The following is a 115,343-nucleotide window of genomic DNA, read 5'->3' as shown; positions in this document are numbered from 1 at the left end:
GTGGCACGCATGCAGCGGCGCTACGGGGAGGTGCGGGAGCTGATCGACGGCATCCCTTATCGCGGCACCCCTTTCCCCCCACCCGAGGACCTGTGTTACCGCGCCATGCCGGCGCCGGACCTGGAGACCATGCTGACCGAGTCGGTCCGGCACGGCTTCACCCCCGGCTGCCCCCAGCCCACCTGCGCTGGACAGGGGGAGCCGTCGGGCATCATGCGCCTGGTGGAACTGTACGCCCGGGCCGGGGTGAGCGCGCCCATCGCCATCCTGCTCACCCTGCAGGACGAACTGCACCGGCACCTGCTCGCCGACCCCCTGGCGGTTGAGGAGCTGGCAGCGCTCCTGGCCGCCTTGGGGCGCGCGCCCCGCGTGGATCACGACCGGGTTTCCGCGGCCCAGAGGATCCTCTCCCTTGTCCTTGAGTTCTACCAGGTGGAAACGGCGGGTGGGCGCCCGGGGGCGAGGCAGCAGCTGCAGAGACTTCAAAGCGCGCTGGCGCTGCGGGTGTATCGCGAGCGGAGCAGCATAGAGCTGCGCCTCTCGGTCACCGACATCCTGCTCCGCAGCCGCGTGAACCTGATCCCCGAACTGCAGGCGATCTGCCAGGCTGGGGAAGGCGACACCGAGGGGGGGCTTGAGGTGACTGCCGCCTCCAGCGAGGAGTTCGTTACCGGCGTGCTCAGGCATTTCGCCTCGATGGGGGTCACCTGTCCCTTTGCCGGTGCGCAGGAGATCCTCGAGCTGTTCTCGGTCAACGACCCGGAGTTGCGGCCGGGACTGACCTGGGAGCTTTTGACCGCTGACGCGCCCTTTCTGCGCGAGATCGCCGCGCTGCTCATCTTCGAGGCAGAGCCGGAACTCTCGCGCGAGGTGGCCCGCATGCTGGTTTCGGTGGCGGGGGCGACCTTGACCCCCAACACGCTGCGGCGCCTGATCATGGCGCGCAACTGGTTCGCCGAACCGACCCGAAGCATCGTGGACCAGACCATCAACAACGCCCGCCGGGCGCGCGTGCAGTGCGCCCACCTGGAGCAACCGGGCGAGGAGACGGTCTACGCGAGTACCCTGGACGGCAGCGGCGGCCAGGTCTTCTATATCATCGTCGCCGACCAGGCCGCCTATGCCGGCTGCACGGTGGCCCTGCAGGAAGGGGGCGGGATCGCCGACTGCACCGTGGTGCGCCTGGAGACCCGCCGGGATCGGGAGGACTTCATCCGCGCCGCCCGCAGCCAGCGCTGCTGCCTGGCATCGACCGGCGAGTACCTCGACCTGCGCCTGGGAATGGCGCTCGCCGCCGGGGCCGAAGCGGGGAGGGTGCCAGGGCACTGGCTGGTGCGGACTGCGGAACTGTTGGGGCGCGACCACTGGAAGGGGAGCCTCTTTGACGCGGCGGACACCCTGCGGCAGTTGTCGGAAGAGGTTAAAGGGGACTGGCACCTGCGGAGCCAGTCCCCGGGCGCCGGCCCGGACAGCCCCAGCGCGGAAGTTCTCTCCCTGGAAGAGTCCGGGCAGTGGCACCGCTACCGCGCCCTGTTCGGCAACTGGCGGGTGGAGGGGAGCGCCGTGGATCGCGTCATCGAGGCGGCCCGCGCCGGCAAGGCGGTCAGGGCGGCCACGGTGCTGGAGCGGCTGTGCGACCAGGTGCTCGAGCAGCAGCGACCGGTCCTTTTGGAGCGGCTGGTGCTGCAAACGCTCTGGCTGAAGGCGGCAGCGGGGGAGGCGCCCATCCCCTGGCAGCGGATGTACCACGTGGCGCAGGCAGTCGCCGACGAAACCATCGCATTGAAGGAGATTCCATTGGCAGTATCCATCGCACGCCAGAGCTACACGGCGTACCGCAAGCGCAACCAGAACGACAGGCAGGGGAGTGACACGTAGTTTATGGAGATTTCACCAGTTCTTTTTCCCATCCTGTTCCTTGCCGGCGCAGTCGCCGGCTGCATCGACGCCATCGCCGGCGGTGGCGGCCTGATCACCATCCCGGTACTGCTCGGCCTGGGGCTCCCGCCCCAAGCGGCGCTCGGCACCAACAAGCTCCAGGCCAGTTTCGGTTCCTGCTCCGCCATGACGCACTTCGTCAAGGCGGGCACGGTCAACCTGCGCGACGCGCTCCCCGGTGTCATCTGGACCGCCGTCGGCGCCATCCTTGGCTCCTACACGGTACAGCAGATCGACCCGGGCTTTTTGAAGAGGTGCATCCCGTTTCTGTTGCTCGCCATTCTCTGCTACACCATCTTCACGCCGCGGCTGGGCGCCGAGGAGGTGCACCCGCGCCTGCCGCGCCGGCTCTTCTACGGCGTGGCGGGACTGGGGCTCGGCTTCTACGACGGCTTCCTGGGACCGGGGACCGGCTCCTTCTGGGTGATCGCGATCATGCTGGGACTGGGCTTCGATATGCGCAAGGGGACCGGCTACACCAAGCTCTTCAACTTCGTGAGCAACATCGTGTCGCTGGTGGTGTTCGTGGCCGGGGGGCATGTGCTCTTCGGAGCGGGACTATTGATGGGGGCGGGGCAGGCGGTGGGCGCACGCATGGGGGCGAGGCTCGTGATCCACAAGGGGACCCGGTTCGTGAGGCCGGTCTTCATCTGCTCGGTGCTGGCGGTGACGGCGAAGCTGTTCTGGGATAGCTATCGGTAGGCGGCTGTGGACCGGGGCGGCGCAGCCGCCGCCCTGGCCGGTTGTGGCCGTCTCTCGACTAGATCTCGCGGAGGTTGCCGGCTTCGGTCTCGGCTCCCAGGTCGTGGGCGTTCAACTCCTGCTCCAGGTGGTTCAACATCTCGGTCACCTGCTGCACATACGCCTGCGGCACGCTCTCCAAAAGACGCAGGGCGTTGTCCAGTCGCTTGGCGGCGGAAACGGCGGCCTTCAACGGTACCAACGGGTTCGGCTCCTCCCGCAACGCGGCCACTTCCTTGAACTTCTTCAACACGGTCGGGTGACTCTTGTCGTCCTCCACGACGCGCTTTCTCAGATCGCCATACTCTTCGGCGGAAAATCCCTTCTCTTCCTTGGCCTGACGCAACAGATCGATCGACCTGAAGTCGGGGAGGGGACGCAGCTCTTCGCGCCGGTCCAACAACTGCGGCTCTTCCTTCTCCATGAACCGGTAGGCCATGGTGAGCTTCTCGGCGGTGCCGCGCTTGATGCGTATCTCCTGCACGCAGTACTCTTCAAAGGTGCCGTAACCCCATTCGCGGAACCGTCCACGCTTGCTGACGTCCAACAGCTTCTCGCCCAGTTCCACCCACGACGACTTGAACCGCTTCGCCTTGTCCAATACGTCGTAGCGGTCGCTCCCCGGCTCCAGGTGCTGCATGATGGACTCGATGTGACGCTCGCTGCTCGACTTCGGTGTTTCCTGCATCGCTACCTCCGTTGCCCGCACTTTTCGTGCTTCAAGCGTCAGCGAAATTATCAGAATCCGTCCGGTTTTTGAAGTTTTTTATCTTGGCTATCGTTTTGAATCGGGTTAAACTTTGCCTGCTTCACAACCGGCACCATAAGGAGTTCACTATGGAACAGCGTCTGACTGACATGGAGATGCTGATCATGCACCAGGGTCACATCATCGACCAACTAAACGAGGTGGTCACCGGGCACCAGACCCTCATCGATCAGCTCACCAAGGAAATGAAGATCATCAAGGAGCACCTGCAAGGCCTGGGCTCTTCAGACAACAGGCTCCCCTCCGAAGAAGAGCCTCCGCCGCATTACTAACGAAACAGGAATGACATGAAGAAAGTCGCCCTCGGCTGTACCGGTCTCAGCATCAATCCCCTCGTTTTCGGCACCCTTCCGCTTGGCCCCCTGCAGGCTTCGCTCTCCCCTGAACAGGGGGGACGTCTGATCCGCTACGCCCTGGAGCGCGGCGTGAACCTCTTGGACACCGCCGAACTGTACCAGACCTACCCGCATATCCGCGCCGCGCTGAAAGGCTTCAGCGGCGAGTGCCTGATCGCCTCCAAGACGCACGCCAATACGGCTGAGGCCGCGCGCGACCACGTGGAACGGGCGCTCACCGAACTGGGCGTGGAGCGGTTGGACATCGTGCACCTGCATGGCGCCCGGGTGGCCGACCCTTTCGTGGAGCGTCCCGAGGTGATCGAGACGCTTATCAGGATGAAGGAGGAGGGGAAGATCGCCCACGTGGGGCTCTCCTCGCACTTCGTCAGCGCGATGCTGAAGTCGGTGCGGCATCCCGAGATCGAGATCGTCCATCCGCTCATCAACCGGACCGGCATGGGGATCATCGACGGCACCCGGGAAGAGATGGCCGCCGCCATCGCGGCCTGCGCCGCGGCGGGGAAGGGGGTCTACGCCATGAAGGCCTTGGCCGGTGGGAACCTGATATCGACGGCCCGCGAGAGCCTGCGCTTCGTGCTGGGACTCGCCGGGGTGCACGGCATCGCCCTGGGCATGCTCTCCGAGGCGGAGGTCGACGGCAACCTGGCGCTCTTCCAGGAGGGGCGCGCCGACGAGGCGCTCTGGAATACCCTGGAGGGGAGGCGGCGCAAGCTCACCATCATGGAGGCCTTCTGCAAGGGGTGCGGCGCCTGCGTGCCGGCCTGCACCAACGACGCACTGGCCCTGGTGGACGGCAAGGCGCAGGTGGACGACGACGCCTGCATTCTGTGCGGCTACTGCGGGGCGGCCTGCCCGGAGTTCATGATCAGGGTGGTGTAGGCGGCAAGGGTGGCATTATGGGAATGATGGGAAGCATGGGAATGATGGGACATGAATAGCAGCGGCATCGTCTTTAACGTGCAAAGGTACTCGCTGCACGATGGGCCGGGGATCCGGACCACGGTGTTCCTCAAGGGGTGCCCGGCGCACTGCTGGTGGTGCCATAACCCGGAAAGCCAAAGCCCCACGCCGCAAACGGCCTGGTCCCAGAATCGCTGCATCTCCTGCGACGCCTGCCTCTTGGCCTGCCACGAGGGACTGCAGCCGCGCGAGGCCTGCCTGGTCTGCGGCGCCTGCGCGGAGGCCTGCCCCACCGGGGCGCGCGAACTGCTCGGCACTCAAACAACGGCCGACCAGGTGCTGCAGGACATCCTCAAGGACCGCATGTTCTTCGAGGACTCGGGCGGCGGGGTCACCTTCTCGGGAGGCGAACCGCTCTGCCAACCCGCCTTCCTGAAAGACCTCCTCACCGCCTGCCGCAGCCACGGCATCCATACCGCCGTCGATACCGCCGCGCTCTGCGCGCCGGAAACCCTGCTCGACATCGCCCCGCTGGTGGACCTCTTCCTCTTCGACCTGAAGTGCGCCGACGACGCGCTGCACTCAACGGGCACGGGCCTCGGCAACGGCCGCATCCTGGACAACCTGGCGCAACTGGGGCGGGTGCACCGCAACATCTGGATCAGGATCCCGGTGATCCCGGGTTTCAACGACAACGCAGGGGAAATGGAGGCGCTCGCGAATCTCGCCGCGCGGGCCGCCGGGGTGCGCCAGGTCTGGCTGCTCCCCTACCACGGCAGCTGGGCCGCCAAACCGTCACGGCTGGGACTGGCACCTTCTGCCGAGGCCCTGGCGACGACGACGCCGTCACCGCAGACCATGGAAGATTTCGCCCGGCTTTTCACCGCCCGGGGATTGGATACGCAGATAGGAGGGGGAGCCTAGATGACCGGAAGAACACAACGACTGCGCCAGGAAAGCCTTGCCGCCGAGCCCGCCATTTCCGCGGAACGCGCGCTGCTGCTCACCGAATTTTACCGCGACAACGAGGGGCGCTGGTCGGTCCCGGTCATGCGCGCCAAGTCCTTCCTCTACCTCTGCGAGAAGAAGAGCATCTACATCGGCGACGGCGAGTTGGTAGTAGGCGAGCGGGGGGCGGCGCCCAAGCTGGTTTCGACCTATCCGGAGTTGACCTGCCATTCGGTCGAGGACCTGCGCATCCTCAATTCGCGCGAACTGACTGCCTACCGCGTCGACGACGCCTGCCTCAAGGCCTACCAGGAGACGGTGATCCCGTACTGGGGGACTCGCAGCCTGCGCGACAAGATCTTCGCCGCGCTCCCCGAGGAGTGGCACGAGGCCTACCGCTACGGCATCTTCACGGAGTTCATGGAGCAGCGCGCCCCCGGCCACACGGTGCTGGACGACAAGATCTACCGCAAGGGGCTACTCGACTTCAAAAAGGAGATCGCGCAGGCCATCGATGCGCTCGACTTCGCCAGCGACGCCGACGCCTGGGCCCGCCGCGAACAGTTGGTCGCCATGGACATCTCCTGCGACGCCGTGATCCTATTCGCGGAGCGGCACGCGAAACTCGCCGAGAGCATGGCCGCGGCCTGCACCGATACCGTGCGCAAGCAGGAGCTGATGAAGATCGCCGCCAACTGCCGCTGGGTGCCGGCGCACGCTCCCACCGATTTCTGGGAGGCGCTGCAGTCCTACTGGTTCTGCCACCTGGCCGTGATCACCGAACTGAACGGCTGGGACGCCTTCAGCCCGGGGCACCTGGACCAGCACCTGATCCCGTTCTACCAGTCGGAACTGGCCACGGGGACCTTGACCAGGGAGAGCGCCCGCGAACTCTTGGAGTGCTTCTTCGTCAAGTTCAACAACCACCCCTCGCCGCCCAAGGTCGGCGTGACCGCGGCGGAAAGCGGCACCTACACCGACTTCGCCAACATCAACCTGGGGGGGCTCCTTCCCGACGGCTCGGACGGCTCCAACGAGGTCTCGCACCTGCTCCTGGACGTGATCGACGAGATGCACCTGTTGCAGCCTTCCAGCAACGTGCAGCTGTCGCGCAAGTCACCGGACGCCTTCTTGAAGCACACCCTGCAGGTGGTGCGCAGCGGCTACGGCTTCCCCTCCATCTTCAATGCCGACGCCGTGGTCGAGGAACAGCTGCGCCAGGGCAAGAGCCTCGTGGATGCGCGCGCCGGCGGCTGCAGCGGCTGCGTCGAGGTGGGCGCCTTCGGCAAGGAGGCTTACATCCTCACCGGCTACTTCAATCTGGTCAAGATGCTGGAGCTCGCCCTGCACGACGGCATGGACCCGCTGACAGGGGTGCAACTGGGACCTAAGACCGGCGCGCCCGAGAGCTTCGCGGATTTTGATCAAGTCTTCGAGGCCTTCCGCGCCCAGCTCGCCCACTTTCTGGACATCAAGATCCGGGGCAACCGTCTCATCGAGATGATTTACGCCGCGCAGATGCCGGCTCCCTTCCTGTCGGTTTTGACGGACGACTGCATCAGCCGGGGCGTCGACTACAACGCGGGGGGCGCGCGCTACAACAACAGCTTCATCCAGGGGGTGGGGATCGGGAGCATCACCGACGCACTCTCGGCCATCAAGGACCGGGTCTTCGAGCGCAAGACCCTGTCCCTGCCGGAACTGGTGGCGAAACTCGACGCCGATTTCGCCGGGGACGAGCCGTTCAGGCAGAGGCTTTGGAACAAGACCCGCAAGTACGGCAACGACGACGACTACGCCGACGACCTGATGCGCCTGGTCTTCGACGCATTTTTCAACGAGGTGGACGGCAGGCCCAACACCAAGAACGGCGTGTACCGCATCGAGATGCTCCCCACCACCTGCCACGTCTATTTCGGCTCGGTGACCGGCGCCACTGCCGACGGGCGCCGCCGCGGCACACCGCTTTCCGAGGGGATCTCGCCCGTGCAGGGCGCAGACCGGGGCGGCCCGACCGCCGTGATCCGCTCCGCCGGCAAGATGGACCATATCCGAAGCGGCGGCACGCTCTTGAACATGAAGTTCTCCCCGACACTCCTCTCCGACGCGAGCGGTCTGGACGGCGTGGCGAGCCTGGTGCGGAGCTACTTCCGCATGGACGGGCACCACGTCCAGTTCAACGTGGTCGATGTGGAAACCTTGAAAAAGGCGCAGGCGAACCCTTCGGAACACCGCGACCTTATCGTGCGCGTTGCCGGGTACAGCGATTATTTCTGCGACCTTTCCTCGGAGTTGCAGGACGAGATCATCACCAGGACCGAGCACGCCTCGTTCTAGGCGAACAGTGGAGGCACCATGACCGTCGCACCAGGACGTTACCGTCACTACAAAGGGAATTACTACGAGGTAATCGGCACGGCCAGGCACAGCGAGACCGACGAGAACATGGTCGTTTACCGTCCCCTTTACGGGGAAGGGGGGCTCTGGGTGCGTCCCGAGGGGATGTTCCTGGAAACGGTGCTGGTGGACGGCAAGCCGGTGCCGCGCTTCTCCCTTTGCCCCGAGGATTGATTGGGGCAGGGAGGATGCGCCGGCTTTGGCAGTGATGGCAGCTTCCCCCACCCCCCGACCCCCTCCCGCAAGGGGAGGGGGAGAGCAACTCTTCCTTTTAGTCCCTCTCCGGGACACTCACTGACCTTCCCTTGTTTCCTCATACTGTCATTGCCTGACAGCAATCTAAGTGTTTACAAATATAACGTTTTAGTGCTCTTTTGCCTAGTTGATTCTAATTGACTTTAGATAGTAAAAAGGTGTAATTGGAGTTTGCCTATTATAAGCCTCAAGTTCTCTGAGACAATGCCGACCAGTCCAATAAGGCATTTGAGGTTCAGTATTCTTCTGGAGGACCTGTTTGGGGGAGATGGTAGCCGAAATACTGGGGTTTCTCACCGATCATTTCGGCGAAGATTTCCAATCGTACTCCCGCTCCCTTGTCGAGAAACGGGTCGCTGAGCGGGTGCGGCAACTCCGCCTTCCCGGCCTGGCGGAGTACCGTCAGTTGCTGCAGTGCGACCCCGCCGAACCCTCTTACCTTTCCCGCATGTTGCGCATCAGGTTTAGCAGCTTCTTCCGCGACCCGCTCCAGTTCGAATTACTCAGATCACAGATTATGTCCAGCCTTCTTCCCGCACCGTCCCAAGGAGGATTCCTGCGCGCCTGGTCCGCCGCCTGCGCCGGTGGCGAGGAAGCCTGCTCGCTGGCGATCATCATCGACGAGACGCTGCAACTGCTGGACGTGCGACCCAAGGTGCAGATCTTCGCTACCGACGTAGCCGAGGATGCGCTGGAGGAGGGGCGTGCCGGGTACTATGGCGCGGGGAGCCTGGGAGGCGTCACCCTGCATCAACTTACCACCTACTTCACGGCGGACGGCAGCGGTTACCGCGTCGCGCCCGAATTGCTCTCCATGATCAGCTACTGCCGTCATGACCTCCTTGACCCCCATACCTTCGCCCCTCCGGAATCCCTTTTCGGCGGCTTCGATCTCATCTGCTGCCGAAATTTCCTGATGTACCTGGACCCGCAGGCGTACCTCAGGGTGTTTGACAACCTGTTCCGCGCCCTGAACCCGGGCGGGGTGCTGCTACTGGGCAAGGCCGAGGCCGTGCCCGAGCGCTACCACCAGCACCTGGCGCGGATTTACGACTGCGGCAACCTGTACCGCAAACAGCAGACGGGGAGGTGCTGATGGGTACCCTGGTGAGATGTCTGGCGGCGTTCTTGTTGATCCTCCTGTCCCTGTGCGCCTGTCAGGAGAGCGGGGGGACTCGCCCCAAGGAGACACCGCCGGCCGAGAGGTACGCGGGGTACCGCTTCGGCGGCGACGGGGTGATCGACCTGGGGGCGCAGCCTTTGACTCTGCCGGAAGGGGCGGTGGCGGAGCTGATGGCACGCGACGCCATTCTCACCTCCCGGCTCGCCGACAGCGGCGGCTCCTTGCGGGTGCATCCCTTCTTCAAGGGAAGGGATATCGCCGAGTTGCTCTCAACAGGGAAACTGCAAGCCGGGATCTTTGCCGACATGCCTGCCCTGACCGCCGCGGCCACCGGGGACTTCGTCTGCGTGGCGCTCATGAAGCAGGGCTTCGCCAGTGTCGTTGCCAAAAAAACCATGCTGACGCGCGACCTGAAGGGGAAGCGAGTGGCGACCGGCGTGGGATCGGCGGCCCATTTCGCCCTGCTGAACGCGCTGCAAAACGAGGGGCTGACCGAACGGGACATCACCTTGGTGCCGATGGAAGTAAGCGAGATGCCCAAGGCGCTGGCGGAGGGGAGCATCGACGCCTTCAGCGCCTGGGAACCGACGCCGGCCTTGGCCTTCGCCGCCCACCGCGAGTTCCACCTGGTGCACAAAGGGGTGAGCTACGGCTTCCTCTGTCTGCGCCGCGACTTCGTCCGCGCCCATCCCCGGGAGGCACGGGAACTGGCCGCCGCCGTGGCCAGGGCGTCTGCTTATATGCGCGTCCCGCAAGACCTGGAGCAGGCCGCCGGCTGGACCGCCGCCTCCGCGGCAAGACTTCAGGGGGCGCCCTGCCAGGTCACCACCCGCGCCATGACCACCATCATCCGCAACGACCTTCTCAACGTCCCCGGGGCGCCGCGCATCCCGGCGGCGCTTTTGAGCGAGGAGGGACTCCTCTACAAGAAGTTCACCTTCCTGAAGCAAATCGGCAAGATACCTGAGACCACCCCCTGGGCCCGGGTGCGGGACTCTTTTGACATTGAAATGATGCGGCAGGTCGCGGCCGAGGCGGAGCAGTTCGCCCTGCAACGATTCGACTACCGCGACTTTGAACATTCGGACGGTGCTAAATGAAGATGAGGATGCTGCCGACGCTGAAAGGGCGTCTGGCTTTCTGGTTCACCACCATCTGCCTGGTCCCTCTGGCGGTTCTCACCACGGCAATCTATTCGCAGCGGGTCCAGCTTGCCACTGCGCTGATGCTGGACAAGCTCTCCGCGGTCACCGCGCTTCGACAGGATCAGATCAACTCGGTCCTGGACAACCTGATCAGCGACGTCTCCACCCTTGGCTCAGGGAAGTCGGTGCAGCTCGCCGCGCAGACGCTCTCTGCCAACCCGGCGGCACGGTCGGGCGGCGCGGCGGACGACAGCCTGGCTCTTTTGCGCGGCTATCGGGACGAGTTCGAGCCGGTGGCCGACGTTTCCATCGTAGCGCCGGACGGCCATATCCTGCTCAGCACCGACCCGGCGAGGAGTGGGGCGCGCGTCGCCCAGCCCGAGATGGTGGCGAGTGCACTGAACGACTCCGTACCGGTGATCGGCGAGGCGTACCTGCTGGGTGGAGAGGGAAACGCGAGCCTTGACATCGCCGCACCGATCAAGAAGGGGGGAGCCGGGACCGGCAGGGCCGCCGTCGTCGTGCGTTACAACCTGCGTAAACTGCTGGCCACCACGCTGGAGAACAATACCGGCATGGGCAAGACCGGCGAGGTGGTGCTGGTCGACCGCAACGTGAGGCCCTTGATCGAACTGCGCGGCATCCCCAACGCGGTGCTGAAGGTGAAACTCACCGGGAAGCCCGCGCTGCTGGCTGCGGAAGGGCAAAGCGGCATCGCCGAGACCGTCGACTATCGCGGCACCTACGTCCTTTCCGCTTATTCGCACATCCCGCGCACCGGCTGGGGCCTGGTCTGCAAGCAGGATTCCTCCGAGATCTTTGCGCCGATCCGGCAGGCGCTCTACGTAACCTACGGCATCGCCGCGTTGATCACGCTGCTGGTGTGGGTGTTCGCCCTGCGGTTGGCGCGCAGTATCAGCGCACCGCTGGTCAAGCTATCCGAAGCGGCCACCGAACTCGGCGCCGGTCATTACGAGGCGCGCATCGAGCCGGCAGGGACCCTGGAGCAGATTTCCCTTGCTGGCTCCTTCAACGCCATGGCCGATACGCTGCAGCTCAAGATGGCCGCGCAGCACGGTTTGGCGCGGATCTCCGAGCACCTGGTCGACGTGATGGGGCTGGACGATTTCTTCAGGAAGCTGCTCCCGGTGTTCGTCGACGTGACCGGCGCCAGGATGGCGGCCGCCTTCGTACAGGACGACGACGGCGCTTACTTCGTCCCCGCCCACGCCATCGGGGCCGACTCCGGCCGGATGCGCCGCTACAGCCGCGCCCAGCTCGAGGGAGAACTGGGCATCCTGCTCACCTCGCGCAGGATCTCGCGCTTTGCGCCCGCCCCCGGGGGGGAGGGGCTCCGCTTCGTCACCCCGTTCGGGGAGATCACCCCCGCCGAGCTGGTCACCGTGCCGGTCGAGGCGGACGGCGAGCTGCGCGCGTTCGTCACGCTGGCGTGCGAGCACCCGTTCCCGCTCTGGGTGCACGACACGCTGGAGATGGTCCGGGTGCCGCTGGGCTCCGCCTTCTCCAGGGTGGTGGCGGCCGAGGATGTGCGCCGGCTCGCCTCCGAGCTCGCGATTAAGAACGCCGAGCTGGTGCAGCAGTCCGAGGAACTGGTGCAGCAGTCCACCGAGCTGGCGCAGCAGTCCGACGAGCTCGCCCGCCGCAACCAGGTGCTGGACCAGCAAAAGCAGCTCCTGGAGGAGGCGACCCGCCTGAAGAGCGAGTTTCTTTCCAACATGAGCCACGAGCTGCGTACCCCCTTGAACTCGGTGCTGGCGCTGTCCCGGGTGCTGGCGGTGCAGGGTGCCGAACGGCTCAGCGAAGAGGAGCGGGGCTATCTCGGCATCATCGAGCGAAACGGCAAGCACCTGCTCTCCCTGATCAACGACATCCTGGACCTGGCCAAGATCGAATCCGGGCGTCAGGACCTGTACATGGAGACGGTGGAGCCGGCCAAGGTGGCCGCCGAGGTGGTGGACAGCCTCGCCGTGCTGGCCCGGGAAAAGGGGATCGCCCTGGCACTGTCGGCGCCGGAGAGGCTGCCGCGGATGCGCATCGACGTCAAGAAGCTGCGCCAGATGCTGCAGAACCTGGTGGGCAACGCCGTCAAATTCACCGCGCAGGGGTCGGTCACGCTGGGCCTGGTCGCGCGGGGGGAAGAGATCTGCTTCGAGGTGAAGGACACCGGGATCGGCATCGCGCCGCAGTACCTGGAGACCATCTTCCATGAGTTCCGCCAGGCCGACGGCTCCACCTCCCGATCCTACGAGGGAACCGGCCTGGGTCTCGCCATCGTCAAGAAGAGCGCGATGCTCCTTGGCGGGGACGTCACCGTCGCGAGCGAACTGGGGCGGGGGTCGGTATTCACCCTGCGCCTGCCGCTCGACTGCGGCGGCGCCGCGGCGCAGATCGGGATCGGCGCAACGGTCGCGGCAGAGCAGGGATGGCGGCCGCCGCAGGCACCGGCCCGGTCGGTGCTGGTGGTCGACGACGACCCCGAGGCGGTTTCCCTGATCAGCAACCACCTGGCCCAGGCCGGCTACGGCACGCTGAGCGCCCTCAACGGTCGCGACGCCCTGCGTCTTGCCCGCGCCAACCGTCCCTTCGCCATCACCCTCGACATCATGATGCCGGAGATGGACGGCTGGGAGGTCATGAGGGAACTAAAGGAACATCCCGAAACGGCCGATATACCAATCATGATCATCTCTCTCTCCGAGGACCGCGCCACCGGCATTGCCCTGGGGGCGGTCGGGGTGATCAGCAAGCCGGTCGGTCAGGAGGAGCTCATGGAGGCCTTCGCCCGGCTCGCCGGCGCGGGGTGCCGGCTGGTGCTGGTGGTGGACGACAACGAGTACGACCGCTGCTTCCTGGCGTCGCTGTTCAAGGAGAAGGGGCTCGACGTGCTGCTGGCGGAAAGCGGCCCGGAGGCGCTGGAATTGGCCGCGTCCGACCATCCCGACCTGATCACCCTGGACCTCCTCATGCCCGGCATGGACGGCGCCGCTGTGCTGGACCGGCTCAGGTCGAACTCCTGCACCGCGGACATCCCGGTAGTGGTGATCACCTCCAAGGAACTCTCCCACGCGGAGCTGCAGCGGCTCTCCAGCGGGGTGAGCGCGATCATCTCCAAGAACGGTCTGGAGCGCCAGGCGGTGCTGCAGGACCTGGTGCGGAGTCTCGAGCGCCTGGGATGGCGGATCCCCCAGCGCGACGACAGCCACGGGGCAAGGATCCTGATCGTGGAGGACAGCGAGGCGGCGACCGTACAGTTGCGCTTCGCCCTCGAGTCCGCCGGCTACCAGGTCGACGCCGTTTCCGGCGGAAAGTACGCGCTCAGCTACTTAAAGTCCCACGTGCCCGACGGCATCGTGCTCGACCTGATGATGCCGGAGGTGGACGGCTTCCAGGTGCTGGAGGCGGTCCGTTCCAGCAGCCTCACCGCCGATGTGCCGGTCATGGTGATGACTGCGAAGACCCTTTCGCCCGGCGAACATGACCGGCTCAGGAGGCTCGGGGTGCACCAACTGGTACAGAAGGGAGATGTCGAACTCCAGGAGCTGCTGCAGCGGGTTTACGAGATGCTGGGGAGCGTGCGCCTGTTCCGGCCCGGTACCGGTGCCTCCTCCTCGGGCGCCGCCGGGGCTCTGGAGGCCCTCAGCTGGGACGGGGACGGCTCCGTGCTGGTAGTGGAGGACAACCCGGACAACCTGGTCACGCTGAAGGCGACGCTGGGTAACATGTACCGCATCGTCGAGGCGTGCGACGGCGCCGCGGGGCTCGAGGCGGCCAGAAATGGCCGTCCCTCGCTGATCCTTTTGGACCTGCACCTGCCGGTGCTGGACGGCTTTACCGTGCTGAAAAGGCTCAAGGAGGACCCGGCCACCGCAGCCATCCCGGTGGTGGCCCTGACGGCGAGCGCCATGGCGGGCGACCGCGAGAAGGTGCTGGCGGCGGGATGCTCGGCCTATCTCTCCAAACCCTATCAGCCCGAGGAATTGCAGGAGCTGGTGGCGACCTTCGTCGCCCCCCAGGGAGAGGCCCCCTTTTAGAGTGCGCAGCGGCTATCCGGAAAGGAACCATCGAGCATGAAGCTTCTTGCCATCGACGACAACCAGGACAACCTCCTCACCCTGAGCGCGCTGCTGAAGGCCTTCCTCCCGCAGGCGCAGCTGATCACCTCGCAGTCGGCGCAGGACGGCATACGCCGCGCGGGGATGGAGGCGCCCGACACCATCCTGCTCGACATCCAGATGCCGGGCATGGACGGTTTCGAGGCGACCCGGCGCTTGAAGGCCTCCCCGGCGACCCAGCACATCCCGGTCATTTTGGTCACTGCCCACAGAAGCGACTCCGCCTGCCGCGTCATGGGGCTTGAGTGCGGCGCCGACGCTTTTCTCTCCAAACCCTTTGACGAGGCGGAACTGGTGGCCCAGATCAAGGCCATGGTCAGGATCAAAAAGTCGGAGGACGCGCTGCGCCGGGAGCGCGATTCCCTTGAGGCGCTGGTGCAGCGACGGACCGCGCAGCTCTCGCAGGCGAACGTGGAGCTCAAGGAGAACCTGGAGCGGCTGGCTCAAAATGAGGCCCGCTATTCCCGCGCAGTACGCGGCACCAGCGACGGCCTGTGGGACTGGGACCTGGTCAGCAACGACTATTACTACTCTCCTCGCTGGAAGGAGCTCCTCGGGTTCGCCGACGACGAACTGGAGAACCGACCGGAATCCTTCTTTTCCCGGCTGCACCCGGACGATCTGGCTGTGGTCCAGGACTCCCTGTGCTCACACTTTCTGGGCCAGACCCCCTTCGACCTGGAACTCCGGCTGAGGACCAGGGGCGAGGAATACCTCAGGGTGCGCTGCCGCGGCCAGGCGGAGTGGGACGGGGCGGGGGAGCCGGTGCGGATGTCGGGCGTGATCACCGACATGACCGAACGGCAGCTGATGGAGGAACAGCTGCGCCAGGCGCAGAAGATGGAGGCGGTCGGTCAACTGGCCGGCGGGGTCGCCCACGATTTCAACAACGTCCTTACCGTCATCGCCGGCTATGCCAACATCCTCAAGATGGACTTGACCTCCGAGAGCGTGCATTACGGGCTTGTGGACCAGATAGCGGCTGCCGCCGAGCGCGCCGCCCAGTTGACCCGCGGGCTGCTCGCCTTCAGCCGCAAGCAGGCCATGAACCCGCAGCGTTGCGACCTGAGCGAGATCGTGCGCCACGTCGAACAGTTCTTAGGGCGCGTGATCGGCGAGGACATCCAGTTAAAAACCGAGATCCTGCCCGAGCCGCTGCCGGTCCAGGTCGACCTGGCCCAGATCGAGCAGGTGTTGGTCAATTTGGCCGCTAACGCGCGTGACGCCATGCCCGGGGGAGGCGTCTTCACCATCGCCACCGGCATGTGCGACGGCAGCGGTCTCGGCCACAGTGGACGGTCTGGACGGCATGCGGTGATCATCGTCTCTGACAGCGGCGAAGGGATGGACGACGAAACCAGCCGCAGGATCTTCGAGCCGTTCTTCACCACCAAGGGGGTGGGGAAGGGGACCGGGCTCGGCATGGCCATCGTGTACGGGATCGTGCAGCAGCACAAGGGGAACATCGCGGTGAGCAGCAACCCGGGGCAGGGGACGGTGTTCACCATCGAGATCCCTCTAGTCGAGGGGGGAGCGGCGCTGCAGCCGGTCCTTGCCCCACAGACATCGCCTCAGACCGGCACCGAGACCATACTGGTCGCCGAGGACGACCCCAACGTGCGCAGCCTGGTGGACATGGTGCTCAGCAGGCACGGCTACCAGGTGATCCTGGCCGAGGACGGCGAGGAGGTCGTGCACCGGTTCGCGGCGGAACAGGAAGGCATCGAACTGGTGCTGATGGATATCATCATGCCCCGCAAAAACGGTATCGAGGCCTATGCCGAGATAAAGAAGATCCAGCCCGATGCCAAGGTCCTGTTCACCTCCGGCTACACGGCCGACTTCATCCAGAGCCGTGGCATGAAGGAAGGCGTGGAACTGATCATGAAGCCGGTGCAGCCGATGGAGTTGCTGCGCAAGGTGAGGGAGGTGCTGGAGCGCTGACCTGCTCCGAACAGCCCTTTGCAACAGGAACGGCGCCGCTTAGGGCGCCTTTTTTTTGTTCCCGCCTGGCTAATACGGCACACTATGCTGCTTTTAATATCTCTGCCCCAACTGGGTTCTTTACCCCAACTAATCTGGGGGAATGTACGCAACTGGCTGGGGTGGTTTTATTAGTGGCAGTACGCTGCGTGGATTAATGTTTATTATAAGTGTCTCACGTGGTGTCATTAGTAACTCTTTTGTCGAAGGAGGACTGTATCGGTTATTGGCTGATATTACAAACTTTTGTCGGCGGCTTGCGTGCGGGTGGCGTAATGGATGCTGCAATCCCCGCCGGGTGTTCATGTTTGTTCCTCAATCGTGGCTGGCATACCGCTTGCTCAAGGGCCTAGGGTATTCACACTACTCAAGGAGGTACATGCATGAGAAGAATCGTCACAATGTTCTGTAGTATCACGATGTTGGTTGCGCTCACGGCAATGACGTGCTACGCGGCTCTGGACCGCAAGGCGCCCACCACAACGGCCTCGCCGACGGGGGGCACCTTCAGCGCGCCGGTGAACGTCACCCTGACCCCGAACGAGCCGGCCACCACCTACTACACCCTGAACGGCACCACGCCGACCACCAGCTCCGCGGTCTACGTGTCGCCCATCTACGTGTCGTCCACGACCACCCTCAAGTTCTTCTCCAAGGACGTGGCGGGCAACGTCGAGGTGGTGAAGTCGGTCACCTATACCATCAGCACCGCCAAGGTGCATGACCCGGCCAACACCTCCCTCACCTGGACTGGCTACGGCATGTGCAAGGACTGCCACAACGCGCAGGCCGCCGCCATGTACCAGTCGGTGCACTACCAGTGGAAAGGTTCCGCCGCCGAGATGACCACCGGCCCGACCGTCCAGGGCAAGATGGACGCCACAGACGGCTCCTCCGCGCTGAACGCCTACTGCATCAACATCGAAGGTTCCTGGGGCCCCTGCGGCGCCTGCCATGCAGGTACCGGCGCCAAACCGGTGGCCACCAACACCCCGGACGCCACCCAGCTGGGCAGCATCGATTGCCTGATGTGCCACAGAAGCCCCTCCATCGCCACCCCCTACACCCGCGTGCGTAACGCCACCACCACCATGTTCGAGCCGACCGCAGGCATCGACATGAACAACGTGGTCCGCACCGTGATCAAGCCGGTTCGCGCCAACTGCCTGCAGTGCCACGCCAAGGCGGGCGGCGGCGACGCCGTCAAGCGCGGCGACATCGCGCTGGCCTCGGCGACCACCAACGACGCAAACTACGACGTGCACATGGCTACCGGCCGCGGCAACCTCTCCTGCCAGAACTGCCACGTCTTCACCAACCACAAGGTTACCGGGCGCGGCACCGACCTGCGTCCCCAGGACAGCGCCAGCGGCATCGACTGCTCCACCAGCACCTGCCACCCGACCAAGAACAACGCCGCCGGCCATGTGACCGCCGCTGTCGGTGATCACCTGGGCCGCGTCGCCTGCCAGAGCTGCCACCTCGCCCGCTATGCCAAGGACGCCACCGACGTGGCGCCGACCTCCACCAACCCGATGGAGCAGACCGAGACCCACCGCACCTGGCAGACCGCCGAGTGGAACTCGACCCTGGGTCGCTACGAACCCGTGCCGACCAAGGCCGGCAACCTGATCCCGAAATACGCCTTCTGGAACGGCAAGAGCTGGGGCAACAACTCCTTCAACGCCGCCGTGCTCGACCCGGCCACCAACGCCTACAAGATCTCTCGTCCGGTGGGCGCCATCAACGACCCGGTCGGCACCAAGTTGTTCCCGTTCAAGTACAAGACCGCTTCCCAGGCCATTGCCAACGGTAAACTCGTTGCGCTGAAAACCGCTACCTTCTTCACCACCGGCATCTACGACCAGGCAGTTCAGGACGGTTTGGCCTACATGGGGATGACAGGCGCCGCTTACAGCACCGTTACCACCGACGAATACCAGCTGCTGAACCATCAGATTCCGGTCGCTTCCGGCAACGTGCTCGCCTGCGCGGCTTGCCACCCTAACGCCACCGCAACCCAGGTTAAGCTGATCACCAACATGGGTTACGCGCTGAAGAACAGCCAGAGCGTGGTCTGCGGCCAGTGTCATGTCGTGAAGACCTACTCCGGAGACTATGTCTCCTTCCACGGCCGTCACGTTGACACCCGCCGCAACGACTGCTCCTGGTGCCACAGCTTCTCCAGGCCGGAAAAAGGCCTGACCCTGCCCTAATGGCTTTGGCCACTGGCAACCTGCCGGGGCGCCCGTTCGGGCGCCCCGGTTTCTTCCGTTTCACTTCCTGCGGCTGCTGGGAACACCCGCACCGCTGTCATAATGAACCTTGGGGGGAACATGACCGCCATCTCAGCTCGTCTTTGCCTCATCCTGATCGTAGTCACAGTTCTCAACGTCATCCCGGCGCTGTCGTTGGCCCAGCCATTCGCTGTGGAGATCGCCGACGTCGGCAAGAGCAGGGACTTGGCCGCTGACCTGAAAATAAAAGGGTACGTCGCGGTAATACCGGAGAAGAACATGTGGGTCGTGGACCAGCAGAGCAACTGCGCGGTATGGATCGGCAAGAACGTGCCGCTGGAAATGCTACGCGTCGTCCTTCCCGAGGCGATGCGGTTCAACCCCCATTTGAAGTTTTACTACGTGGTCGGCGACCGGGGCGAGAAGCCGCCGCAGTCGGTGGACAATATGGTCCACGTGGGGGGAAGCATCGAGGCGGCGTTGGTGAAGAAGCTGAACGTGATCGACCAGCAGGAGATGCTCGCTGAATTGGGTAAGGCGGCCACCCTGGAGGAACTGCATGGCTACTTGCACGAGAAGAACAAGCCCAAGCCGGAACAAAAGCCTGCATCCTGAAACCTTGCTTCGCACAGCAGGAATGAAAACGGCCGCATCCCGTTCGGGAGCGGCCGCTTGATGTTACGGTGGGGCATGCGGAGCTATACGAAGTCCCTCGCGTTGATGACCACGCCGCTGCGCGTGCCGTGAATGCTGGACCAGTAGGCCTGGGCCACCTGCTGCGCGGGCATGCCGCCGGAGGGATCCATCCCCAGCGCCTCCAAGGTCTCCTTGACCCAAGGGGGGCTGACCACGTTGATCCTGATGCTGCGCGGCAATTCCAGCGCCGCGGCCCGCACGAAACCTTCCAGGCCCGCGTTGACCATGCTGATCGAGGCGCTCCCCGGCATGGGCTGGTGGCTCAACACCCCGCTGGTGAGGGTGAATGAGCCGTTGTCGTTGATGTAGTTCATCCCCACCCGGACCAGGTTGACCTGTCCCATCAGTTTCCCCAACAGGCCGGTCTGAAAGTCCTCGTCCGAAAGTTCCGCCAACGGGCCAAAGCGCGCCACCCCCGCCGCGCAGGCCAGGGCGTCGAACGGCCCCGCCTCCCGGAACATGTTCTCTATGGACTCCTTGTTGGACATATCGACCCGGTGATCGCCGCTTCTGAAGGCGATCTTGACCACCTCGTGTTCGGTTGCCAGAAGCTTGGCCACGGCCTTGCCGATGGTCCCCGTCGCTCCCACCACTATGATCTTCATAAGCCCTACCTCCCGTGTTGGCGCTGTGGCGTCCCCGGGCTCGACGGGCAAAGCCCAGCTAGAGGCCGAGGTACAGCGTGAAGTATATCTGATCTTCCCCGTCTTTGTTGAAGCCGTGGGCGAATCCGAGCGCCGGGGTCACCTTGACCCAGTACCCCAGCGTCACATCGGCGCGCAGCTCGACCCCGGCGCCCACACGTGTCTCGTTGCCATGGAAGGACCTCCGGTCGTCCCAAACCTGGCCCGCGTCCACGAACAACGCGCCATGCAGCTTCTCGGCGAAGGCGGGGATGGTGCCGATGCCGCGCAGCGGGTACATGATGGGAGCGCGGTACTCCAGCGTGCCGGTGGCGATGTACTTGCCGGCCATGGAGCGCACCGGGTAACCGCGCAGGGGGAACTTGTTCAGGTCGGAAGGAGCCCCCCCCAGTTGGAAGGCCTGCTGGCCGTACTGCAGATCGCCGTCGGCCAGGGCGCCGGCAAGGCGCAGGTAGAGCACCTGGTGCCGGGGCGACGCCAGGGGGAGGCGCAGGTACTCCTGGTAGATGGCGCTGTACTCGGAGAGATTGATGTCGCTGCCGAGGTCGCGCGAGTAGTAGCGGTACAGGAGGGAAATGCGCCTTCCTTCCTCGGAACTGACCGAGTAGGGGTACTTGAGTACGTCGTCGAAGTCGATCCCGGCGAAGACGTTGTCGCGCCGTCCCTGGAAGACCGGGACGCCGTAGAGGGTGCCGCCGGGCTGGAGGGTGCTGAGCGCCTTCTGGTCCACGATCTCGTAGCCGGCCAGAAGGCGGTACCGGGACTCGAGCCGGTTGATCGGGATGGATGCCTGCACGGAGACGCCCTGGTTCAACTCCCAATAGTCGTTGCCGTTTTGGTACAGGTCGGCGTACAGGAAGGGCTCGGCGTGCGCCTGCACGGTGAGGGTCGGGTAGAAGGAGTCGTTGTTGTAGAGCAGGGTGTAGTAGCCCCGCTTGCGCTCCCCGCTGTAGGCCGCGCTCAGGGCGTAGCTGTGGTAGCCGAGCACGTCGGCCCCGGCAGTAAAAGCGCCCACCACGGTCCCCTTGGAGCTGTCGGCGTAGAGGCGGGGGAGCCAGAAGCGCGGCAGGAGGGTGGGGAGGGGGGTGTAGCTGGCGCCATTAGGGGCAGCGGGGGAAGCTTCCGAAACCTGGGAGGTCCCCGAGGACTGGGGAACCTCATTGGGCGCAACCCCGGCCGGCTGCTCCGATGTGGGAAGGGCGCGGGTCAGGGGGAGGGAGGGGCCGCGCTGCTCGCTCCACTGGGTGCGGTCGATACGCATCTGGGCGATCTTGAAACCACGGGAGGTGTACTTGGCCAACAGCAGACGGCTCCCGTCGGGTGACGGTTCGGGCTGCAGCGCGCCGGTCAACAGGTGGCTTACCTGGTAGCTCTTCCCCTGGCGCAGGTCGTAGGCGAAGACGTTGAACACGCCGGTCTCGTCAGAGACGTAGTAGATGACGGAAGCGTCGGGAGCCCAGGCGGGATAGGCGACCGTGTTGCCTGCGCTGAACAGAGGACGGTCGGTCTTCTGGGCCAGGTCGTAGATCCTCAGGCTGCTGGTCCCGGCGTTGTCGGTGAGGACGTAGCAGATGGCGCGGCCATCAGGAGAGAAGCGCGGGCTCGAGACCCGCTCTTCGGAGTAGGCGGTGACGGGTACCGGGGCGACTGTGCTCCCCTGTGTGTCGGCGGTCAAGAGGACCAGGTTCTGGCTGCCGCGGCTGCTGGCAACGGCGGCGAAAAGCTTGCCGTCCGGCGCCACCTGGACCTCGCCCAGGCGCTGCCCCTCGGTAAGGCGGGTGGTGCGGTCGCGCTCCAGGTCGTGGACGTAGAGGTCCTGGTACAGGTTGAAGCCGCGGTTCACCTCGGTCTGGGTGAAATAGATGCGCCTGCCGTCGGGGGACCAGCTCAGGCTGCCGTCGGACAACTGGCGCCTGAAGCTCGTCACCTTATTTCCGGAGACGTCGGTGACGACGACGGTGGTGTGGTCGCGCGGGTCGCGCCTGGTGATGGCGATGCGGCTGCCGTCGGGGGAGAAGCGCGGAGCAGCAAGGTTCTCGCCCTCCTCGTAGACGTCGGTCAGCAGGGTGAAGGGCTGCCGGGACAGGACGGCGATGCGCCGGGTTTGCTCTTCCTGCATCGATTCGATCATGTCCCGGTACACCTGGCGGTAGGTTTTTCCCCCGAAGTTCTCCTTGGCCGGGCTACTGATGGTGTAGGGGAAGCGCCCGGCGTGGCCAAGCGCCAGCCTGCCGGCCACGTCGTTGCCGTAGGTCTCCGCGATGTAGCGCTGCAGCCGGTAGCCGTAGATGTAAGGGAGGTGCCCGGAAGGCCAGTCGGGCACGTCGCCGTTGATCTGGTCCACCGTGGGGAGGTTGTCCTCGGCGACGGCGCTCCGGAAGATCATGTCGTAGTAACTCCCCTTGCCGCGTCCCTGGCCGGTGTACTTGCTCTCCGCCCACGTCGCCATCCCTTCGTGCCACCAGCGCGGCATGAAGGTGTTGGGAGGGGCGGTGACCAGGAAGAGCACCACCGAAAGCGGGTCCATCCAGGGGAGCGGCTTACCGAAAACGGTGCGGGTTACCTTGGAGTAGCCGCGCGCCGGGTCCGAGGAGACGATGTGTGCGAATTCGTGGGTGAACATCGTCTTCAGCCAGTCGTCGTATTCGCCGAGCGTCGAGGAAAGGGCGGGGGGGACCACCTGGAGGTAGATCGTGTTGTAGGGGATGGTGATGGCCAGGCCGTTGGTGAAGTCGCTGTCGTCGATCAGCACCACCTGGGTCTTTTCGGCCGGCCGCCACTGGAACTCCCGGGTCAGCTTGTCATAGATATCCTCGGCCATCCCGGCGGCCTTCCCGGCCACCCCTTTCAGCCCCTGGTGGTAGTGGATGGCGAAATGCTCGGTTTCAATGGTCGAATACCGGAATGAAGTGTCGAATTTTGCGGCATGCGAAACGGATACGAGGCAGAGCAGCGCGACGACGGCAAGGCATAACGATCTCATGCAGTTCCTTTGCAAAAACAGTTGATGTAGAAGGGGGTACGCGAAGGACTACTCGAGCCCGACGAGCTCACGCCCCTTGGGGTATTCGAGCACCAGGTCGTAGGAAACCTTCTTCTTCTCGGACGGCGCGAGTTCCACCTTCCACACCAGGGTTCCGTCTTCCTTGGTCTCGGTCGGCTTCGGCGCGGCGTCTTCCACCGCGACCTTGATTTCCGCGTTACCGGGGAGCGGCTGCTGGTTCTTGAGGGACACGGTCACCGTGCGCTGCTTGAAGTTCTCCAACTCCATGGTCACGTGGTAGGTGACGCTGCTGTCGCCGATGATGCCGCCTTTCTTCTTGATCCGGGCCACTTCGCGCTTCACCTTCACTTGATCGTCACTACCGAAGTAAAGGTCGAACTCTTCGCCGGAAGCGACCGTCTTAAGATGACTTTTGCCGACGAAGGTCGCGTCGTTGAAGATGTTGGCCTCTCCCGCCAGAAGCGGGAAGGGAGTGCGGTTGACCACGGTGGATTTCAGGTAGACCCGGGGGGAGAGCTTGGGCACGGTCACGTATTCCGCGGCGACGGGAACGGTCTCGGACGCGATCACGCTGACCGCGCGGGTGCCGTCGGTGGGTACGTCCAGCGGCTGCGCCACCTGAAACTGGACCGAGGTCTGCCCCTGGGCGATCTCTGCCGGCACGAACCCCGCCGGTTCCATGCGGTCCTCGGCCGGCGCCCTCTCGAAGGTCGCCTCGGGAGGCGGGGGCGCTGCAGGTGCTGCGGCGCCCACCGACATCTTGCTGCGGGAGAGATACGGCATGGGGCGTGGCGGCTCGTAAAAGGAGACGCGCCACGGCGTGAGTTCGGGCGCGCCACCGCCGGAGGCCGGGCTCGCGGTGGAGAGGGTGGCTTTCACCTGGGGCCAGTTCTCGCCGGTCTTCTGCCACACCTGGGCGCGGTAGGTGAGGAGGGCGTTCTTGCCGTCCGGCGCGAGCCTGACGTCGTAGCTCGGTGCCCAGCTCGCCTGGGCCACCAGGTAGCTGAGGTCGAGGTCGAACTTCATGTCGCGCTCCGCCTCGATGGCCACCTGGACCGCGCGCACCTCTTTCTGGGGCTGCGCCCGGTACTGCTCCAGTTCCTTCCTGAGCGCGGCGATCTGCTCCAGGAGGGGCTTCTTGGCGGCCTCGGCGCCGTAGAGTTCTTCCTCTATCTTGCCGGTGTTGTCACCCACGAAACGGACCGCTTCGGCCAGTTCCGCCGAGGTCGGTTTGCCGGTGCTGAGTTCCTTGGAGATGCGCTCACCCCAGCCGACCCTGATGGAGTCCACGAAGGCCCGCTGGGCAGCCAGAGCCTTGCGCCGCGCCTCGATTGCTTCCACCTTGCGGTTCAGCTTGGCGATCTCGTCCTCGAGCTCGCGCACGCGCTGGTCCTTGCTGCGGTCCAGGAAAACGTTTTTCACCGAGATCCCGGCGATTCGCGCCCGTCCGGTCCCCTTGCCTTCGGCCCGAAGCGATTCCTCGGCCATGAGCTGGGGCAGGTTTTCCAGGGTCACCAGGTTGGTCCCCGCCTTCAGCGCCACACTCGCCTGGCGGGTGACCTGGGCCGTGTCGGAGTAGACGGTCACCGCGGTGATCCGAGACGGGGCGGTCAGGGTGGTGGTCTCGGCCGCAAGAGCGAGGGACGAGCTTAGGAGCAGCAACAGGGAGAGGGGCAGCATCCTCATTTTCATTGGGAACCTCGGCTGTTCGTTTGATTGAAGTCCCCCTTTGCGTAGGGGGATTTAGGGGGATTTGACTTGGTGGTGGAGAGGCAAATCCCCCCGTCCCCCCTTCGCAAAGGGGGGGCGCTTGGTTCATGTGCAGCGCTTGGTAGGCAGCAATTTCAACATATCCCGATATTGTCTGCAGCCAGTGCCCTAAGGGGAAGCACAAGGTTGACTCTTCAGGCTACTTTCTCTTGGAGGCGTAGCTGTAGTACTTCAGCTTGATGTTCTCCCACATCACCAGCCGCTCGCCCAGCATGGTCATGACCCGGACCTCCCCATCCTGGGAAACCACGAAGCCGAGACTGCCGGGGTTCTGGCAGCAGTAGCGCATCATCGACCGGTGCCGGGTGCCGAAGTGGTTATAGCTCACCGGGCGCTGCTTGGCCGCGCTCCCGAAACGGTCGGTGGCGATGAAGACCTGCTCCGGCTCCTGCCAGTTCTTGATCTCGACGCCGTAGCCGCGCACCACGAGGTTCGGGTCCATGACCACCAGCCCGTCCACCCGCGTCAATAGGGCGATGAACCAGATCACGCCGTCGATCTCGTTCTTGTTGGCGCGCAGTTCCTTCTCCAGGCGGCGCAGTTGCTGGAACTGGTCAGCGGAGAGTTCCTTGGGCTTCAGATCACCGGAACCCAACAGGTGCCGCTCCAGGTAATCCGACTTGATCTTGGTGACGGCGTTGGACTGCAGCGAGGTGGGGAGCCGGTCGTAGTTGATGCCGTACTTGACGTTGAGGTCGTCCGGGGCGATCTGCGGCGAGATCAGGATGGCACCGCCGTTCTGGATCTTTTGGATCCTGAGCAGGATCCGGCACAAAACCGATATCCACTGCTGGGCGTGCAACTCGTCTCCTGCCCCTTGCGCCTGGTATATGTCGTCCGGGATGTGGCTGCGCACCCCGGCAAGAAAACGTTCGATCCCCGGCGTCAGCAGTTCGCGTACCGGCCCCTCGCGGAACAGGTCAAGCGAGTGGCGGATCACCTCGTTCACCCGCAGTTCCGCCACCTTCTCGTAGCGCATGTAGACCGCGATGATGCCGATCCCCTCGACGCTGGCCTGGAACACGCCGGGACGCTCGACTTCGACCTCGGCGGAGCGGTTCAGGAACTTGTGAAAGCGGTTTTGCTGGTCCACCAGCCCCCAGATGTAGAGCTGGTCCAACTGGTCGGGCCAGATCACGAAGGATGAGGTGCGCAGGTCGGTGGACTTGGCGATCTTGACTACGTTGGAGACGGTAAAGGGGATCGGGTCCGCGAATGGGATGTAGCTCCAGCGGTCCCGGGCGGGGTTGCGCGGAGGCTTCGGGTCGGGCTGGCTCGGGTCCAGAAAGACCATGTGGAACAGTACCGGCTCCGACTCCTCGGTGCGGAGGCTGGAGTAGTACATGGTCTCCATCAGTTCGGTGATGACTTCATCGTCCGGCACGGCGGCCTTACGCTTGCGCAGTTCGGTGCAGACGAATTCGGCCAGGTGGCGCGGGGTCTTGTTCTTGATCGGCATGGCCGGCGGCAGCCCTCGTGGTTGGTTTGGTTACTGTTCCGGGTACTGGGCGAGTTCCAGCAGAATCCCTTCCGGCCCGTGAAAGTAGATCAGCTTCTTCCCGGTTTTCTGCCAGACCTGCACTTCGCCGATGAACTGCACGCCGTGGCCGCGCAGCCTCGCCACTTCGGCTTCTATGTCCGTCACGGCGAAGGCCAGGTGGCGCAGACCGATGCGGTTGGCGATGCCGATGCCGGCATCGGGGTCGCCACCGGCGTCGAACTGCAGCAGTTCGATGGACAGGTCGGACGCGGGGTGGTGCAGGGCGGTGAATTTGCCGCCGGCGCAGCGCACGCCAGTCAGCTTCTCCAGGAAGTCGGTATCGAGGCCGGAACTGATGCCGGGGGTGAAACCAAGCAGCGCGAAAAAGGCAGTGGCCGCTTCAAGGTCGCGTACCACGATGTTGAGATGATCGATGCGAGATATCATGAGAGCCTTGTCGACCGCCGCAGCTGCGGCAGCAGGGAAGTGAATTGTTAATGAGGATAACAATCTTTCGCCGTTACGCAACGCTGTATCTTTAACGGCTTACCGTCCGCTGTTGTATATTATGGAGGCTCACGTTCTATAACGCGTCCGTGACGGCAAGTCAATGAGAATGGATTCAGCTCTTTAGTTCACGCAAAATTATGACGATGCGTAGTTGCAACACGCGCGGATCAAGTAGCTTTTAGCAACGCAACTTGCTGTAATCAAACCGGCTTTGCAATACTCTAGTATGCTGATGGGTAATGTGAGTATTTTTGTTGACTGTTTTAGTTTATTTTCGTATGGTGGCTAAAATCGCACAGTGCCGTGATGAATGTTTTATGCCGGAGGGAGTCCAGCGCCGATGAGGATAGACCAGAAGAAAATACGGGAGCTTGTGGCGCGCACCTCGCCATTTTCCCCTGACGAACTGCGGCGGGAGGACAACGTCTTCTACGTGGGAGGCAATCTCCCGGAGCGGCAGACCATCGAGACGCTGTACGACAGCCACTACCAGAGCAACGCCGCACTCTTTCACCTCACCTTCGGCGACGAAGAGCGCCTCGCCGAAACGGAGAACCTCGCCCGGTTGATCAAGAAGAATTTCAACGTTTACCTCGTGGGAAGGGTGGATTTCTGCCCCTCACAAAAGATCGTCGAGCGTGCCTATGCAGCCGGCGTTGACATTCTCGACATCCCGCTGCATGCCTACGACCACGCTCGCTCCAGGGAACAGGGCTGGTATCTTGAGGAGCGCCTGCATTCGCTCGATTACGCCCGCGCCGTGTTCCCGCGCTGGTCCGTGGTGTCGTCCCTCGACGTCGGATGTGAGCCCCCGGGTTCCACGGTGGCCGGCATTGACGCCCTGCTGGAGCGGGAAGTCCTGCCGCTCGTGCAACTAGGCGTGGAAGCCGCGGCGCTGCCTGCAGAGCAACTCACCAAAGTATTCAACCACCTGCAGCGCGGCTGGCAGCAGAAAAAGGCGCTCATCAAGCCGCTATTGCCGCTCGTATTCCTGATCTCCCCCTTTGTGCCGGCGGCTCCCAAGGGGATGCTGCGCGGCTTCATCGACAGCATCGAGGACCGCAGGCTCTTGGCCAGTTCCGACCTCAGGAGGTTGCTGCGGGTGAAAGAAGTGGCAGAATCTTACGAATCCTCCGGGCTCTAATTAGGGAGCCGGTAATTGAAATCGAGCAAAGAGGGCACCCCCCGACTGATGGAATCAAAGCACTTCCTGGACAAACCGCTAAAAATCGACAACCGCCCCCTATGGCTCATCGTGCTGGACCGCACCGCGCGCTATCAGGTCATGGCCGCGGTCGCCCTGGTGATCGGGTTCCTGATCCGTCTGACGCCCCCCGAGGGGCTCTCCGTCGAAGGGTACCGCTCGCTGGTGCTGTTCGGCGCCACCGTGTTCTTCTGGATCTCGGGACTGCTGCCCATCGCGGTCACGGCGCTCCTCTCCATGGTGATGCTGCCGCTTTTGGGCATCATGGACGCCAAGAAAACCTACTCCATGTTCGGCAACGAGTCGGTGTTTTTCATCCTGGGCGCCTTCATCCTCGCCGCAGCCCTTACCGGCACCGGCATTTCCGCCCGAATCGCCCGCGCCATGCTGGCCAGGTTCGGTAGGACGCCGACCCGGCTCGCTTTCACCGTATTTTTGTTGTCCGCGCTCCTTTCCTTCGTCATGAGCGAACATGCCGTAGCGGCCATGCTTTTTCCGGTGGTGACCGAACTGGCCACGGCCCTGCGGTTGGAGAAGGGAAAGAGCAACTTCGGTCGCCTTTTGTTCATGTCCATGGCCTGGGGCTGCATCATCGGCGGCATCGCCACCTTCCTGGGCGGGGCCCGCGCACCGCTCGCCGCGGGGCTTCTCAAGGAGGCTACCGGGCTTCATTTCACCTTCATCGAGTGGTCCACCGCGGCCTGCATGATCGTCTTGCCGCTGCTGGTGCTGGGGTTCGCCATACTGCTCAAGTTCTTCCCGCCCGACCTGGACGACGTTGAAGTGGGACTTAAATTTCTCAACGGCAAACGGCTGGAAATGGGTAAGATCAGCTTCGACGAGATCCTCACCGCGCTGGTCATGGTCGCCACCGTTGTCTGCTGGATGTTCCTGGGAGAGAAGACCGGGCTCGCTGCCATCGCCATCCTGGGCGCGGCCGCGCTGTTCACTTTCAAGGTGATCTCCTGGCAGATGATCGAGGAATACGTCAACTGGGGCATCATCCTGATGTACGGCGGCACCATCGCGCTCGCCTCGGCCCTGGAGAAGACCGGTGCGGCGGTCTGGGTGGTGAAAAAAGGGATGGGCGATCACGCGCACGCGCCACTGGCGGTGATCGCTGTCATATCGCTGGTGGCCATCCTGGTCACCGAGTGCATCAGCCATGCGGCGGTGGTGGCGATCCTGATGCCGGTTGGGATGGGATTGTGCCAGACCACGGGGATGGACCCCAAGGTGATGACGCTCTCCATCGCGCTCCCGGCGGGGCTCGCCTACTGCCTTCCCATGGGGACCCCCGCTACCGCCATCGCCTACGCCTCGGGGTATCTGAAGAGCCGCGACATCATCGTGGCAGGCGCCGTGGTCATGGCCATCTCCTGGCTGCTGTTCATGGGATCGGTTGTGTTCATCTGGCCCGTGATCGGGCTGAAGATATAAGAGGAAAACATGATATCCAAGAAAACCAAATACGGCCTGAAGGCCTTGATTTATCTGGCGCAAAAGTACGACCAGGGGCCGATCCTCATCGCGGACCTGGCCCGCGACGAGCGCATCCCCAAGAAGTTCCTGGAGAACATCCTGCTCAACCTGAAGAACAGCGGCATCCTGCAGAGCCGCAAGGGGAGGGGAGGGGGATACTACCTGGGACGGCCGCCCCACAAGATCACCTTCGGGCAAGCGATCCGGATCATGGAAGGGCCACTGGCGCCGGTTCCCTGCGTCAGCGAGATGGCCTACGCCAGGTGCACCGAGTGCGGCAACGAGGCGACCTGCGGCATCAGGCTGGTCATGAAGGACGTGCGCGACGAGATGGCGCGCATCCTGGACGGCACCACGCTCGCCGACGTGATCAAGAAGATGGACGAGGCGGGGGCGCGCCAGGAGGATGTGCTGGATTTCTGCATATGAGATTGAGGCTGTAGCTGCTAAAATCCCCCCTGTCCCCCCTTTGCAAAGTGGGGGACGCGGGTTCGCGCGCAGCGCTTTGTGGGGCCCATACTCTACCAGTTCCCGTACTCTCAAGAGGGATATTCAGCAAAAGGCGGCACTATGAAATATGACGTGGTGGGGTTGGGCGTCTGCACCATGGACTTGCTCATGGTGGTGGATGAACTGCCTGGGGGAGAACTGGTGCAGCGGGCGCATGCCTCGGCGCTGGCGGGGGGAGGTCCGGTGGCCACCGCGCTGGTCGCGGCGGCTCGGCTGGGCGCGCGCACGGCGATGCTGGACCTGGTAGGGGACGACCTCATTGGCCGGATGATCCTCGCGGAACTGGAAACGGCAGGGGTGGATACGGCGGGCATGGTGATCGACGCCGGCAGCTCTTCTTCACAGGCGACCATCTTGGTCAGAAAACGCGACGGCGCCCGCGCCATCACCTTCGCGCCGGGGACCTCCGGCGAACTCACCCCTGACAAGCTGAACCATGACATGATCCGCGCTGCCAAGATCCTGCACCTGAACGGGCGGCACTGGCAGGCCTGCCTCCAGGCGGCTCGCGTGGCGCGGGAAGCGGGTGTGCTGGTCTCCTTTGACGGCGGATCGCACCGCTTCCGGCAGGAGCACCGCGAGCTGTTGCCGCTGGTTGATATCTGCATCGTCGCCGAGGAGTATGCTGCGAGCTGCACCGGGGCATCGTCGCCCGAACTGACCGCGCAGGCGCTTCTGCAGTACGGCCCCCAGGTGGTGGGTGTCACCAGCGGGACGCGGGGGAGCTTGCTGTTGTCCCGTGACGGCGAATCTTTCCATCAGCCGGCCTACCCGGTGCAGCAGGTAGTAGATACCACCGGCGCCGGCGACGCCTACCACGGCGGCTTTCTCTTCGGACTTGCGCGCGGGCTCTCGCTTCGAGAGTCGGCTCGCTACGCCTCGGCCGTCGGCGCCCTCAACACCTGCGCCTTGGGTGGTCGCGCCGCTTTGCCCACCCTGTCCCAACTTCAGGAATTCCTCGACCGTCGCGGCTAGCGCTTCCCCGGCGCCTGACGCTGCCCCGCCCAAATACTCCACAGCACCAACACCCCACCCACAATCTGTAAGGGCGTGAGGCTCTGCCCCAGTAACAGGAAACCGAGCGCCGTGGCCATGACCGGGCTCAACAGTCCCAGCAGGGAAACCGCCGACGGCTGCAATCGCTTGATCCCCCAGAAAAAGATCATGTAGGTGATGCCGGTGCCGAAGATACCCAGGTAGGCGTAACCGATCACGTTCTTAACGGTGACACCCGCGAGCGGCGCCTCGAAGAGCAGCGCCAGGGGGAGCAGGAACAGCCCGCCGAAAACCAGTTGCCATCCGGTGAAGGCGGCGATGGGAAGCGGCGCCGTCGACCAGCGTTTGGTGAGCACGGTGCCGAGGGCCATGCATCCTGCGCCGGCAAACGCCGCCGCGAGGCCGAAGGCGTCCAACCGTGCCGCCGGGGTGAGCACCAGGAGGGCCACGCCGACGACACCGGTACCTGCCGCGATCCAGGCGAGGCGCGTGGGGGTGCTGCCCAGGAGCGGTCGGGAGAGCACGATTACCCCCAAGGGCTGGGTCGCAATCACGGTGGCGGCCACCCCGCCAGGAAGCCGGTAGGCGGCGATAAAGAGCAGCGCCTGGAATACGCCGATGTTCAAAAGCCCCAGGAACAAGAGCCGCCCCCACCACTCTGCCAGGGGCGCGCGGCGCTGCAGGGCGATCATGATCAGACCGATGGGGAGCACGCGCAGGAGTGCCGCGGTGAGCGGGTGGTTGGGAGGGAGCAACTGCGTGGTCACGATGTAGGTGCTTCCCCAGATGCAGGGGGCAATCGCGGTGACGAGCGAGGTACGCAGCAGGTGCCGGTTCTGGTCGGTTGCCATGGTCACTCCACCCTTTCCCGAGGAGGCGGGAGGAGCAGCGCGCACACCAGGGCCACTGCGGTCAGAGCGCCGCTGATCAGGTAGGGCATGGTGAAGGCCCCGGAGGCCTTGGCGATGATGCCGGCTCCTGCCGGTCCGATCACCTGGCCCACGCCGAAGAAGATGGTGATGGTGGCGAAAGCGGAAGAGGCGCGGTTCAGCCCCAGGTACTCACCGACGGCAGCCGCCATGATGGCGGGGATGGCGAAGACGGTGGAGCCGTAGAGGATCAGCGACACGATCAGGCCGGCCGTGCCCACTTTCATTCCCGCCAGGAGGTAGGCGGCGCTCTGCACGGCGAAAACCAGGGCGAGGCCGCGCTTCCTGCCGATCTTGTCGGAGAGGGTGCCGAAGCCGATCCCGGAGAAGAAGCTGAAGAAGCCGACCCAGGACCAATACAGCCCCGCCTGCGCCTCTGTGAGGCCGTATTCCTTGACCATGGTGGTCACGATGAAGGTGCCGTACACCATGAAGGTGACGCCGAAGACCAGGTAGAGCATGCCGAGGTGGCAGAGCACCCTGCCGTCCCCTTTATGCTCGTGGTGCAGGAACTGCTCGGGAGAGGGCGCCACCTTGCGTCCCACCGGCTCCAGGTCGAGGTCGGAGGGGTGGTTGCGCAAGAGCAGCGCCGCGACACCGGCCACAATGAGGCAGATGGCCCCAAGCGCTATCCAACCGCTGCGCCAGCCCAGGGCGCCGTAGGTGCGGTTCAAAAAGGGGATAAGCAAACCTGCCAGGATGATGCCGATACCGTTGCCGGCGATGACCAGTCCCGCCGCCTTGCCGCGCTGTTCGCTACGGAACCAGTAAGTGACCAAGGCCATGAGCGGGATGTTGGTGAAGCCGCTCCCCATGCCCACCAGGGCGTAGAGGGGAATGATGGCGGCCAGGGAGGAGGAAGCGCCGATGGCGATCATGCCGGCCCCGATGATAAGGAGGCCGAGCGCGGCCATGCGGCGCGGCTTGAGGCGCTTCATCAGGCGGGGGGCGGCCAGCACCGAGAGGAGGTAGCCCACGAAATTGCCGGTGCCGATGAAGCCCATGCGGTCGTAGGTGAGCCCCAGTCCCGTCTGCATGCCGGGAAGCAGCACAGAATAGGCGTAGCGGGCCAGCCCGAAGCAGGAGAAAACCCCGAGCGCCGCCGTGGCCACGATGACCCAGCCGTAATGTATGCTTCGTGCCGGCTTGGTCAGATGAACTCCTCGAAGTAGTCCAGGTCCTTGTGGAAGGTCTCCTGCAGTCGCGACAGGGAGAAGAGCGCGATGACCAGGGTGAGCACGCCGACCACGATGGCGCCGGTTTCGATGCCGAGGCTCTTGCGGGCCACCTGGAACAGCATGGTGATGGGAATGGTCATGCCGCGTACGAAGTTGGGGACCGAGGTGGCGACGGTGGCACGCAGGTTGGTGCCGAACTGCTCGGCGGCGACGGTGACGAAGATGGCCCAGTAGCCGATGCCGAAGCCGAGCAGGCAGCAGATGGCGTAAAAGACGCCGGCGCTCACTCCTGCCGCGGCGAAATAGACCGCGACCGCGGCGACGGTGATGAGCAGGAACAGGAGCACCACCTTCTTGCGGCTTTTGAGTACTTGGCTCAGGACACCGCTGGCCAGGTCACCGGCGACCAGGCCGAGGTAGCAGTACATGACCGCGTTACCGGCGTTGACCGCCCCTTGCACGTTGAGCACCTTGGCGAACTCGGGGGAGAAGGTGATCAGCACCCCGACTACGAACCAGGAGGGGAGGCCGATTAATATCGAATGCAGGAAGCGGCCGAAACGATCCCTGGAAGTGAACAGGGCCAGGAAGTTCCCCTTGGACATCGATCTTGATTCCATCCCCTTGAACATGCCCGATTCGGCCACACTCAGCCTGAGCATCAGGAGCATGAGCCCGAGGATCCCGCCGATGATGAAGGCGGTACGCCAGTCGAACTGTTTGGCGACGAAGTTGGCGAGGATCGCACCGGAGACGCCGACCGTGGCAACGATCATGGTGCCGTAGCCCCGGATGGAGCGGTGCAGCACCTCGGAGACCAGCGTGATCCCCGCGCCTAGTTCGCCGGCCAGACCGACGCCGGCCAGCAAGCGGAGCAGGGCGTAGGCTTCGATGGAGTGTACGCTGGCGTTGGCGAGATTTGCCATCGAATAGATGAAGATCGAGCCGAACATGATCTTCAGGCGTCCCTTGCGGTCACCGAGGATACCCCAGAGGATGCCACCCAGCAGCATGCCGGCCATCTGCATGTTGAGCAGGAAGACGCCCTGGTCGATAAGCTCCTGTCCCGCGAGCCCGATCCCCTTAAGGCTCGGGACCCTGACGATGCTGAACAGCACCAGGTCATAGATGTCGACGAAATAGCCCAGGGCGGCCACGATCACCGGGAGACCCAGTACCTGCCGCAGCGTCGTCGCGGTGTTGTGGCTTGTTGATGTCATGCTCGTCTCCAGAGTTGTGATTAAGGCGCCTGGCAGGGAGTCTCGGCGGCGTCGGGGAGGGTGGCCAGCGGTTTCAGGCCAAGGGCGGCTGCGGACACCGCTTGTTGCGCCGGGATCTCGAAGATGGCGATGCGTCCGTCGGGTGCGCCGCAGACCATGGCGTGCATCCTGCCGTCCACGCCGCAGGCAGCACGGTTGACGGTGATGCCCGCCTTGCGTAGTTCATGTTCAATCTCAGCCACAGTCTTGCCGCCCCCGGTACATTGCAGCGAGCCGAGGGGGCGGTAGTAGGTGACTGCCGGGCCCGGATCATCCATCACCCGGTGCGGGCAGCCTGCCAGCAGCGTGCAGGCAGTGAGCAGCACCGCGGCGCGTACCCTCTGCTTAAAGTGGTGCTTGCGCATCGGATACCTCCCGTGAAGCGTGAGCGCCTACCGCTGAATCCGGGATGGTTGCCGACGGAGTTGCCAGGTTTAACCACGGCGGGACCGGACACCCCACGGCGTCGGCTATGCCGCGGAAAAGTTCGATTTCCTCTAGCTGCACGGCTTGGTCGTGCACGATGCATTCGAGCGCTGCGGCCAGGAGTTTTTTCTTGATCAACGGGCTGGTGCGTTCCAAGGCGGCAAAAGCCTGTTGCAGTGACGGCCCGGTGCACGCGGCCGCCGGGAGGAAGGCGAACTCCGCCTTCGGTTCCTCGAGAAGTTTCACCGCGGCAGCGAAGGCCGCGGCCGCAGCTGTTTCGGCGCGGCTGCCGACGCGCGCCAGGGTGGTCAGCACGCAGGAACAGTGGTCCTGCACGCCCCGTACGCCGTAGATTTCCACCGCCCGGTGGTGCGCCGGGGAGAAGGTCGGTTCCAAGTGGCGTAGCAGCAGGTGGCGCAGGGTGAGCTCGAAAACGCTCAGCTTACCGTCCGCTGCGGCCAGGGCCTCGGTGGCACGTTTGAAGCGGGCGAATTCTTGGGGGGTGAGTCGACGCAGCGCCGGGAGCGACAGGTCGACGAGCGGCAGGCGGACCTGCGGGGAGAGGTGGCTCAACGCGGGCAACAGCTGCTGTAGCGCCGCGGCGGCGTCCGCTCCGTCCATGCTTGCCACCAACTCAAACTGACGCGCCTTGATGTCGGGGGCGCCGTCGAGCAGGAGCCCGTAGGCGAGTGCACGGGCGGAGAGCGGCTCCCGGGCTGCCTGTACAACGTCGGGGGGAAGCTCGGCCAAAAGGGCGCGCGCGAGGTCCAGGTGCTGCTGCACCGGCTCGCCGATGCTGCTCAGAAGCGCCGCCACGGCCGCTCCGGTAAGCTGGGGCACGGGTGCCGGTGTCGCAGCCTTTGGCCGGCGCACGATCGGCGCCTTTTCTTCCTCTACATAGGGAAGGGGAGCCACCTTCGGGAACACCCCGTTAAAGCGAGGCTCCAGGCACCGGATCCGATCCTTCAGGGGAGGGTGGGAGTCCATCACCTCCAGCCACGCAGCAGGAAGGGCGCTGCCGAAGAACATGTGGCTCATCTCCATGGCGCGCGGATGGCTGATGCGGGACCCGATGGACAGCCCCCCGACCTTCTTCAGAGCACCGGCCAGTCCGTCGGGATGGCGGGTGAATTGGACGGCGGAGGCATCGGCGAGAAACTCCCTTTGCCGCGACACGGCGCTTTTGATGAGCTGGGCGAAGCAGTGCCCGAGGTAACCGATCAGGTACAGGGCACCGCCGATAGCGAGGAGGCCGGCGCTGCTGCGACTGCGGGTGTGCCTGGTCCCCGCCAGCAACATCTCCCCGGTCTGGGTCACGACCTGGATGCCGGCCAGCCAGCCGAGCATGCGGATGTTGAGCAGCACGTCGCCGTTCAGGATGTGGCTGAACTCGTGCGCCATCACTCCCTGCAATTCGTCGCGATTGAGGAGTTCCACTGCCCCGCGCGTCACACAGATCACCGCATCGCTGGGACCAAAACCCGCCGCGAAGGCATTGATGCCCCGTTCCCCCTCCAGGAGGTAGAGCTCCGGCACTGGCACCCCCGAAGCGATCGCCATCTCCTCCAGCACGTTGCGCAGCAGCCGTTCCTGCGGCTCCTTGGTGTGCGGGGGAATAGGGGTGCCGCCCAGCGCCATGGCTATGGCCGAGCCCCCTTCGCGCAGCTGGTTCATCTTCCAGATTGAGGTAAAGGTGATCAGGGTGAGCGTCGAGAGGCCGGTCCAGAGAAAGATCTGCGGCTGCCAAAGCCCGATCAACTGGCCGCGCTTCAGCGCTGCGAAGCCGACTATGCAGAGGGCCAGCAGGTAGACGGCGAGAACCACCCCGGCCACAGCCAGTACGAACAGCATAAGCAGCTGCCCGGTCTGGCGCCGTGCCGCTTCCTGCCTGGTAAAGAAATCCAGCATAGGGTGGGACCTTAGGAGAAGGCCACGCGAGGCGCCTGACGTTCAACCTCGGCGATCTCGAGGACGCTGGCCGGCGTGAAGCCGAAGGAACCGGCGATCAGGGAGGCGGGGAACACCTCGCGGGAGGTGTTGTACGAGGTGACCGCGTCGTTGTAGGCCTGGCGGGCGAAGGCGACCCGGTTCTCGGTCGAGGTGATCTCCTCGCTGAGCTGCATCATGTTCTGGTTGGCCTTGAGGTCCGGGTAGGACTCGACCAGCGCGAAAAGCCGCCCCAGTGCGCCGTTCAGGGTGTTCTCGGCGCCGGCCAGGGCGGTCATGGCCTGGGCAGCGCCGGGGTGCGCGGCTGCCTGCTTCACCGTGGCCGCTGCCTGGTTACGAGCCGTTATCACCGCCTCCAGTACTTCCCGCTCGTGTTTCATGTACCCTTTGGCAGTCTCGACCAGGTTGGGAATCAGATCATAGCGGCGCTTGAGTTGCACGTCGATCTGGGAGAAGGCGTTTTTGAAGAGGTTGCGCTGTTTGACGAGGCTGTTGTAGGTGGCGATGGCGAAGACAACTACCAACAAGGCGATCCCGAAGAAAACGGATACCACTGCGTCCATACCTATTCTCCTTTGTCTGGCCGCTGGTCGCGGCAACTGAGAAATACTTTGTGCCTCGCGCCCAGCAATCGTTCAGTGGCTGTTTATTAGAATTTTTATTCTAATACACCGGCTACTGTTACAAAGTCAATGACAATGGGTTCAGTGGCAGCTATCAATCTGATGAACAGCTCGCTATGACACGGTCGCGGCCTTTTTCCTTGGCCTCGTACAGTGCCTCGTCTGCGATGGCGAGCAATTGCTGAATGGTGTCACCGTCGGACGGGAACACGGAGATCCCTGCCGAAATGGTGACGTGACCCACGTGCTGTCTTCCTACGACCACTTGCAGCTCCTTTACCGAATTCCTGATGCGGTTGCAGATCTCAAGGGCGATGTCACAGTCCGCCTCGGGAAGGATCAAGGTGAATTCTTCCCCTCCGAAGCGGCAGGCGATGTCGCTGTCGCGCACGTTTTTCTGCAGCAGTTGGCCGACCTCCTTCAGGACATGGTCCCCTGCCTCGTGACCGAAGGCGTCGTTGAAGTTCTTAAAATGGTCCACGTCCAGCATCACCACGCTGAGCGGCTGCTTGGTCCTGGACGCGCGGCTGATCTCCCGCAGCAGCGACTCTTCCATGTGACGCCGGTTCAGCAGGCTGGTCAGCGGGTCGCGGATGGAAAGCTCGCGCAGCTGTTCGCGCATTTGCAGGCTCCGGACGGCGAGGGCGACCTGTTCCGCGAAAGCGGCGGACTTCAGTCGTATTTTTTCCACGAACTCCGGATCTCCGTTCCGCGCGAAGCTCAGGTGGAGCGTCCCCAGCGTTTCGTGGTGCGCGGCCAGCGGGATGCACAGATGCGCCGTCACGCTATCCATCTCGACATGCTGACATTTGACGTCGGAAGCGGCGGCACTGAGATGCGCCTGCCCGAGCCTCATGGCCCAGCACTGGTCCGGAGTGAACGGTTTTCGGTCGGCAGCCCCCCAAGTCGCCGCGTCCGTCATAAGTGTCCGGGAGGCGTTGATCAAATAGATCCCGCCCGAGGCCTTGGGAAAGAACTTTTCTCCGTAGCAGGAGAGGATGCCGCGTGCCTCCTCGAAGTTGGAACAGGATTGCAGCAATTGGGTCATGCTGCTCAGGTCGGAGATGTCCCGGTTAGCCGCCTGCAGGTCACCGGCGGCGATTAAATGACTGAGCGACTCGTGGCGGGCGATGTAGTAGCTGAGGCTCAACAGGATGATGGCGATTGCGATGCCGGAGAAGAACACCACGGTCATGATCAGGAGGGTGGTGCGTTCTTTGTTGCGCCGTTGGCCCAATAGCGCCTTTTCCTGGTTCTTTATCTCGTCGAGCCCCGTTCGTGTCGACGTCATCAGGGCTGTGCCTTCTTCGGTCAGTTGTGCCTGCAACGAAGCCCGAAATCCGATCTTGTCGTATTGAGCGATGGAGGTCTTGAAGATGGCGAGCTTCCTGGTGATCTGGTCCCCCAGCCTGGCCAATCGCCGTTGCTGGCCGGGGTTGTCGACGGTGAGCTCCTTCACTTCTTTTAGGTTTTCCATGGCTTGCTGAACGAAAAACTCACAGCGTGATTTCTGCTGCACATTGCCGGTGAGAATATATCCGCGCCTGCTGCTCTCCGCCTGCAACAGGGCGTTGCTGAGCGTGTCGACGGACATGATGACTTCATAGGTGTGATCGGTAAGCTGGTTCGACTCAGACAATTCGGCGCGAATGTAATAGGACAGGAACAGCATCACGGTCAGCAGCAAGATAGCTGCCGAGAAAGTGATGTCGATGGTTCTGATTCTGTTGTGAGCGTGGTTGAGGTAACTCAAGCTATAGCCTCGTGTTCAGTTGTTGAAGCACGTTATTATATGCGAAGACCGGAGAATGGGAAAGAGCTAAGAGCCTGAGCGCAGCAGCGCCAGGAGTTCCTCTACTGTCACCTTGCCGGAGAGGTCGCTCTCGTCGAGCAGGCTGTCGGCGAGGCCGCGTTTTTGCTGGTGCAGGCCGACGATCTTCTCTTCGATGGTCCCCTTGGCGACCAGGCGGTAGATGGTGACTGGGCGCTGCTGCCCGATGCGGTGGGCGCGGTCGGAGGCCTGGTCTTCGACCGCGGGGTTCCACCAAGGATCCATGTGGATGACGTAGTCGGCGGCGGTCAGGTTGAGCCCCACACCGCCGGCCTTGAGGCTGATCAAAAAGAGGTCGCCCGATCCGGACTGGAAGGCGTCGACCCGCTGTTTGCGCTCCGGCGCCGGGGTACCACCGTCCAGGTACTGGTAGGGAATGCCGGCACGATCGAGGTAGTTCCGGATGATAGCCAGGTGCCCCACGAACTGGCTGAAGACCAGCGCCTTGTGGCGGTTCTCCCTCAACTCATCGACGATCTCGGCGAAGGCGGCCAGCTTCGAGCTGGGAATGGCGCTGTCGGGAAGCACCAGGCGCGGATTACAGCAGGCGCGGCGCAACCTCATGATCTCCGCGAGAATCTTCAGGTGCAGTTCGGCTTTACCTTCCACCTTGTCGACGCCGGCCAGGTTGTCCAGGGCGCTCTTCCTGATCGCCTCGTAGAGCGCGGCCTCCTCCATCCCCAACTCCACGGGGATGGTGATTTCGGTCCGGGGCGGGAGCTCTTCGAGCACCTGGTTCTTGGTGCGGCGCAGGATGAAGGGCTGGATCAGACGCTTGAGCCGCTGGCGCGCCTTCTTGTCCTCGCTTTTCTCAATGGGGGACGCGTATCGTACGTTGAACTGCTTCAGCGAGCCGAGCAGCCCCGGGTTAATGAAGCGGAACACGTTCCACAGCTCACCGAGGTGGTTCTCGATGGGGGTGCCGGTGGCGACCATCTTGAATTTCCCCCGGAGCTTCATGGCTGCCTGGCTCCTCTTGGTCGCCATGTTCTTGATCGCCTGCGCCTCGTCCAGAACGATGGCCTGCCACGAGACCGCCTCCAAGAGCTCGGCGTCCTGCTGAAGAAGGCCGTAGCTGCAAATAACCAGGTCGAGCGGCTGCAGCCCCTGCAGCAGTTCAGATCGCTTCGGCCCGCCATAGACAATGCGGTTCAAGGTCGGCGCGAATCTCGCCACCTCGCTGTCCCAGTTTAGGCAGACCGAGGTGGGCGCAACCACCAGGGACGGGCCTTGCGGCGCCATGCTGAGAATCTGGGCCAGCGCCTGGACGGTCTTGCCCAGCCCCATGTCGTCGGCGAGGCAGGCGCCCACTCCCCAGTAGGCAAGGCGGTTCAACCAGTTGAAGCCCTCCACCTGGTAGCCGCGCAACTCCGCCTGCAACGTGGCCGGCAGCTGCGGCCGAAACGATTCCGCCTCGCGTAGCCGCTTCACCTGTTCGCGCCAGTACCGGTCGGCCTGGAATTCTCCTGCCGCAGCGGTGAAATCCTCGAAGAGGGGAGCGGCAAGGGGATGGAAGCGGAAAGCGGCGCCGCTTGCATCCGCACAGGCGGTCAAGTCGTCCAGGTAGCGTCGCAGTTGCGAGGAGAGGGCGAGGAATTCGCCGTCCCCCAGTTCCACGAAACGCCCCTGCGCGTTGCGAGCCAGATCAACCAGTTGACGCAGGTCGAGCGCCAGCCCTTCGTTGATCTTGACCTCTCCTTCGATCTCGAAATAGTCCTTCGCCTGCCTCACGGAAAGCTTGCACTGTCCGGGAGTAACCATCTGTTTTATCTTGAAGCGCGCTCCCTGCGGCCAGGAAACCCGGACCGAATCGCCAAGCGACTGCAACTGCATCAAGAGCTCCAGCGCGCTCTCCGTCCCGGGGACCAGCCACTCGCCCTCGTTCTCGTCGGTCTCTGCCAGCGCGCTCAATTGGGACAGGGCAGCGGCGGCACGCTCCTCCTCGAGTTTCAGGTCCCGTTTGCACTGCAGCCGTTTCCCATCGACCTCGGCGAGAACGGTCTCGCCGCCCGTGCCGGGCCGGAAGTAGGGGCCGGCATCGGAGAAGGGGCGGACCAGGATCTGCAACCGCAGACCGGCCTGGTAGGGCAGCAGATGAAAGTGTGCGGTGGCGTCGCCGGGGACCTGCTCCGTTGAATCGATGCCGATGTCCGAATGCACGGTGAGGACCGATGCCAGCGAGTTAATCGCCGCCAGCGCCTGGTCCTTGGCGCGGGCAGGAAGCTTGAGGCCGGCGCCGATGATGGCGGCGATCTTTTTGTACTCGCTCTTGGCCTGGTAAACCTTGATCCGCGTTGGCGTCTCTTTCTGGAGGAAGAGCTTTTGATCCTGCTGGAAAGGGGGGAAGAACTGCAGTTGCAGCAACTCCCCCTGGGTGGTGAGTTGCAGTTCGGGTTCGCCGTGCACGAGCTCCAGGCGTACCGACGCGGCGGCATCCAGGTAAACGTGAGGGTGACCGATCATGAGCGGCACCGCCTGGTCTTGGTTCAACTGGTAGCTTTCGCGGCTGTAGTAGCCGGTGTCGCGCTCCTTCTTGATGCAGGCACAGATAAGCCGGTCTTGGGCGCTCAGGAAATCGAGGCTCTCCGTCTCCTCCACCAGCCGCTTGAGGGACAGATTGCGTCCGGCGCTCCACTTGCCGTTGGGCGCCTGCTTCTGTTCTCTAGGGGTAATCTGGAAGAAGCCGCGCAGCTCCTCGAAGTGCCAGATCAGGCGCGACTGCGGCGCGTCCGGGTCGCCGGCGTCGTCCGCGTTCAGGCGCAATAAGGCGGAGATGGCGCTTTGCCATGACTCCACCGGGGCGAGGGCGCGGTACAAGGGAATCCGCGTCATGTCAGGTGCGGGTTCCGCAGCATCCGCCGCGCCGGTCTGCTCGATCTCCCGGGCGATCCAGCTATGTCCTGAATCCTTTAACCGCTGTACCAGGGTGCCCTGCTTGCGCGCCTCGGCGGTGCGGTAATCGCTGGCGCACCAGTACAGGGCCATCAGCCGGAACAGGGCGTGGAGCGGGCTTTGGGCGGGACGCTGCAGCGACGCCTCCTGAAACTCCTTGCTGCTGCGCCCTCCTTGCCGTTCCGCGATCACCCCTTGCAGAACGTGGTACACCTCCTGGTCGGGCCACTCCCGCTTCGCTGTAATGAAGCTGCACAGTTGCGCTGCTTCCTCGAGGTGCTTCGTGTCCTGCGTGGCGAGGAGGGCCAGGATGAAAAAAGGGCCGGTGCCGTTGTCGAGGAATACCTTTCTCTTTCCGGTCTCCTTGCGCAGGGCGGCCAGGGCGGCACGAAACAGCTCCACGGAGCGGTCATAGTGTCCGCGCTGCAGCGCACAGCAGGCGAGCACCGCAATCTGGATCGAGCTGCAGCGTTCGGCAGCGGCAGCTTCGGCGTCGGCGGCGCGATCCCGCGATAACAGCTCAAGGCAGTAGACGTCGAGCAAAAATGGTGGAGAGTCGGGGCGGGCGCTCAATTCGGCGAGCACCCGGAACGGTGCATCGGCAGCGGTAAGGGATTCCCGCGCGGAGGAGAGGTGTGCTACCAATGCCGCACCCTGCAGAATGACGGGGAGGGAGCGGAACCACTCCTCGTCGAAGGGGTGGAAGCAAACCGCGTCCAGGGGGTGGCTGTGCTGGGCCTCGTAGGGGAACTGGCGCAGGTAGCGTTCCGCAGCTGCCAGGGCGGCGCGGGCGTCTTTGCGGTAGATGCCGATGCGTACATCGCGCATGGCATGGGCCGAGAGACGGTAGAAGTTGCTGCCCCAATTGGAGACCATGGGGATTTCGGCGACGATCTCGTGGGCCATGGTTTCAAACCTGCGGCTCTTTACGGCCTGCAACGTGGCGGCATGCGCGACTTCGGGAGAGCAGGAAATGCCCTCGCCGGTGTGACGGATCAGGTTTTTGTTCTTCAGCTCTTCCAGCATCTCGGCGAGGACGAGGCCGGTGTAGCTACGTCCCGGAGGCGCGGGAAGGCCTGTTTTTTTGATGATATTGAGCAGGACGTGCTTGGAGAGAGGCGCGTGAATGATGGATAGAAGCTGGACGAGTGCCGACTGTTCCGGCGTGCAGCGGGCCAGGAGGTCATGCGGTTGGGGCTGTGGCGATCTGGGCTGAGTCACCTGGTTGGACCTCATGACGGGTGGAGCGGGTGAGGGCGGCGCCATGGGCAGCGCCGCCCTCTTTCAATTAATCGCGGTAGCGCTTGACGAGGTCGCCGTAGGCGTCGATGCGGCGGTCGCGCAGGAAGGGCCAGATGCGGCGCACGTCCTCGCTGCGGTGCATGTCGAGGTCGACCACCAGGAGTTCCTCCTCCTCGCCGGCGCGGACCAGGAATTCACCCTGCGGACCGGACGCGAAGCTGGAGCCCCAGAACTTGATGCCGGCGCCGGCGCCGCTCGGATCGGCTTCGAAACCGACCCGGTTCACGCTGACGACGGGGATGCCGTTGGCGACGGCATGGGCGCGCTGCACGGTGACCCAGGCATCGAGCTGGCGCTGCTGTTCGGCCGCCTCGTCGCGCGGGTCCCAGCCGATGGCGGTCGGGTAGATGAGAAGGTCGGCGCCGGCAAGTGCCATCAGGCGTGCCGCTTCCGGGTACCACTGGTCCCAGCAGACCAGCACGCCCAATTTGCCGACGGAAGTCTGGATCGGCTCGAAGCCCAGGTCGCCCGGGGTGAAGTAGAACTTCTCGTAGAAGGCGGGATCGTCCGGGATGTGCATCTTGCGGTACTTGCCCGCGATTGAGCCGTCCTTCTCCAGCACCACAGCGGTGTTGTGGTACAGCCCCGGTGCGCGGCGCTCGAAGAGCGAGGTCACGATGACGATGCCGAGTTCGCGGGCGACCGCGCCGAACTGCTCCGTGGAGGGGCCGGGGATGGTCTCGGCGACGTCGAAGCAGGCGGTGTCCTCGGTCTGGCAGAAGTAGCTGCCGGTGTGCAGTTCCTGGAGCAGCACCAGTTGGGCACCTTGCGCGGCGGCCTCGCGAATCCTGGCGATGGTGGCGGCCACCATCTCGTCGCGCCCTGCCTTCAGGGCCTGCTGCACAAGGGCTACTTTCAGTTTGGTCATGTTCTTCTCCGTCTTCTGTACCGGTGGTGCTGTTGAGGGGGGCGAATGATTATTCGCCCCTACAGTGTAATCATTGCGAGGCAGGTAGCGGTTCTTCAGTGGGCGTGGTCCGTCCTGTAGGGGCGAATAATTATTCGCCCTGCTTCTCGCCCTACCTAAGCGTCCCCTTCGGCAATTGCATAGTCACGCAGTGCAGCGAGCCGTGCTGCAGGATGAGCGGGAGGCAGTCGATCCCGAGGATCTCGTAGCCGGGAAAGGCCTCACCGACGGCAACCAGCGCAGCCGCGTCGTTCTTGTCCTGGTAGGTCGGCACCAGTACCGCGCCGTTGATCACCAGGAAGTTGGCGTAGGTGGCCGGAAGCCTCTGCCCCTCCTCGTCGTACACGGCGCTCGGCCAGGGGAGGGGGATGGCGCGGTACGAGCGGCCGGCGTGGGTGCGGAAGGCGAGGATCTCCTCCTCCATCGCCTTCAGCGCCGGGTAGTGCTCGTCTTCCGGGTCGTCGCAGCGCACGTAGGCGATGGTGTTGTCCGGACAGATGCGGGCCAGGGTGTCGACATGGGAGTCGGTGTCGTCGCCGGCCAAATACCCGTTGGATAACCACAGGAAGCGGTCGCTGCCGAACAGGCCGTGCAGTTCCTCCTCCAGTTCCTCGCGGGTCAGGTGCGGGTTGCGGTTGTCGTTCATCAGGCATTCCTCGGTGGTGAGGATGGTCCCTTTGCCGTCGCTCTCGATGCTGCCCCCTTCGAGGATCAAGCCCACCGTATCGAGCGGCGCGTTCCACACACCCTGAGCCTGCAGCGTCTTGTTGATACGGTTGTCGAGGTCGGACGGGAACTTGAGCCCCCAGCCGTTGAAGCCGAAATTGAGCAGCCTCGGCGCGCCGTCCTCCAGCACCGTGATGGGGCCGAAGTCGCGGGCCCAGGTGTCGTTGGAGTCGACCGGGAGGATGCGGACGTGCTCCAGGTCGGCTCCCGCGGCGGATAATTCCTCGCGGACCACCTCGGGATCGTCGGCGGCGACAACGACCCTCTCGAACTGGCTGATGGCGCTTACGATGGCGGCGAAGACGGGCCGGACCTGGTCCAGGTAGGGGAGCCAGTCGCTCTTTTCGTGCGGCCATGCCATGAGCACGCCGTCCTGCAGTTCCCACTCCGCGGGTAATCTTCTATTCTGGCTCACTTGAACTCCTGTTGCGGCCATGCTGCGGCCGGTATTGGCGAACGAAAAAAGTAACATAGCGCGCCAAGCCAATCAAGTTAAATGCTTTGAAAGAAAAGGGGGATTGCTTCCGTTGCCGGTTCCTGTATTATGCACGCCAACGCAGCAACCACCCCGCCCCAGGAGCAGAAGCATGTCATACCCCGAGACCGTCAACCTTCCGTTCAACGCCGAGATCATTAGGACCAGGTTCACCCAACTGAAGCCGGACGCCGCCAGCGCGGATGGGCCGGGATACTGGGTCCTGCTGCAGGGAGACACGCTCCTGCTGCGCGACGGCGACCTGCATCACGGCGAGCTTCCTGAGTCGCTTGCCGACAACGGCCAGTCACTGCGCTTTGGCGAGTGGGACGGCGCACCGGTGCGGCTTTTCAGCCTGGCCAAGGGAGATGAGCTGCCTCGGGGGATGCAGGCCGTACCCTGGACCGAACTTCCGGACCAACTAGCCACCCTGTACGGCGTGGCGCGACAGATCCTCTACTGGGAGAAGCAGAGCCGTCACTGCTCGCGCTGCGGCAGCGCCGACATGGCCCGTATCGCCCCCACCTGGGGCAAGCGCTGCGGCGGCTGTGGCCACGAGCACTACCCGCACATCCACCCCTGCGTCATCGTGCTGATCAGGCGGGGCGAGGAATTTCTGCTGGCCCGCAAGCCGGAGTGGGCGGTTGGTCGCTACAGCCTGGTCGCCGGGTTCGTCGATTTCGGGGAATCCCTGGAAGAGTGCGTGGTGCGCGAGGTGTTCGAGGAGACCGGACTGAAGGTGACCGATATCCGCTACGTCGGAAGCCAGAACTGGCCTTTCCCGAGCCAGCTCATGGCAGGCTTCGTGGCGACCTACGAGTCGGGCGAGATCGCTGTCGAGGCCGAGGAGCTCGAGGACGCCCAGTGGTTCACCAGGGAGCGCATGCCGCCCGCGCTTCCTCCCAAGCGCAGCATCGCGCGCTATATCATTGACAACTTCGCCCTGAAATAATTGGTCCGGATGAAAAAATAATTAAAGTCCTGGGAAGTGGGGCCGATAGGTTAATTAACACCCCGGAACACACTCCTGGGTCTCCTTTTTAGGGGGACGGATTCGAGACCGTCCCCCATTTTTTATGCCTGGTGTAAGGAATTTCCTTATTAAAAGTCCCCCTTTGCGAAGGGGGATTTAGGGGAATTTGAACTTAGTTGCTGGCTATGATGCTGTGGCTGCTTCAGTTAAATCCCCCCTGTCCCCCCTTCGCAAAGGGGGGGACGCTGGTGCATTCGCAGCGCTTCGTGGCAACATACTGTGCTCACTCGCCCGTTCTCTTATCCTCCTCCTTTCTCCTCCCTCCCTTTGGCATTTGGCGCGACTCGCTTTCCCTTTTCCTTCCCAGTTCTACGCTCCGCTCCCGGGTTTTAATCTATCGCTGCGCATGGTGCTGTTGTGTTTGGCTTCTCTTTCTGCTAACTTGAACGATCCGTTATCGCTTACCCAGCCCGGAGAAGACGACTTGATCGACATCACGGCCATTCCCCTGCTGCGGCACCTCTTCCAGATGCCGGCGGCAGGCATATACGCACTTGCGGACAAGGTGCACCTCTTCAACGGCTTCGAGCTGTGCAAGAGGACGCCCATCCGCGGGTTGAGCTGGCACAAGGACGGCAGCGTCCTTGAGGTCGAGCTCCGCGACGCCGAGGTGTCCTGCCGCGTCTCTCTTTCCCTGACCCAAGGGGAGTTCTCCAGCGCCTGCGACTGCGGCACCTGGAGCCCCCACGGCCGCTGTCCCCATCTGGTCGCCGCCCTGGCCACCTTGAAGAAGGCGCTGGCGCCCGCTTCCTTTCCCATGCTGCAACTCCCCAACGACTACCTGCAGGGGCTCCGCGCCACGCTTTCGGCCGCTCCGGTTCAGGGCGCCGTCAGCGAGGAGGGCGCGCCGGTAACCGAGGGGGGCTACGCGTTGGTGCTGGACCGTGAGCTGGGCGCGTTGCGCATGCGCCTCATGCTGGACCAGGTCCCGGTCGCGCTCTATGACGCCGCGCTCCCCGCCTCGATCCGTGAGTTCCTGCGGCTTTTGCATTCCTCGGCACTGCGCGGCCGCGCCGTCGAGGAGTTTCTGTCCCGGTTCCGCGGCAGGTTTCCCATCTTTTACCTGGCGGCGGATGGGCTCCAGCAGCTCTACTTCGATCCGTCGCTGCAGCGCACGGTTTTGCTGTACCTCGACCTGCACCAGGAGGAGATCTCCGCCAGGCTCTCGCTTGAGGACGGCGCCCCCGTCGAGGGGGAGGACGCCTTCATCCACCAGGGGTACTATTTCGACCTCAAGCGTGGGGTGATCCACAAGGTCGACGATACCGCTTCCGCCCTTTACTCCAGCCTGGCCCTTAAACTGGCACAGTCGGAGCGGACCCCGCCGGCGCAGGATGGCGTGGTACGCTTTCCCGCTGCCAGCTTCAATGCAGTCCATTTTGACTTGGGCGGCAGTGAGGACGAGCTCGCGCGAAGGGTGGTCTTTTCACGATCGGGTACCACGGTCGCACTTTTGCCGCTCGAACCGCGCTACCGGCTGAATATCCTGGAGCTGGGAGAGCCGTCCTCGATGGCTGCCGAAGGGGTTGCCGATGGGATCACTTTCCCTCTCTCGGCACCGGCCTTTCGTTTCTTCAACGCTGCCGGGCGTGCCCTGTTCCCCCAGCCGCTCAAGGCCAAAAAACGGGTTGCCGCCGTCATCCGGGCCTGCTTTTCGGCATTGGGTGGTGCGAGTCTCGGCGAACGGGACCGGCTGGTGCGCCAGGCGCTGGAAGGAGCCGAGTTTTACAAACGCGGGGTCAGGGCCGATGCCCGCGCCGTCATCACCGAGTTCTGCCAGATCGCGCAGCAGCCGACCACCCTGCTGCAGCTCTCCGAACAGGGGGAGTGGCTCGCGGTGACCATCGATATCGAGCGCCAGGGGCGGCTCCTGGAACTTCTGGCGGAGCATTTCGGTTTCGACATCTTCTGGCAGTCCGAAGGGGTTGGGCGTTTCGCCGTGGAGCGCAAGGCCCTGATGCGGCAGCTCTCGGAACTGAAGGGCGCGCTGGCCGGGGAAGACTTCGCGCTCGCCCTGGCCGGTGAAGACCTGCAGACGGCCTCCTGGACCTTCACCCTGGACGCCACCCGCTCCAGTATCGACTGGTTCGAGCTGCGCCCCGAGATCCGCGCCGACGGCGAGCTGGTCGACGAGACGGAACTGCTGGACGCGTTGCAGGGGGGAGGCGTCTTCCGCAGGGGGGACTCCCTGTTCGTGCTCGACCCGACCACCTGCAGCACGCTGGCCCTGTTCGCCCCCCACGCCAAGCGCGAGGTGGTGCGGGTGCCGCGCCTGCAGATCCTGGATTGGATCACGCTCAGGCGAAACGGGGTCCGGGTGCTCCTCTCCCCGGAGGACGAACGCATCTTCGAGAGCCTGACCCGGTTCGAGTGCATCCCCCGCCGTCCGGCACCCGCCGAACTGAAGGCCACTCTGCGCAACTACCAGCTCGACGGGTACAGCTGGCTCGCCTTTTTGTACGAGCACCGTTTCGGCGCCTGCTTGGCCGATGACATGGGGCTTGGCAAGACCATCCAGGCCATTGCGCTCCTGGCGGGGCTGAAAGAGGGTGGCATCGAGCCCCAGCTCCCGGCCGACGTGCCGCACCTGGTGGTGGTTCCCCCGACGTTGATCTTCAACTGGGAGAGTGAACTGGCCCGCTTCTATCCAGGCCTCAAGGTGGGCGTCTACCGCGGCCAGGGGCGCCGCGCCGATTTCTCCGGCGTGGATCTGGTGCTCACCAGCTACGGCGTCATCCAGCGCGACATCGAGATCTTGAGCAAGATTCCCTTTCACGTCATCGTCTTCGACGAGGCGCAGGCGGTGAAGAACATTCACGCGGAGACCACGGGCGCGGTGCGCAAGCTGAAGGGGAGGTTCAAGGTCACCCTGACCGGCACCCCGGTGGAAAATCACCTGGGCGAGTACTTCTCCGTGATGGACCTGGCCCTCCCGGGCCTGTTGGGTCCCTACGAGCAGTTTCGCAGGCAGATGGGGCGCGAGGGGACCGATTTCCTGGAGACCCTGATCCGGCGTACCCACCCGTTTATCCTCAGGCGTTCCAAGGACATGATCGCTGCGGAACTCCCCCCCAAGGTGGAGACCGACATCTACCTGGATATGAGTCCGAGACAAAAGGCCCTCTACGCCCGCACCGTGACCGAGGTCCGGGAAACGGTGGCGCGCGCCTACAGCTCCAACTCGGCCGGACAGGCACGCATCATCGCGCTCACCGCTATCCTTAAGCTGCGCCAGATCTGTCTTTGCTCCCGCCTGGTCCTTCCCGACGCTGCCGACCGCTCCCCCAAGGTCGAGTTCCTTGTCGACCAGTTGCACGAACTCTTCGCCGAAGGGCACAGCGTCCTCGTGTTCTCCCAATTCACCTCCTTCCTGGACATCGTGCAGCAGGGGCTCAGCCAGCGCGGCATCGTCGCTTCGCGGCTGGATGGCACCACCCCGGTGTCACGCAGAAAGGACCTGGTGCAGAACTTCCAGGAGGCGACCGAACCGGGCGTGTTCCTGTTGAGCCTGAAGGCGGGGGGGAGGGGGCTCAACCTTACCCGCGCCTCCTACGTCTTCCACCTGGATCCCTGGTGGAACCCGGCGGTGGAGAGCCAAGCGTCGGACCGCGCCCACAGGATCGGGCAGAAGCGGCAGGTCACCATTACCAGGCTCCTGATGCGTCACTCCATCGAGGAGAAGATGATGGAACTGAAAAAGCGCAAGCTCAAGCTGTACCGCGCGCTCCTGGAGGACGCGGAAAACGAGGGCGCGGTGGCCATCGGGCGCGAGGACTTCGAGTTCTTGCTGGGGCAGGGGTGAAGCTAGGGGTAAGGGCTAAGGACTAGTGGCTGGAAAGACTTCGGCTAGGCCTGGGGCTGGGTGAAGTACCGGCAGAAGTAGAGGGTGTTCCTACCGTTTTTGGAGCTGTAGCTCACCTCGTCCATCAGGGTCTCGATGATGAAGAGCCCCATGCCGTTCTCCGGGATCGAGCCGATCTCCTCGGGGTCGAACTCCAGGCTCCGGGGGGTGAATTCCTCGATGGCTTTCCCTTCGTCGGAGACCTCGAACGAGATGCGGTCGTGGTGGAGGGTGATAGCGGTGTCGACGCGGTAACCTTCCTGGCGTTTGTAGGCATGGGTGATGGCGTTGTTGAGGGCCTCCACTACGCATACTTCCATCTCGCCGTAGGCTTCCACCTTGAGGGGGGAACAGGCGCAGACGCCGCGCACCGCGTGCCCCACCAGGGCCACGTCGCAGAGCCTGCTTTCGATGCTGAGATAAAGGGTCTTGCTCGGTTTATTGATCACGCTGTCCCGCTTTCGGCTGTTGTCCCTGTTGTTTCGGTCGCTCGCTGTTGCCGCAGTCATGGTGCGGACGGCACCTCAGCCCACCCCGTCAATCGCTTCTACTCCTGTTTCGCCGCTTCCGGTTCCGTCCATGCCACCCATGACTGCGCCACGGAAAGCTGTTTCAGAAACTCGGCGGCAAAGAGGAATTCCCCCTCCGGCGCCGGGACGTTGATGCTCTCCTCGCCGCGCTGGATGGAAAAGGCGTAGCCCTGCTTGCCGTTGCGCTGGTAGCTCTCCACGTTCAACTTGGTGATGGTCTCCCCTTCCGTCGACTCGAAGCGGTGCGTGAAGGTCGCCTTGCCTCCCGACGCCTGCAGTGCCGTGATCTTCCTGGCGACCTCGAAGGCCTCGCACGGCTCCGCCAGGAAGCGGATGTGGGGCTGGCCGGTGGCGAGCCGGAAAAACCTGAAGGCGACGCGACCCTCCTCGGGCTTGCCCGTTTGCCTTTTCTCGCTGGGAGCTATTTCGACGCCGGTCTGCTTGGCGAAGATGGTGAGTTTAGGTGTTCTCATTGGTCCCCCGGGACAGCGCCTATAACTTTAGCGTCCTTGCCAAGGATGTCAATGACCTACAAGAGTACGGGCACCGGGTGGCTTAGCCGGATTTCGCTTTCGGTGACGCTGGCCTGGTAGGCGAGCAGTTCCACCCCCGCCTGCGCCGCTTCCCTCAACAGGGCCCCGTAGGCCGGATCGATGGCGTCGGCCGGGGAGAGGGCGTCGCCGTCGGCGCGCTGCACCACGAACAGGTTCACCGCGCGATGCCCCTGGCGCACCATCTCCATCAGTTCCCGCAGGTGTTTCTGTCCCCGCGTGCTGACCGCGTCCGGAAAGAGGGCGCAGCGTTCCCGCACCAGGGTCACGTTCTTGGTCTCCACGTAGCACAGGCCGCGCTCCCCGGAGAGGAGCAGGTCGATCCGGCTCCCGGTGCCGTAGGGGACCTCCAGCTTGATATTGGCGTAGCCCGAGAGTTCGGCGATGGTGCCGTTCAGGATCGCCTCCCGGGCCAGGTGGTTGGGGAGCATGGTGTTGATCCCGACCCAGACGCCGTCGGCCTGCACCAGCTCCCAGCTGTGCGGGTACTTGCGACCCGGGTTGCCGCTCACCGAGAGGAGAACGCGGTTACCCGGAAGGGCGCACCCCATCATGCTCCCGGTGTTGGGGGTATGCGCGGTGACCACTGTGCCGTCGTCGAGTTCGACGTCGGCGAGAAAGCGCTGGTAGCGGCGGATCAGGGTTCCCTGGTAGAGCGGTTGCGGCAGTTTCATGGTTGATCCTTTCCGGTGCGTATGCTGCGGCCGGTCGTTAAAACCGGCGTCCGACTTTACCCGCAAGGGGTGACCGCTGTCCAGTTAGAATTGGTTGCGGCTGCGGGGCGGTCGGTGGAGAAAAGTATTGATCTGGTTAGCCATTCTGCTAAACTCAGGTGCTGGATCGCCCGCGGCGGTATACCGCGCGGCAGGGGAGGAGGAGCGATGGCGAAAGGGGCACAACAAAACCGCGATCATTTGGCGGCGGTGCAGCTCTTGGGCAAGACGATCAGCAAAAGGGCGGGCTTTCGCTGCGAATGGTGCGAAGGGGACCAGGAACTCCGCCTCTGGGAGTACCAGCCGGACCAGGAGCCCGACGAGGACAACCTGGCGCTCTTGTGTCAGTCCTGCCGCGAGCTGGTGGGGTTGAAGAACCCGGATCCCCGACGGCTGCGCTCGCTCAGGAACGCGCTCTGGAGCCAGATTCCCGCCATCGCCGAAGGGGCGGCCGTCGTGCTCGCCCGCTGCAAGGAGCCCTGGGTCCGTGAGGCGATCGAGGAGAGCTTCATCGACCAGGGGCTCAAGGATCGTCTGCTGTAGACCTTGCCGCCGCACCGGCCTGATATGCCGGGATAATCTGTTTGACGCAAGGCACGCCGCTGTGGTACTAACTACCTTTTGTTAATGTGATTTTCTGCTTTCGGAAAGGGTGCTATGTCGCAAGGAATAAAGAAGGGGATACTGCTGGCCGGCGGTGCCGGGAGCAGACTTTACCCGCTGACCATGGTGGCCAGCAAGCAGCTGCAGCCGGTGTACGACAAGCCGATGATCTATTACCCGCTGGCTACCCTGATGATGGCGGGTATCTCGGACATCCTGATCATCTCCACTCCGCAGGATACTCCCCGTTTCGAAGCGCTTTTGGGAGACGGGTCGCGCTGGGGCATCCGCCTGAGCTACGCGGTGCAGCCCGAGCCCAAGGGAATCGCGCAGGCCTTTCTCATCGGTGAAGAGTTCATCGATGGCGGCCCGGTATGCCTGATCCTCGGGGACAACATCTTTTACGGCAAGATGGAACTGGACCGCCTTGTGGCGCAGTTCCGCTCCGGCGCCAAGATCTTTGGCTACTATGTGCAGGATCCCGAGCGCTACGGCGTGGTCGAGTTCGACAAGGAAGGACGGGTGCTCGATATCGTAGAGAAACCGACGGCCCCCAAGTCCAACTACGCCGTCCCCGGACTCTACCTCTACGATGCACGCGTGGTTGAGATCGCCAAGGCGCTCAAGCCCTCGCCGCGGGGTGAACTCGAGATCACCGACATCAACAGGGAGTACCTGGGACGGGGCGAACTGATGGTGGAGCGACTGGGGCGCGGCATCGCCTGGCTCGACACCGGCACGCACCAGAGCCTTCTGGAGGCCTCCCACTTCATCGGGACGCTGGAGGCACGGCAGGGGCTCAAGATCGCTTGTCTCGAGGAAATCGCCCTGCGCATGGGGTACCTCGACTGCAAGGCGATGGCCAAGGTTATCGACGAAACACCGAAATCCTCGTACCGCGACTACCTGCAGCGGGTTTACAACGAGACGGAACTTTGCGGCGGAGGTGTGGTTCAATGAGCGCGGTACAGCAGTTCAACAAGGGGCGCATTCACGACGTGACGTGCAAGCCGCTCAAGAAGTTCCTGGACGAGAGGGGGTGGCTCTCCGAGCTGTTCCGCTCCGACGAAGTGGAGCCGGAGATCATGCCGGTCATGTCCTACATCTCCATGACCCAGCCGGGCGTGGCCCGCGGGCCGCACGAGCATGTCGATCAAACCGACTACTTCTGCTTCCTGGGACCTTCCAACTTCAAGGTCTACCTCTGGGACACCCGTTCCGGCTCCCCGAGCTTCGGGGTGAAGCAGGTGCTGTACGCTGGTGTTGACGCGCCGACCATCGTGGTGGTCCCGCCGGGCGTGGTGCACGCCTACCGCAACGTCGGCACCGAGAACGGTATTGTCTTCAACGCGCCCAACCGTCTCTTCGCCGGTCAGGGCAAGAGCGAGCCGGTGGACGAGATTCGCCACGAGGAGTTGGTGGACTCACCGTTCCAGCTCGATTGAGACGGCTCCTTGCCGCCGCTACACTTTTTCTGCTATTTTGAATTGTCATTTTTCGCTAGGGGGCACAGTGCCCCCTAACCATTTTTGAGGCCGATGAAAAACCTTCTGATCCGCTACCGGCGCTTCCTGATGACCGCCCTGCTTCTACTGACGGCCTTTTTGACCTACGCCCTCAATCTTCGGAACAGGGAACACGCCAACCCGGTGGAGCGCACCGTAATGGGCATCACCGCTCCGGTGGCAGGTTCCGCCGCCAGCGCGACCGGCTTTTTCAGTGACATCTGGAACAACTACGTCGACCTGATCGACGTGCGGCGCGAGAACATTGAGCTCAGAAATAGCGTCAAGCGCCTGAACGCCCGCATCATCGCCGACAACGAGGCGGTCGCCGCCAACATGCGGCTCAAGCAGCTCCTCGACCTCAAGGAGAGCGTCGCGGTACCCTCCCTGGCGGTCTCCGTCATCGGCGAGGACAGCTCGGCCTGGTTCAAGACCCTGGTGGTGGATCGTGGCAGCGCCGACGGCCTGCAGGAAGGTATGCCGGTGGTGGCCATCGGCGGGGTGGTCGGCCGCCTGGTCAAGGTCGCGCCGCACTCGTCCCGGGTGCTCCTGCTCACCGATCACGCCAGCGCCGTCGCCGCCATCGTTCAGCGCTCACGCGCCCGCGGGGTAGTGCGCGGCGCCGGTGGAGGGCGCTGCTCCCTCGAATTCACCGTTAAGGACGAGGACGTGAAAGTCGGCGACACCGTGATCAGTTCCGGTATCGGCGGCGTCTTCCCCAAGGGGCTCCCCATCGGCGAGGTCACCATGGTGAAAAAGGGGGAGTACGGCGTGTTCCAGACCATCGAGGTGCGCCCGCTGGTCAACATCGGCAAGCTGGAAGAAGCGCTGGTACTGGTCAAGCAGCGCGATGAGTAGAATCCTCAAACACGGGTCAACGCAGTGATCGCCTATCTCAAAATAGCGGCCATTCTCATCGGCGCCCTGCTGCTCCAGATGACGCTCCTCCCCAGGTACCTGCTGGATCCTTTCCAGCCCAACCTGCTCATCATCCTGGTGGTGTACCTGGGACTCAAGCTGCCGCACCGCTTCGCCGGAGTCGCCGTGTTCGCCCTGGGGCTATTGCAGGACAGCTTCAGCGGCATCTACCTGGGACTGCACGCCTTTTCCTATCTCTGCATCTACACGCTCCTGTCCGAACTCGCCGACCGTCTCTATACCGACAACCGCGCCCTGTTCGTACTGGTCGTCTTCATAGCCACTATCATGAGTGCCCTCTTGAACCTTTTGCTGCTTCTGGTCTTCTCGGTCGGTAACGGCCTGTACGCCTCCTTGCTGCCCGCGCTCCTGCCGCAGGCGCTCATCAACGCGCTGATCGCCTCGCTGCTTTCCGGGGTAAGGCTCCCGGTAGAGGAGGCGCGATGAAACCGCTCAACAACATCCTTCCCGAGGACGACGGGGGCGGCCGTCGCATCATCGGCCTGTCGCTTGGGGCCTGTGTCATGTTCTTCCTGCTCCTGTCGAGGCTCTGGTACCTGCAGGTGATCAGCGCCGAGGACCTGATCGACCAATCCGAGAACAACCGGCTCCGCTTCGTCCCGGTGGCGGCTCCGCGCGGGGCCATCCTCGATCGCAACGGCAAGGTGCTAGTCTCCAATACCCCCTCGTTCTCCGTCGCGGTCATCCCGCAGGACGTCAAGAACAAGGAACAGCTGATCGACAACCTGGCCCATTACCTCAACCTGGACCGCACCGAAATCGAGACCAAGTGGAACAAGGGGCAGGGGAGGGCCAAGTACTACCCGCTGGTGGTCGCTTCCGGGATCACCCGCGACCAGATGGAGTTCCTGGAAGAAAACCGCCTCGCGCTCTCCGGGGTCAACATCGAGATGAAGCCGATCCGCGCCTACACCAACGGCTCACTCGCCTCGCACCTGCTGGGATACCTGGGCGAGGCTTCCGAGGACGAATTGAACTCGGAGCGCTACCGCGACTACAACGCCGGCGACTACGTCGGCAAAAGCGGCATCGAGCGCGCCTGGGAGTCATACCTGCACGGCACCGATGGCGGGCGCCAGATCGAGGTGGACGCCCGCGGCCGCTTCCTTCGCACCGTGGCGGAGACCGGCTCCAGCGTCGGCAACACCGTGATGCTCACCATCGACCTGGAGATGCAGAAGGCCGCCGAAAAGGCCCTGGGAGACCAGGCCGGCGCCGCCGTGGCCATGGACGTCAACACCGGCGAGATCCTCGCCTTCGTCTCCAGCCCCGACTTCGACCCCGCCAATTTCACCGGCCGCATGCCTCCCGAGGTCTGGAAAAAGTACCTGGAGGACGAGCGCCACCCCCTGGAGAACAAGGCGCTCAAGGGGATGTATCCTCCCGGCTCCACCTTCAAGATCATCACCGCCATTGCCGGCCTTGAAGAGGGGTTGATCGACGAGCACACCACCATCCAGTGCACCGGCTCCTACAAGTTCGGCAACGCCACCTTCCGCTGCTGGGACCACAAGGGTCACGGCGAAGTGAACCTGAAGAAGTCGATCCGGGAATCGTGCGACGTCTACTACTATAAGCTGGCCGAGCGCCTGGGCGTGGACCGGATCGCCAAGTACGCCAAGCTCTTCGGCCTGGGGGCGCCGCTCGGCATCGGCCTGGAGAACGAGAAGGGCGGTGTGATCCCGACCCAGGAGTGGAAGCTCAAGCGCTTCGGCAAGAAATGGTATTCCGGCGAGACCCTCCCGGTCGGTATCGGCCAAGGGTACGTGCTCACCACCCCGGTGCAGCTCGCGTCCATGATCGCCACCGTGGCCAACGAGGGAACCATCTTCCGGCCTCACCTGGTCAGGCGCGTGGTCGATTCGGACGGCAAGGTGCTGCAGGATTTCGCGCCGCAGGTGCTGGGTAAGACCGGCCTGAAACCGGCAACCTACCGCTTCGTCAAGGAAGGGCTGCTGGCGGTCGTCAACGAGGCGCACGGCACCGGCGGCAGCGCGCGGCTGTGGGAGGTCAAGGTGGCGGGCAAAACCGGTTCGTCCCAGGTGGTCAAGCTGCGCGACAGCAAGGGGGCGGTGCCGTACCGCTTCCGCGATCACGCGCTCTTCGTCTCCTTCGCCCCTTTTGAAAAGCCCGAGATCGCCGTTGCCGTTATCGTCGAGCACGGCGAGCACGGCGGCTCCGCGGCGGCACCGGTGGCCGGCAAAATCCTGCGCTCCTACTTCGAGGGGAAGGGGGTCATCAAGAAACCGGTTCCCAAGGCGGCCCCCACGGAAGAGGAAGGGGGCGAAGGGGTGGCCGAACCCGATGACGCCGCCCCAGCAACGACCAAACCCGCCCCGGCAACGACCAAACCTGCCCCGGCAACGACCAAACCGGCCCCGGCAACGACCAAACCGGCCCCGGCAACGACCAAACCGGCCCCGGCCGCAGGCAGCGCCCCGGGTAGCGATAAAAGAGGCAGAGATGTTCGATAGACGGCTATTCACCAACTTCGACTGGACCCTGTTAGGGGTGGTGCTGCTCATCACCGCCTTCGGGGTGATCAACATATACAGTGCGTCGTCCTCGTACCGGGATATCGGCACGCCGTACTACCTAAAGCAGCTCTACTGGATCGTGGCGGGCCTTGGGCTGTGCCTCACCGTCTGCAGCCTCGACTACCATATGCTCGAGGACTTCGCCTACTGGCTCTACGGCGGCGTGCTGATCCTGCTGGTACTGGTCCTCGTCGCCGGCAAGACGACCATGGGGGCCACGCGCTGGATCAGCCTGGGGTTCTTCAACATGCAGCCCTCGGAGCCGATGAAGATCGTCATCATCATGACCTTCGCCCGCTTCTTCAGCCGCTACCCGGTCTTCAAGGGGCTTACCTTGAAGGAACTGGTGCAGCCGCTGCTGCTTTTGGGCATCCCCGCCGTGCTGATCATGAAGCAGCCCGATCTCGGCACCGCGATCCTGGTTTCCCTCATCGCCGGCACCATGCTCCTGTTCGTCGGGGTGCGCTGGTCCGCCCTGGGGACCATCTTCGCCGCCGCGGTCCCAACCGTGGTGATCGCCTGGCGGTTCCTGCTCCACGACTACCAGAAAAAGCGCATCTACAACTTCCTGAACCCGGACCTCGACCCGCTGGGGAGCGGCTACCACATCATCCAGAGCAAGATCGCGGTCGGCTCCGGCGCCACCTTCGGCAAGGGGTTCATGCAGGGGACCCAGTCCCAGTTGCGCTTTCTGCCCGAACAGCACACCGACTTCGCCTTCTCGGTTTTCTCCGAGGAATGGGGCTTTGTCGGTTGCCTGCTCATGCTTACCCTGTACCTGTTCCTGATCCTGTGGGGACTGGGCATCGCCAAGAGATGCAACGACCGTTTCGGCTCGCTCCTCGCCGTCGGGGTCACCGCCATGCTCTTTTGGCATATCGCCATCAACATGGGGATGGTCATCGGTCTGATGCCGGTGGTCGGGGTACCGCTCCCCTTCTTCTCCTACGGGGGGACCTCGATGGTCACCTCGATGGTCGGGGTGGGGATCCTGCTCAACATCAGCATGCGGCGCTTCATGTTTTAGCCACCGCCGGGCCTTTCCCGGCCCAATAGGAGCGCATGCCATGCAGATCGCCCTCGTCGAACCCTACTGCACCGGGTCCCACGCCGCCTGGGCCACCGAGTACGCCGCCCATTCGCGCCACGAGGTAGAACTCTTCACACTGGCCGGCCGCAATTGGAAATGGCGCATGCACGGCGGCGCGGTCACCCTCGCCAACCGTTTCCTCGCCGCCGGCAACCGCCCCGACCTCATCCTCGCCACCGACATGCTCGACCTGACCACCTTCCTGGCGCTGACCAGGCCGCTCAGCGACGGCTGCCCAAGCGCCATCTATTTCCACGAAAACCAGCTCACCTACCCCTGGTCCCCCGGCGATCCCGATCCCGGGCAGCAGCGCGACCTCCATTACGCCTTCATCAACTACGTGAGCGCCCTGGCCGCGGACGCCGTGCTTTTCAACTCGCGCTACCACATGGAGTCCTTCCTGGGAGAACTCCCGGGTTTCCTGAAGCGTTTCCCCGACGCCGTCGATCTCGCGACGGTGCCGGCCATCGCGCGCAAATGCCGGGTGCTCCCCCTGGGGCTGGACCTTAAGAAGCTGGAGCCCTTTCGCTCCGAAGCGCGGCCAGACCAGGAGGCGCCGCTGGTGCTTTGGAACCACCGCTGGGAATACGACAAGGCGCCCGAGGAGTTTTTCGAGGCGTTGTACCAACTGGACGAGGAGGGGGTTGAGTTTCGGGTGGCGGTGCTCGGGGAGTCGTTCGGCCGGGCGCCTGCCGTTTTCAAACAGGCGCGGGAGAGGCTCGGCGCCCGCGTGGCGCAGTGGGGTTACCAGGAGAGCTTCGGCGCCTACGCCCACTGGCTGTGGCGGGCGGACATCCTGCCGGTGACCTCGCGCCAGGAATTCTTCGGCGCCAGCGTGGTGCAGGCGCTTTACTGCGGTTGCCAGGCGCTGCTGCCGGACCGGCTCGCCTATCCTGAACATGTGCCGAACGGGAGTGTCGAGGCCGTGCTGTACCGGGACGACGAGTCCCTGGTGGACCGGTTGAGGACGCTGCTTACCGGAAGTGAAGCGACGCGGGAAAACCTGGGAGGACACGTGGCGCGCTACGATTGGGAGCGGATGGCTCCGGTCTATGATGACTTCTTTTCGGCGCTGGTTGGGGGGGAGGGGGGAGTCGTGCCGGAGATCGCTCTCCGCTAGCGAGGAGTGGGACGGCGAGGGGGGGCGCCTTCGGCGCCCCCATTCCCGTTTAGGCGGCTTGCTTGCTCACGGTGATGATCTGGGCGGATTTCTCGAGCCAGACGGTACCGCAGGAGTTGCATTCCAGAAGGTCCTTGGCGTAGCCGTCGGAATGCATGTCGATCTCGATTCCTACTTTGTTGTCACAATGCGGGCATTTCATGTTTTGTTTCTCCTCAAGCGGATATTTTGATTTTGACAATATATAGAACACATAGCGTTGGTCAAGTGCTATTTTTTAGAAAAAGTGACCTAAAACAGTAGTTTAGCTTTATCTCCTCCTCCCTTTTCTGATTCTTCATTTTAAAACATTTCATTTTTTCTTGTCAACTTCATCGCGATTCTCAGGTGCATGTGCTTGGTAATACTGGCTATTTCCGGTTATCAAACAAAGGTATGCCATTCCAGGGCCTGGTTGTTGACCTTTGCGTAAAATGGGAGCGGCGCCGAAAAAAATATTCACCCCCGATTTCGTCGAACGATGGTTTGACGGTGTGTATACGATATCGGGGTGTCACTATGCATCTCCCTAAATTTCCGCTGGAATTTTTCTCCGTTAAATGCTATATTTGCGCTCGCTAATTTACCCGCCGTCTGAATCGGAGGTGCGGCATGAAAGAGGCTATGTTCTACGAGAAGCTTGACGGGCAGCGGGTACGGTGCGGACTGTGCCGTTTCGGTTGCCTGATCGCGTCGGGGCAGCGTGGTCGTTGCCGGGTTCGCGAGAACCGCGACGGCGTGTTGTATACCCTGGTGTACGGCAATCTCGTTGCCGAACACGTCGATCCGATCGAAAAAAAGCCCCTGTTTCACCTGCTGCCGGGGAGCCGCTCCTACTCCTTGGCTACGGTGGGGTGCAATTTCAGATGCCTGCACTGCCAGAACTACACCATCGCCCAGCCTGATGAAGCGGCCGTCGAACGCTCAGGCAGTTTCGTGGAGCCCCAAAAGGTGGTGGAACGGGCTCTGGCGACGGGATGCCGCTCCATCGCGTACACCTACACCGAGCCGACCATCTTCTTCGAGTACGCCTACGAAACGGCTCAGCTGGCCAAGGCGGCGGGACTTAGGAACATATTCGTCACCAACGGCTACATAACCCCCGATGCACTGGCCGCCATTGCTCCCTACCTCGATGCGGCCAATATAGACCTCAAAGGGTTTACCGACGCCTTCTATCGCGAGGTGGTGGGTGCTTCGCTCGGGGAGGTGCTCGACTGCATCCGTGATTACAAGCGGCACGGCATCTGGGTCGAGCTCACCACCTTGGTGATCCCAAACCGCAACGACTCGGAAACGGAGCTGCGCGACCTCGCCCGCTTCATCGCCACGGAGGTGGGAGTGGAGACCCCCTGGCACGTGACCCAGTTCTACCCGACGCACCGCCTGACGGACCAACCGCGCACCCCATTGGAAACCCTGCGTCTTGCCAGCCGTATCGGCCGGGAGGCGGGGCTGCGCTACGTGTACGAAGGGAACGTCCCGGGCGAGGGCGGCGAAAACAGCTATTGCTCTTTCTGTGGCTCCCTGCTAATTAAGAGGCACGGTTATCTGGTGGAAAAGAATCTTCTGTGCAATGGCACCTGCCCCGGCTGCGGGGCGGTCATCGAGGGTGTATGGATGTAATGCAGCGGCTGTCACGATGGGCCAGTCTCTCGGAACCGGGGCTCATCTCCTTTCTTTTTCAGACCCTCCTAGGACTCGTGCTGGTCCTGTTGTTCTGGCTGGTGGACGGTGCTCTTGACTACCTGCTCTTCGGCGGTAACAGCTTCACCAGCGTGCTTTTTGCGCCGGACAGCTACAAGGACCTCGCCCTGGCGCTGTTCCTGGTCTGCGGCATGCTCCTCTACAGCCGCCGCGCCCACCGCAACGAATCTTCGCTGGAAAAGGCTCTGCAGGCCGCGCTTGAGGAGGCCCAAAAGGAGCGGATCAAGATGGAAGGCATCTTCGAGGCACTCGGGGAAGCGGTCTCCATCCAGGATCCCGAACTCAGGGTCCTGTATCAAAATCCTGCGCACCAGCGCATGACCGGCGAGAACACGGGCCGCTACTGCTACGAGGCGTACCGCAAGCAGAGCGAGGTCTGCCCCGGCTGTCACATCGTCGCCTCCTTCCAGGACGACAAGGTGCACCGCGCCGAGTTGGGGCCGGAGTTCTCCGCCACCGGGGGATGGGTCGAGCTGATCGGCTCATCGCTCAAGCGCAGCGACGGCACGCCGCTTTACGGCATCGAGATCGTCCGCGACATCACGGCGCGCAAACTTGCCGAACAGGAAACCGCCGCTCTCAACGCCGCGCTGACCCATAAGGCCTCGGAACTGCAGCAGGTCAACCAGGAACTGGAGGCGTTCTGCCATGCCATTTCCCACGACATGCGCGCACCGCTCACCCGCGTGTACAGCTCCGCCCAGGAACTGAGGGGATACCGCGAACAACTCGACGACAACGGGCGCTTCTTCGTGGACCTGGTCCATGACGGCTGCATCCAGATGGAGTCTCTGCTCGACTCGCTAATGGTGCTCTGCCGCGTCACCGAGGTCGAGATTTCCTGCACCACCTTCGATCTGGTCCCCGCCGCCCAGGAGATTGCGGCGCAACTGCGCCAAGACCAATCGGGCGCCCCGGTCTCTTTCATCACGCCGGAGCGGCTCCCGGTGTACGGCGACCCCCAGCTGCTGCGCGTGGTGCTGGAAAACCTCCTCTCCAATGCCTGGAAATACAGCAACAAGGTCGCGGCCCCGGTGGTAGAACTGGGGGTGCTCACCACGGAGCAGGGGGAGAGCGCGGTCTTTATCCGAGACAACGGGGCCGGTTTCGACGGCACCCGCGCCGGGCAGCTTTTCCAGCCCTTCAAGCGGCTGCACACCTTCCGGGAATTCCCCGGCACAGGTCTGGGGCTTGCCACCGTGCGGCGCATCGTGCGCCGTCACAACGGGCGCGTCTGGGGGGAAAGTGAGCCCGGCCGCGGAGCCACCTTCTACTTCACGCTCCCCGGCTGAAGCGGAAACGGTTGCCCCGGCATCGGCATTCATGCTATACATCAACTTTCTTTCAATAAATTCCACGTGATGAAGAGGTTTTCTTCTTGAAGGTTTCACTGCTACGTCGCTTCTGGGTTACTTTCTCCATCTGGGTAATCGGCAGCTACGCCTCACTGTTGAACCGGTTCCGCATCGAGGGAGCCCAGCACATCCCCACTAGCGGGGGCGTCCTTATTGCCTCCAACCACATTTCCGCCTACGACACCGTATTCCTCCCCTGGGCCGTCATCCGCAACCACCCGATGCAGATGCTTTGGGCACCCGCGAAGGAGGAGCTCTTCTCCGGGTTCATGGGGCTCGTCTACCGCTCCTGGGGCGCTTTCCCGGTCCGGCGCGGCCGCGACGTGCGCGCCGGCAAGCAGATCAACGCGCTTTTGGCCGACCAGAAGGTGATGCTCTTTCCCGAGGGGACCAGGCACAAGGACGGCGTGCTCGGCAAGGGGAACCGGGGCGTGGGGAAGATCATCTACGACACCAGGCCGCACGTGATCCCGACCGCGCTTTCCGGTATCAACCGCTGGAAGTTCCCGGGCGTGGGGCTGCCAGGGGGGGTGGTGTTCGGGGCTGCGCTGGACTTCAGCGACCTGTACCAGCTCGAGGACTGCAAGGAGACCCACCAGATGATCGTGGACCGGGTGATGGATGCCATCGCCGGGCTCCTACAGCAGGGGGGGCGGCCGCATGCGGGTTGAGATCTTTTGCGACGGCGCCTGCAGCGGCAACCCCGGCATCGGCGGCTGGGGAAGCATCCTGCGCTACGGCGACAAGGTGAAGGAGCTTTCCGGCGCCGAGGGGGACACCACCAACAACCGGATGGAAATGAGCGCCGCCATCCAGGCCCTGGAGGCGCTGACCCGCCCCTGCGAGGTGGTGGTTACCACCGACTCCCAGTATCTCGCCAAGGGGATGACCGAGTGGCTTTCCGGCTGGGTGAAAAAGGGGTGGGTGAACTCCAAGAAGGAACCGGTGCTGAACCGCGACCTGTGGGAGAAACTGCTGGCCCTCGCCAAGATGCACCGGATCACCTGGGTCTGGGTGCGCGGCCACAACGGCCACGTGGAAAACGAGCGCTGCGACGAACTGGCGCGGGCGGCCATCGACAGCTACCGGGCCGGCGCGGGCAGGTAAGGGGAGCTTTCGCTCCCGATACGAGGTTGTAGTGGATTACTTTATCATCGAGGTCTCCGAGGTGGAGGTCCGACGCGAGCGTGAGAAGGCGCGCGAACTGCGGCGCAGTCAGTGGTGGAAGAACCGGGTGGCCAAAGGGGTCTGCCACTGGTGCCTGGGAAAATTTCCGCCGGCGGAGCTCTCCATGGACCACATCGTACCCGTGATCCGCGGCGGCAAATCCGCCAAGGGGAACGTGGTCCCCTGCTGCAAGGAATGCAACAACAAGAAAAAGCACATGCTCCCTATCGAGTGGCAGGAGTACCTGGCAGGGATGGGGCGTGACGGCGGTGCCGATGAGAGCTGAGGCTGCCGTGGAGATAGAGTTTTGAGCGAAAAGTACAAAGCGGTCATCTACGACTGCGACGGCGTGTTGTTCGACTCCTTCGAGGCCAACTACGCTTTTTATCATCTGATACTGGATCGCTTCGGCAGGTCCGCCATCGACCGCGGCGACGCTGATACCATGCGCATCCTGCACACCTATTGCAATAAGGACGTGCTCGAATACCTCTTCGCCGGCGACGACCGCATGGATGAGGTGCGTGCCTTTTCCGCCAGCATCGATTACCGCAAGCTCTTCCCGCTCATGATCATGGAACAGGGGCTGCGCGAGACCCTGGACGCGTTGAAGGGGAGGGTGGAGCTGGCGATCTGCACCAACCGCGCGAGCTCGATGGACATCCTGCTCGACTCCTTCGGGCTGGACGGCTACTTCAGTTGCGTCATGACCGCGGGGCGGGTCAAGAACCCCAAGCCGCATCCTGAGCCCCTCTTGAAGGTGCTGGAGCACTACGGTCTGGCGCCGCATGAGGCACTTTTTGTGGGCGACTCGGACGTCGACCGCCGTGCGGCCGAGGGGGCGGGTGTTCCTTTCGTGGCGTACCGCGGTGAGCTCGAGGCCGCCGTCAGGATAGAAAGACACCAGGATCTGCTGTTACTGCTTTAGACACCGGAGGGTCGCTCTATGGAGCCTGTGCCGCAGGAAGATGCCGAGAAGCTGTTAAGCCGTGCCCTTGCCTCCTTTTCCGCGGGCGAGTACCAGGCGGCCCTGGCCCTGCTGGAGCGGGCTCTGAAGCTGGAAGACAACCCGTTGCTGCACTCCTACCTCGGTCTGTGCATCGCCAAGGAGCGCGGCCAGGTGAAGAAGGGGCGCGAGCTCTGCCTGGCCTCCCTGGAGCTCGAGCCGCAGAACCCGGTGCACTACCTGAACCTGGCCCGGGTGCACCAGGTCGCCCGCGACAAGCCGCAGGCCCTGGAAGCCCTCAGGAAGGGGATGGGGGTCGGGGGAAGCGAAGAGATCGTGGCCCTGCTGGCCATCTTGGGCAAGAGGAAGCCGCCTCCGTTACGTTTCCTGAGCCGCGACCACTTATTGAACAAGTGGCTCGGTATCGCCTTCTCCCGCATCGGCCTGCGCTAGACGCCGTTCCGTAGTATACTTCTCCTCGTTTGCTCACCCCGGGCGCGAGGAGGTGCCAGATGACGGATCGATTCAGGGAGCAGGGTGCTTTCAGCTGGTTCGAGCTGACCACGGATGACGTTGCCGCAGCACAATCCTTCTACGGCAGGCTGTTCGGCTGGAGCACCGAGCGCTGGGACGGGGAAGGGGACTACACCCTGATCAAGGTCGCCGGCAAGGAGGTGGCCGGGATGGCGCCGGCCGGGCCGGGACACCGCAAGCCCCTGGGGTGGGGGGTGTACATCACCGTGACCGACGTGGACCAGACCGCTGCCAAGGCCGAGGAGCTGGGCGGCAAGGTGCTGGTTCCTCCTACCGATATCCCGAGGGTGGGTCGCTTCTGCGTGCTCCAGGACCCCCAGGGGGCCGTGCTGAGCGCGATCACCTACTGCCGCCCGTAAAGGGGAACACATAAACGTGAAAGGCCGCGCCCGGTACCGGTGCGCGGCTTTTTCATTTGGTTGCCATCCTTGGTCCCCCTCCGCCGGATCTGCCGGCGTTTGTCCCCTCCCCTAGAGGGGGAGGGTTAGGGACGGGGAAGCTTCTTCCTTTAAATTCCCAGGATCATCGACAGTTCGTGCAGCTCGTCCTGCTGCATCTTCTCGCTGACCACCACGGTCTCCAAGGGGGTGGAGCAGATCTCGCCGCAGCAAAGCCCTACCATCTTTCCCTTTTCCCCTGCGAACAACTGCTCGACGGCCGCATGGCCGAAGCGGCTTCCCAAGAGCCGGTCGAAGACCGAGGGAGCGCCGCCGCGCTGGTAATGCCCGAGCACCGTCACCCGGGTCTCGAAGCCGATGGCGTCCTTGATGTTGTCCGCGATGTTCTGGGCCCGTCCCGCGCCCTCCGCGAGGATGATGATGGCGTTACTGCGCCCTTCCTCGTAGCGCTTCCTGAGCTGGTTGCACAGGTCGGTTACGTCGCACTCGACCTCGGGGACGATGGCGTACTCGGCTCCGGTGGCGATGGCGCTCATGCTGGCCAAGTAGCCTGAATTTCTACCCATCACCTCGATGACGAAGGCGCGATCGTGCGAACTCGCCGTGTCCTTGATGCAGTCGACCGCGTAAATGATGTTGTTCAGGGCGGTGTCGACGCCCAGGGCCATGTCGGTGTAGGGGATGTCGTTGTCGATGCTGGCCGGGATCCCGATCACCGGCACCCCCATGCGGTGCAGCGCGAGCGCGCCGTTCAGCGAGCCGTCCCCGCCGATCACCACCAGCCCCTCGACCCCGAGATCCTGCAGGTGCCGCACCGCTTTCTCACGGCCGAGCACGGTGCGGAACTCCTCGCTTCTGGCTGACTGCAGGAAGGTGCCTCCGCGGTGCAGGATCCCCGCCACTTCCCTGGTGGTCATCTCCAGCAGGTCCCCCTTCAACAGGCCCGCGTATCCCTTCCTGAAGCCGACTACCTGCACCCCGTGTCCTAGCGCGGTGCGGGTCGCGCTCCTGATCGCCGCGTTCATGCCGGAGCAGTCTCCGCCGCTGGTGAGAATCCCGATCTTCTTCATGCTCTTACTCCAATGGAGGTTGTCATGCCGGGGGGCTCGTCTGCCCCGCGTGAGGCAAGCTTGAATATATCATGGGGTGTTCCATTTTCAACAAGGCTTACCGCTCGGGATCGTTCGACTTTTCCCGCTGACCCTTGATCCAGGCCATGCGCTCCCGGATGCTTTTCTCGTAGCCGCTCTCCTTGGGGGCGTAAAAGCTCCTCCCCGCGAGCTGGTCCGGAAGGTAGCCCTGGGCCACGACGCCGCCCTGGTAGTCGTGCGGGTAGAGGTACCCTTTGCCGTAGCCGAGCCCTTTCATGAGCTTGGTGGGGGCGTTCCTGATCTGCATCGGCACCGGGAGCCCACCCGATTTTCTCACCTCGGCCAGCGCCTGGTTGATCCCCATGTAGCTCGCGTTGGACTTGGGGGCGGTGGCGAGATAGGTGACCGCCTGTCCCAGGATGATCCTTCCCTCCGGCATCCCCACCAGCCGGAACGCCTCCAGGGCCGACACCGCCATCTGCAGCCCGCGCGGATCGGCGTTGCCGACATCCTCTGAGGCGAAGACGACCATGCGGCGCAGGATGAAGATCGGGTCCTCGCCTGCCTCGATCATGCGCGCGAGCCAGTAAAGGGCCGCGTCCGGGTCGGAGCCCCGCATCGACTTGATGAAGGCGGAGATGACGTTGTAGTGCTCCTCGCCCCCCTTGTCGTAGAGCAGGGGCTTCTTCTGGGTCGCCTCGCGGGCGATGTCGAGGGTGATCTCCCCCTCGCGCGCGAGCCTCGCCGCGGTTTCCAGCGTGTTGAGCGCGATGCGGGCGTCGCCGCCGGCCTGCTCGGCCATGAAGGAGAGCGCGTCCTCGGAAGCGGACAGCTCGAACTCCCCCAATCCCCGCTCCCGGTCGGTGAGGGCGTTCACCAGGATCTGCCGGATGTCCTCGTCGGCAAGCGGGTTCAGGACCAGCACCTTGCAGCGCGACAACAGCGGCGCGATCACCTCGAAGGATGGGTTCTCCGTAGTGGCGCCGATCATGGTGAAGGTACCGCGCTCCACGTAGGGGAGAAAGGCATCCTGCTGGCTCTTGTTGAAGCGGTGGATCTCGTCCACGAAGAGGATGGTCCGCTTCCCCTGGAATTTCAGGATGTCCTCGGCCTCCTTGACCACCTCGCGGATCTCCTTGATGCCGCTCATGATCGCCGAGAAGAAGATGAAATGGCTCTTGGTGGCGCCCGCGATGATGCGGGCCAGGGTGGTCTTGCCGGAGCCCGGAGGGCCCCAGAAGATGAGGGAGGTGACCCGGTCGGTTTCGATCAGGCTTCTCAGGAGTTTCCCTTCGCCCAGAAGGTGCCCCTGTCCCAGGTATTCGGAGATGGTGCGGGGCCGCATGCGCTCGGCAAGCGGCGCGAATCGTTCGTCAGTTCCGTTGAAAAGATCCAATCAATGCCTCTGTAGTTCCACGGCCCCCGGGAGGATGTCGACCGGCTTGATGCCCCAGATTTCGCGGGCGTACTGGTCGATGGTCCTGTCGCTGGAGAATTTGCCCATGCCGGCGCAGTTGAGTATCGCGCGCCGTGCCCACTCGTCGGGCTGTTTGAACAGCTCGGCCACTTTCTCCTGGCAGGCGACATAGGCAGCGTAGTCGGCCAGGAGCATGTAGTGGTCGCCCAGGTTCAAAAGCGAGTCGGTGAGCGGCGTGAACAGTTCGGGTGCCCAAGGGGAGAAGAAACCTGAGGCGATCATGTCCAGTACCCGTTTCAGTTCCCGGTTGCCGTTGTAGTATTCCCGCGGATTGTAGCCACGCGCGCGCAGCTGCGACACCTCGGCCGCGGTCATGCCGAAGATGAAGATGTTGTCGCGACCCACCTCTTCCATGATCTCGATGTTGGCCCCGTCCAGGGTGCCGATGGTGAGGGCGCCGTTCAGGGCGAACTTCATGTTGCCGGTGCCGGAAGCCTCGGTGCCGGCGGTGGAGATCTGCTCAGATAGGTCGGAGGCGGGGAAGATCTTCTCCGCCAGCGAAACGCTGTAGTTGGCCAAAAAGACCACCTTGATCCGTCCCGCCACGTCCGGGTCGTGGTTCACCTCTCCGGCCACGGCGTTTATGAGCCGGATGATCAGCTTGGCGGTGGCGTAGGCGGGCGCCGCCTTGCCGGCGAAGATGAAGGTGCGCGGCACCACCTCTGCGCCCGGGTTATCCTTGATCCGGTTGAAGAGGGTGATGATGTGCAGGACGTTCAAAAGCTGCCGCTTGTACTCGTGCAGCCGTTTCACCTGCACGTCGAAGAGCGAGTCGGGGTCGACGTCGATGTCGTTGTGCTGCTTGATGTAGCGGCACAGCCCCTCCTTGTTGCTCCGTTTCACCTGGCGCCAGCGCCCGAGGAACTCCGGGTCGCCCGCGATGGCGCGCAGCTTCTCCAACTCGTACAGGTTCCTGGTCCAGTCGCCGCCGATGTACTCGTCGATGAGCCCCGAAAGGGCAGGGTTGGACATCTTGAGCCAGCGCCTCTGGGTGATGCCGTTGGTCTTGTTGTTGAAGCGCTCCGGGTACATCTCGTAGAAGTCGTGGAACAGCTCGTTCTTGAGGATCTCGGTGTGCAGCGCGGCCACCCCGTTCACCGAGTGGCTCCCGACGATGGCGAGGTGCGCCATGCGGATCTTTCTTTCCCAGTGCTCCTCGACGATGGACATGCGGGCCAGGCGCTCCGGCTCGCCGGGGAACCGCTCCCGGATCTCCTTCAGGAAGCGCTCGTTGATCTCGTAGATGATCTGCAGGTGCCTTGGCAGAATCTGCTCGAAGAACCAGACCGGCCACTGCTCCAGCGCCTCGGGGAGGATGGTGTGGTTGGTGTAGGCGAAGGTCTTCTTGGTGATCTCCCAGGCCTCCTCCCAATCGACCCCCTCCACATCCATGAGGACGCGCATCAGCTCGGGGATGGCAAGGGTGGGGTGGGTGTCGTTCAACTGGATGGCGACCTTGTCGGGCAAAAGCCGCATGTCCTGGTGTTTCTTCTGGAAGCGGTAGAGCACGTCATGCACGGTGGCCGAGGCAAGGAAATATTCCTGCTTGAAGCGCAGTTCCTTTCCCTCCACCACGTTGTCGGCGGGATAGAGCACCTTGGAGATGGTCTCCGACTGCATCTTCTTTTCCACGGCCCGGATGTAGTTCCCCTCGTTGAAGAACTTCAGGTCGAACTCGCGGCTTGACTTGGCGCTCCAAAGCCGCAAGGTGTTGACGCTTTGGGTCTGGTAACCGGGGATCGGGGTGTCGTAGGCCATGGCCATGACGTCGTCGGTGTCGACCCACTCGCGCACAAGCTTGCCGTCGGGGTCGAAGGTCGAGATGACCCGGCCGTAGAACTTCACCGTGTGCAGGTGCTCCTGCCGGTCCAGCTCCCAGGGGTTACGGTAGCGCAGCCAGTTGTCCGGTATCTCCACCTGGGCCCCGTCCGCGATGTGCTGGCGGAAGATGCCGTACTCGTAGCGGATGCCGTAGCCGTAGGCGGGGATGGACATGGTGGCCATGGAGTCGAGGAAACAGGCTGCCAGACGCCCGAGGCCGCCGTTGCCAAGCCCCGCGTCCTGCTCCTCGTTGACGATCTGGTCGAAGTCGTTGCCCAGCGAGGTGATGGCGTCCTTGAAGTCATCCCAAAGCCCCAGGTTGATGAGGCTGTTGGAAAGGGTCCTTCCCATCAGGAACTCCATGGACATGTAGTAGACTCTTTTGTTGTCCGAGTTATAGTAGGCCTGCTGCGTGTCGAGCCAGCGCTCAACGAGATGATCGCGCACTGCATAGGCGAGGGCGTTGAACCTGTCATAAGCGGTGGCCGAGTATTTGTCTTTTCCCAGTGTGTATTCGAGATGTTCGAGAAAGGACTTGATAATGAGCATTTGCTTGTCAAGCTCTTCGTTGATGCCGATCTGCTCTTCAGTCATGAGTCACCCTGCATCTGCACGTAGTTATTGTGGGAAAGGTGTCTGAGGGACTACTTGGGGCGCGCCAGTTTTCCGTTGGACATGATACACCAACTGTGCTAGTAAATCCTAGATTACAGTACAAGTAAAGGGTTCGTGATGAAAAAAATCGCCATTTTCGCGAAAGTGCACGATCCGCGCTCTCTGGGGGTCGCCGAGGAGCTCATCGAGTGGTTGGCCGCCCGCGGCGTGACCGCCCATGTCGAGGAGCATCTCTCCCGGAGGCTACGGCGCACCACGCTCGCGGAGAGCTCGGAGAGTTCCGAGATCGCGCGCGACGCCGACCTCGTGGTGGTGCTTGGCGGCGACGGCACGCTCATCGCGGCCGCGCGCCTCATCGGCGAGTGTGATGTCCCGATCCTGGCGGTCAACCTGGGGAGCCTCGGTTTCCTCACCGAGATCACCCTGGACGAGCTCTACCCGTCCATGGAGCGCTGCCTGGCCGGCGACTTCGAGGTGACCGAGCGCATGATGCTCCTGGCGAGCGTGGAGCGCGCCGGCCAGATGGTCGAGCTGCACCGCGTGCTGAACGACGTCGTCATCAACAAGGGGGCCCTGGCGAGGATCATCGACATGGAGACCTCGGTGACCGGGCGCTACCTGACCACCTTCAAGGCCGACGGCCTGATCATATCGACCCCGACCGGTTCGACCGGCTACTCGCTTTCCGCGAACGGACCGATCCTCCATCCGGAACTGGAGTGCATCTCGATCACTCCCATCTGTCCGCACACCCTGACCAACCGCCCGCTGGTGGTGGATGCCTCGGCCCAGATCGCCATCAAGCTGAACTACGCCCCGGACGAGTCCGTGTTCCTGACCCTGGACGGCCAGGTCGGCATGAAGCTCCTTTCCGGCGACGTGGTGCAGATCAGGAAGGCCCCCCACGTGACCCGGCTGATCCAGTCCCGCAGCAAGGATTACTTCGAGGTGCTCCGCACCAAGCTCAAATGGGGTGAACGCTAAGTGCTCAGAGAGCTGCAGATAACCAACCTCGCCATCATCGACAAGCTGCACGTGGAGTTCAGCCCCGGGCTCAACATCCTGACCGGCGAGACCGGCGCCGGCAAATCGATCATCATCGACGCGGTGAACCTGATCCTCGGTGGGCGCGGCAGTGCCGACCTGATCCGTTCCGGCGCCAAGGAGGCCTCGGTGGAGGCGCTCTTCGACCTCTCCGGGCGCGAGGCGCTGCTGCAGGCGCTCGCCGCCGCGGGGATCGAGTGCGACGGCGAACTCTTGGTGCGGCGCGTGGTCGCTGTCGGCGGCAAGAGCCGCGTCTTCATCGGCGGCGGGCTTGCCACCACCTCGCTTCTCTCCGAGATCTGCCGCAACCTGATCAACATCTACGGCCAGCACGACGCGCAGAGCCTTTTGAAGACCGAGCAGCACCTGCTCCTCTTGGACGGCTACGCCGGGGCGCTCCCCCTGCGCGCCGAGTTCGCCGCGCGCTACGAGGCGTGCCAGGCCGCGAAACACGAACTGCAGGCCCTTGAGGCGGGGGAGCGCGAGGCTGCCCGAAGGCTCGACCTGCTCTCCTTCCAGAGTAACGAGATCGCCGAGGCCAAACTCGTCCCCGGCGAAGAAGAGGAACTGGCCGAGGAGCGAGCCCGGCTCGCCCACAGCGAGAAGCTGATGGGCGCCTCGCAGAGCGCCTTCGACGCCCTCTACGGCGGCGACGCCCCCATTCTCGGCAACCTATCCGGCATCATCGCCGGGGTCGCCGACGCCGGCCGCATCGACCCGGCTCTTGCCCCCGTTACCGAGGCGCTGCAGGCGGCCTACGCCCAGCTCGAGGACGCCTCGCTCACCCTGCGCGACTACGCCGCCCGGGTCGAGTCCGACCCTGCCCGGCTGGAGGAGATCGAGGACCGGCTCGACGCCATCGGCCGGCTCAAGAAGAAGTACGGCGCCAGCATCGAGGAGATCCTCGCGTACCAGGGGGAGGTGGACCGGGAGCTGTCGGTGCTCTCCAACCTGGAAGGGACCCGCGGCGAGCTGCAGGCGCGCATCGCACAACTGGAGCAGGAACTGGCAGCACTGGGCGGGAAGCTCACCAAGGCGCGCGAGGAAGGCGGCAAAAGGCTCAAGGAGGGGATGGAGCGCGAACTGGCCGAGCTGGCCATGACGCACGCGGTCTTCGAGACCTCCTTCGAGAAGAGCGCCGAGGCGAGAAGCTACGGCTTCGAACGCGCCGAGTTCCTCTTTTCGCCGAACCCGGGCGAGCCCCCGAAGTCTCTGGCCAAGATCGCCTCCGGCGGAGAGCTTTCCAGGCTCATGCTGGCCTTGAAGCAGCTCCACCCCGACTCCGAGGTTCCCACCCTCATCTTCGACGAGGTGGATACCGGCATCGGCGGGGCGACTAGTGCCCTGGTGGGCGAGAAGCTGAAACGGGTGGCCCGCGAACAACAGGTGCTGGCCATCACCCACCTGCCCCAGGTGGCAGCCTTCGCGGACCAGCACTTGAAGGTCGAGAAGAAAGTCGCCGACGGACGTACCGCCACCGGCGTGGAACTCCTGGAAGGGGAGGAGCGGGTGGCCGAGGTGGCGCGCATGCTTTCCGGCGCGCGCGTTACCGAAAAGACCCTGGAGCATGCCAGGGAGTTGATTCAGGAGGCAGTGAGATGATCAGAAAGGCCAGGATTGGCGACGTAAAAGAGATTCAGAAACTATTGACCAACTTCGCGAGCCGCGGCGAGATGCTCTCCCGCTCGCTTTCCGAACTGTACGAGGCGTTGCGCGACTTCTACGTATTCGAGGAGGACGGCCGGCTTTTGGGCACCTCTGCGCTCCATATCGTCTGGGATGACCTGGCGGAGGTGCGCTCCGTCGCCGTAGCCGAGAGCGCCGGGCGGCGCGGCATCGGCAGCCAGGTGGTGGGGGCCTGCATCGATGAGGCGCGCAGTCTGGGGCTGAAGAGGCTCTTCTGCCTCACCTACAAGCCCGATTTCTTCGCCAAGTTCGGCTTCAAGATCGCGGACAAGTCCGAGTTGCCGCACAAGGTATGGGGTGACTGCATCAAGTGCGTCAAGTTCCCGGACTGCGATGAGATCGCGATGATTCTGGAGCTGTAGGCCAAAATGGAACTGACACGACACGCCGACGCGGTGGAACGCCTGCTCAAGGGGCGTCAGATCGACGGTTACGAAATCGCCGTCTCCGGCTCGCGCGACCTCGCCATCGAGGTGAAGCAGGGAAAGGTGGACGCCTTCCGCGTGGCCGAGCCTTTCGGCGTCTCCCTGCGGCTCCTGGTCGGCCAGGGCATGGGCTTCTCCTATTCGACCGCCCTCGACGACGTGTCTCTTGAGCGCATGGTCGAGGGGGCGCTGGTCGCCGCCCGGGTGCAAACGCCGGACGAGTTCTACACCTTCGCCGCCCCCTCTCCGTCTTACCCCGATACCCCCTGGCTCTTCGATCCCTCGCTTCCTGCCATCGACGAATCGCTCAAGGTCGCCCGCGCTCTGGAACTGGAGCGCCTGGTGCTCGCGGTCGATTCCCGCGTCAAGCGGGTGCGCAAATGCAGCTACGGCGAGTCGGTCTACCACTCGCTGACCCGCAACTCGCTGGGACTGAACGCCGCCTACAGCGGTACCTACAACACCTGCAGCGTCTCCGCCGTGGCGGAGTCGGACGGCGACGCCCAGACCGGCTGGGATTACGGCTTCTCTCCCTCCTTTTCCGGGGTAGATCTCGCCGCGGTCGCATCCGGAGCGGGACGCAAGGCATGCGCCCTTCTCGGTGCGCGCACGCTTGCCACCATGCGTTGCCAGGCGGTCCTCGACAACCACGTGGCCGCCGACCTGCTCGACGTCCTATCCGGTTCCTTCCTCGCCGAGAACGTGCATAAAGGGAAATCCCTGCTGGCCGGCAGGGTAGGGGCGCGGCTCTTCTCGGAACTGATCTCCGTGCGCGACAACGGCCTTCTTCCCGGCGCCATGGGGAGCGCCCCCTGCGACGGCGAGGGGGTGCCACAGCAGGACACCCCGCTGGTTATTAACGGGGTACTGCAGGGATATCTCTACGACAGCTACTGGGGCAAACGTCTGGGGACGCGCTCCACCGGCAACGCGGTGCGAAGCGGCATCAAGACCCCGCCCCGGGTCGGCGCCCTCAACCTCCACGTCGAGCCTGGTGACGCCGATCCTGCCACGCTGCTGGCTGGTGTGAGCAAAGGGGTGCTGATCACCGACGTGATGGGGATGCACACGGCGAATCCGATCTCGGGTGACTTCTCGGTCGGGGCTGCCGGCTTTTATGTGGAGGATGGAGAGGTCAGGTACCCGGTCAAGGGGCTCGCCTTGGCGGGAAACCTGCTGGAATTGTTCGGAAGGGTGGACCAGGTCGGGAGCGACCTGCGTTTCTTCGGCTCCACGGGATCATCTTCGTTGCGGATCGCCGAGCTCGACGTCAGCGGAACCTAGGACCGCCCCGGGCGGGTGCGGTCCTTCGGCCTGCTTTACTTCTATTACGCCTCTGCGTTCAGGATTTCGATCAGCCTGCGCACGAACGGGCTCACCACAGCGTAGTGCACCTCGACCCCGTCGCGGGTCCCCTCGATGATCCCCTTGTTCTTCAAAAGCGCCAGGTGCTGCGACACGGTCGCCTGGGGGAGCCCAAGGCACTCCCAGATGTGCTTCACGTTGCACTCCTGGGTGCAAAGTCCTGCCACTATCTTCAGGCGGATCGGGTGCCCGAGCACCTTCAGCATCTCCGCTTCTTTTCCGTAATCTCTGGTCTTGTCAAATGCCAACTTGGTATCCTCCGGTTTGGGCTAAAGATAATCTATATATGCTAATAGGAATTGTCAACTGATTTACTTTGTTTCCTTCAGGAAGATTTCCTCGCTGAAGTGGCAGGCTGCCCGCTGCCCCGGCACTTTTTCCAGCAGTTCGGGGCGCTTTTCACTGCACACCGGCTGCGCGTAAGGGCAGCGCGGGTGGAAGGGGCAGCCGCTGGGGGGGGAGACGGGCGAGGGGAGCTCACCCTTGGCGATCACGTGCCTGGTCCTCTTCTTGGGATCGATGCTCGGTATCGCGGCAAGGAGCGCCTCCGTGTAGGGATGCAGGGGGCGGTTCAGCACCTGGTCCCGGCTGCCGGTCTCCACGATGCGTCCTAGGTACATGATCGCCACCCGGTCGCTCAGGTGTCTCAGCACCGAGAGGTCGTGGGTGATGAACAGGAAGGAGAGCCCCAGGTCCTTTTTCACGTCCTGCAGCAGGTTGATGATCTGCGCCTGGATGGAGAGGTCGAGGGCCGATACCGGCTCGTCGGCTATGATCAGGCGCGGCGCGACCGCCAGGGCGCGGGCGATGCCGATGCGCTGGCGCTGCCCGCCGGAGAACTCGTGCGGGAAGCGCATCATGTGCTCGGGGGAGAGGCCCACCCGGCTGAGCAGTTCAGCCACCTTGTCCCGCCGTCCCGAGGTGTCCCCGATGCGGTGGATCTCCAGGGGCTCGCCCAGAATCTCCGCGACACGCATGCGCGGATTCAGCGAAGAGAACGGGTCCTGGAACACCATCTGGACCTCTTTGCGGTACTGGGCCAGCTCGGCCTTGCTCATCCGCGCCAGCTCACGTCCCTCGTACTTCACGCTACCCGAGGTGGGGGGGGTGAGGCCGGTCAGAAGCCTTGCCACGGTCGACTTGCCGCATCCCGACTCCCCTGCGAGTCCAAGCGTCTCCCCCGGGTAGAGCTCGAGGTCGATACCGGCCACCGCGGTGAGGATGCGCTTCTCGGCGAACATCCCCCCCCGGGCCGGGTACTGCTTCACGAGGTTTTCTGCGGTCAGAAGCGGCGTCATGATACCTTCCTGCAGCGCACCAGGTGTCCGGGCGCCACCTCCGTCATCTTGATGGTTTCCCTGCTGCAGGCATCGTCGCCGACGGGGCAGCGCTCCTTAAACGGGCAGCCGGTGAGGTCGCCGCGCAGGTCGGGCACCCCTCCCGCGAAGGTGGCGAGCTTTTCGCCCGGGGTGCCGAACTCGGGGAGCGAGGCGAGCAGTCCCTTGGTGTAGGGGTGCAGCGGGTTGGCGAACAGTTCGGCGGTAGGCGCGCTCTCCACGATCTCGCCGGCGTACATGATGGCGGTGCGGTGGGCGCGCTCGGCCACGATGCCGAGGTTGTGGGTGATCAGGATCAGCCCCATGCGGTTCTTCGCCATGAGCCGGTCCAAAAGTTCCAGTATCTGGGCCTGGATGGTTACGTCGAGCGCCGTGGTGGGCTCGTCGGCGATGACCAGTTCCGGGCCGCAGGCGAGCGCCATGGCGATCATGACGCGCTGGCGCATGCCGCCGGAGAGCTGGTGCGGGTAGTCCTTGACCCGGTCCTGGGCGGCCGGGATGCCCACCTGGGTCAAGAGGTCGACGGCCTCGCGCTCGGCATCGGCACCGGTCAGGCCGCGGTGGATCCTGAGCCCCTCGGCGACCTGGTACCCGACGGTGAAGACCGGGTTCAGCGAGGTCATCGGGTCCTGGAACACCATGGCGATCCGGTTTCCCCTGATTTCGCGCATGCGCTCCTCGGAGAGGGCGAGGAGATCCTCCCCCTTGAAGCGGATGGCGCCGGCGACGATGCGCCCCGGCGGGGGGACCAGCCTTAGCACCGAGGCGGCCGTGATGCTCTTGCCGCAGCCGGACTCGCCCACAAGCGCCACGGTTTCGCCCGGCTCGACGGTCAGGTCCACGCCGCGCACGGCCTTAAGCACCCCGCTTTTCAGGCGGAACTCGGTGCGCAGTCCTGCGATTTCTAAAAGTGGCGGCACAAGGGCTCCCGGTGCCCGAAGGGCACAAAAATGGCGCGGACCGGCTCTGCCGGCCGCGCAGCGAGTTTTATCTTATACCATTATTTGAATTACTGGGCAATGCAGGAGTGAGGCTTGCTGCCGGCCTTGCTAGAAAGGGGCACCACGTGCAGCCCCGGGTATTCCTCGCGCTGGGGCAGGAAGTTGGGTGTCTTCAGGAGCTTGATGAAGATGGGGACCAGTTCCGGGTCGAACTGGGTGCCCGCGTTTTCGGCCAGCTCCTGGATGGCCACCTCGAGTTTGAGCGCCTTGCGGTAGGGGCGGTCCGAGGTCATGGCGTCGAAGCTGTCGGCGATGGCGAGGATGCGGGACTCCAGGAGGAGTTCCTGTCCGGTCAGGCGGTTCGGGTAGCCCTTACCGTCGTAGCGCTCGTGGTGCTGACCGATGCACAGGCGCACGTCGTGCAGGAATTCGATCGGCTCCAGGATCTTCATGCCGATGGTGGGGTGCTGTTGCAACTCGGCAACATCGTCCTTGGTGAGGGTCGCTTCCTTGTGCAGCAGGGAGAGGTCTATGCCGATCTTGCCGATGTCGTGCAGGATGGCCGCGCGCTCGATCACCTTGAGGCGGTTGGCGGGGAGCTCGAGTTGACGGGCGAGGGCGAGCGAGAAGCGGGTGACGCGCTCGGAGTGGCCGCGGGTATAGCTGTCGGAAGCCTCGATGGCGGAGACCAGGGCCTGGATCGTGTTCAGGTAGGTCTTTTGCTGCTCGTCGTAGAGCTTGGCGTTCTTGATGGCGATGGAGGCCTGGGCCGCGATGGTGGAGAGAAGCTCCAGTTCCTCGTGGTTGTAGACGGTGTTGTTCAGCTTGTTGACCACGGTGATGGTGCCGATGATCTCGTCCTTGACCATGAGCGGGGCGCAGATGAGGGTCTTTCTCTCGAAGCCGAGCGGGCTCACCCGGTCGAATTCGGGCATGAGGGCGATGTCGGTGATCAAAAGCGGCTTGCTGTTCTGAATCACCCAGCTGGAGACGCTGGAGGGTTTCATGGGGACGCACAGGTGCTGCGGGTTCGGGTCGCGGTAGCCGACCAGGTTGGTGATGCGCAGCTCGCCGTGCTCGGCGTCGTACAGGACCACGTAGCCGACCTGGGCCTGCAGGGTGTCCATGGTGGTCTTCACCACCAGCCGGTACAGGTCCTCCACCTCGATGGTGGAGTTGATGGCCAGCCCCAGGCGGTACAGGGTGGATAATTTCGCCACCGCCTTCTCCAGGTTGGTGTTCTTGTCTTCCAGTTCCCCGGCGAGGTCAGCGATCTTGTAGTTCGCCTCCTCGATCTCCTCGATGCGCTCCTCCAGTGTCACGTTCAGGTTCTCGATCTCTCGGATCTGTTCCTCTAGCCGGCCGTTCATCTGGTGGGTCTCGCGGTGGTGTGCCAGCTTTTCCTGGGCCCGGGCCAGCTCCCTCTCGTGCTTCACCGTCGATTCCATCAGCGTCGCGATGGTGCCGACCATGTGGTTGAAACTGTTGCCGAGCGAACGCATTTCGCGGCTGGAGGTCAGGCTGATCTCCTGGTTGAACTCTCCCTGCTCCACTTTTTCCATGCAACGCATCAGCTTGCGGATGGGGCGCTCCACGTAGATGACCAGGAAGGTGAAGATGGTGGCCACGGTGAGCAGCACCAGGATGATGGCGGAGACGACGGCGATTTCGCGCTCGCGGGAAATAAAGCCGTTCATGTACCCCAGGGAAAGCTTGATCTCGAGCAGGCCCAGGGTCTCTTTATTGGCCGGATGGCATTTGTAGCATTGCGGGGCGTTGAAGATACGCGCGTAGGAGAGGAAGACACCTTCCTCGGGAAGCATCGAGATATTGCGGTTGGGGAGCCTGGTTCGCCCCTGGTCCGGGACCCGGTTGCCGATCTCGTCCCGGTCCGCCGAATTCAGGATCTTGCCTTCCGCGTCTACGATCCTTATCGATTTTACGAACTCGCGGGACTTGATCCGGGCGAAGATGCTGGCGACCTCTTCGGAGCGGCCCGAAAGCATCGCGTTGGCGATGGAGCTCTTGATGGTCTCGATGAGGACCGACGTGTTGCGGTTCGCTATCTCGTGCAACATTTCCTTCTGCTGCCGGTAGTTATGATAGGCAACGGTGGAGATGACGACGACCAGGATCGCGGTGACCAGGGTGAGGATTTTAGTTTTGAGGGAGATGCGCATACAGCTCCGAGCGGTGGTGCAGATCACGCTAAATGGCTATGCCCAACAGCGATATAGCCTTTTTTTGTACTTCTGGCAACACTTATTTGGAATTTCCAGCTTTGCCTCGCTGCCGTCAAACCCATTGATGTCGACATCTTAGCTGCGCTGCGTGGTCCCGGCCCCCCCGGGGGACGCCCCCTTGGGCCGGTGACTTAATGAGAAACAAAGCAATTCGCTTGCCAATTCATTAAACTGAAAACCCTCTGATTAGAGCCATAAAATTATTGACTTTGCGGGCGGTTCCATGGTTTATATCTAGGGCTTTTAGGGGACTTTTATACCCATGCGTACACGGAATTGATGAGCTGCTTCAGGACGTTGATCATATTTATTATCTGCCTCGCCGCCGGGGGTAGTGCCGCGGCGATACGACCGGAGATGGTGCGGGTGGCCCTGTTCAAAGGGGCGGAGACCCTCAGGATCGACGGCGACGGCGTGCTCCTTACCGACGGCCGCGAACCGCTCCGGGTCGAGATGCCGCTCGAGATTCGCCGCTCGGGCAGCGGACTCAGCGTGAACGGTAAGCCCGTGAACCGCCTGGTCGCTTCTGCCTTTTCGCGCATGACTGTGAACGGTAAGGGATACCGCTCACTGATCGAGGTCTCTCCCGCCGACAAGGGACTGCTGGTGGTGAACGAACTGCCCCTTGAGGAGTACCTGGTCGGTCTCATCAACTGCGAGATCAGTTCCGCCTGGCCCATTGAGTCCATCAAGGCGCAGGCTGTCATCGCCCGTTCCTACGCGGTATATCAGATGCAGGCCCGCCGCGGCCAGAACTACCAGCTCGAGTCCAGCGTGATGGACCAGGTGTACGAGGGGGCTGACGTCGAGGACAGCCGCGCCGCTTACGGCGTGCGCGAAACCGCTGGAGAGGTACTCACCTATAACGGCAAGACCATCCAGGCCTTCTACCATTCCAATTGCGCCGGCCACACCGAGAACTCCAAGAATGTCTGGGGGCTCTCGATTCCGTATCTCCAGGGCGTTTCCTGCCGTTATTGTGGCGAGTCCAACCCGATCCGCTGGGAGCTGAACCTTCCCTTGAGAAAGGTGGAGTCCTCGCTGAAGTCCGCCGGCTTCCAGGTGGCGGGGCTTCGGGAGCTGCGCGTGCGCGGCAGGAACGCAAGCGGCAGGGTACAGGACGTGGTCGCCGAATGTTCCAGGGGGAGCGTGATCATCCCCGGAGTCGCCTTCAGGAAGGCCATGGGCTACGGCACCGTGAAGAGCACCAACTTCGAGCTGCGCAGCCAGCGCGACGACCTCCAGGTGAGCGGCACCGGCTCCGGGCACGGCGTGGGGCTTTGCCAGTGGGGCGCCAAGGGGCGCGCCAACGAAGGGTTCGATTACCACGAGATACTTACTTATTACTATCCGGGCGTGAAGCTTTCCGGCGGGTACGGTCGATAGCATGCTCCTTTCCGATTTTGATTATGAACTCCCGCCGGAGCTGATCGCTCAGCATCCGGCCACCCGCAGGGACGCCTCCAGGCTTTTGACCCTCGAGCGCGCCACCGGTGCGGTCGGTGAGAGCACCGTGGCGGCCATCGCCGATCAGTTTCGCCCCGGCGACCTCCTGGTCCTGAACGACACCCGTGTCATTCCGGCCCGCCTCAAGGGGCACAAGGAGAGCGGCGGCGCGGTAGAGGTGTTCCTGGTGCGCCGCGTCCCCGGTGAAGGGGAGGTGTGGAGCTGCCTGATCAAGGCCTCCAAGACCCCCGGCGCCGGTACCCGGGTCATCCTCCCCGCCGGAGTCACGGCGACGGTGACCTCCCGCGAGCAAGGGGAGTGGCTGGTCCGCTTCGAAGGGAGCGACGATTTCATGGGCTGGCTGGAGACGGCCGGGAGCATGCCGCTACCCCCGTACATCAAGCGCGCCCCCGAAGGGGAGGACCTCGAGCGCTACCAGACCGTGTTCGCGCGCGAGAAAGGGGCCGTGGCCGCCCCCACCGCCGGACTGCACTTCACCCCGGAGATCCTGGCTGAGATCCGGGGTCGCGGCGTGGAGATCGCGCCTCTGACCCTGCACGTGGGGCTGGGGACCTTCATGCCGGTCCGGGTGGAGGACCTTTCCCAGCACACCATGCACCGGGAGCTGTACCGAATCCCGCACGACACCGCCCAAGCCATCCGCCGCACCAAGGAGTCCGGGGGGAGGGTAATCGCGCTCGGGACCACGTCGATGCGGGCCCTGGAGCACGCCGCTGCCTCAGGCGAACTGGAGGCGGGGGAGCGCGAGGCGGACATCTTCATCCTGCCGGGATACCGGTTCAGGGTGGTTGATGCGTTGATAACGAATTTTCATCTCCCCAAATCGACACTATTTATGTTAGTGTGCGCTTTCGCCGGTAAGGAGGTCGTGACCGAGGCCTACGCCGAGGCGGTAAGAAGACGCTTCCGGTTCTTCAGCTACGGCGATGCGATGTTTATCGGGTAAAGGAATATTTTGTCAGCTATATCGTTTGAACTTATCAAGAAAGACCCGGGCTGCGCTGCCCGTTTAGGCTCTCTGACAACCACGCACGGCAGGATCGAAACCCCGATATTCATGCCGGTCGGCACTCAGGCCACGGTGAAGGCGATGACCCCGGAGGAACTGGTCGAGGTCGGCTCGCAGATCATCCTCGCCAACACCTACCACCTCTACCTGCGCCCCGGACATGAGCTGGTGGGGCGGCTGGGGGGGCTGCACCGCTTCATGCACTGGGACCGGCCCATGCTGACCGACTCCGGCGGCTTCCAGGTCTTCTCGCTCGGGGAGCTCAGGAAGATCTCCGAGGAAGGGGTGCACTTTCGCTCTCACATCGACGGTTCCAAGCACTTTATTTCCCCCGAGGTCTCCATCGCGATCCAGGAGGCGCTGGGCGCCGACATCGCCATGTGCTTTGACGAATGCCCTCCCTATCCGGCAGAACGCTCCTACGTGGAAAAATCGCTGGAGTTGACCACGCGCTGGGCCAAGCGCTGCAAGGACGCGCACAGCCGCCCGGACCAAGCGCTCTTCGGTATCGTGCAGGGTGGCATGCACCCGGACTTAAGGCGCGAGAGCGCGCGCCAGATCACCGACATCGGCTTCGACGGCTACGCGCTGGGGGGGCTGTCGGTGGGCGAGGAGAAGGAAGTCATGCACGGCATGATGCAGGAGTGCAGCGACATCCTTCCCGAACAGTCGCCGCGCTACATCATGGGGATCGGCGCTCCCGAGGACCTGGTCGAGGCGGTGTACCACGGCTTCGACATGTTCGACTGTGTCATGCCCACCAGGAACGCCAGAAACGGCGCCCTGTTCACCAGTTTCGGCAGGATCAACATCAAGGCGGCCATCTACGCCGAGGACCAGGGTCCCATCGATCCGGCCTGCGACTGCTATGTCTGCCGCAACTATTCAAGGGCTTACCTGAGGCACCTGTACCGCAGTCAGGAGATCCTCGCCTCGCGGCTGAACAGCTGGCACAACCTGCACTTCTACCTGAACCTGATGCGGCAGGTGCGGGAGGCCATTGGCAAGGGCGAGTTCGTCAAGTTCCGGCAGCAGTTCTACGCAGCCAGAACAGCCGGTTAGCTTACGATTGAAGCTTTACTGAACGTTTTCACTGTTTCAACGTGATGGAAATACAACCCAGGAGGTAACTAAATGTTTGGTTTGGCGTTTGCAATGGCTGGTCCCGCGGGTGGCGCGCCGGCGGGCGGAGGGATGATGGCGCAGTTTCAGGGGCTGATCCCCCTGGTGTTCATGTTCGCCATCTTTTACTTCCTGCTCATCAGGCCGCAGCAGAAAAAGGCCAAGGATCACAGGGCACTTCTGGAAGCGCTCAAAAAAGGCGATCAGGTCGTCACCGCCGGCGGCATGCACGGCAAGGTGACCGCACTGGACGACCAAGTGGTGACCCTGGAGATCGCTCCCGGCGTCAACGTCAGGATCAACAAGGGGTACATTGCGTCTGTGAAGCAGGACTAACTGCATTGATTCAATTTTTCCGAAAGGAGCTTTTCCCATGAAGGGTTATACCTGGCGCATCTCTCTTATCTTTATTTTCATCATCGCCTCGTGCGTCTACCTGACGCCGACCTTGGTCGACACGCTCCCCAAGTGGTGGAGCGGCCTGCTTCCCAAGGACAAGATCCACCTGGGTCTTGACCTGCAGGGGGGCACCCACCTGGTCATGGAAGTGGAGACCCAGAAGGCCGTGGAAGGCTCCCTGGACCTGATCGCCACGGACCTCGAGGATTCCCTCACCGCACAGAACCTGCGCTTCAAGAAGATCGGGCGCCTGGGCGGCGACAAGGTGCAGCTCACCCTGTACGACCGCGGTTCGGCCGACAAGGTGCAGGCGCTGGTCAAGAAGAAGTACCCGGACCTCGAGGCCCTTCCGGTCTTCGATGAGGGCGGCTTCGTCAACATGCAGCTGCGCATCAACGAGAAAGAGGCCCAGGTCAGGAAGGACCGCGCCGTGGCGCAGGCCCTGGAGACCATCCGCAACAGGATTGACCAGTTCGGCGTTTCCGAGCCGGTTATCCAGCGCGAAGGGATGAACAACATCGTCGTGCAGCTCCCCGGTATCAAGGATCCGAAACGCGCCATCGAGCTGATCGGCAAGACCGCGCGCCTCGAGTTCAAGCTGGTGGACGAGACCGTGAACGCGGCCACCGCGACCGTCGGCTCCATCCCCGAGGACGACGAGCTCCTCTCCGAGAAGAGGACCGATCCCCAGACCGGGGCCGTCTCCGAGACGCCGCTGGTCGTGAAGAAGAAGGCCATCATCACCGGTGAGCTTCTGACCGACGCGCAGATCAGGATCGATTCCCAGTACAACCAGCCCTACGTTGCCATCGAGTTCAACTCCACCGGCGCGCGCCTGTTCGATCAGGTCACCGCCGCCAACGTGGGCAAGCGCTTCGCCATCGTGCTGGACAACAACATCTACTCGGCTCCGGTGATCCGCGAGCGGATCTCGGGCGGTTCCGCCCAGATCTCCGGTTCCTTCACCGAGAAAGAAGCCGCCGACCTCGCCATCGTGCTGCGCGCCGGCTCGCTTCCCGCTCCGGTCAAGATCCTGCAGAACGTCACCGTCGGTCCTTCCCTTGGTCGCGACTCCATCCACAAGGGGCTCATGGCCGGCCTGATCGGCGTCCTGCTCGTCGTCAGCTTCATGGCGATGTACTACAAGCTCTCCGGCATGGTCGCCAACCTGGGCATGGTGCTCAACATCCTGTTCCTGATGGGCGCGCTCTCCGCGCTCGGTGCGACGCTGACCCTGCCGGGCATCGCCGCTATCGTCCTTTTGGTCGGTATGTCGGTCGACTCCAACGTCCTCATCTTCGAGAGGATCAGGGAGGAGCTGCGCCTGGGCAAAACGCCGCACGCGGCGCTCGATGCCGGCTACGACAAGGCGTTCCTGACCATCATGGACTCGCACGTCACCGCCCTCATCACCGCGGCGGTTCTGTTCCAGTTCGGCACCGGCCCGGTCAAGGGCTTCGCTGTCTCGCTGAGCCTCGGTATCATCATCAACCTGTTCACGTCGCTCGTCGCCACCAAGGTGCTCTTTGACGCCTTCCTCGACCGCGTCCACGTGAAGCGACTCAGCGTATAAGGGGGGGAGACCAATGGAACTGCTCAAGAAGACCAATATAGATTTCATCGGGATGAGGAAGATCTCCTTCCTCGCCTCCGGCCTGATGGCCATCATCGGCCTCATCGGCATCATCGCCATCGCCCGCGGCACCGCCAACATGGGCATCGACTTCTCCGGCGGCACCGAGATGCAAATCAAGTTCGCCCAGCCGGCCACCACCCAGTCCATCCGTGACGCCCTCGCCAAGAGCGGCATCAAGGAAGCCGAACTGCAGGAGATCACCGGCGGCAACCAGGTGCTGGTGAAGATGCACAAATCGACCGGCAAGTCCGCTGACCAGGTCGCCGAGGCGCTGAAAGCCGGAATCCCGGGCAACACCTTCACCGTGGAAAGCTCCACCGAGATCGGCCCCTCCATCGGCGAGAAGCTGAAGCAGGACACCCTGGTGGCCGTGGCGCTCTCCATGCTGGGCATCATCCTCTACATCGCCTGGCGTTTCGACTTCAAGTTCGGCGTGGGCGCGGTAGTGGCCACCATGCACGACGTGCTCGCCATGATCGCCGTGTTCTACGTGATGCACCGCGAGGTCAACATCCTGTTCATCACCGCCGTCTTGACCATCGCCGGCTACTCGCTCACCGATACCGTCGTCGTCTTTGACCGTATCCGCGAGAACATGCACAAGAGCATCAAGGACCCGATGATCGTTATCTTCAACAAGAGCATCAACGAGACCTTGTCCCGTACCATCATCACCTCGGTGACCACCTTCCTTGCCGCCGTTTCCCTGTTCCTCTTCGGCGGCGAGGTGATCCATGACTTCGCCTTCGCCCTGGTTGTGGGCGTCGTGGTGGCCACCTATTCATCCATATTCGTTGCAAGCCCGATCGTGGCACTGTGGGAACAGCACGCGGTCGAGACCAAGGTAGAGGCCGTTTAAGGAGGTTCCGTGAACAAGGAGAACGTACTTACCATCGTGGTAGCGCTGATCGTGGGTCTTCTGGGAGGCTACCTGATCTTCAATCTCGCCGGCCAGAACAAGGAGCCCCAGGTTGCCATGAGCGTGCCGCAGGGCGCCGGCTCCCCGACTGATTACCAGCGGCGCATTGTTGAGGCCGAGAAGATCGTGGCTGCCGATCCCAAAAACCTGCAGGCGTGGATCCAGCTCGGCAACGACTACTTCGACACCGACCAGGCCCAGAAGGCGGTCAACGCCTACGGTAAGGTGCTCGAGCTCGACCCGAACAACCTGAACGTGATGACTGACCAGGGGATCATGTACCGGAAGATCGGCTGGTACGACAAGGCGATCGCCAACTTCGAGAAGGCGCAGTCGATCGACCCCAAGCACCTGCAAAGCCTCTACAACCTCGGCGTGGTCTATCTGCAGGACCTGAAGCAGCCGGACAAGGCCAAGGAGATCTGGACCAAGTACCTCCAGTTCGATTCGACCAGCCCCACGGCCCAGCAGATCAAGAACGACATGGCCGGCCTGAACCAGATGCCGACCTCGTTCAAGAAGTAACAGCACCAGCAGCAGAGAAAAAACCCGCCCACCCGGCGGGTTTTTTTTTGCCGCCTGCGCGGCACATTAGATTCGCGGGGCGCTGCTCCTTATGCTATGATTGCACCCTGATTTTTTTCGATACTGGAGGAGGGATGAAACCAGTCACCCATAGAAGCTGGCGCGCCAGGGAGGCCGATGCCGAGACGGTAGCCGGCCTCACCCGCGCCGGGGTCGCGCCGCTTCTGGCCCGCCTTTTAGCCCACCGCGGCGTTAGCGTCGCCGATGACGCCGATGCCTACCTGAACCCGGTGCTGTCACGGTTGCACGACCCCATGGTCCTCGCCGGGATGGCGCAGGCCGTGGAGCGGCTGGTCCGGGCACTCAAGGAAGGCGAGCGCGTCTGCGTGCACGGCGATTACGACGTGGACGGCGTCACCTCCTGCGCGGTCCTGATCAGCTTCTTCCAAAAGATCGGCCTCGGCTGCTGCCACTACATTCCCAAACGCCTCACAGAGGGGTACGGCCTCTCCGAACAGGGGGTGAACGCGGCGGCCCATGCCGGCGCCACCGTCCTGGTCACCGTCGACTGCGGCATCACCGCCGTCAACGAGGCCAGGCTGTGCCGGGAGGCGGGGCTCGACCTCATCGTCACCGACCACCATTCCCCCGGCGAGGAACTCCCCGACGCCTGCGCCGTGATCAACCCGCTGCAGCCCGGTTGCCCGTTTCCCTTCAAGTCATTGGCCGGCGTCGGCGTCGCCTTTCACCTGGTGGTGGCGCTGCGCGCCCGGCTGCGCGCCGACGGCTTCTTCCAACGCGGCGGCGAGCCCGATCTCAAGGAGTACCTGGACCTGGTCGCCCTGGGCACCATCGCGGACGTGGTCCCCCTGTTGGGAATCAACCGGGTGCTGGTCAGCTACGGCCTCAAACAGCTCTGCGCCGGCACTCGGATCGGCATCGAGGCACTCAAGGAAGTGGCCGGGATCACCGGCGAGGTTGGCTGCGGCGCGGTCGGCTTCCGGCTGGCCCCGCGCATCAACGCGGCCGGCAGGCTCGAGGACGCGGCACTGGGCCTCGAACTGCTCCTGTGCCGGGATCCCCAACGCGCCAAGGATATCGCCAGCGAGCTGGACGAGGCCAATGCCGAGCGCCAGGCCCTGGAGCGCGCCACCTTCGAAGAGGCCCGCGCCATGCTGGAGCAGGGGGCCTGCAGCGGCAGAAAGAGCATCGTGCTCGGTTCGGAGGAGTGGCATCCCGGCGTGATCGGCATCGTCGCCTCCCGCATCGTGGAACTGTTCCACCGGCCGGCGATCCTGTTCGCCTTCGACGGCGGGACGGGAAGGGGCTCGGGGCGGAGTATCTCCCGCTTCCACCTCTTGGACGCCATCAAAGAGTGCGCCGATCACCTGCTGCGTTTCGGCGGACACAGCCATGCCGCCGGCCTCTCCATCGCGCAGGACCAACTGGAGCGTTTCGCGCTGCGCTTCGACGAGGCGGCCCAGGAGGCGCTCGATGCCGACGCCCTCACTCCCTCGCTCGCGTTCGACCTGGAGCTCCCCTCCGGCGAGATCACCGCCGACCTGGTGCGGCAGCTGGAGCAGATGAAGCCCTTCGGCATGGGGAACCCGGAGCCGCTCTTCGTGCTCAAGGGCGCCCAGGTGCTGGAAAGCCGGGTGCTTAAGGGAGGGCACCTGAAACTCAAGGTAGGGCAGGGAGGGAAAAGCTTTGACGCCATCGGCTTCGGCCTGGCCGAGGCGGGCGTGCCGGAGGGGAGGGTGGACCTGCTGTTTTCACCCGGCATCAACGTCTGGAACGGCAGGACTTCGCTGCAGCTTACCGTGAAGGATTTGCGCGCGGAGGGGACGTGCTGAGGAGTGATCGCTTCAACAAGGCCGACCGCGTCATTCGCATCGGCTTTTGGGCCAACGCAGTCCTGATGATCCTGAAGCTTGCCGCCGGCCATTATGGCCACTCCGATGCCGTCTTCGCCGACGGCGTGGAAAGCGCCTGCGACTTCATCGCCATCGGGTTGACCCTGATCGCCCTCAAGGTCGGGCGCAAGCCCTACGACTCCGACCACCCTTACGGCCACGGCAAGGTGGAAAGCCTCTCCGCCATCTTCGTTTCCCTGGTGATCGCTGCAACCGGAGCCTGGATCCTCTACGGATCCGTCAACACCATGCTGGAGGGGCGCTACGCCACCCCGGCGCTGGTGGCCGTTTTGGCCGCAGCCGGCACCATCGTGGCCAAGGAGGCGCTCTACCGCTACTCCATGAAAGTGGGAGGGAGCCTGGGGAGCCCCGCGCTCCTCGCCATCGCCAAGGACCACCGCAAGGACGCTGTTACCTCGGTTGCCACCCTGATCGGCGTCGGGGGCGCCTACTTCGGCATCCGCATCATGGACCCGATCGCCGCCGGTGTCACCTCCATCTTTATCTTTCACATCGGCTACCACACCTTCCGCACCTCGGCGCACGAACTGATGGACGGGCAGCCCGAGCAGTCCCTCCTGGACGCCATCACCCAGATAGCGCGCAGCGTGGAAGGGGTAGACCAGGTGCACGAGATCAGGGCGCGCCACTCCGGGCAGTATCTCATCGTGGACCTGAAGCTTGAGATGCCGCCGGACATGACTGTGAAGCGCTCCCACGACATAGCCACCGAAGTCAAACGGCGCATCTTCGAACATTTCAGCAACGTGGGCGACGTGATGATACACATAAACCCATCCGACGAACCGCACGAAGACCTGATCCGTCTTTAGTACGTCCCTTTGTTCCTTCCCCTCGTCGTATCAACAATTTCTCCCGTGATTTTAATCACAACGTTCTTGACAGATAGTCGACTTAGGTAGTATTAAGACCAGTCGATTGTAGTGAATACACTGTTATTTGGGGAGGAATGATGAAAAAGAGTACCCTGTCGCTCATCGTAGCGGCCTTGATTCTCGTCGCTTCCACGGCCTTTGCTGCCAAAATGGCGACCGTTGACATTCCGGAGAAGGCCGAGCTTTACGCCACGGCTCCGGCCGCGCTGACCCCGCAGCAATGTGCCCAGTGCCACACCGGCGCCTTCAACGGGCTCAAGAACGCCGGCGGCAAGCACCGCTTCGACTGCCAGGCCTGCCACACCGTAATTCACGCTTACAACCCGAAGAAGGCCAACTACGACGAAGTGATGCCGAAGTGCGCTTCCTGCCACACCGACATCCACGGCCCGGCCAACAAGGATTGTGCGAGCTGCCACAACAATCCGCACACCCCGCGTAAAGTCGCCATGACCCAGAGGCTTGCCACCACCTGCGCCACCTGCCACGCCGAGGAGAAGGCGGAGCTGGTCAAGTTCCCGAGCAAGCACACCAACGTCTCCTGCGACCGTTGCCACACCTCGCACGGCTTCAAGCCGTCCTGCTTCATGTGCCACAAGCCGCACTTCAAGGATCAGCCGATCGAAGCCTGCGCAAAGTGCCACTCCGTGCACAAGCCGAAGCAGGTGACCTACCAGGGTACCGACTGGAACCAGACCTGTGCCTCCTGCCACAGCAAGGTTGCGGCGAAGCTGTTCAACTCCAAGGCACGTCACTCCAAGGTTGCCTGCGCTTCCTGCCACAAGGCGAAGCACGGTTACATCCCGCAGTGCACCGAGTGCCACAAGGCACCGCATCCGGCGTCGATCCTGACCCGCTTCCCGAACTGCCTGGGCTGCCACCTCGACGTCCACGACCTGCCCAGCATGAAGTAAGCCGCGACACCTGTCGCAACCATTTGCATCAAAAAGGCCCCGGGAGAAATCCCGGGGCCTTTTTTTGTTGCTATGAACCTTGCATCAGCGTCAATGTCCACTCAAGTAGTAATCGATGACACTACGTCCCCCCCTTCGCAAAGGGGGGGACGCAGGGCGCGTGCAGCGCGTTGTAGCGGAGTTGGCTGTTCAGGAATTGACTGCCCGCACGGGTGGGGCCGCCGAAAGAACCCTTGCATCACTTCCCGCACTCACAGTAAACTGCTCTGGTTGTTTGCCGCAATTGTCGCGCCGAATCGTGGGTTTAGCTGGGGAAATGGTGACCTCGGTCACAAAATATAACTTGTCTCTCCTGTATCCTAGCCTCTGTCGTACTTGCCGGGCAGCGCCGTTTCCCCTCCTGTTCGCGCCGCTCACTTAGAACATCAACCGCAGTCCTAACTGAAAATCTGTGGCAGCACAGATGTTAAAAGGAAGCTCGTGCGCGTTATTCTCCTGCTACTCCTGTTGTTCCCACTCGTGGCCCCCGTCAAAGTCCAGGCCATGGTCGATCCCGCCCCGTCGGCGGCCATCTCTACCGCCAACCTAGACCTCCTGCTGGAGCGGGCCATGTCCGATAACCTTATCGCCGGCGGCGTTGTCGTGGTCGGCAATCACGAAGGGATCATCGCCACCGCCGCTCGCGGCCAGATTAGCGGCAGCGCCGGCGCCCCGGCCATCACCGACCGGACCCTCTTCGACGTCGCCTCGCTCACCAAGGTCATCGCCACCACTCCGGCCGTGATCAAGCTCCTCGACGAAGGGCGCATCTCCCTGACCGACACGCTGTCGAAGTGGTACCCCGAGCTTGCCGGCACCGACAAGGGGAACATCACCATCCTGCACCTGATGACCCATACCTCAGGCCTCTCCGACGTGATGGTGGGGCAGGGTGGCTCGGTGGAGGGGCTGGTCCGCAAGGTCGCGGCGCAACGCTTCCGCGGCGCCGGTACCGGCTTCGAGTATGCCGACATCAACTTCATCCTGCTGGGAGAACTGGTGCACAGGGTTACCGGCGAGAGGCTGGACAAGTTCTGCCGCGAACAGATCTACGAACCGCTGGGGACCCGCGACACCTCCTTTCTCCCTTCGCACGATGGCAACGATATCGCCCCCACCTCCGGCACCCAGGGTGGCGTGGTCCAGGACGAGAATGCGCGCCGTCTGGGCGGCGTCGCAGGCCATGCCGGTCTCTTCAGCTCGGCCTACGACCTGGCGCGCTACGCCCGGCTCATCCTCGGACGCGGCACCCTCGACGGCACCCGCATCCTTTCCGAGCAGGCGGTGACCCAGATGACCACCCCGTACGCCTGTAACAACGGCAGGATCAAGCGTGCCCTGGGGTGGGACATGGCCTCGCCCTTCTCAGCACCGAAAGGTACCTACTTCTCCGACGCCTCTTTCGGCCATACCGGCTACAGCGGTTCCTCGATCTGGATCGACCCCCAGCAGGACATGTTCGTTATCATGCTGACCAGGCGGCTCGATTACCGCAACGTACACAACTTCAACCAGTTGCGCAGAAATATGTCCACCTACGCCGCCGCCGACCTGAAAGGCGTGGCCGGCGAACTGGCACCGGTAGCCGAGGAGCAGAACATCAAGGCCCAGGTGGTCGCCGCCACGGTGGCCCTGGTCAACGCCCCCGGAAGTCGGTTCGCTTCCCTGAAACTGCGTCACGACCGCCACGCAGCCAAGTGCTCGGTCAAGCCCGGTCGCCGCACCTTGCAGGCGCGTGCCGGCCACCGCGGCGGGAAGATCGCCAAGGTCGCCAGGAACGATGCCGGAAAGGTTCGTGCCGCAGCCAAGAAGCACCGCTCGCTGGCCAGAAGCTGATCCAGCACCAGATCCGCTATTGATCTCTGTCTGAACTTCAAAGATGTTGCGTGCTATTGGCAACTGTGATAGCATGCCAAAACATTAGATCATCCAAATCTCTGTTGGGGGCGCAGTGATGCTTGAAGAGGATCTCGGACTTGACCTTGGTATGCTTTGCTGTTGCTGTGATTGCCGCACCTTTCGCCTACCAGACACAACCGGATTGACTGAGAGCCAGGTAGCCAGTATTGAAAAATTGTGCAAGCTCTGCATCGAGAGCAACAGGCAGTATGTGGTCAACAGCTGAAACCACCACCCAGGGCAGGGGGCCATTGATCGGTCTCCTGCTTCTTCTTTCCCTGTTCCTTCCTGCAGTTTCCTACGCCGATACCCTGTATCATCGCTCCAGCGCACAGTTAGAGGAAAGATCCCGTCACGCGGCGACCGATGACTACTGCTTCGTGGTCATGGGGGACAGCCGCGGTAACGACGTCGTCTTCAAAAAGGCGCTGACGGCCGCCGCCGGCTTCAACCCGCTCTTCATTCTGCATGGCGGGGACTATTCCGCCGAAGGGGGCGAGGAGGAAACCGCAAGCTTCCTCAAGCTACTCCAGAGACACATTCCCGGGATCCCCGTCTTCGTAGTGCCGGGCAACCACGAGAACCCGAAGTTCTTCACCAAGGAGATCGGTCCCTCGTATTTTGCGTTTTCGGTGCCGCGTCTGGGGCTTAAGGTGGTCGCCCTGGACAACTCGAACGAGGCACTCTCTCCCGCGGAGCTCGACTATCTGAGTAAGGAGCTCGCCTCCGCCCCCGGATCCACTTTCGTCGCCATGCACGTCCCCCCCGAAACCAAGCGATGGCGGGGTCATAGCTTCACCAAGGGGGCGGCGGAACTGGAGCAGGTGATCGCAGCTGCGCCGACCGTGCGAGGCCTCTTCTTCGCCCACTCCCATCTCTACGACGAGACCATTTTCGGCGGCGTGCCCGCCTTTATCTCCGGTGGTGCCGGCGCGCCGTTGGTATGGATGAGCCGCTACGGCGAGAGGGTCAACCACATCATCGTGGTCCGGGTAAAAAAGGGGAAGGTGAGCTACCAGATGGTGCAACTCAAGTGACGGCGGATACCTGCAGCGCAGACCAGTTCGCGTCGTGGCGGGACGACGAGACCCTCCTGCTCGATGAGTGTTACCGGGAAGCACTGCGCCTGTTGCGGGAGAACTCGACGCCGGCCGGCGTGCTTGCCTCAGCGCGCACCCCCAAGTCCTCCGGGCGCAACTACGATTCCATCTTCGGCCGCGACGCCGCCATCTGCGCCCTGGGGATGGCCCTTTCCGGTGACCCGGAGCTGCTCCAGTCTGCCGAGGCGGGGCTATTGACCTTGGCGCGGCACCAGGCCCGCAACGGCCAGATCCCGAAGTTCGTGAAGCCGGAACTCGCCGAGGTCGACTTCTGGTACGCCGGATGCGTGGACGCCACCATCTGGTGGCTGATCGCGGTTCACTTCGTGGATCGGGTGGCGCCGCAACTGGGCCTGTCAACGCGGCTCTCCGCCCACGTGGTGCGAGCCCTGAACTGGCTGGAATGCCAGGAACACCAGGGATGGTACCTGCTGCAACAAAATGACTGCTCCGACTGGGCCGACATAATGCCTAGAAGCGGCTTTGTCCTCTACAGCAACGCCCTCTGGTACTGGACCAAGCGGCTGTACGACCTTCCGACCACCCGGGAAACGCAGCGCTTTGCGCGGCTCATCTTCAACCCTTTCGACAACGCCGTACCGGATCAGAAGCGGGTCCGGCTCCTGCGCCACTACATCCGCAACCGCTGCCGCCCGGAGCCTTTTTTGCTGAGCTACGTGAACTTCTCCTTCTGGGGAGAGGAGATCGACATTTTCGGCAACATCCTCGCTTACCTCACCGGTCTGGGGGCTCGTTCCGACGCCTGCAAGATGGTGGCGGCGGTTACCGCCTTGAACGCCAACGACCCGCACCCGGTGCGCGTGGTGGGGGCCCCGATCGAGGTGGGCTCGCCGCGCTGGCGTCCCTACATGCAGCGCCATCGGCAAAACCTCCCCTGGCAGTACCACAACGGCGGCGCCTGGCCCTTCGTCGGCGGCTTCTGGGTCATCCTGCTGGCTTCCCTTGGAGAGCGGTCTTTGGCCCGCGCCGAATTGCTCAAAGTCGCAAATAGCTGCAAGGTTAACGGCTGGGAGTTCAATGAATGGTTTCAAGGTCAAACGGGCCAGCCCATGGGGATGCCGCGGCAATCCTGGAATGCCGCTCTCTATATTCTCGCCTACCGCACAGTCCTGTGCGGTGCCCGTATCTTCGCTTAAAGGCAAAGACAATCAACCTGAAGCAGTTACGCAAAGCGCGCGAAGAATCCGCGAAGAGTTCAAAGAAACGATTCGTCCGGTATTGTGTCATACTTCGCGCACATCGCGGATTCTTTGTGTCCTTTGCGTAACCGCTTTTAGCTTTTACTGATTTTTAACCTTTCAGGATGACAATTGCCCCTTCGATGATTATTATTGTGCTCATGCCATTCAAGGAGGAAAGATCATGAAACGCTTGACGTTATTGTTGCTGTCGTTATTCACCCTCGCCGCCCTATCCGGTTGCGGCTACAACACGATGCAGGCCAAGGAAGAGGCGGTGTTCGCTGCCTGGGGTGATGTCGAGGCTTCCTACCAGCGCCGCGCCGACCTGGTGCCGAACCTGGTCGAAGTCGTCAAAGGATACGCCAAGCACGAGGCCGACACCCTGAAGGCCGTCACCGAGGCGCGCGCCAAGGTGGGGTCCATGCAGGTTTCCAAGGACGCCATCAACGATCCCAAGACCATGCAGAACTTCCAGCAGGCCCAGTCGCAGTTGAGCGGCGCCCTGTCGCGCCTCATGGTCGTGGTGGAGCGCTATCCGGACCTGAAGGCGAACCAAAACTTCATGGACCTCCAGAACCAGCTGGAGGGAACCGAGAACCGGATCAACGTGGCGCGCGTGCGCTACAACCAGGCGGTGCAGGATTTCAACACCACCATCAGGACCTTCCCGAACTCGCTCACCAACTCCATGATGCTGCACCTGCAGCGCAAGGAGCCCTTCAAGGCGGAAGAGGGGGCCAAGGTGGCGCCCAAGATCAAGTTCTAGAGAGGCTAGATTAAGACTGAGATTAAGACTGAGGGAATGCGGGTAGGCACTTTTCTTCACCTTAATCTTAGTCTTGATCTCAATCTGCTTTACCTGGGGCGTGTATGAAAAAGCTGTTTTTGCTCCTCACATTCTTGCTGACCGTCCATGTCTGCGCCGCGGCGGAAGTCCCGCCCCTGCGCAGCCACGTGAACGATTACGCCTCGATGCTTTCGCCGCAAATGGCACAGCAGTTGGAGTCCGAGCTTGCAGCCTTCGAGCAGAGCGACTCGACCCAGATCGTGGTACTCACCATCCCGAGTCTGGAGGGGGAGGTGCTGGAGCAGTACGCCATCAAGGTGGTGGAGAAGTGGCAACTGGGGCAGAAGGGTAAGGACAACGGCGCGCTGCTCCTGGTGGCCAAGAACGACCGCAAGATCCGCATCGAGGTGGGACGGGGTCTGGAAGGGAAACTGACCGACCTCATGTCCGGACGCATCATCCGCAACGAGATGACACCCGCCTTCAAGCGCGGTGACTTCGACCAGGGAATCTCCCGCGGTGTGGACGCCATAATGGCGACGGTGCGCGGAGTGTACCAGTCTCAGCCCACCGACCTGCGCCACGGCAAGAAGGGCGCTCCTCCCATATTGACGCTGCTCCTCTTCGTGCTGGTCGCCTCCGTCTTCCTCGGCGGAATTTCGCGTTTCCTCGGCGGGGTCGCCGGTGCGGTTGGCCTCCCCATCGCCGCTTTCATCTCGTTCTCAGGGATGTCGGTACTCCTATTGGGGATCCTTGCCGTGGTAGGCTTCCTGGGCGGTCTTTTCATCGCCTTCCTCTTCTCCTCCGGCGGACGCGGGGGCTTCATGGGTGGCCCACCCTTCTTCGGCGGCTTCGGCGGGGGAGGCGGCTTCGGTGGTTTCGGCGGGGGAGGGGGAGGATTCTCCGGCGGTGGCGGCAGCTTTGGCGGCGGTGGTGCCTCGGGAGACTGGTAATGGACCTTACGCATAAATCGTTAGCTCACAACTATTTCAGCAGCGCCGACAAGGAGTCCATCAGCCAGGCGGTAGCCCGCGCCGAGGCTCGCTCCAGCGGCGAGATCGCGACCATGGTGGTGTCCGAGAGTGACCGCTACCGCGAGGCGGAGGCGCTCGGCGCGCTGCTCCTGTCCGGCTTCGTCGGCGTGGCGGTCGCCGTTCTTTTACATCACGTCACAATTTGGACCTACATCCCCGTTGTCTTCCTGCTCTACTTCCCGCTGCTCTTCTTCTTTCGTCGCTTCCCGCATCTGAAGCTCTCCTTCGTCGGCCCCAGGCGCCTGGCCGAGGCCGTGAGCGAAAGGGCACTGGTCGCATTTTACCAGCAGGGATTGTACCGGACCCGCAAGGAGACCGGCATCCTCATCTTCATATCCCTTCTGGAGCGCAAGGTCTGGATCGTGGGTGATCGCGGCATCAACGAGAAGATCCCGCCGGGGTACTGGAAAACCTTGGCCGAAAGGCTGGCGCAGGGGCTGCGGGACGGCCGCGGTGCACAGGCTGTCTGCGAGGTGATTGAGGCCTGCGGCAACGAGCTCGAGCGGCATTTTCCGCGCGGGGAAGACGACCGCAACGAGCTTTCCGACGAGCTCATCATTTCTTGATCACCTTTTCGCCGTTCTTGCCGATAAAGGCATTGACTTTCAACCTGTTCCGCTCTCATTATTGAAATTCACGCGCCCGGTCACACCGGTTCGGCGCCGGCTGTGGCCCCGCTACGGCCTTATCAATTCCCGTGACCGAAACAAAGTGCAGCAACCGCTTACGATCGCAGCACCGCCCGCAGGAGAAGGATCGCATGACCGCAGATATCCAGCCGATAGCCGCACCACAAACAACACGCAAACCCTTGGGGGAGATCTTCGTCGAGCGCGGCCTGTTGACCCGTGCCTCAGTAGACCGGTTGATCGCCCATGCCAAGAGCAAGAACATCCGCCTGGGTGAACTGCTGGAGGTGATCGGCCTGGTCACTCCGGAGGAACTCGCCGAGGCGCTGGCCATACAGTACCGCGTCAGGAAGATCGTCGACTTCGCCAAGTACAGCTATCCCCCCAACGTGCTCAAGCTGATCCCGCTGGAGATGGCAGTAAAACACAGCCTCTTCCCGCTGAAGCTCGACGACGGCCGGTTGGGGCTCGCCGTGTCCGATCCGACCACCGATCGGCTTTTCGCCTCCATCGCCGAGCAACACAACGTGAAGCTGGTGCTCTACGTTTCCACCCGGCTGGAGATCAACCGCGCCATCGCGCGCCACTACCTCGGGCAGACCATCGCCGGTCCCGCGAGCAAGTCGATCCTCCTGGTCGAGGACGACCAGCTCTCCCGCGAGATGGTGGCCAAGATCCTGACCCGCCAGGGATACGCCGTGGAAACCGCCATAGACGGCATGGACGCTTTCAGCAAGATCTTCACCTTGAAACCGAAGCTGGTAATCACCGACAAGGTTATGCCCAAGCTCGGCGGCTACGAGTTCCTGTTCGCCATCAAGAACATCCCTGAGTTCCGCTACATGCCCGTGATTCTTATGACCGCGGCCGCCACCCCCGACGAGGAGAAGGAGGCCCTGGAAAAGGGGTTCTTTGATTTCGTATTGAAGCCGGTCAAGGAAATCGGCCTTCTCACCAGGGTGAAGCGGGCCTTCGCCAGCAGGGAAGCCCTCTACGGCAAGACCGCCTGAGGCATCATAGCCTGGTACCACGGCGGGTGGACGCGCCACCGCGGCAGCGTCCACCCGTCGCTATCTTTCCTCACTCTGTCTTCCCTCCGCTTTTTCCTAATGAAGTAGCTGCCCCCAGCCGAAGAGAAAATCAATCACTCTATCCTCTATTCCACATGCTGCACCCGTGTGCGGGGCCGGCCACCGGTCGCCCACCGCAGCTAGTAGGAGAGCAGATGCCGCACCTATCACGAACCGCTACCGGCAGTTCCACTTGTAAGCGCCTGTCGCCCTGCTTCGCCGCGGCGGTTGTGCCCGAGCACTGGCACGGAGATTGGCTGTACCTGGTAATCGCCGCCGGCCTGTTCGCGCTGCTTGCGCTGGTCTTTGGCAAGGTCGCACAGGTCAAGGCCCGCAAGCAGGCCCAGGTCGAAGAGGAGTTGCGGCGCGCCAAGGAGGAGCTCGAGCAGAGGGTGGCCGAGAGGACCGAGGCGCTGCACCGGGCCAACGAGCAGTTGAAACAGGAACTCGCGGTACGGGAGCGGGCCGAGGAGGAGCTGCGGCAGGGGCGAAACATGCTGGCGCAGATCATTGATACCATCCCGCAGTTCGTATTTTGGAAGGACAGGGACAGCATCTATGAAGGGTGCAACATCGTCTTCGCCCAGGCCGCAGGGCTGGAGCGGACCGAGTTGATCCGCGGCAAAAGCGACTACGATCTCCCCTGGCTGCGGGAGGAGAGCGATGCCTACCGCTCCGATGACCGCAGCGTCATGGACAGCAACAGCGCCAAATACCACATCATCGAACAGCAGCTTCAGGCCAGCGGCGAGCGTCACTGGGTCGATACCACTAAGGTCCCGCTCTGTAACGAAAACGACGAGGTGGTCGGCATTCTCGGCGTCTACGACAACATCACCGAGAGGAAGAGGGTCGAAGAAGCCCGCGACCGCGCCCTCGCCATGTTGGAATCGCTGCTGGCCTCGTCGCCGACCGGCATCCTGGTCTACGACGGGGAGAGCGGAGCCTGCGTCAAGGCTAACCAAGCCGCGGCGGATATGGTAGGTGCCGGAATAGAGCAGATGCTCGCGCAGAATTTCCGCAAGATCCTATCCTGGGAGGAGACGGGGGTACGCCAGGTCGCAGAGCTGGTTCTTGCCGACGGCCAGACCCGAAGCAAGGAGTTCTCAGGGGCCTCGACTTTCGGCGCCGCCCTGGAGACGGAATGTCTCATATCGCGCTTCGACGTGGAGGGGAAGCACCACCTGATGTTCATCGCTGTGGATATGACCGAGCGCAAACGACTGGAGCAGGAGAAGCGCCTGATCGAGGCCCAGATGCTCCACGTGCAGAAGCTGGAGAGCCTGGGTGTGCTGGCGGGGGGGATCGCCCACGACTTCAATAACATCCTCATGGTGGTGCTGGGGAACGCGGATCTGGCGCTGCTGCGGGTTCCTCCCGACTCACCGGCATGCGAAAACCTGGCCCAGATCGAGCAGGCCGCCAGCCGCGCGGCGGACCTGGCGCGCCAGATGCTTGCGTACTCCGGCAAGGGGAACTTCGTCATCGAGAAGCTTGACTTGAACCGGGTGGTGCAGGACATGGGCCCCATGCTCGAGGTCTCCATCTCCAAGAAGGCGCTGCTGCGCTACAACTTTGCGCCGGAAGTGCCCGCCATCAGCGGCGACGTGACCCAGTTGCGCCAGGTGATCCTCAACCTCGTCATCAATGCCTCCGAGGCGATGGAGGAGGGGACCGGCTTCATTTCCATCAGCACCAGGCGCATGCAGTGCGACCGCAGCTACCTCTCGGAGTCTTGGATCGACGACCGGTTGCCGGAGGGATGCTACGTGGTGCTGGAGGTCTCCGACACTGGATGCGGCATCGAGCGTGAAGTTATCCCGAAGATCTTCGACCCCTTCTTTACCACCAAGTTCACCGGTCGCGGGCTGGGAATGGCGGCCGTGCTCGGCATCGTGCGGGCGCACAAGGGTGCCATCAAGGTCTACAGCGAGAAAGGGAGGGGGAGCAGCTTCCGGCTGCTACTCCCCTGCATCGCGGAGGCGGCGGATCAACCAGAGCCGCAGGCCGAACAGCCTCTCTGGCGCGGCAGCGGCACCGTGCTCCTGGCCGACGACGAGGAAAGCATCCGGGTTCTGGGGAGCGACATGCTCCAGGCTCTCGGCTTCAGCGTCAAGCTCGCCTGCGACGGGCGCGAGGCGGTGGAACTGTTCCGAGCGAAAATGGACGACATCACCTGCGTCCTGCTCGACCTGACCATGCCCAACCTGGACGGCGAGCAGACCTTCCGGATCCTGCGCGCCCTGAAACCCGACGTCAAGGTGATCATGTCCAGCGGCTACAATGAGCAGGAGGTGAGCCTGAAGCTGGCCGGAGCCGGGCTCTGCGGGTTCATCCAAAAACCTTACAAGATGGTGGAGATGAGCCGGAAATTGTCCGAGGTGCTGGGACAAAAGGCAGGCTGAGGTTGAGGTCGAGGTTCAGAGAAGCAAAAAAAAGAGGGGCGTCCTTGCGGGCGCCCCTTTTTGATTCACGTATGTTTGCGTGCTAGCGGATGAAGCCGTTGCTGTAGGTCGCGACCTTGAGCGGTTTGGCTTCCTTGAAGACCACCCGGATCACGTCGCCCTTGCGGGAGTAGCGGGGCTCGCCCTTGCAGTTGGGGAACACGTTGGAAAGCTTCGCCCCTGCGGCGGTCACATCGATGAAGCGTATGGCGCCGGTGCCGGAGGTTTCGCCGGTGTCGGCCAGCACCAGCACGGCGTCGCCCTTGCTCTGCTGAAACACCCGGACCAGTTCGGGGACCGGCTTGCCAACGGTTTCGTCAACCTCTTCCTGGATGACCTTGTCGTTCAAGAGGTACTGGATTTTCTTGTAGTCGGCCTTGGCGCCGTCATCGAGGATGGAGTTCCCCTGGCGGTCAAAAGCGACGATGGAGATCTTCCCGTAGCGGGTATCGAGATCCTGGGCGAGAACGATGGTTGAAGAAGCCACAACGAGCAGTAAGGCCGCCAACGAGGCGAAAAATTGAGTCATCTGAGTCCTCCTTTGTGCATGCAAGCATTGCCATATCAATTGTCCCTCTTCTAGCGGACTGATCCCGAACGGGAACCACCAAGGAGGGGCTTGTCCCCCGTAGCAGGTTCACCGCGAAGGGGGATGCAGGAATATATAAATGAAAATTTTAAATCTGTAAATTACAAAAACTAATGAACATGTTGAAAAGTGCTGATTTTGTGAGGCTAAGCACAAAAAAGCCGGGAGGCCTTATGCCTCCCGGCTTTTCAATGTGTGACCGGAGTGTCTATTTGCCGCTGGTCACCATGAGCTCGCTGACCAGCTTGGTGAAGCGCAGCGGGTCCTTGATCGGGGAACCCTCGGTCAAGAGGGCCTGGTCAAAGAGGAGTTCGCTGTAGTCGGCGAGCTTGGGGTTGTTCTTGTCCTTTTCGAACATGGCAGTCATCACCTGCATGATCTGGTGCTCGGGATTGAGTTCGAGGATCCGCTTTCCTTCGGGAACCTCCTGGTTCATCGCCTTCAGGATCTTCTCCATGTTGGCGTTGAGCCCCATCTCATCGGCGACCAGGCAGCAGGCGCTCTCGGTGAGGCGCGAGGAGAGGCGGACCTCCTTGACGCGGTCTTTCAAGGTTTCCTGGATGTACTCTATGACCCCGCCAAACTCCTTCTGGGCCTCCTCCTTCTTGGCTTCCTTCTCTTTCTTTTCCTCCTCGGTGTCGAGCTCGAGGTCGCCCCTGTCGATGGCCTTCAGGTGCTTCTCCTGGTACTCGTGGACCGCCTGCACTACCCACTCGTCGACCGGGTCGGTCATGTAGAGGACCTCGTAGTCCTTCTTGCGCAGGGCCTCCATGTACGGGGAATTCTCGACCGACTCGCGGGACATGCCGGTGATGAAGTAGATCTCCTTCTGCCCCTCGGGCATGCGCTCGACGTACTCCTTGAGCGAGACCAGTTTCCCTTTCTCGGTCTTGGAGCTTTCAAAGAGGAGCAGGTCCTGCAGCTTCTCCTTGTTGGCGTAGTCGAAGTGGATCCCTTCTTTGAGCACCGGCCCGAACTCGGCGTAGAACTTCAGGTAGTCCTCGATGTTCTTTTCTTTCATCTCGGCGAGGGTGGAGAGGACCTTGCCCACCAGCGACTTCTGGATGCGCTTGATCTGTACGTCTTCCTGGAGGATCTCGCGGGAGACGTTGAGCGGCAGGTCGGAGGAGTCCACGACTCCCTTGATGAAGCGCAGGTAGTCCGGCAGCAGCGCCTCGCAGTTGTCGGTGATGTAGACCCGCTTCACGTAGAGGTGCACGCCCTTCTTGTGGTCGCGCAGGAACATGTCGAACGGCTTGTGCGAGGGGATGTAGACGATCGCCTTGAATTCGCTGACCCCTTCCGCGGAGTAGTGGATGGTGGAGAGCGGCTTGTCGTAGTCGTGCGAGATGTGCTTGTAGAACTCCTCGTACTCCTCCTCGGTGATCTCGCTCTTGGGGCGGGTCCAGATCGCCTTCATCGAGTTGAGGGTCTCCTCGGTGGTGGTGTCGATGGTGCCGCCACCTTCGATCACCTTGCCCTCCGCGTCCTTCACCGGTTCGCTACGGGTGATGTCCATCACGACCGGGTACTGCACGTAATCGGAGTACTTCTTGACGATGGAGCGGATCTTCCACTCGTCGAGGAATTCCTTCATCTCGTCTTTCAGGTGCAGCACGATCTCGGTACCGCGGGTCTCCTTCTCGCACTCCTCGATGGAGTAGGAGCCGTCGCCGGTGGACTCCCAGCGGCAACCGTACTGCTTGTCGCCCGCGCGGCGCGTGGTGAGTACCACCTTGTCCGCCACCATGAAGGAGGCGTAGAAGCCGACGCCGAACTGGCCGATCAGCTCCGGGTTGTCGGTGAGATTTTGTTCCTTCAGGGCGGCCACGAAGTTCTTGGTGCCCGACTTGGCGATGGTGCCGATGTTGTCGGCGACCTCGTCCATGCTCATGCCGATGCCGTTGTCGGTGATGGTGAGGGTGCCTGCTTCCTTGTCTGCGTGCAGCTTGATCTTCCAGTCTGCGTTCCCTTCCAGCAGTTCCATGTTGGAGTGGGATTCGAACTTTATCTTGTCAATGGCGTCAGACGCGTTGGAGATGAGCTCCCGGAGGAAGATTTCCTTGTTGGAATAGAGGGAGTGGATCACCAGGTCCAAAAGCTGCTGGACCTCGGTCTCGAACTTCTTGACGGTTTTGGCCATGTCTGGGTGGTCTCCTTTGAGGCATAGTGATTGACCGCTGGAACATAATAACGCGAGGGCAAGATTTCAAGGGGGGATAGAAGAAAAACAGGAAAAGCATTACCACAGAGGACACAGAGAAGCACAGAGGTCACAGAGAAAGACGCTGAAGCGGGTTTAAAACCCAAGGCTTTCCTCTGTGTCGATGTGGCTTTTCCTCGGTGTCCTCTGTGTTCCGGGGCGAGTCTTAAAGTTTCAGATACTGTTTGAGGATCGCGGGGTGCAGGTGCTCCTTCATGACCTCCCAGGCTTCGCGCAGGGCCTCGGCGTCGTGCAGGGCGTGGTGCGGCGGGAACTCGTTGTAGGCCTCGGCGTGGGCTTTCTGCAACAGCTCGAACAGCCCCGGGAAACTCTCGCTGTAATAATGGATCGGGGCAGGGTAGAGGTTCTTGGGGAAGGTATCGCCCAGGAGGTCCACCATGAGCACCCAGTCGAAACCGGGCGCGTCGCAGACCACCCGCACCGGGACGGCCAGGGAGGATACCCACTCGGCCAGCCTGCGCTTGGCGTAGCTTCGCTCTTGGAAGAAGTCGCCGCCGGTCAGCTGCGGCAGCACGTTTGCGGTGACGAACTGCGAGCACCCCTCGGGGCTCCACCCGTTGGCGAGCTCGGCGTAGTAAATCTCGCCGCTCTCCGAAACCAGGGCGAGACTGATCAGTTGCGGATAATCGAAGTCGGTGAACTCGGTGTCCAGGAAAAGGAGCATCGGTTCCCTAGCGGCGAGCTCGGCGGAGATGGGAACCGGTTTCGCCTTCTGCGGCTTGCGCTTCTTGGCGTGGGCGGGGCAGAGGGTCTTGGCGAAGCCGTGCCCCAACTGCAGCGATCCCGGCGCTCCGCACTCCGAGCAAATGGCGGCGGCCTTGTGCTCGGTGTCGCGGGCCAACTCCTTGACGATATGGGAGCCGGACTCGATCCTGACGAAGAGTCCACCCAGCCTCTCCTCGGCCTTGAAGTGGCCGATCCTGGGCATCGCCAGGTGCTCCATCGCCTCGATGGCGGTGCAGAGGTCCCAGACCAGCGGATACCAGCCGGCGCCGCAGCGCACGCTCCCGGAGGGATGATCGAGGTAGCGCGGGAAACGCGAGACCATTTTTTCCAGCGCGATATCCCCCTCAGGTTTGCCCCATTTTTCCCACGAGAGAAACATCTTCTCGGTGGCGCGCTTGAAGCGGACGATGACGTCCACCACCTTCAGGGCGAAGGCGAAATACCGCTCTCTTAATATGACTACTATCACAGGTGTTTTCATTAGCACATGATTCTACCAGACTCCCCCTTTCTTGACACCCTTTCCTCGTTATGTTACTAAGGTCGGGCTAAAACTCGTTTCCCGGCAAGGGGATAGCCCTTGCGAACACCTCGCACGCCAATAAAAGGAGCCTCATGTACTGCCCCGATTTCGCGACGTTCCAGACCCTGTCCGCACAAGGCAACCTGATCCCGGTCTACCGGGAGATCCTGGCCGACCTGGATACCCCGGTGGGGGCCTTCAAGAAGATCGACGACGGCCGCTTCGGATTTCTGCTGGAGAGTATCGAGGGTGGCGAAAAATGGGGGCGCTACACGTTCCTGGGTTCCTCGCCTGCGGTGGTCATCCGCGGCAAGGACAACTGGGTCGAGATCGTGGAAGGGGGCGAGGTGCGCCGCATGGAGGTGTCCGATCCCTTGAACTACGTCCGGGATTACATGGCACGCTACCAGCCGGTCGAGGTCCCTGGCATCCCGAGGTTCTTCGGCGGCGCTGTCGGCTACCTGGGCTATGACGCGGTGCGCCACTTCGAGAGCCTGCCGGACCAGAACCCGAGCCTGATCAACACTTACGACGCCTACTTCATCATCACCGATACCATCGTCATCTTCGACAGCCTGAGCCAAAAGATCAAGGTGGTTTCCAACGCGCATCTCGACGGGAGCGCGACCCCCGAGGCCGCGTACGCCGAGGCGGTTGGCAAGATCGAGGGGCTGATCGAGCGCCTCAAGAAGCCGCTGCCGGCGTCGGAGAAAAAGCCGGCACAGGGGAAGGTGGAACTCACCTCCAACGTGAAACGCGAGGAGTTCGAGTCCTGGGTCACCCGCGCCAAGGAGTATGTCAGAAGCGGAGACATCATCCAGGTGGTCCTCTCGCAGCGCTTTTCCGGCGATCTCACCGTGGACCCCTTCGACATCTACCGCGTGCTGCGGACGTTGAACCCTTCCCCCTACATGTTCTTCCTGCGCCTGGACGAGACCATGGTGGTTGGCGCTTCCCCCGAGGTCATGGTGCGCAAGGAGGGGGAGCAGGTGGAGCTGCGCCCCATCGCCGGCACCCGCCCGCGCGGCGCGACCCCCGCAGCCGACGAGGAACTGGCGCAGGATCTGCTGGCCGACCCCAAGGAGCGCGCCGAGCACGTCATGCTGGTGGACCTCGGGAGAAACGACCTCGGGCGCGTCTGCGAGATCGGCAGCGTCAAGGTGTCCGAGTTGATGGTGATCGAGCGCTACTCGCACGTGATGCACATCGTCTCCAACGTGCAGGGGGAACTGGCGCCCGGTCACGACGCTTTCGACGTGGTGCGCGCCACCTTCCCGGCGGGGACGCTGTCCGGAGCCCCCAAGGTGCGGGCCATGGAGATCATCGACGAACTGGAAGGGGTGCGGCGCGAGGTCTACGGCGGCGCGGTCGGCTACTTCTCCTTCTCGGGCAACATGGATATGGCCATCGCCATCAGGACCCTGGTGATCAAGGACGGCAAGGTGCATCTGCAGGCGGGCGCCGGCATTGTCGCCGACTCCGACCCCGCCTCCGAATATCTGGAGACGGTCAACAAGGCCAAGGCCGTGGTCAAGGCGATCGAAATGGCTGAGCGCGGCCTCGACTGAACCGTTTGCCTTGCTGGAAGCAATAGAGGGCACCCTTGTCGGGGTGCCCTTTTTCGTGTCTCTGCGCTTTGAATCTCCCTCGCACTCTATTTTCGTCCCCACGTTGCCACCATCAGGTCGCGTTCTCCTGTATCTGATGATTCCCCTTTCAGACCCTTCCCGCTCCTTGCTGGCTGTGCCGTCTGTTCCGCTGTCATAGGCAGCTCCATCTGTTGTCATTGTTAAATGTTATATTAATTTAATTTCAAAAATATGATCTTCCGGCAGACTATTGGGAAAAGTTGAGTAAACTTTTCTCGATCAATTGTTTGAGAGGAGACTGTCTGCAACTGTTTCGGCTCTCATTGTGATGTCCGATATGGCCCACACTAAGTGCGTCAAACCGAGATGCAGGAGTTGAATGTATGGCCTCGTTGAATCCTGTGAAAATCCTGATTGTCGAAGATGACGATGCCCACGCGGAGTTGATCCGACGAGGGTTCAGTGACCAATCCGGCCAGTACGAACTGACCGTCGCCGCCACGGTCAAGGAAGCCCTCGGTCACATCCACACCCGCACCTTCGACATCGTACTCACCGACTACCTCCTGCCGGACGGCAAGGGGGGGGATCTGGTGGCGCAGTCCGCGAATATAGCGCCGGTGGTGATGATGACCTCCCACGGCAGCGAGCAGGTAGCGGTTGAGGCGATGAAATCAGGCGCCATCGACTACGTGGTGAAGATGCCAGAGGTCTTCGACGCCATGCCGCGCATCGTCGAGCGTGCCCTGCGGGAATGGGACCACATCCTGGAGCACAAGCGGGCCGAAGAGGCGCTCAAGCTGCAAAGCCACCGCCTCGAGCACGAGGTGGTCGAGCGCCAGATGGCCCAGGATGCCCTGCTTGAGCAGGCGCTGTTATTGAAGAAGGAGATAGCCGAGCGGCAACTGGCGCAGGAAACGCTCCGCCTGAGTGAGGAGAAATTCCACAAGGCGTTTGACAGTGCGCCGCTCATCATGGTGATCACCGACTTGGACGAGGGGAAGTTCCTCGACGTGAACCGAAAGTTCGTGGAACTGTCGGGCTACCGCCGGGAAGAGGTGCTGGGCAAGTCTTCCACCGCCCTTGGCTGGATCAGCCCGCACGACCGCAAGGCTTTGCTGGACAAGCTCGACGAGCACGGCCAGGTCGCGGGGACCGTGGTTACCCTGCACGCCAAGGACGGCCGCTCCCTGAAGGGGGAGTACTACTGCGAGCGGATCACCGTGGACGGGGGCGAGAGGCTCTTGGCCATAGCCCTCGACATCACCGAGCGCATGAAGCTCGAGGAACAGTTGCGCCACTCGCAAAAGCTGGAGGCGGTAGGCGTTCTTGCTGGCGGGGTGGCCCACGACTTCAACAATATCCTCACCGTGATCGGTGGCTATTGTGAACTGCTCAAGCTGGACCTGCCCCATGATGCCCCCGCGCGCGACAAGGTCATGCAGATCTCGGCGGCGGCGGACCGGGCAGCGAATTTGACCCGCAGCCTACTCGCCTTCAGCCGTAAGGGGGAGGTGAAGGCGGCGCCCGCCAACCTGAACGACATCGTCAAAGGTGTCGAGAAGTTCCTGCAGCGGATCATCGGCGAAGACATCACCCTGACCACCTCGCTGGCCGACGGTGCGCTCTGGGCGGTGGTGGACAGCGGGCAGATCGAGCAGGTGTTGATGAATCTCGCGGCCAACGCCCGCGACGCCATGCCCAAAGGGGGACGGCTTTTCGTGGAGACCGAGCGCCATGATATCGACGACGCCTTCGTACATGCCCACGGCTTCGGCACCCCCGGCCAATACGCCCTGGTCACCATCTCTGACACGGGGCAGGGGATGGACGAGGCGACCAGGAAGAAGATCTTCGATCCCTTCTTCACCACCAAGGTGGTAGGGAAGGGGACCGGGTTGGGGCTCGCCATCGTCTACGGCATCATCACCCAGCACAAGGGGTTCGTGAACGTCTACAGCGAGCCCGGTATCGGCACCACCTTCAGGATCTATCTCCCCTCCATAACCTCCGCCGAGCCGGAGCAGACGGTCCCGACGCCGGAAATCGACGTACGGGGGACCGAGACCATCCTGGTCGCGGAGGACGATCTGCACGTCCTCGACCTGGTCTCCTCGATCCTCAAGCAGTACGGCTATAGCATCATCCATGCGGCCAACGGTCTGGAGGCGGTGCAGAGGTTCAAGGAAGAACCCGCCATCAAACTGGTGCTCATGGATATCATCATGCCGGTAATGAACGGCAAGGAGGCCGCTGAGACCATCAGGGAATACCAGCCTGACGCAAAGATTCTGTTCACCAGCGGTTACACGGCCGACATCATCCGCAGCAGGAGCGATCTAGACGAGGGCGCCGAGCTGGTGATGAAACCGGTAAAGCCGATGGTGCTGCTGAAAAAAGTTCGGGAGATGCTGGACCGGCACTAGTCGGACCCGCCGCCAGAAGAGGTAACCCGGCATGGTGACCCAATTCCACAAGATTCGCCGCTTCGCCCTGATACTGATGCTGTTTTGGACCGCAGGCATCACCTTTTCCTTTCTCTGGTTCTACAGTCACGAGCAGCGCACGGTGGTCGCCATCGCCCGTGCCGAAGCGCGCGCCACCTACGAGAAGGACACCCTGTACCGTCGCTGGGCCACCAGGCATGGGGGCGTCTATGTGCCCGCCTCAGAATTCAGCCCTCCCAATCCCCATCTCACCCATGTCGAAGAACGCGATGTCACCACCCCCTCCGGAAAGGCGCTGACGCTGGTTAACCCGGCCTACATGACCCGCCAGGTCTTCGAGTTGGCCGACAGCCAGGACAATCTGGTGCGTGGTCACATCACCAGCTTGAAGCCGATACGGGCGGAAAACAAACCCGACCCGTGGGAGGCCAAAGCATTGCGCCTCTTCGAGACCGGGGTGACGGAGGTGAGCGAGGTCCAGGATATGGGCGGCCGCAGCTACATGCGGCTCATGCGCCCCTTCGTGACCGAAGCCCCCTGTCTCAAGTGCCATGCCACCCAAGGGTACCGCATCGGCGATATCAGAGGAGGGATCAGCGCATCGGTGCCGATGGAGGCCAACTCGGCCATGATGGGCGAGGTGATCACCGGGGCGGCGGTCAGTCACGGGCTGATCTGGTTTTTGGGCCTGGGGCTCATCGGAACCGGGGCCCGCGTTCTCGGTCGCAGTGCCCGCGCCATCGAGGAGCGCGAGGAACGCTACCGGACCGTGGCTGACTACACGGAAGGGTGGGAATACTGGCAGGGGCCGGACCATTCGTTCCGGTACGTTTCACCTTCGTGCCTTGAGCTTTCCGGCTACAGCCGGGAGGAATTCTACGCCGACCCGGAACTGCTGCACCGGATCGTCCATCCCGAGGACCGCACGAGCTATGAACAGCATGTCAGGGACTCCTTTTGCGGGGTTCCCAACCCCCTCGATTTTCGCATCATCAGGAAGGACGGCGAGGTTCGTTGGATCGCCCATACCTGCCGGTTGGTCTATACGGGCAGCGGCGCAGAGAACGGCATTAGGGGCAGCAACCGCGACATCACCGAGAGGAAACTGGCCAGCGAGGCCCTGCGCGAGCAGGCTTTTCTCCTGGAGAAGGAAGTGCGCGAGCGCATGGAGCGGGAGGCCGAGCTCGAGGCGAAAAATGCCGAGTTGGAGCGGTTCACCTATACCGTGTCCCACGATCTGAAGAGCCCGCTCATCACCATCAAAGGGTTCGCCGGCGCGGTGCTGAAGGACATAGAAGGGGGCAAGCTGGACCGGCTGGGCGGCGACGTGGGGCGCATCATGGGCGCTGCCGACAAGATGTCAGCCCTCTTGAGCGACCTGCTGGAACTCTCCCGCATCGGCCGCATCGTCAACGCGCCGTCGCTGATCGACATGAACCTGCTGGTAAAAGACGTGCTTGGTCAGCTCGGCGGGCCGATCCAGCAGGCCGGGGTCGAGGTGATGGTGCAGCCTGGACTCGCCGAGGTGTGGGGGGATCAGCCCCGCATCGGCGAGGTGCTGCAGAATCTTGTGGAGAACGCGATCAAGTACAGGGGTGACCAGCAAAAAACACGGATAGAGATCGGTATGCGCGAGAGCGCGGAAGGCCCCGTCTTCACGGTGCAGGACAACGGCATCGGGGTTCCGGCCCAGTACCACGAGACCATCTTCGGGCTTTTCAACCAGTTGGACGCGCGTTCCGAAGGAACCGGCATCGGCCTGGCCCTCGCCCGGCGCATCGTGGAGTTCCATGGGGGCAGGCTGTGGGTCGAATCAGAAGGGGCAGGGGGGGGGAGCACCTTCTGCTTCACCCTCGGCACCGGCCCCCAGAACCCGCTTGAAACAGGGATAAAAGGGATAAAAGGGATAAAAGGGATAAAGGCACTTTAGAAGTGGGCTGGTTTAACCATCCCTTTTATCCGCAGTTATCCCTGTTAAAGGTTTCTCTGTACTGGATTTTCTTCAAAGGAGAGAGAGATGATTGAAGGCGAGCCCTTGTGCATTCTGCTGGTTGAGGACAATCCAGACCACGCCGAACTGGCGATCCGCAACCTGAGCGATGCTGGACTGGCCAACCACCTGTTCCACGTCGAGGACGGCGAGGCCGCTCTCGATTACCTGAACAACCGCGGCCGGTATGCCGACCAAAACGCCTACCCGCGCCCCCACCTGGTGCTTCTGGACCTGCGTCTGCCCAAAGTCGATGGCATCGAGGTGCTGAAACAGGTGAAGGCATCGGAACAGCTGAAAGCCATCCCGGTGGTAATCCTAACCACTTCCGCTGCGGAGCGGGATCTCGCCCAGGCCTATAACAACTACGCCAACAGCTACCTCACCAAGCCGGTCGATTTCGACTCCTTCAGCAATTTACTGCGCGACCTCGGCTTCTACTGGCTCGCCTGGAACAGGCGCCCCGTGAGCTAGCCAGGACAAATATTCTTTTGGGGAGGGTAAATATTTCCTCCCCTGCCGCTCGGGTAATGCCGTTTTTTGCCCCTGCGGCCTCCGCATCTCCTCGCTTTTTGCGCTTTTCCCGTCGGATTTTCTTGAGTTTTTGCCGCAAAACCTATATATTTCCTGCTTTCCAATTAACAGCAAAAGGGTGGGGTTCCGGTCGCTCGACGACCGCCTTTCGACTCCAGCAGGTTCCCAGCTATGCTCCTGATGATCGACAACTACGACTCCTTCACCTACAACATCGTGCAGTACCTGGGCGAGCTGGGTGAGGAGGTCAAGGTCTACCGCAACGACAAGATCACCGTTGCCGAGATCGAAGCCCTTGCCCCGGATCGTATCGTGATCTCACCCGGACCCTGTTCCCCGGAGGAGGCCGGCATCTCGGTCGAGGTGGTGCGCCACTTCGCCGGCAAGATCCCCATCCTCGGAGTCTGCCTCGGTCACCAGTCCATCGGGTACGCCTTTGGCGGAAACATCGTCAAGAGCGCCACGCTGATGCACGGCAAGACCTCGCCCATTCTGCATGATGGCAAAGGGCTCTTCGAGGGGCTTCCCAACCCGTTCGCCGCGACCCGCTACCACTCCCTGGTCGTGGAGCGCGACACACTGCCGGCCGAGCTGGAGATAACCGCGTGGGTCGCCGAGGGGGAGATCATGGGGATGCGCCATCGCACGCTTCCCATCTGGGGGGTGCAGTTCCACCCGGAGTCGATCCTCACCGAGGGCGGCATGGAGCTTTTGGGCAACTTCCTGAAGATGTCCCGGCAGTAAAACCTGAAGCCTGAACACAGAGGTCACTGAGGATCACAGGGGGCGCAGAGAAATACCTATAAGCTTTTACTCTGTGTACTCTGAGCCCCTTTGAGTCCTCTGTGGTTGGCTTTGCTTTTTGTCTCTTTGATTTCCGTTTAAAAGGAGCTGCTATGATTCGTAGGGCCATTGCACGTGTTGTGGAGCGGGATAATCTCAGTGAAGCCGATATGATCGAGGTGATGGACCAGATCATGTCCGGCGGGGCCACCCCGGCCCAGATCGCGTCCTTCATCACCGCGCTCAGGATGAAGGGTGAGACGGTCGACGAAATCACCGGCGCCGCGCGGGTCATGCGTGACCGGGCCCTCCCTATCCGGGTCGGCAAAAGCGTCCTCGGTATCGACCGTGACGACATCAACCTCGATCGCGAAACCATCCTCGACACCTGCGGCACCGGCGGCTCCGGCACCAACTCCTTCAACATCTCCACCACCGTAGCCTTCATCGTTTCCGCCTGCGGCGTCAAGGTCGCCAAGCACGGCAACCGCGCTGTCTCCTCCTCCTGCGGCTCCGCCGACGTCCTCGAGGCGCTGGGCGTCAACCTGGACGTGACTCCGGAAACCGTGGAAAGGTGCATCTCCGAAATCGGCATCGGCTTCCTGTTCGCCCCCGCGTTGCACGGTGCCATGAAGCACGCCATTGGCCCCCGCCGCGAGATCGGCGTCCGCACCATCTTCAACATCCTGGGCCCGCTCACCAACCCCGCAAACGCCGACTGCCAGGTGCTTGGCGTCTACCGCGAGGAACTGGTCGAGAAGCTGGCCCTGGTTCTCAAAAAACTCGGCTGCCGCCGCGGCTACGTGGTGCACGGCTGTGACGGCATGGATGAGGTGACCCTTACCGGCGAGAGCACCATCGGCGAGGTCAGTGCCGACGGCGTCAAGGTCTACAAGGTCACCCCGGAACAGTTTGGACTGGAGCGCGCTCCGCTCACCGAGCTGCACGGCGGCGACGCCCAGGGCAACGCCGTCATCGTTCGGGACATCCTGGCCGGCAAGGACGGCGCTAAGCGCCGCATCGTCCTTCTGAACGCCGCCTTTGCCCTGCTGGCCACCGGCAAGGTGACCGACGTCGCGGAAGGGATCAAGCTGGCCGCCGAGACCATCGACTCGGGGCGCGGTTTGCAGCAACTGGAGCGGCTGGTTGCGCTCACCAACGAGGTGCAATAGCTGATGACCCAGGTACCCGACGTACTCAGGAAGATTGTCGACTACAAGCAAGGCGAGCTCGAGGAGGCCATGCGGGCGGTTCCGCTCAACGAGATCATGGACCGCCTCGCTGACCTCGAAGACACCCCCCGCGGTTTCCAGAATGCCATTCTCAACTCCCTTGGTTCCGGCTGGACCCCGATCATCGCCGAAGTGAAGAAGGGCTCGCCGTCGAAGGGGCTGATCCGCGCCGACTTCGATCCGCTGCAGATCGCCATCACCTACCAGGACAACGGCGCTACCTGCCTGTCGGTGCTTACCGACGAGCACTTCTTCATGGGGCACCTGAGCTACCTGGCGCTGATCCGCGAGCAGGTTTCGCTGCCGCTTTTGCGCAAGGATTTCATCTTCGATCCCTACCAGATCTACCAAGCCCGTGTCGCCGGTGCCGACGCCATCCTGCTCATCGCCGCCATGCTCGACGTGCCGCAGCTGCGCGATTTCCACTGCTTGGCCAAGGAACTCTCCATGGACGTGCTCCTCGAGGTGCACGACGAGAGGGAGCTGGAGATGGCCTTGCAGACCGACTGCAGCATGATCGGCATCAACAACCGCGACCTGCGTACCTTCAAGGTCGATATCGCGACTTCGGAGCGTCTGGCCGCCCAGATTCCCGCCGGCCGGATCATCGTCGCCGAGAGCGGCATCAACACCCGGGCCGAGATCGTGCGCCTCACCGAACAAGGGCTACACGCCTTCCTGATCGGCGAGTCCATGATGCGTGAGCCCGATATAGGTGCGAAGCTGTCCGAACTGCTGGGGTGAAAGAGGCTGCCCCCTCCGCCAGTTTGATGGGATGATTAAAAGACCGCATCGAGCATGTTGCCAATAAGCGCTGCACGCGAACCCGCGTCCCCCCCTTTTGCGAAGGGGGGACAGGGGGGATTTGCCTCTCTGCCCAAGAGACAACTTGAAAATTGAAATGTTCCAACTGACAAAGGAGTGGCTATGAATACCAAGTTCTTGCTTGACGAGTCCCGCATCCCGAAACAGTGGTACAACATCATTCCCGACATGCCGGGGCCGCTGCAGCCGGTTATCAACCCGGCGACCCTGAAGCCGGTCACCCCGGAGGATATGACCCCGATCTTCCCGATGTCCCTCATCGAGCAGGAGATGTCGAACCAGCGCTGGATCGACATTCCCGAAGAGGTACGCGAGAAATACCGTATCTGGCGCCCGTCGCCGCTGTTCAGGGCGCACAGGCTCGAGCAGGCGCTGCAGACCCCGGCCAAGATCTATTACAAATACGAGGGCGTTTCCCCGGCGGGCTCCCACAAGCCCAACAGCGCCATCCCGCAGGCCTGGTACAACAAGCAGGCCGGCATCCGCAGGCTGGCCACCGAGACCG

At 62.9% G+C, this 115,343-nt stretch carries 95 protein-coding genes (2 of these 95 cut by a window edge); 65 read left to right on the top strand and 30 right to left on the bottom strand.

Going from position 1 to position 115,343, the window contains the following annotated elements:
* Both JFN90_RS03360 and JFN90_RS03355 read left to right on the top strand, forming a co-directional pair.
* Positions 1 to 1,878, top strand: the 3' portion of a protein-coding gene (locus JFN90_RS03360; protein ID WP_199393690.1) for a hypothetical protein. 396 nt of this gene lie to the left of the window's left edge; 1,878 of the gene's 2,274 nt are visible here — the last part of the coding sequence; the start codon falls outside the window, past its left edge; its stop codon occupies positions 1,876 to 1,878.
* Positions 1,879 to 1,881: 3 nt separating this feature from the next.
* Positions 1,882 to 2,640 (top strand): TSUP family transporter, encoded by a 759-nt coding sequence (locus tag JFN90_RS03355; RefSeq protein WP_199393689.1) that lies wholly within the window; start codon positions 1,882 to 1,884, stop codon positions 2,638 to 2,640.
* Between the two features lie 58 nt (positions 2,641 to 2,698).
* Here the strand turns inward: JFN90_RS03355 and JFN90_RS03350 are convergent, their stop codons facing one another.
* Positions 2,699 to 3,367, bottom strand: a complete 669-nt coding sequence (locus JFN90_RS03350; RefSeq protein ID WP_199393688.1) for a hypothetical protein — start codon at positions 3,365 to 3,367, stop codon at positions 2,699 to 2,701.
* Between the two features lie 149 nt (positions 3,368 to 3,516).
* Between JFN90_RS03350 and JFN90_RS03345 the strand changes: the two genes are divergently transcribed.
* The 11 genes from JFN90_RS03345 to JFN90_RS03295 all read left to right on the top strand — a co-directional run bounded on the left by JFN90_RS03345 (position 3,517) and on the right by JFN90_RS03295 (position 19,543).
* Entirely contained in the window at positions 3,517 to 3,720 is a 204-nt protein-coding gene (locus JFN90_RS03345; RefSeq protein ID WP_199393687.1) for a SlyX family protein, read from the top strand.
* 15 nt (positions 3,721 to 3,735) lie between these two features.
* Positions 3,736 to 4,686: an aldo/keto reductase gene (locus JFN90_RS22495; protein ID WP_199393686.1), complete on the top strand. Its 951-nt coding sequence runs from the start codon at positions 3,736 to 3,738 to the stop codon at positions 4,684 to 4,686.
* Between the two features lie 51 nt (positions 4,687 to 4,737).
* Complete coding sequence (locus JFN90_RS03335) at positions 4,738 to 5,631, top strand: glycyl-radical enzyme activating protein (protein ID WP_199393685.1); 894 nt, start codon at positions 4,738 to 4,740, stop codon at positions 5,629 to 5,631.
* Positions 5,632 to 7,992: a trans-4-hydroxy-L-proline dehydratase gene (gene hypD, locus JFN90_RS03330; protein WP_199393684.1), complete on the top strand. Its 2,361-nt coding sequence runs from the start codon at positions 5,632 to 5,634 to the stop codon at positions 7,990 to 7,992. It begins immediately after the preceding gene.
* Between the two features lie 18 nt (positions 7,993 to 8,010).
* Positions 8,011 to 8,226 (top strand): DUF1653 domain-containing protein, encoded by a 216-nt coding sequence (locus JFN90_RS03325; RefSeq protein ID WP_199393683.1) that lies wholly within the window; start codon positions 8,011 to 8,013, stop codon positions 8,224 to 8,226.
* Between the two features lie 349 nt (positions 8,227 to 8,575).
* Positions 8,576 to 9,403 carry a CheR family methyltransferase gene (locus tag JFN90_RS03320; protein WP_236018859.1) on the top strand — a complete coding sequence of 276 codons (828 nt, stop codon included), beginning with the start codon at positions 8,576 to 8,578 and terminating at the stop codon, positions 9,401 to 9,403.
* Complete coding sequence (locus tag JFN90_RS03315) at positions 9,403 to 10,530, top strand: NrtA/SsuA/CpmA family ABC transporter substrate-binding protein (RefSeq protein WP_199393681.1); 1,128 nt, start codon at positions 9,403 to 9,405, stop codon at positions 10,528 to 10,530. The genes JFN90_RS03320 and JFN90_RS03315 overlap by 1 nt, the downstream gene beginning before the upstream one ends.
* Positions 10,527 to 14,627: a response regulator gene (locus JFN90_RS03310; protein ID WP_199393680.1), complete on the top strand. Its 4,101-nt coding sequence runs from the start codon at positions 10,527 to 10,529 to the stop codon at positions 14,625 to 14,627. Before JFN90_RS03315 ends, JFN90_RS03310 begins: the two co-directional genes overlap by 4 nt.
* A 36-nt stretch (positions 14,628 to 14,663) precedes the next feature.
* Entirely contained in the window at positions 14,664 to 16,652 is a 1,989-nt protein-coding gene (locus JFN90_RS03305; protein WP_199393679.1) for a response regulator, read from the top strand.
* Positions 16,653 to 17,074: 422 nt separating this feature from the next.
* Positions 17,075 to 18,907: a chitobiase/beta-hexosaminidase C-terminal domain-containing protein gene (locus tag JFN90_RS03300; protein WP_199393678.1), complete on the top strand. Its 1,833-nt coding sequence runs from the start codon at positions 17,075 to 17,077 to the stop codon at positions 18,905 to 18,907.
* Positions 18,908 to 19,027: 120 nt separating this feature from the next.
* Positions 19,028 to 19,543: a hypothetical protein gene (locus tag JFN90_RS03295; RefSeq protein WP_199393677.1), complete on the top strand. Its 516-nt coding sequence runs from the start codon at positions 19,028 to 19,030 to the stop codon at positions 19,541 to 19,543.
* A gap of 83 nt (positions 19,544 to 19,626) precedes the next feature.
* On the opposite strand, the gene JFN90_RS03290 is transcribed toward JFN90_RS03295, so the two are convergent.
* From JFN90_RS03290 to JFN90_RS03270, 5 genes are all read right to left on the bottom strand, one after another.
* A complete protein-coding gene (locus tag JFN90_RS03290; RefSeq protein ID WP_199393676.1) occupies positions 19,627 to 20,229 on the bottom strand; it encodes a short chain dehydrogenase in 603 nt (200 codons plus the stop codon).
* A gap of 58 nt (positions 20,230 to 20,287) precedes the next feature.
* Positions 20,288 to 23,251, bottom strand: coding sequence for a BamA/TamA family outer membrane protein (locus JFN90_RS03285; protein ID WP_199393675.1), 2,964 nt, complete (start codon positions 23,249 to 23,251; stop codon positions 20,288 to 20,290).
* A 48-nt stretch (positions 23,252 to 23,299) separates the two neighbouring features.
* Positions 23,300 to 24,964: a mucoidy inhibitor MuiA family protein gene (locus JFN90_RS03280; protein WP_199393674.1), complete on the bottom strand. Its 1,665-nt coding sequence runs from the start codon at positions 24,962 to 24,964 to the stop codon at positions 23,300 to 23,302.
* A gap of 217 nt (positions 24,965 to 25,181) precedes the next feature.
* Positions 25,182 to 26,501 carry a putative sensor domain DACNV-containing protein gene (locus JFN90_RS03275; RefSeq protein WP_199393673.1) on the bottom strand — a complete coding sequence of 440 codons (1,320 nt, stop codon included), beginning with the start codon at positions 26,499 to 26,501 and terminating at the stop codon, positions 25,182 to 25,184.
* 30 nt (positions 26,502 to 26,531) lie between these two features.
* Complete coding sequence (locus JFN90_RS03270; protein ID WP_199393672.1) at positions 26,532 to 26,969, bottom strand: VOC family protein; 438 nt, start codon at positions 26,967 to 26,969, stop codon at positions 26,532 to 26,534.
* 403 nt (positions 26,970 to 27,372) lie between these two features.
* Between JFN90_RS03270 and JFN90_RS03265 the strand changes: the two genes are divergently transcribed.
* The 4 genes from JFN90_RS03265 to JFN90_RS03250 all read left to right on the top strand — a co-directional run bounded on the left by JFN90_RS03265 (position 27,373) and on the right by JFN90_RS03250 (position 31,203).
* Entirely contained in the window at positions 27,373 to 28,176 is an 804-nt protein-coding gene (locus JFN90_RS03265; protein ID WP_199393671.1) for a hypothetical protein, read from the top strand.
* A 48-nt stretch (positions 28,177 to 28,224) separates the two neighbouring features.
* Positions 28,225 to 29,676: a DASS family sodium-coupled anion symporter gene (locus JFN90_RS03260; RefSeq protein WP_199393670.1), complete on the top strand. Its 1,452-nt coding sequence runs from the start codon at positions 28,225 to 28,227 to the stop codon at positions 29,674 to 29,676.
* 9 nt (positions 29,677 to 29,685) lie between these two features.
* A complete protein-coding gene (locus JFN90_RS03255) occupies positions 29,686 to 30,147 on the top strand; it encodes an RrF2 family transcriptional regulator (protein WP_199393669.1) in 462 nt (153 codons plus the stop codon).
* 141 nt (positions 30,148 to 30,288) lie between these two features.
* Positions 30,289 to 31,203, top strand: a complete 915-nt coding sequence (locus tag JFN90_RS03250; protein ID WP_199393668.1) for a carbohydrate kinase family protein — start codon at positions 30,289 to 30,291, stop codon at positions 31,201 to 31,203.
* Here the strand turns inward: JFN90_RS03250 and JFN90_RS03245 are convergent.
* From JFN90_RS03245 to JFN90_RS03200, 10 genes are all read right to left on the bottom strand, one after another.
* Positions 31,200 to 32,075: an EamA family transporter gene (locus JFN90_RS03245; RefSeq protein WP_199393667.1), complete on the bottom strand. Its 876-nt coding sequence runs from the start codon at positions 32,073 to 32,075 to the stop codon at positions 31,200 to 31,202. The two genes, JFN90_RS03250 and JFN90_RS03245, sit on opposite strands and share 4 nt — an antisense overlap.
* 2 nt (positions 32,076 to 32,077) lie before the next feature.
* Positions 32,078 to 33,265: an MFS transporter gene (locus JFN90_RS03240; protein ID WP_328755300.1), complete on the bottom strand. Its 1,188-nt coding sequence runs from the start codon at positions 33,263 to 33,265 to the stop codon at positions 32,078 to 32,080.
* A gap of 38 nt (positions 33,266 to 33,303) precedes the next feature.
* On the bottom strand, positions 33,304 to 34,551 hold the full coding sequence (locus JFN90_RS03235) for an MFS transporter (protein WP_199393666.1): 1,248 nt from the start codon (positions 34,549 to 34,551) through the stop codon (positions 33,304 to 33,306).
* A 20-nt stretch (positions 34,552 to 34,571) separates the two neighbouring features.
* Positions 34,572 to 34,955, bottom strand: a complete 384-nt coding sequence (locus JFN90_RS03230; RefSeq protein WP_199393665.1) for a hypothetical protein — start codon at positions 34,953 to 34,955, stop codon at positions 34,572 to 34,574.
* Entirely contained in the window at positions 34,936 to 36,924 is a 1,989-nt protein-coding gene (locus tag JFN90_RS03225) for a M48 family metallopeptidase (RefSeq protein WP_199393664.1), read from the bottom strand. The genes JFN90_RS03230 and JFN90_RS03225 overlap by 20 nt, the downstream gene beginning before the upstream one ends.
* Before the next feature lie 11 nt (positions 36,925 to 36,935).
* Complete coding sequence (locus tag JFN90_RS03220; protein WP_199393663.1) at positions 36,936 to 37,526, bottom strand: LemA family protein; 591 nt, start codon at positions 37,524 to 37,526, stop codon at positions 36,936 to 36,938.
* 154 nt (positions 37,527 to 37,680) lie between these two features.
* Complete coding sequence (locus JFN90_RS03215) at positions 37,681 to 39,339, bottom strand: diguanylate cyclase (protein WP_199393662.1); 1,659 nt, start codon at positions 39,337 to 39,339, stop codon at positions 37,681 to 37,683.
* Between the two features lie 66 nt (positions 39,340 to 39,405).
* Complete coding sequence (locus JFN90_RS03210) at positions 39,406 to 43,530, bottom strand: DEAD/DEAH box helicase (protein WP_328755297.1); 4,125 nt, start codon at positions 43,528 to 43,530, stop codon at positions 39,406 to 39,408.
* A gap of 67 nt (positions 43,531 to 43,597) precedes the next feature.
* Complete coding sequence (locus tag JFN90_RS03205; protein WP_328755296.1) at positions 43,598 to 44,479, bottom strand: carbon-nitrogen hydrolase; 882 nt, start codon at positions 44,477 to 44,479, stop codon at positions 43,598 to 43,600.
* A gap of 151 nt (positions 44,480 to 44,630) precedes the next feature.
* Entirely contained in the window at positions 44,631 to 45,659 is a 1,029-nt protein-coding gene (locus JFN90_RS03200; RefSeq protein WP_328755294.1) for an agmatine deiminase family protein, read from the bottom strand.
* A 172-nt stretch (positions 45,660 to 45,831) separates the two neighbouring features.
* Between JFN90_RS03200 and nudC the strand changes: the two genes are divergently transcribed.
* Together nudC and JFN90_RS03190 are read left to right on the top strand one after the other, a co-directional pair.
* Positions 45,832 to 46,671 carry an NAD(+) diphosphatase gene (gene nudC, locus JFN90_RS03195; protein WP_199393661.1) on the top strand — a complete coding sequence of 280 codons (840 nt, stop codon included), beginning with the start codon at positions 45,832 to 45,834 and terminating at the stop codon, positions 46,669 to 46,671.
* A gap of 505 nt (positions 46,672 to 47,176) precedes the next feature.
* Complete coding sequence (locus JFN90_RS03190) at positions 47,177 to 50,554, top strand: DEAD/DEAH box helicase (RefSeq protein WP_236018837.1); 3,378 nt, start codon at positions 47,177 to 47,179, stop codon at positions 50,552 to 50,554.
* Between the two features lie 44 nt (positions 50,555 to 50,598).
* Here JFN90_RS03190 and JFN90_RS03185 read toward each other — a convergent pair whose 3' ends face one another.
* Genes JFN90_RS03185 through sfsA form a run of 3 tightly spaced genes read right to left on the bottom strand, consistent with a single transcriptional unit; the run spans position 50,599 to position 52,348 of the window.
* On the bottom strand, positions 50,599 to 51,102 hold the full coding sequence (locus tag JFN90_RS03185) for an ATP-binding protein (protein ID WP_215906671.1): 504 nt from the start codon (positions 51,100 to 51,102) through the stop codon (positions 50,599 to 50,601).
* Positions 51,103 to 51,140: 38 nt separating this feature from the next.
* Positions 51,141 to 51,596, bottom strand: coding sequence for a hypothetical protein (locus JFN90_RS03180; RefSeq protein WP_199393660.1), 456 nt, complete (start codon positions 51,594 to 51,596; stop codon positions 51,141 to 51,143).
* Between the two features lie 56 nt (positions 51,597 to 51,652).
* Positions 51,653 to 52,348: a DNA/RNA nuclease SfsA gene (gene sfsA / locus JFN90_RS03175; protein ID WP_199393659.1), complete on the bottom strand. Its 696-nt coding sequence runs from the start codon at positions 52,346 to 52,348 to the stop codon at positions 51,653 to 51,655.
* A 207-nt stretch (positions 52,349 to 52,555) separates the two neighbouring features.
* Here sfsA and JFN90_RS03170 point away from each other — a divergent pair, with 207 nt between their 5' ends.
* The 8 genes from JFN90_RS03170 (at position 52,556) to JFN90_RS03135 (ending at position 60,181) form a co-directional block, all read left to right on the top strand.
* On the top strand, positions 52,556 to 52,930 hold the full coding sequence (locus JFN90_RS03170) for a hypothetical protein (RefSeq protein WP_199393658.1): 375 nt from the start codon (positions 52,556 to 52,558) through the stop codon (positions 52,928 to 52,930).
* A gap of 114 nt (positions 52,931 to 53,044) precedes the next feature.
* On the top strand, positions 53,045 to 53,950 hold the full coding sequence (rfbA, locus tag JFN90_RS03165) for a glucose-1-phosphate thymidylyltransferase RfbA (RefSeq protein ID WP_199393657.1): 906 nt from the start codon (positions 53,045 to 53,047) through the stop codon (positions 53,948 to 53,950).
* On the top strand, positions 53,947 to 54,435 hold the full coding sequence (locus JFN90_RS03160) for a dTDP-4-dehydrorhamnose 3,5-epimerase family protein (RefSeq protein WP_199393656.1): 489 nt from the start codon (positions 53,947 to 53,949) through the stop codon (positions 54,433 to 54,435). The genes rfbA and JFN90_RS03160 overlap by 4 nt, the downstream gene beginning before the upstream one ends.
* Positions 54,436 to 54,528: 93 nt before the next feature.
* The gene (gene mreC / locus JFN90_RS03155; protein WP_199393655.1) at positions 54,529 to 55,353 is read left to right on the top strand and encodes a rod shape-determining protein MreC; all 825 of its coding nucleotides are present in this window, start codon (positions 54,529 to 54,531) and stop codon (positions 55,351 to 55,353) included.
* Positions 55,354 to 55,377: 24 nt separating this feature from the next.
* Complete coding sequence (mreD, locus tag JFN90_RS03150) at positions 55,378 to 55,860, top strand: rod shape-determining protein MreD (RefSeq protein ID WP_199393654.1); 483 nt, start codon at positions 55,378 to 55,380, stop codon at positions 55,858 to 55,860.
* Positions 55,857 to 57,908: a penicillin-binding protein 2 gene (gene mrdA / locus JFN90_RS03145; protein WP_199393653.1), complete on the top strand. Its 2,052-nt coding sequence runs from the start codon at positions 55,857 to 55,859 to the stop codon at positions 57,906 to 57,908. The genes mreD and mrdA overlap by 4 nt, the downstream gene beginning before the upstream one ends.
* On the top strand, positions 57,898 to 58,998 hold the full coding sequence (rodA, locus tag JFN90_RS03140) for a rod shape-determining protein RodA (protein ID WP_199393652.1): 1,101 nt from the start codon (positions 57,898 to 57,900) through the stop codon (positions 58,996 to 58,998). Before mrdA ends, rodA begins: the two co-directional genes overlap by 11 nt.
* Before the next feature lie 40 nt (positions 58,999 to 59,038).
* Entirely contained in the window at positions 59,039 to 60,181 is a 1,143-nt protein-coding gene (locus tag JFN90_RS03135) for a tRNA-queuosine alpha-mannosyltransferase domain-containing protein (RefSeq protein ID WP_199393651.1), read from the top strand.
* Between the two features lie 49 nt (positions 60,182 to 60,230).
* On the opposite strand, the gene JFN90_RS03130 is transcribed toward JFN90_RS03135, so the two are convergent.
* The gene (locus JFN90_RS03130; protein WP_199393650.1) at positions 60,231 to 60,383 is read right to left on the bottom strand and encodes a hypothetical protein; all 153 of its coding nucleotides are present in this window, start codon (positions 60,381 to 60,383) and stop codon (positions 60,231 to 60,233) included.
* Between the two features lie 449 nt (positions 60,384 to 60,832).
* On the opposite strand from JFN90_RS03130, the gene amrS reads away from it, so the two are divergent.
* From amrS to JFN90_RS03090, 8 genes are all read left to right on the top strand, one after another.
* Complete coding sequence (amrS, locus tag JFN90_RS03125) at positions 60,833 to 61,846, top strand: AmmeMemoRadiSam system radical SAM enzyme (RefSeq protein ID WP_199393649.1); 1,014 nt, start codon at positions 60,833 to 60,835, stop codon at positions 61,844 to 61,846.
* A complete protein-coding gene (locus JFN90_RS03120; RefSeq protein ID WP_199393648.1) occupies positions 61,837 to 63,219 on the top strand; it encodes a sensor histidine kinase in 1,383 nt (460 codons plus the stop codon). The genes amrS and JFN90_RS03120 overlap by 10 nt, the downstream gene beginning before the upstream one ends.
* Positions 63,220 to 63,305: 86 nt before the next feature.
* Positions 63,306 to 63,953 (top strand): lysophospholipid acyltransferase family protein, encoded by a 648-nt coding sequence (locus JFN90_RS03115; protein WP_199393647.1) that lies wholly within the window; start codon positions 63,306 to 63,308, stop codon positions 63,951 to 63,953.
* A complete protein-coding gene (gene rnhA / locus JFN90_RS03110; protein WP_199393646.1) occupies positions 63,943 to 64,389 on the top strand; it encodes a ribonuclease HI in 447 nt (148 codons plus the stop codon). Before JFN90_RS03115 ends, rnhA begins: the two co-directional genes overlap by 11 nt.
* Positions 64,390 to 64,420: 31 nt before the next feature.
* Positions 64,421 to 64,735: an HNH endonuclease gene (locus JFN90_RS03105; RefSeq protein WP_199393645.1), complete on the top strand. Its 315-nt coding sequence runs from the start codon at positions 64,421 to 64,423 to the stop codon at positions 64,733 to 64,735.
* 21 nt (positions 64,736 to 64,756) lie between these two features.
* Positions 64,757 to 65,377: an HAD family hydrolase gene (locus tag JFN90_RS03100; protein WP_199393644.1), complete on the top strand. Its 621-nt coding sequence runs from the start codon at positions 64,757 to 64,759 to the stop codon at positions 65,375 to 65,377.
* A gap of 18 nt (positions 65,378 to 65,395) precedes the next feature.
* Positions 65,396 to 65,848 carry a tetratricopeptide repeat protein gene (locus JFN90_RS03095; protein ID WP_199393643.1) on the top strand — a complete coding sequence of 151 codons (453 nt, stop codon included), beginning with the start codon at positions 65,396 to 65,398 and terminating at the stop codon, positions 65,846 to 65,848.
* Between the two features lie 59 nt (positions 65,849 to 65,907).
* Entirely contained in the window at positions 65,908 to 66,288 is a 381-nt protein-coding gene (locus JFN90_RS03090) for a VOC family protein (RefSeq protein WP_199393642.1), read from the top strand.
* Positions 66,289 to 66,437: 149 nt separating this feature from the next.
* On the opposite strand, the gene pfkA is transcribed toward JFN90_RS03090, so the two are convergent.
* From pfkA to JFN90_RS03075, 3 genes are all read right to left on the bottom strand, one after another.
* Positions 66,438 to 67,397 (bottom strand): 6-phosphofructokinase, encoded by a 960-nt coding sequence (pfkA, locus tag JFN90_RS03085; protein WP_199393641.1) that lies wholly within the window; start codon positions 67,395 to 67,397, stop codon positions 66,438 to 66,440.
* A 97-nt stretch (positions 67,398 to 67,494) separates the two neighbouring features.
* Positions 67,495 to 68,763, bottom strand: a complete 1,269-nt coding sequence (locus JFN90_RS03080) for a replication-associated recombination protein A (protein ID WP_236018857.1) — start codon at positions 68,761 to 68,763, stop codon at positions 67,495 to 67,497.
* Positions 68,764 to 68,814: 51 nt separating this feature from the next.
* Complete coding sequence (locus JFN90_RS03075) at positions 68,815 to 71,310, bottom strand: glycogen/starch/alpha-glucan phosphorylase (RefSeq protein WP_199393639.1); 2,496 nt, start codon at positions 71,308 to 71,310, stop codon at positions 68,815 to 68,817.
* A 138-nt stretch (positions 71,311 to 71,448) separates the two neighbouring features.
* Here JFN90_RS03075 and JFN90_RS03070 point away from each other — a divergent pair, with 138 nt between their 5' ends.
* The 4 genes from JFN90_RS03070 to JFN90_RS03055 are packed head-to-tail and all read left to right on the top strand — an operon-like array spanning position 71,449 to position 75,770.
* A complete protein-coding gene (locus tag JFN90_RS03070; RefSeq protein WP_199393638.1) occupies positions 71,449 to 72,315 on the top strand; it encodes an NAD(+)/NADH kinase in 867 nt (288 codons plus the stop codon).
* On the top strand, positions 72,316 to 73,977 hold the full coding sequence (recN, locus tag JFN90_RS03065; RefSeq protein WP_199393637.1) for a DNA repair protein RecN: 1,662 nt from the start codon (positions 72,316 to 72,318) through the stop codon (positions 73,975 to 73,977).
* Positions 73,974 to 74,423 (top strand): N-acetyltransferase, encoded by a 450-nt coding sequence (locus tag JFN90_RS03060; RefSeq protein WP_199393636.1) that lies wholly within the window; start codon positions 73,974 to 73,976, stop codon positions 74,421 to 74,423. Before recN ends, JFN90_RS03060 begins: the two co-directional genes overlap by 4 nt.
* A gap of 6 nt (positions 74,424 to 74,429) precedes the next feature.
* Positions 74,430 to 75,770 (top strand): TldD/PmbA family protein, encoded by a 1,341-nt coding sequence (locus tag JFN90_RS03055; protein ID WP_199393635.1) that lies wholly within the window; start codon positions 74,430 to 74,432, stop codon positions 75,768 to 75,770.
* Between the two features lie 44 nt (positions 75,771 to 75,814).
* Here JFN90_RS03055 and JFN90_RS03050 read toward each other — a convergent pair whose 3' ends face one another.
* The 4 genes from JFN90_RS03050 to JFN90_RS03035 form a co-directional block, all read right to left on the bottom strand.
* Positions 75,815 to 76,099 (bottom strand): ArsR/SmtB family transcription factor, encoded by a 285-nt coding sequence (locus JFN90_RS03050; protein ID WP_199393634.1) that lies wholly within the window; start codon positions 76,097 to 76,099, stop codon positions 75,815 to 75,817.
* Between the two features lie 63 nt (positions 76,100 to 76,162).
* Complete coding sequence (locus JFN90_RS03045) at positions 76,163 to 77,149, bottom strand: ABC transporter ATP-binding protein (RefSeq protein ID WP_199393633.1); 987 nt, start codon at positions 77,147 to 77,149, stop codon at positions 76,163 to 76,165.
* Complete coding sequence (locus JFN90_RS03040) at positions 77,146 to 78,108, bottom strand: ABC transporter ATP-binding protein (protein ID WP_199393632.1); 963 nt, start codon at positions 78,106 to 78,108, stop codon at positions 77,146 to 77,148. The genes JFN90_RS03045 and JFN90_RS03040 overlap by 4 nt, the downstream gene beginning before the upstream one ends.
* Before the next feature lie 89 nt (positions 78,109 to 78,197).
* A complete protein-coding gene (locus JFN90_RS03035) occupies positions 78,198 to 80,309 on the bottom strand; it encodes an HD domain-containing phosphohydrolase (protein WP_199393631.1) in 2,112 nt (703 codons plus the stop codon).
* 342 nt (positions 80,310 to 80,651) lie between these two features.
* Between JFN90_RS03035 and JFN90_RS03030 the strand changes: the two genes are divergently transcribed.
* From JFN90_RS03030 to JFN90_RS02945, 18 genes are all read left to right on the top strand, one after another.
* Entirely contained in the window at positions 80,652 to 81,758 is a 1,107-nt protein-coding gene (locus tag JFN90_RS03030) for a SpoIID/LytB domain-containing protein (RefSeq protein ID WP_199393630.1), read from the top strand.
* A 1-nt stretch (position 81,759) separates the two neighbouring features.
* Positions 81,760 to 82,785 (top strand): tRNA preQ1(34) S-adenosylmethionine ribosyltransferase-isomerase QueA, encoded by a 1,026-nt coding sequence (gene queA, locus JFN90_RS03025; protein ID WP_199393629.1) that lies wholly within the window; start codon positions 81,760 to 81,762, stop codon positions 82,783 to 82,785.
* Between the two features lie 9 nt (positions 82,786 to 82,794).
* A complete protein-coding gene (tgt, locus tag JFN90_RS03020; protein ID WP_199393628.1) occupies positions 82,795 to 83,910 on the top strand; it encodes a tRNA guanosine(34) transglycosylase Tgt in 1,116 nt (371 codons plus the stop codon).
* Between the two features lie 72 nt (positions 83,911 to 83,982).
* Complete coding sequence (yajC, locus tag JFN90_RS03015; protein ID WP_199393627.1) at positions 83,983 to 84,306, top strand: preprotein translocase subunit YajC; 324 nt, start codon at positions 83,983 to 83,985, stop codon at positions 84,304 to 84,306.
* Positions 84,307 to 84,343: 37 nt separating this feature from the next.
* On the top strand, positions 84,344 to 85,942 hold the full coding sequence (secD, locus tag JFN90_RS03010; protein WP_199393626.1) for a protein translocase subunit SecD: 1,599 nt from the start codon (positions 84,344 to 84,346) through the stop codon (positions 85,940 to 85,942).
* Positions 85,943 to 85,955: 13 nt separating this feature from the next.
* A complete protein-coding gene (secF, locus tag JFN90_RS03005; RefSeq protein WP_199393625.1) occupies positions 85,956 to 86,864 on the top strand; it encodes a protein translocase subunit SecF in 909 nt (302 codons plus the stop codon).
* A 9-nt stretch (positions 86,865 to 86,873) separates the two neighbouring features.
* The gene (locus tag JFN90_RS03000; RefSeq protein ID WP_199393624.1) at positions 86,874 to 87,449 is read left to right on the top strand and encodes a tetratricopeptide repeat protein; all 576 of its coding nucleotides are present in this window, start codon (positions 86,874 to 86,876) and stop codon (positions 87,447 to 87,449) included.
* Between the two features lie 134 nt (positions 87,450 to 87,583).
* Complete coding sequence (gene recJ / locus JFN90_RS02995; RefSeq protein WP_199393623.1) at positions 87,584 to 89,302, top strand: single-stranded-DNA-specific exonuclease RecJ; 1,719 nt, start codon at positions 87,584 to 87,586, stop codon at positions 89,300 to 89,302.
* Positions 89,296 to 90,195 carry a cation diffusion facilitator family transporter gene (locus JFN90_RS02990; protein ID WP_199393622.1) on the top strand — a complete coding sequence of 300 codons (900 nt, stop codon included), beginning with the start codon at positions 89,296 to 89,298 and terminating at the stop codon, positions 90,193 to 90,195. Before recJ ends, JFN90_RS02990 begins: the two co-directional genes overlap by 7 nt.
* A 140-nt stretch (positions 90,196 to 90,335) precedes the next feature.
* The gene (locus tag JFN90_RS02985; protein ID WP_236018836.1) at positions 90,336 to 91,172 is read left to right on the top strand and encodes a cytochrome c3 family protein; all 837 of its coding nucleotides are present in this window, start codon (positions 90,336 to 90,338) and stop codon (positions 91,170 to 91,172) included.
* Positions 91,173 to 91,652: 480 nt separating this feature from the next.
* Positions 91,653 to 93,047 (top strand): serine hydrolase domain-containing protein, encoded by a 1,395-nt coding sequence (locus JFN90_RS02980; RefSeq protein ID WP_199393620.1) that lies wholly within the window; start codon positions 91,653 to 91,655, stop codon positions 93,045 to 93,047.
* Positions 93,048 to 93,361: 314 nt separating this feature from the next.
* Positions 93,362 to 94,147, top strand: coding sequence for a metallophosphoesterase family protein (locus tag JFN90_RS02975; protein ID WP_236018835.1), 786 nt, complete (start codon positions 93,362 to 93,364; stop codon positions 94,145 to 94,147).
* On the top strand, positions 94,144 to 95,367 hold the full coding sequence (locus tag JFN90_RS02970) for an amylo-alpha-1,6-glucosidase (RefSeq protein WP_328755292.1): 1,224 nt from the start codon (positions 94,144 to 94,146) through the stop codon (positions 95,365 to 95,367). Before JFN90_RS02975 ends, JFN90_RS02970 begins: the two co-directional genes overlap by 4 nt.
* Before the next feature lie 226 nt (positions 95,368 to 95,593).
* Positions 95,594 to 96,178 (top strand): LemA family protein, encoded by a 585-nt coding sequence (locus JFN90_RS02965; protein WP_199393617.1) that lies wholly within the window; start codon positions 95,594 to 95,596, stop codon positions 96,176 to 96,178.
* Between the two features lie 104 nt (positions 96,179 to 96,282).
* Positions 96,283 to 97,152 (top strand): TPM domain-containing protein, encoded by an 870-nt coding sequence (locus tag JFN90_RS02960; protein ID WP_199393616.1) that lies wholly within the window; start codon positions 96,283 to 96,285, stop codon positions 97,150 to 97,152.
* Complete coding sequence (locus JFN90_RS02955) at positions 97,152 to 97,799, top strand: TPM domain-containing protein (protein ID WP_199393615.1); 648 nt, start codon at positions 97,152 to 97,154, stop codon at positions 97,797 to 97,799. Before JFN90_RS02960 ends, JFN90_RS02955 begins: the two co-directional genes overlap by 1 nt.
* Positions 97,800 to 97,993: 194 nt before the next feature.
* The gene (locus tag JFN90_RS02950; RefSeq protein WP_199393614.1) at positions 97,994 to 98,872 is read left to right on the top strand and encodes a response regulator; all 879 of its coding nucleotides are present in this window, start codon (positions 97,994 to 97,996) and stop codon (positions 98,870 to 98,872) included.
* A 215-nt stretch (positions 98,873 to 99,087) separates the two neighbouring features.
* Positions 99,088 to 101,337: an ATP-binding protein gene (locus JFN90_RS02945; protein WP_236018834.1), complete on the top strand. Its 2,250-nt coding sequence runs from the start codon at positions 99,088 to 99,090 to the stop codon at positions 101,335 to 101,337.
* A gap of 82 nt (positions 101,338 to 101,419) precedes the next feature.
* Here the strand turns inward: JFN90_RS02945 and JFN90_RS02940 are convergent, their stop codons facing one another.
* From JFN90_RS02940 to JFN90_RS22490, 3 genes are all read right to left on the bottom strand, one after another.
* Positions 101,420 to 101,905: a hypothetical protein gene (locus tag JFN90_RS02940; protein ID WP_199393612.1), complete on the bottom strand. Its 486-nt coding sequence runs from the start codon at positions 101,903 to 101,905 to the stop codon at positions 101,420 to 101,422.
* Positions 101,906 to 102,173: 268 nt separating this feature from the next.
* Positions 102,174 to 104,108: a molecular chaperone HtpG gene (htpG, locus tag JFN90_RS02935; RefSeq protein WP_199393611.1), complete on the bottom strand. Its 1,935-nt coding sequence runs from the start codon at positions 104,106 to 104,108 to the stop codon at positions 102,174 to 102,176.
* Between the two features lie 226 nt (positions 104,109 to 104,334).
* Positions 104,335 to 105,384, bottom strand: a complete 1,050-nt coding sequence (locus tag JFN90_RS22490) for a 3'-5' exonuclease family protein (protein ID WP_199393610.1) — start codon at positions 105,382 to 105,384, stop codon at positions 104,335 to 104,337.
* A 146-nt stretch (positions 105,385 to 105,530) separates the two neighbouring features.
* On the opposite strand from JFN90_RS22490, the gene trpE reads away from it, so the two are divergent.
* The 8 genes from trpE to JFN90_RS02890 form a co-directional block, all read left to right on the top strand.
* Positions 105,531 to 107,006: an anthranilate synthase component I gene (gene trpE / locus JFN90_RS02925; RefSeq protein ID WP_199393609.1), complete on the top strand. Its 1,476-nt coding sequence runs from the start codon at positions 105,531 to 105,533 to the stop codon at positions 107,004 to 107,006.
* A 404-nt stretch (positions 107,007 to 107,410) separates the two neighbouring features.
* Positions 107,411 to 109,453, top strand: coding sequence for a response regulator (locus JFN90_RS02920; protein WP_199393608.1), 2,043 nt, complete (start codon positions 107,411 to 107,413; stop codon positions 109,451 to 109,453).
* Between the two features lie 31 nt (positions 109,454 to 109,484).
* A complete protein-coding gene (locus JFN90_RS02915) occupies positions 109,485 to 111,404 on the top strand; it encodes an ATP-binding protein (protein WP_199393607.1) in 1,920 nt (639 codons plus the stop codon).
* Between the two features lie 87 nt (positions 111,405 to 111,491).
* Positions 111,492 to 111,938: a response regulator gene (locus tag JFN90_RS02910; RefSeq protein ID WP_215906670.1), complete on the top strand. Its 447-nt coding sequence runs from the start codon at positions 111,492 to 111,494 to the stop codon at positions 111,936 to 111,938.
* 231 nt (positions 111,939 to 112,169) lie between these two features.
* Positions 112,170 to 112,742 carry an anthranilate synthase component II gene (locus JFN90_RS02905; RefSeq protein ID WP_199393606.1) on the top strand — a complete coding sequence of 191 codons (573 nt, stop codon included), beginning with the start codon at positions 112,170 to 112,172 and terminating at the stop codon, positions 112,740 to 112,742.
* A gap of 152 nt (positions 112,743 to 112,894) precedes the next feature.
* Positions 112,895 to 113,953, top strand: coding sequence for an anthranilate phosphoribosyltransferase (trpD, locus tag JFN90_RS02900; RefSeq protein WP_199393605.1), 1,059 nt, complete (start codon positions 112,895 to 112,897; stop codon positions 113,951 to 113,953).
* 3 nt (positions 113,954 to 113,956) lie between these two features.
* Positions 113,957 to 114,757: an indole-3-glycerol phosphate synthase TrpC gene (gene trpC, locus JFN90_RS02895; protein WP_199393604.1), complete on the top strand. Its 801-nt coding sequence runs from the start codon at positions 113,957 to 113,959 to the stop codon at positions 114,755 to 114,757.
* A 183-nt stretch (positions 114,758 to 114,940) separates the two neighbouring features.
* Positions 114,941 to 115,343, top strand: the start of a protein-coding gene (locus tag JFN90_RS02890; protein ID WP_199393603.1) for a TrpB-like pyridoxal phosphate-dependent enzyme. Its footprint extends 953 nt past the window's final position; 403 of the gene's 1,356 nt are visible here — the first part of the coding sequence; its start codon is at positions 114,941 to 114,943; the stop codon falls past the right edge of the window.

The organism is Geomonas propionica (assembly GCF_016458235.1).
GTDB lineage: Bacteria > Desulfobacterota > Desulfuromonadia > Geobacterales > Geobacteraceae > Geomonas > Geomonas propionica.
This window is presented reverse-complemented; position numbering and strand designations above follow the sequence as displayed.

What these genes read in the sequence shown, in the direction of transcription:
- JFN90_RS03080 (WP_236018857.1), bottom strand. Translation starts at nt 68,763, where the DNA reads ATGCGGCCCCGCACCATCTCCGAATACCTGGGACAGGGGCACCTTCTG.
- mreC (WP_199393655.1), top strand. Translation starts at nt 54,529, where the DNA reads ATGAAAAACCTTCTGATCCGCTACCGGCGCTTCCTGATGACCGCCCTG.
- JFN90_RS03160 (WP_199393656.1), top strand. Translation starts at nt 53,947, where the DNA reads ATGAGCGCGGTACAGCAGTTCAACAAGGGGCGCATTCACGACGTGACG.
- JFN90_RS22495 (WP_199393686.1), top strand. Translation starts at nt 3,736, where the DNA reads ATGAAGAAAGTCGCCCTCGGCTGTACCGGTCTCAGCATCAATCCCCTC.
- JFN90_RS03035 (WP_199393631.1), bottom strand. Translation starts at nt 80,309, where the DNA reads ATGCGCATCTCCCTCAAAACTAAAATCCTCACCCTGGTCACCGCGATC.
- JFN90_RS03220 (WP_199393663.1), bottom strand. Translation starts at nt 37,526, where the DNA reads ATGGACGCAGTGGTATCCGTTTTCTTCGGGATCGCCTTGTTGGTAGTT.
- JFN90_RS02920 (WP_199393608.1), top strand. Translation starts at nt 107,411, where the DNA reads ATGGCCTCGTTGAATCCTGTGAAAATCCTGATTGTCGAAGATGACGAT.
- htpG (WP_199393611.1), bottom strand. Translation starts at nt 104,108, where the DNA reads ATGGCCAAAACCGTCAAGAAGTTCGAGACCGAGGTCCAGCAGCTTTTG.
- trpD (WP_199393605.1), top strand. Translation starts at nt 112,895, where the DNA reads ATGATTCGTAGGGCCATTGCACGTGTTGTGGAGCGGGATAATCTCAGT.
- pfkA (WP_199393641.1), bottom strand. Translation starts at nt 67,397, where the DNA reads ATGAAGAAGATCGGGATTCTCACCAGCGGCGGAGACTGCTCCGGCATG.
- JFN90_RS03060 (WP_199393636.1), top strand. Translation starts at nt 73,974, where the DNA reads ATGATCAGAAAGGCCAGGATTGGCGACGTAAAAGAGATTCAGAAACTA.
- JFN90_RS03300 (WP_199393678.1), top strand. Translation starts at nt 17,075, where the DNA reads ATGAGAAGAATCGTCACAATGTTCTGTAGTATCACGATGTTGGTTGCG.
- sfsA (WP_199393659.1), bottom strand. Translation starts at nt 52,348, where the DNA reads ATGAAACTGCCGCAACCGCTCTACCAGGGAACCCTGATCCGCCGCTAC.
- JFN90_RS02985 (WP_236018836.1), top strand. Translation starts at nt 90,336, where the DNA reads ATGAAAAAGAGTACCCTGTCGCTCATCGTAGCGGCCTTGATTCTCGTC.
- JFN90_RS03185 (WP_215906671.1), bottom strand. Translation starts at nt 51,102, where the DNA reads ATGACTGCGGCAACAGCGAGCGACCGAAACAACAGGGACAACAGCCGA.
- JFN90_RS02915 (WP_199393607.1), top strand. Translation starts at nt 109,485, where the DNA reads ATGGTGACCCAATTCCACAAGATTCGCCGCTTCGCCCTGATACTGATG.
- JFN90_RS03055 (WP_199393635.1), top strand. Translation starts at nt 74,430, where the DNA reads ATGGAACTGACACGACACGCCGACGCGGTGGAACGCCTGCTCAAGGGG.
- JFN90_RS03130 (WP_199393650.1), bottom strand. Translation starts at nt 60,383, where the DNA reads ATGAAATGCCCGCATTGTGACAACAAAGTAGGAATCGAGATCGACATG.
- JFN90_RS03070 (WP_199393638.1), top strand. Translation starts at nt 71,449, where the DNA reads ATGAAAAAAATCGCCATTTTCGCGAAAGTGCACGATCCGCGCTCTCTG.
- JFN90_RS03315 (WP_199393681.1), top strand. Translation starts at nt 9,403, where the DNA reads ATGGGTACCCTGGTGAGATGTCTGGCGGCGTTCTTGTTGATCCTCCTG.
- JFN90_RS03225 (WP_199393664.1), bottom strand. Translation starts at nt 36,924, where the DNA reads ATGCTGGATTTCTTTACCAGGCAGGAAGCGGCACGGCGCCAGACCGGG.
- rfbA (WP_199393657.1), top strand. Translation starts at nt 53,045, where the DNA reads ATGTCGCAAGGAATAAAGAAGGGGATACTGCTGGCCGGCGGTGCCGGG.
- JFN90_RS03295 (WP_199393677.1), top strand. Translation starts at nt 19,028, where the DNA reads ATGACCGCCATCTCAGCTCGTCTTTGCCTCATCCTGATCGTAGTCACA.
- JFN90_RS02910 (WP_215906670.1), top strand. Translation starts at nt 111,492, where the DNA reads ATGATTGAAGGCGAGCCCTTGTGCATTCTGCTGGTTGAGGACAATCCA.
- JFN90_RS03305 (WP_199393679.1), top strand. Translation starts at nt 14,664, where the DNA reads ATGAAGCTTCTTGCCATCGACGACAACCAGGACAACCTCCTCACCCTG.
- rodA (WP_199393652.1), top strand. Translation starts at nt 57,898, where the DNA reads ATGTTCGATAGACGGCTATTCACCAACTTCGACTGGACCCTGTTAGGG.
- JFN90_RS03235 (WP_199393666.1), bottom strand. Translation starts at nt 34,551, where the DNA reads ATGACATCAACAAGCCACAACACCGCGACGACGCTGCGGCAGGTACTG.
- JFN90_RS03265 (WP_199393671.1), top strand. Translation starts at nt 27,373, where the DNA reads ATGAGGATAGACCAGAAGAAAATACGGGAGCTTGTGGCGCGCACCTCG.
- JFN90_RS02905 (WP_199393606.1), top strand. Translation starts at nt 112,170, where the DNA reads ATGCTCCTGATGATCGACAACTACGACTCCTTCACCTACAACATCGTG.
- JFN90_RS03045 (WP_199393633.1), bottom strand. Translation starts at nt 77,149, where the DNA reads ATGACGCCGCTTCTGACCGCAGAAAACCTCGTGAAGCAGTACCCGGCC.
- JFN90_RS02945 (WP_236018834.1), top strand. Translation starts at nt 99,088, where the DNA reads ATGCCGCACCTATCACGAACCGCTACCGGCAGTTCCACTTGTAAGCGC.
- JFN90_RS03030 (WP_199393630.1), top strand. Translation starts at nt 80,652, where the DNA reads ATGAGCTGCTTCAGGACGTTGATCATATTTATTATCTGCCTCGCCGCC.
- JFN90_RS03245 (WP_199393667.1), bottom strand. Translation starts at nt 32,075, where the DNA reads ATGGCAACCGACCAGAACCGGCACCTGCTGCGTACCTCGCTCGTCACC.
- mrdA (WP_199393653.1), top strand. Translation starts at nt 55,857, where the DNA reads ATGAAACCGCTCAACAACATCCTTCCCGAGGACGACGGGGGCGGCCGT.
- secD (WP_199393626.1), top strand. Translation starts at nt 84,344, where the DNA reads ATGAAGGGTTATACCTGGCGCATCTCTCTTATCTTTATTTTCATCATC.
- rnhA (WP_199393646.1), top strand. Translation starts at nt 63,943, where the DNA reads ATGCGGGTTGAGATCTTTTGCGACGGCGCCTGCAGCGGCAACCCCGGC.
- JFN90_RS03280 (WP_199393674.1), bottom strand. Translation starts at nt 24,964, where the DNA reads ATGAAAATGAGGATGCTGCCCCTCTCCCTGTTGCTGCTCCTAAGCTCG.
- JFN90_RS02955 (WP_199393615.1), top strand. Translation starts at nt 97,152, where the DNA reads ATGGACCTTACGCATAAATCGTTAGCTCACAACTATTTCAGCAGCGCC.
- JFN90_RS03335 (WP_199393685.1), top strand. Translation starts at nt 4,738, where the DNA reads ATGAATAGCAGCGGCATCGTCTTTAACGTGCAAAGGTACTCGCTGCAC.
- JFN90_RS03180 (WP_199393660.1), bottom strand. Translation starts at nt 51,596, where the DNA reads ATGAGAACACCTAAACTCACCATCTTCGCCAAGCAGACCGGCGTCGAA.
- hypD (WP_199393684.1), top strand. Translation starts at nt 5,632, where the DNA reads ATGACCGGAAGAACACAACGACTGCGCCAGGAAAGCCTTGCCGCCGAG.
- JFN90_RS03285 (WP_199393675.1), bottom strand. Translation starts at nt 23,251, where the DNA reads ATGAGATCGTTATGCCTTGCCGTCGTCGCGCTGCTCTGCCTCGTATCC.
- JFN90_RS03135 (WP_199393651.1), top strand. Translation starts at nt 59,039, where the DNA reads ATGCAGATCGCCCTCGTCGAACCCTACTGCACCGGGTCCCACGCCGCC.
- amrS (WP_199393649.1), top strand. Translation starts at nt 60,833, where the DNA reads ATGAAAGAGGCTATGTTCTACGAGAAGCTTGACGGGCAGCGGGTACGG.
- JFN90_RS02940 (WP_199393612.1), bottom strand. Translation starts at nt 101,905, where the DNA reads ATGACTCAATTTTTCGCCTCGTTGGCGGCCTTACTGCTCGTTGTGGCT.
- JFN90_RS03075 (WP_199393639.1), bottom strand. Translation starts at nt 71,310, where the DNA reads ATGACTGAAGAGCAGATCGGCATCAACGAAGAGCTTGACAAGCAAATG.
- JFN90_RS03120 (WP_199393648.1), top strand. Translation starts at nt 61,837, where the DNA reads ATGGATGTAATGCAGCGGCTGTCACGATGGGCCAGTCTCTCGGAACCG.
- trpE (WP_199393609.1), top strand. Translation starts at nt 105,531, where the DNA reads ATGTACTGCCCCGATTTCGCGACGTTCCAGACCCTGTCCGCACAAGGC.
- JFN90_RS03310 (WP_199393680.1), top strand. Translation starts at nt 10,527, where the DNA reads ATGAAGATGAGGATGCTGCCGACGCTGAAAGGGCGTCTGGCTTTCTGG.
- recJ (WP_199393623.1), top strand. Translation starts at nt 87,584, where the DNA reads ATGAAACCAGTCACCCATAGAAGCTGGCGCGCCAGGGAGGCCGATGCC.
- yajC (WP_199393627.1), top strand. Translation starts at nt 83,983, where the DNA reads ATGTTTGGTTTGGCGTTTGCAATGGCTGGTCCCGCGGGTGGCGCGCCG.
- JFN90_RS02950 (WP_199393614.1), top strand. Translation starts at nt 97,994, where the DNA reads ATGACCGCAGATATCCAGCCGATAGCCGCACCACAAACAACACGCAAA.
- JFN90_RS03345 (WP_199393687.1), top strand. Translation starts at nt 3,517, where the DNA reads ATGGAACAGCGTCTGACTGACATGGAGATGCTGATCATGCACCAGGGT.
- JFN90_RS03230 (WP_199393665.1), bottom strand. Translation starts at nt 34,955, where the DNA reads ATGCGCAAGCACCACTTTAAGCAGAGGGTACGCGCCGCGGTGCTGCTC.
- JFN90_RS03250 (WP_199393668.1), top strand. Translation starts at nt 30,289, where the DNA reads ATGAAATATGACGTGGTGGGGTTGGGCGTCTGCACCATGGACTTGCTC.
- JFN90_RS03095 (WP_199393643.1), top strand. Translation starts at nt 65,396, where the DNA reads ATGGAGCCTGTGCCGCAGGAAGATGCCGAGAAGCTGTTAAGCCGTGCC.
- secF (WP_199393625.1), top strand. Translation starts at nt 85,956, where the DNA reads ATGGAACTGCTCAAGAAGACCAATATAGATTTCATCGGGATGAGGAAG.
- JFN90_RS03260 (WP_199393670.1), top strand. Translation starts at nt 28,225, where the DNA reads ATGGAATCAAAGCACTTCCTGGACAAACCGCTAAAAATCGACAACCGC.
- JFN90_RS03320 (WP_236018859.1), top strand. Translation starts at nt 8,576, where the DNA reads ATGGTAGCCGAAATACTGGGGTTTCTCACCGATCATTTCGGCGAAGAT.
- JFN90_RS03270 (WP_199393672.1), bottom strand. Translation starts at nt 26,969, where the DNA reads ATGATATCTCGCATCGATCATCTCAACATCGTGGTACGCGACCTTGAA.
- JFN90_RS03205 (WP_328755296.1), bottom strand. Translation starts at nt 44,479, where the DNA reads ATGACCAAACTGAAAGTAGCCCTTGTGCAGCAGGCCCTGAAGGCAGGG.
- nudC (WP_199393661.1), top strand. Translation starts at nt 45,832, where the DNA reads ATGTCATACCCCGAGACCGTCAACCTTCCGTTCAACGCCGAGATCATT.
- JFN90_RS03325 (WP_199393683.1), top strand. Translation starts at nt 8,011, where the DNA reads ATGACCGTCGCACCAGGACGTTACCGTCACTACAAAGGGAATTACTAC.
- JFN90_RS03275 (WP_199393673.1), bottom strand. Translation starts at nt 26,501, where the DNA reads ATGCCGATCAAGAACAAGACCCCGCGCCACCTGGCCGAATTCGTCTGC.
- JFN90_RS03170 (WP_199393658.1), top strand. Translation starts at nt 52,556, where the DNA reads ATGGCGAAAGGGGCACAACAAAACCGCGATCATTTGGCGGCGGTGCAG.
- JFN90_RS03090 (WP_199393642.1), top strand. Translation starts at nt 65,908, where the DNA reads ATGACGGATCGATTCAGGGAGCAGGGTGCTTTCAGCTGGTTCGAGCTG.
- JFN90_RS03350 (WP_199393688.1), bottom strand. Translation starts at nt 3,367, where the DNA reads ATGCAGGAAACACCGAAGTCGAGCAGCGAGCGTCACATCGAGTCCATC.
- JFN90_RS03255 (WP_199393669.1), top strand. Translation starts at nt 29,686, where the DNA reads ATGATATCCAAGAAAACCAAATACGGCCTGAAGGCCTTGATTTATCTG.
- JFN90_RS03290 (WP_199393676.1), bottom strand. Translation starts at nt 20,229, where the DNA reads ATGAAGATCATAGTGGTGGGAGCGACGGGGACCATCGGCAAGGCCGTG.
- JFN90_RS03355 (WP_199393689.1), top strand. Translation starts at nt 1,882, where the DNA reads ATGGAGATTTCACCAGTTCTTTTTCCCATCCTGTTCCTTGCCGGCGCA.
- JFN90_RS02965 (WP_199393617.1), top strand. Translation starts at nt 95,594, where the DNA reads ATGAAACGCTTGACGTTATTGTTGCTGTCGTTATTCACCCTCGCCGCC.
- JFN90_RS02960 (WP_199393616.1), top strand. Translation starts at nt 96,283, where the DNA reads ATGAAAAAGCTGTTTTTGCTCCTCACATTCTTGCTGACCGTCCATGTC.
- queA (WP_199393629.1), top strand. Translation starts at nt 81,760, where the DNA reads ATGCTCCTTTCCGATTTTGATTATGAACTCCCGCCGGAGCTGATCGCT.
- trpC (WP_199393604.1), top strand. Translation starts at nt 113,957, where the DNA reads ATGACCCAGGTACCCGACGTACTCAGGAAGATTGTCGACTACAAGCAA.